Raw genomic sequence first — 112179 nt, forward strand, 5'->3', positions numbered from 1 at the left:
TTCGTCGAAATCGAACCCTATTACTTCAACCCGCATCCGGGTGCCACTTACCTGCGCGCGCCGCTGAACAACTGAGCGGCAGCCGAAGCGGATGAGGTCGAAGCGGCAGCTTTCAGAACCTGTTGACGCTCTGTTCGCGGGTCACGTTGCCCCGGCATGCGATGCGAGGCAAGGCGCAAACCGCAGTCGGGCCGGGACAACCCGAAGGGCAGGAGGTCAAAAACGCACCAGGCGTCTTGCCCACTGCATTTTTGACCTCCTGCGTGACCCGCGTTCTCAGGCACCGCTGGCCGGCGTGAACTGCAGCCAGTGCATCCACAGCGGCAGCGTCAGCATCGACAGCAGGGTTTGCAGCGTGATCAGCGCGGCCATCAGCCGTGCATCGCCGCCCATCTGGCGCGCCATGATGTAGGCGTTTGGCGCGGTCGGCAGGGCCGCATAAAAGCAGGCGGCAGTGGTCACCATCGGATGCACTCCCAGCCACAGGCACAGCAGCCAGGTCAGGGCCGGCAAGCCCATCAACTTGAGGGCGATGGTCCATGCCATGGCTTGCGGGTGCGCCCCCTCGGGCCGGAAATCGAGGCCGCCGCCCACGCAGATCAGCCCCAGACCCATGGCCACGCCGGCCAGGATCTCCAGCGCATTGGCCAGCGGCGTCGCCAGCCCCAGGCCACTGATGTTCCACAAGGCCCCGGCGACGGTGGCCACGATGATGGGGTTTTGCGCCAGCATGCGGGCAATGCGCTGAGGCGATACCTGCTGGTCGCCCCACCAGGCCAGCGCGATCACCGCGATCACATTGACGGCAGGCAGGCAGATGGCCAGTGCCAGCATGACGAGCGAGGCGATCTCCGGAGGAAAGATCAGGGCCGCCACGGCCAGTCCGTAGTAGGTGCTCGGCCGTGTGGCGCCCTGGATCACCGAAGAGCGCGCCGGGTTCGGCAGGCGCCGCGCCAGGCGCAGGCCGGCGAGCGTGACGACCAGGATCAGCGCAGTGGGCAGCAGCGTGACCAGCGCCAGCGTGCTGACCGCATTCGCGCCCAGTTGCAGCTGCGCAGTGCGCAGGAACAGCAGGGCCGGGAATGCGATGTAGAAACTGAACCATTCCAGCGCCGGGAAGAGCCCTGCCGGTGCCCTGGGATGGCGCTTGATGGCCACGCCCACGGCGATGACCAGAAAAACCGGCAGCACGTATCCGAACATATCGATGCGGTTCCCGTTGGTCGTGTTGACAGGCCTCAGACGGCGCTGCCCAGCAGCAGCACGACGGCGCGCGCTTCCATGGCCTGGCCGCTGCCGACCGGGCCGAGCTTTTCCGCCGTCTTGGCCTTGATGTTGACCTGCCCTGGCGCCAGGCCCAGGCTGGTGGCCAGGTGCTCCCGCATGGCTTCCATGTGCGGTGCCAGCTTGGGGGCCTGGGCAGTGATGGTGCTGTCGATGTTGCCGATCTGCCAGCCGCGCGCCGCCACACGCCGCCATGCCTCCTGCAGCAGCATGGTGGAGTCCGCGCCCTTGAATTGCGGATCGGTGTCGGGGAAATGGCGGCCGATGTCACCGAGGCCGGCAGCGCCCAGCAGCGCATCGGTGACGGCGTGCAGCAGCACGTCGGCATCGGAGTGGCCCAGCAGGCCCATGTGGTAGGGGATTTCGATGCCGCCGAGAATCAGCGGTCGGCCGGGAACCAGGGCGTGAACGTCCCAGCCTTCGCCGATACGGATGCGTGGTGCTGTCTGCATGGTGTTCAGTGTGCTCTCGTGTCAATCATTGATATGGCTGAAGGTCGTCAGGCGGGCGTCCTGCGATTGGCGTGCGCGCAGGACGGCCTCGGCCAGCGCGAAGTCGTCCGGATAGGTGACCTTGAAGTTCTGCGCATGCGAGGCCACCAGCAGAGGCTGGTGGCCCAGTGCCTCGATGGCGCTGGCCTCGTCGGTGATGCTGCTGAGGTCCGGCAGGTCCAGTGCCGTCTGCAGCAGGCCGAGGCGGAACATCTGTGGAGTTTGCGCCAGCCATTTGCCGGCGCGGCTGATGGTGGTGGCCACCCGTGGTGCGGCGGCATCGTTGCCGGCGGGCACCGTCTGCTGCTTGAGCGTGTCGGGCAGCGGCAAGGCCAGCAGGCCGCCGACGGTATCGCGCCGGCACTGGGCGATCAGGCGCTCGATCAATGCGCTGGTGACGAGGCAGCGCGCCGCATCATGCACCAGCACCCAGTCATGCGCCTGCGCACCCAGTTCGCGCAGTGCCAGCAGGCCGCCGCGCACCGACTCGGCCCGCGTGGCGCCACCCACCGGACGAGCCAACAGGCGCGGCATGCCGGTGCGATCGACCTGCGTGTCGAAGTCGCGGTCATCGGGGGCCAGCACGACCAGCAGGCGCTCGATTTCAGCGACGTCCGAGAGTGCGCGCAGCGTGTGCGTGATCAGGCTTTCGCCCAGCAGGGGCCAGTATTGCTTGGCCGGACGGGGCAGACCCTCGCGGCGCTGCGCCTGCGCGGGAATGGCGCGCAGCCCGAGACCCGCGGCCGGCACCACGGCCCAGATGCGGATGGTGTCGGAGGCTGGCTGAGGCGGGGCGGCATGCATGGTGCAGGATTGTAGAGTCCGCACAGAGGCCATTGCCGCGTGAATGCCGCGTGGCTGGCCGCGGCCATGAAAAAGGCCCCGCAGGGCCTTGGATGGTGAGCGGCGATGCCTGCCTGGCTGCACTCAGTCGGGTGCCGAGGTGCGGATCAGGTAGTCGAAGGCGCTCAGCGCGGACTTGGCGCCTTCGCCGGCGGCGATGACGATCTGCTTGTAAGGCACATTCGTGCAATCGCCGGCACCGAACACGCCGGGCACATTGGTCTTGCCATGCGCGTCGATGACGATCTCGCCCATCGGGGTGGTCAGGTCAACGGTGCCCTTGAGCCAGCCGGTGTTGGGCAGCAGGCCGATCTGCACGAAGATGCCTTCGAGTTCCAGATGCTTGCTCTCGCCGCTGACACGGTCCTTGTAGCTCAGGCCGTTGACCTTGCCGCCCGCGCCCGTCACCTCGGTGGTCTGCGCGTTGAGCAGCACATCGACGTTGGGCAGGCTGTGGAGCTTGCGCTGCAGCACCTCGTCGGCACGCATCTTGTCGGCGAATTCCAGCAGCGTCACATGGGACACCACGCCGGCCAGGTCGATGGCGGCTTCGACGCCGGAGTTGCCGCCGCCGATCACGGCCACGCGCTTGCCCTTGAAGAGCGGACCGTCACAGTGCGGGCAATAGGTCACGCCCTTGGTGCGATACTCCTCTTCGCCGGGCACGTTCATCGAGCGCCAGCGCGCGCCGGTGGCGAGGATCACGGTTCTGGACTTCAGGGTGGCGCCGCTTTCGGTCTGCACCTCGATCAGGCCGCCGGCCTGCGCGGCGGGCACCAGGGCCTTGACCTGCTGCAGGTTCATGATGTCCACGTCGTAGTCGCGCACATGGCGTTCGAGGTCGGCGGCAAAGCGCGGGCCGTCGGTCTTGGATACCGAGATGTAGTTCTCGATGTCCATGGTGTCGAGCACCTGGCCGCCAAAGCGCTCGGCCACCACGCCGGTGCGGATGCCCTTGCGCGCCGCATAGATGGCAGCGGCCGCGCCGGCCGGGCCACCACCGACGATCAGCACATCGAAGGGGTCCTTGGCGCTGATGGCTTGGGCGGCATCGGCGGCGGCGCTGGTATCGATGCGCGCGACGATTTCGCCGAGCTCCATGCGGCCTTGGCCGAAGTGCTCACCGTTGAGGTAGACGGTGGGCACGCCCATGATTTCCTTGGCCTCGATCTCGCCCTGATACAGCGCACCGTCGATGGCGGTGTGCGTGATGCTGGGATTGAGTACCGTCATCAGGTTGAGCGCCTGGATGACGTCGGGACAGTTGTGGCAGGTGATCGAGTAATAGGTCTCGAAGTGGAACGGGCCGGCCAGCCGCTTGATGCGGTCCTGCAGTTCCTGGGGCTCCTTCGAGGGGTGGCCGCCCACCTGCAGCAGTGCCAGCACCAGCGAGGTGAACTCGTGGCCCAGCGGTACGCCGGCGAACACCAGGCCGGAGTTGGTGCCGGGGTTGGTGATCAGGAACGAGGGACGGCGCGCATCGCTGCCGTCGGTGCGTACGCTGATCTTGTCGCTGAGCGCGTCGATGTCGCTCAGTAGCTCGAGCATGTCGCGCGATCCCTCGCTGTCATCCAGCGAAGCGACCAGTTCGACCGGCTTGGTCAGGCGCTCCAGATAGGCTTTCAATTGGGTTTTGAGGGTATCGTCCAACATGGTCGGAATGTCCTTTGCGTTTGGCGTTTTTTGGCGTTTCCAGCGCCCGTCATGTCGATACATGAGGGCATTTCGGGCCAAAAAAAGCCCGAGCACCCGCTGAGGCGCCCGGGCGTTGGAGAGGCCGATGGCCTCTTGTTTCTAGGTCTGCTGTTTCAGCACCTGTTCAGGTGTGATGGGCAATCAGATCTTGCCGACCAAGTCCAGCGAGGGAGCCAGCGTCTTCTCGCCTTCCTTCCACTTGGCGGGGCAGACTTCGCCCGGGTGCGAGGCGACGTACTGGGCGGCCTTGATCTTGCGCAGCAGGTCGTTGGCGTCACGGCCGATGCCTTCGGCGGTCACTTCGATGGCCTGGATCACGCCTTGCGGGTCGACGATGAAGGTGGCACGGTCAGCCAGACCCTGGCCTTCGCGCAGCACGCCGAAGTTGTTGGCCAGCGTGAAGGTCTGGTCGCCAACCATGAAGTACTTGATCTTGCCGATGGTCTCGGACGAATCGTGCCAGGCCTTGTGGGTGAAGTGGGTGTCGGTGGAGACGGAATAGACTTCCACGCCCAGCTTTTGCAGTTCTTCGTAGTGGTCGGCCACGTCGCCCAGTTCAGTCGGGCAAACGAAGGTGAAGTCGGCCGGATAGAAGAAGAACACGGCCCACTTGCCCTTGACGTCCTTCTCGGTGATGTCGACGAACTTGCCATCGTGGAAAGCGGTGGCCTTGAACGGCAGGATTTCGGTATTGACTTGTGCAACCATTGCGGACTCCTATGACGGTTGGTGGATTAATCAGGCGATGGGTAGAAGTTTACGGCACTCACGCGATAAATCAAATTGAATGATTCGATTGTCGTCATAGTTTTTGACGATTCTGTGACGCTGGCATGCTGGTCATGCCAGTGACGCAAGCAACGCAAATAGCGCAAGTAATGCAAATAGCGCAAGTGGTGCAGGTGATGCCTGGATCCGCTGGTTGCACGGCCGGCGCCCCGCGCCCCGACTCGGTGCCGGCCAGAGGCGCGTTCAGTGGCCCACGAAAAGATCGTAAGCAGGTTCTCAGGGCCGCCTCATCTGGCAATCGCTGGGCTGGGCCAGCTCCGCACCGGTGAAGACCGCATCGGTGCGAAAGCCGTAATCCGTGCCTTCCCAGGCCACGGTGACCTTTTGCCCGTCCACCGGGGCAATGGTGTTGACCACCTGCGGCAGCAGCAGCTGGTGATCCTGGGCGCGCATTTCCACCGGACCGATGATGGAGTCGTAACGAAGACCTTCGAGCGCGCGCGCCACGGCCACGCTGTCGGTCTGGCCGGCCTTGTCGATGGCGGCGGCCAGCAGGCGTGGCGTGAGGTCCATGCGCGGCGAGAGGAATTCCTTGCCCATGCGCTGCCGGTAGCGCTGCGCCAGCGCGTCCACCTGCGGCTGGTCGGCCTGGCCGGGATGCCATTCCGCCACCCAGGTCAGGTCGCCCTTGCGGATCTGCGACATGGTGGTGACCGTGCCGGGCATGGCGCCGGCGCTGTGGTTGAAGTAGCGCAACTGCAGGCCTGAGTCGCCCGCGGCCTTGAGCAGCAGGCTCAGGTCCGGCCCCCAGTTTCCGGTGATGACGGCATCGGCGCCGGCCTGGCGCAGGCCGGCGACATAGGGTGCAAAGTCCTTGACCTGCCCGATCGCATGGAAGATCTCGCCGGTGAACTGGATGTCGGGCCGGGCCTGGCCCACCATCTGCCGGCCATAGGCGGCCCACTGGCGCCCGTGGGCATAGTCCTGGTTGAGCAGATAGATCTTCCGGATCTCCGGCAGATCGGCAATGGTGCCTGCCAGAGCCTTCATCTTCATGGCGGTGTTGGCCTCGGTCTGGAAGTGCCAGAAGCTGCAGGTCTTGCCGGTGAGTTCCGGGTCGATGGACGAGTGGTTGAGTACCAGCACTTCCCTGCCGGGGTTGCGCTGGTTCCAGCGATTGGCCGACTGCACCAGGGCCGTGACCACCGACGAGCCCGAACCGCCGGTGACGATGGCGCGCGCGCCTTGGTCAATGGCGGCTTGCAGGGCGCTTTGGCTCTCCTGCGCCGAGAGCTTGCTGTCGAACTTCAGCAGTTCCAGCTCGGTGCCGCCCAGCACGCCGCCCTGCGCATTGATGTCTTCCACCGCGAACTGGATGTGGTTGAGCATCAGTTCGCCCACGGCGGAGAAGGGGCCCGATAGCGGGTCGATGTAGGCGATCCGGTAGGTGTCGGCGGCATGGCTGCTGCCATGCGCCAGCAAAGCGGCGAGTCCGGCGGCGGCGATGGCACCGATCGCGCGGGAAGGGGGGCTGAACATGGTTTTGTCTCCTTGGTTGTGGTGGTGAGCGAGGCGGGCCGCCTGTTCCGGCGGCTTCATCGAAATTGGCTTTGGCCTTGGGTTGGCGGCGCCATGGTTTCCTCCACATGGCGCCAGGGGCATCTATCCGCCCGGTGCGGACGGTGGCGTGGCAGGTGCGCGCGGGCGCAGTCCCAGCAGTTGCATGGCCAGCCGCGTCAGCTCGGCGGTCACGGCCTCGGGGCCCAGGCGGCCATCGGGCCGGTACCAGCTGTAGAGAAAGCCCGGCAGGCTGCAGGCTGCCAGCGCGGTCAGCCGGGTTTCACCGAAGGCCAGGTCACCATCGGCGCGGGCCTGCTCCAGCAGCGGACAGAGCCGGTCATAGAAGCGGTTGGCGAGCTGCCGCACGGCCGCCTGGTATTCGGTGCGGTAGGCCTGGGGCTCCTTGTACGGAAAGAACGCGGCCGGGTAGTGCGCAATGGTGGCGCGAATCAGCCGCGCCAGGCCCTCCTGCACCTTCTGTACTGCCGGGCGCGGGTCGCCATCGGCAAAGTCCAGCGCCGAGAAACAGGCCACCGCCGGGTGCCAGGACAGCGTCTCGAAGAGCGCCTGCTTGTCATGGAAGTAGTAGTAGACGAAGGGCTTGGTGACGCCCAGTTCGGCGGCGATCTGCGCGATGGTGGTGTTGGCGTAGCCCTGCGCCGCGAAGAGCCGGGTGGCCGCCTGCAGGATGCGTTCGCGCTGCGCATCGGTGGCGGCGCTGACGTGGCGCTGGCGGCCGGTGTCCGGCGGCACATCGGGCCGCGGCGGTGGCGTGATGGCCGCTTTCCGGCCGCTGCGCTGCCGGCGCGCGCCGGTCGGATTCGGTGGTGTCGCAGAGGTTATACCCATGGGTAGGAATACTGGTGCAAGATGCACCGCATGGCAAGCCGCCGGGCGTTCCGCGCGGCCAACGACAAACCCAAAACTGACGCCATGGAGACAAGATGACTGATATTGCCGGCCTGCCCGAGCGGCCCCAGCAGCCTTTGCACGAGTACCTGCGCGAGCATGCGCGCCACCGACCGGACCACCCGGCCTGCATCTGGTATGGCCGCGCCATCAGCTGGGCCGAACTGGATGGCGCCAGCGATGCCTTTGCCGCGCGCCTGCAGCAGCTGGGGGTGGCCAAGGGCGAGCCGGTGGTGTTGTTCCTGGGCAATTGCCCGGAATACCTGGTGGCGCATTTCGGCATCCAGAAGATCGGCGCCATCGTCTGCCCCAGCGGGCCGCTCAACAAGGAGCATGAACTGGCCTACCAGGTCGGCGACCTGCAGGCGCGCGTGATCGTTGCGGCCGCGCCCTTGCTGCCGGTGGTGCAGAAGATCCGTGCGGACAGTTCGCTCGAACACGTGTTCGCGGTCCACTATGGTGACTGGCTGCCCGAGAGGCCGACGCTGGACCTGCCCGCCGAGTTGGTGCAGGCCCGCGCGCAGCCGCGCAGCGTGCCAGCCAATTGCGAGGATTTCTTCGCGCTGCTGGCTTCTGGCGCCCGTCCACAACGAGTGGCGCTGTCGCTCGATGACGTGGCACTGATGACCTATACCTCCGGCACCACCGGCCTGCCCAAGGGCGCGATGCTCAGCTATGGCAACGCGCTCTTCAAGACGCGGGTGACGGCCGATTGCAATGGCGTGCAGCCCGCCGACGTGCTGCTGTCGGTGGCGCCGCTCTACCACATCGCCGGCATGCTGATGGGGGTGAACGTGCCGGTACTCACTGGTGCCACCAGCGTGCTGCTGCACCGGTTCGATCCGCGCGCCGTACTGCAGGCCATCGAACGCTACCGGGTGAGTTGGTGGTACAGCATTGCGCCGATGAACGTGGCCTGCATGCAGCAGCCCGACATCGGCAGCTTCAACCTCGACAGCCTCAGAATGAACCCGGTGACCAGCTTCGGCATCGCCTTCACCGAGTCGCTGGCGCGGCAATGGCAGTCGTTCGCGCCGAACTGCACCTCGCAGGAGGCCGCCTATGGCCTCTCCGAGACGCACACCTGCGACACCTACACGCCCGCCGGCGGGGCACGCTGGGGCACCCAGGGCATTGCCTCGCCGGGGGTGACGATCCGCATTCTCGATCCGGACACCGGTGCCGAGCTGCCGGCCGACGAGGTCGGCGAAATCGTGCTGCGCAGCCCCGGCGTCTTCCAGGGCTACTGGAACAAGCCCGATGCCACCGCCGCGACGCTGCGCGATGGCTGGGTGCACACCGGCGACATGGGCCGGCTCGACGCCGATGGCTACCTCACGTTCATCGGCCGCTTCAAGGAGATGATCAAGGTCTCGGGCTACAGCGTGTTCCCGGAGGAGGTCGAGACCATCCTCATCAAACATCCGGCGGTGGCGCAGGTGGCGGTGATCGCAGCGCCCGATGCCGAGAAGGGCGAGGTGGTCAAGGCCTTCGTCGTTCGCAAGCCTGGCATCGACGTCTCGCCCGACGACATCGTGGCCTGGTCGCGCCAGAACATGGCGAACTACAAGGCACCGCGCCACGTACGCTTCATCGACGCATTGCCGGCCACCGGCGCCGGCAAGGTGCTGCGGCGCCTGCTCAAGGACCTGGATTGAAAGCGGTGCAAGCATGTTCAAACGCGTACTGATTGCCAACCGGGGGGAGATCGCGCTGCGCCTGCTGCGCGCCCTGCAGGATTTGGACATTGCCACCGTGGTGGTGTATGCCGGGGACGATGCCCAGGCCCTGCATGTGCGGCTGGCCGACACCGCCGTGGCGCTCGATGCCAGCGGCCCGCAGGCCTACCTGGATGGTGCCGCGCTGCTGGCCGTCGCGCAGGCGCAGGATTGCGATGCCATCCACCCCGGCTACGGTTTTCTGAGCGAACGTGCCGATTTCGCGCAGGCCTGCGCCGATGCCGGCGTTGCCTTCATCGGGCCGACGCCGGCGCAGCTGGCGCTGTTCGGCGACAAGGCCGCAGCGCGCGCGCTGGCCGAGCGCTGCGGCGTGCCGGTGATGCCCGGCAGCTGCGGCGCCGTCACGCTGGCCGAGGCCCAGGCCTTCCTTGCCGCCCAGGCGGAAGATGGCGCCGGAGTGATGGTCAAGGCCATCGGCGGTGGGGGTGGGCGCGGCATGCGGGCCGTGCTGCGCGCCGAGGAATTGCCAGAGGCCTTCGCGCGCTGCAGCTCCGAGGCGAAGGCCGCGTTCGGTGTCGAAGGAGTCTACGTCGAACGCCTGATGACGCGGGCACGCCACATCGAGATCCAGGTGTTGGGCGATGGCCGGGCCGCCGCCAGCCTGGGCGAGCGCGAATGCACGCTGCAGCGGCGCTTCCAGAAGCTGGTCGAGATCGCGCCCAGTCCGTCACTGAGCGATGCGCTGGCGCAGACCATCACCGATGCGGCGCTGCGCATGGCACGCGAGGTTGGTTATCGCGGCCTGGGCACGTTCGAGTTCCTGGTCGATGAAAGCTCCGGCGCGCTGCCCTTCGTCTTCATCGAGGCCAATCCCCGCCTGCAGGTCGAACACACCGTCACCGAGGCCGTCACCGGCCTTGATCTGGTGCAGTTGCAGATCGCCGTGGCTGCCGGCGAGCCGCTGGCTGCGCTGGGCATCGTCGACGGTGGCCGCGCCGCCCAGCGTGGCTTTGCCATCCAGTGGCGCATCAATGCCGAAACGCTGGATGCCGAGGGTCTGGCGCGGCCGGCCAGTGGCACCCTGACGCGTTTCGAGCTGCCCGCCGGCCCCGGCGTGCGGATCGACACGCACGGCTATGCGGGTCTGGCGCCATCGCCGCACTACGACACGCTGTTGGCCAAACTGATCGTGCACAGCCCCTCGCCACAGTTCGCCGATGCACAGCGGCGCGCCCAGCGCGCGCTGGCCGAATGCCGCATTGCCGGCCTGGCCACCAACCTGGCGCTGCTGCAGGCCATCGGCGCGCGGCCCGAGTTCAGCGCCCAGGCCGTGCACACGCGGTTCGTCGAGGAGCATCTGCCGGCACTGCTGGCCGCGGCGCAGGCGCTGCAGAGCCGGCAGCCAGCGGATGATGCCGTGGCACCGGCCGGCATGGACCCGCATGCCGGTGCGTCTGCCGACCCGTTTGCCGATGCCGGGCCGGCGGTGCTGCGCGCGCCGATGGCGGCCCGGCTGGTGCAGTTCGACGTGGCTGTTGGCGACAGGGTGCCGGCCGGCGCACAACTGGGCGTGCTCGAGGCCATGAAGATGGAGCATCTGCTGCATGCCCCGCAGGCCGGCCGCGTGCTGGCGCTGCTGGCCGGGCCGGGCGACTACCTCGCCGAAGGCCAGCCGCTGCTGCGGCTCGAACCAGTGGATGCCGAGGCCGTGCCGCAGGACGAGCAGGCCGCGCTGGACCTGGATGCAATCCGCCCCGACCTGCAGCGCGTCATCGACCGGCACGCCTTTACCCTCGACCCGCAGCGGGACAAGGCGGTGGCCAAGCGCCACGCGCAGGGCGGCCGCACGGCGCGCGAGAACATTGCCGACCTGTGCGAGCTGGAGGGGGACCCGGACGGCTTCATCGAGTACGGCCAGCTGGCCATTGCCGCGCAGACGCGCCGGCGCTCTCTGGAGGATCTGATCGCCAGCACCCCGGCCGATGGCATCGTCACTGGCATCGGCAGCGTCAACAAACGCTGGTTCGGCGCCGAGGCCGCGCGCTGTGTGGTCATGGCCTACGACTACACGGTGCTGGCCGGCACCCAGGGCCTGCGCAACCACCAGAAGCAGGACCGCATGCTGGCTGTGGCGCACCAGCTGCGCATTCCGCTGGTGCTGTTCGCCGAGGGCGGCGGCGGGCGCCCGGGCGATACCGACATGCCGATCGTCGCCGGTCTCAACAACCACACCTTCAGCCAGTATGCGGCGCTGTCGGGCAAGGTGCCGGTGGTCGGCATCGTGCATGGCCGCTGTTTTGCCGGCAACGCCGCGCTGCTTGGCTGCAGCGACGTCATCATTGCCACCCGCGCCAGCAACATCGGCATGAGCGGCCCGGCCATGATCGAGGGCGGCGGCCTGGGCAGCTTCACGCCCGAGCAGATCGGCCCGAGCGAGGTGCAGTCGGCCAACGGCGTGATCGACGTGCTGGTCGAGGACGAGGCCGAAGCGGTGGCCGTGGCGCGCCAGTACCTTTCCTACTTCCAGGGCACCCTGGCGCAGTGGGATTGCGCCGACCAGCGCCGGCTGCGCCACCTCATCCCGGAAAACCGCCTGCGGGTCTATGACGTGCGCGCCGTCATGCAGCATCTGTTCGACGCCGGTTCGGTGCTGGAGCTGCGCCGGGGCTTTGGCGCCGGCATCATCACCGCACTGGCGCGCATCGAAGGACGTCCGGTGGGCATTCTGGCCAACAACCCGCAGCACCTGGGCGGCGCCATCGACGTCGAGGCGGCCGACAAGTCGGCGCGCTTCATGCAGCTGTGCAACGCGCACGGCCTGCCCATCGTCTCGCTGTGCGACACGCCCGGCTTCATGGTCGGCCCCGACATCGAGGCACGCGCGCAGGTGCGCCATGTCTGCCGCATGTTCATGGCGGCCTCGCACCTGGCGGTGCCGTACTTCACGGTGGTGCTGCGCAAAGGCTATGGCCTGGGCGCGCAGGCCATGGCCGCCGGCGGTTTCGACGCGCCGGTGTTCACCATCTCCTGGCCTACCGGCGAGTTCGGCGCCATGGGTTTGGAGGGTGCGGTGCGGCTGGGCTTTCGCAAGGAGCTGGAGGCGGCTGCGCCGGGCGCCGAGCGCGATGCGCTGTTCGCCCAACTGGTGGCGCAGCAATACGCCAATGGCGAGGCCATGAACATGGCGCAAACACTGGAAATCGACGCCGTGATCGACCCCGCCCACACGCGCAACTGGCTGCTGCGCGGGCTGGAGTCGGCCTCCCGCACGGTGGCCGTGCCGCAGGCCTACGTGGATACCTGGTGAGGCAGAAACGCGCCGGGCACCATGGCGCCTGGCGCGTCTGGAACGGACCCTGAAGGGGTTTATGGCGGTGATTTGCAGCCCCTGGCGTTTGCCGTCATCATGCGGTTTTCCCCCCGCATCCCTCTTCCGTGACCCGCAAGGAGGCCGCCGATGACCCGCCTGACCGCCAAAGACTTCCCCCAGGAACTGCTGGAGCTCTACGACTTCTATGTGCATGGGCGCATCAGCCGGCGCGAATTTCTCGACCGTGCCGGCCTGTATGCCGTGGCCGGCACCAGCGCGGCCGCGATTCTGGCCGCGCTGAGCCCCAACTACGCGCTGGCCAATCAGGTCGAATTCACCGACCCGGGCATCGTGCCCGAGTACATCCAGTATCCATCGCCCCAGGGCCATGGCCAGGTGCGCGCCTATCTGGTGCGGCCCGCCGGGGCCAGCGGACCGGTGCCGGGTGTGGTGGTGGTGCACGAGAACCGCGGCCTCAATCCCTATATCGAGGATGTCGCGCGGCGTGTGGCCAAGGCCGGTTTCGTGGCGCTGGCGCCGGACGGGCTCAGCTCGGTGGGCGGCTATCCCGGCAATGACGACAAGGGACGCGAGCTGCAGCAGACGGTGGATCCTGAGAAGCTGATGAATGATTTCTTCGCCGCCATCGAATACCTGCGGGCCAGTACGCTGACGACTGGCAAGGTCGGCATCACCGGCTTCTGCTATGGCGGCGGCGTTTGCAACGCGGCATCGGTGGCCTACCCGGAACTGGCTGCGGCCGTGCCGTTCTATGGCCGCCAGGCCAGCCCCGGGGACGTGCCCCGCATCCAGGCGCCCGTGCTGTTCCACTTCGCCGAGACCGACCCCAACGTCAACGCCAGCTGGCCGGCCTACGAGGCGGCGCTCAAGGCCGCCGGCAAGACCTACGAGGCATACATCTACCCGGGCACCAACCATGGCTTCCACAATGATTCGACGCCGCGCTACGACGAGGCCGCCGCCAAGCTGGCATGGCAGCGAACGCTGGATTGGTTTGATCGCCATCTGGCCTGATGCCAGGCTTTCGAAGCCGGTATTTACAGGCGATCAGGAAAACCATACAATGCGCGGTTTTCCGGTTTTGCCGCCTTGCTTGCAGAGTCAGCTTTGCAGATGGGGTGGCAGGGGATACCGCCAACCCTATCTGGCGAGGTGAGGCCGCTCGAGAAGGCATGCGAACAGCACCTGCCTGCGGCCGCAAATAAAGGGAAATCTCAACATGGCACGCGTATGTGATGTCACGGGCAAGCGCCCGCAAGTGGGTAACAACGTCTCCCACGCCAACAACAAGACCAAGCGCCGCTTTCTGCCGAACCTGCAGTACAAGCGCTTCTGGGTCGAGAGCGAAAACCGCTGGGTGCGCCTGCGCGTCTCCAGCGCAGCTCTGCGTTTGATCGACAAGAATGGCATCGAGGCTGTGCTCGCCGACCTGCGCGCACGTGGCCAAGCCTGATTCTGCACAGTAAGGAGTAATTACCATGGCATCCAAAGGCGGCCGCGAAAAGATCAAGCTCGAATCCACTGCTGGCACCGGGCACTTCTACACCACCAGCAAGAACAAGAAGACGACACCCGACAAGCTGTCGTTCTCGAAGTTCGACCCCAAGGCTCGCAAGCACGTCGAGTACAAGGAAGTCAAGCTCAAGTGAGTCCAGTCCCGCGCCCTGCGAGGTGCGGTGAAAACAAAAAGGCCAGCCGTTGCGCTGGCCTTTTTGCTGCCTGTTGCCGGTTTGCCGGTTCGTTGGTGCGCCAATCCTGGCTGGCGCAGGCGTTCGGCCAAGACTGCCTGGCCAGCCATGAAAAATGAAAAAGGCACCCGCGCAAACGAGTGCCTTTTCGAGGGCGAGAAAGGAAGGGGCCTAGTCCTCTGCCGCCCCGTCGTTTACTCGGCCGGCAGCGGGTTGCGCAGGCGGATGTGCAGCTCGCGCAACTGCTTTTCGTCCACCGGCGAAGGGGCTTGCGTGAGCAGGTCCTGGGCGCGCTGGGTTTTGGGGAAGGCGATCACGTCGCGGATCGAGTCGGCACCGGTCATCAGCGTGATCAGCCGGTCGAGCCCGAAGGCCAGGCCGCCATGCGGGGGGGCGCCATACTGCAGCGCGTCGAGCAGGTAGCCGAACTTGGCGCGGGCATCCTCGGGGCTGATCTTGAGCGCATCGAACACCTTGCTCTGCACGTCGGCGCGGTGGATACGCACCGAGCCGCCGCCGAGTTCCCAGCCGTTGAGCACCATGTCGTAGGCCTTGGCCAGGCAACGGCCCGGGTCGGTGACCATCAGCTCCTCGTGGCCGTCCTTGGGGGCGGTGAAGGGGTGGTGCACGGCGGCCCAGCGGTCGTTTTCGTCGTCGTACTCGAACATCGGGAAGTCCACCACCCACAGCGGCGCCCAGCGGTTTTCGAACAGGCCATGGCTCTTGCCGAATTCGCTGTGCCCGATCTTCAGGCGCAGCGCGCCGATGGCGTCGTTGACGATCTTTTCCTTGTCGGCGCCGAAGAAGAGCAGGTCGCCATCCTGCGCGCCGGTGCGCGTGAGGATCTCGGCAATGGCCGCGTCGTGCAGGTTCTTGACGATGGGTGACTGCAGGCCATCGCGGCCCTTGGCCACTTCATTGACCTTGATCCAGGCCAGGCCCTTCGCGCCGTAGATCTTGACGAATTCGGTGTAGTGGTCGATGTCGCCACGGCTGATCGCGGCGCCGCCGGGCACGCGCAACGCCACCACGCGGCCGCCCTTGGTGGTGGCTGGGGTCGAGAAGACCTTGAAGTCCACGTCCTTCATCACCTCGGTCAGCTCGGTGAACTCGAGCTTGACGCGCAGGTCGGGCTTGTCGGAACCGAAGCGGAACGCCGCTTCCTGGTAGGTCATGGTCGGGAAGGCGCCGAGCTCGACGTCGAGCTGCGTCTTGAAGACCTGCACGATCATGTCCTCGAAGATGGCGCGGATTTCCTCCTCGTTCAGGAACGAGGTTTCGCAGTCGATCTGCGTGAACTCGGGCTGGCGGTCGGCGCGCAGGTCCTCGTCGCGGAAGCACTTGGTGATCTGGTAGTAGCGGTCGTAGCCGGCCACCATCAGCATCTGCTTGTAGAGCTGGGGCGACTGCGGCAGCGCGTAGAACTGGCCGTCGTGCACGCGGCTGGGAACCAGATAGTCGCGCGCGCCTTCGGGCGTGCTCTTGCCCAGCATCGGCGTCTCGATGTCGACGAAGCCCTGCGAGTCGAGGTAGTTGCGCACCTGGATGGAGACCTTGTAGCGCAGCATCAGGTTCTTCTGCATGTAGGGACGGCGCAGGTCCAGCACGCGGTTCGTGAGGCGCACGGTCTCCGACAGGTTGTCGTCGTCGAGCTGGAACGGCGGCGTCACAGACGGGTTGAGGACGACGAGCTCATGGCACAGCACCTCGATCTTGCCGCTGGTGAGACTGTCGTTGGTGGTGCCTTCGGGGCGTGCGCGCACCAGGCCCTTGATCTGCAGGCAGAACTCGTTGCGGATGGTCTCGGCCGTGGCGAACATCTCGGGGCGGTCGGGGTCGCAGACCACCTGCACATAGCCTTCGCGGTCGCGCAGGTCGATGAAGATCACGCCGCCATGGTCGCGGCGGCGGTTGACCCAGCCGCACAGGGTGACGGTCTGGCCGGTCAGGGCTTCTGTGACCAGGCCACAGTATTCGGTGCGCATTGCCATTTGGTTGGTCCGTTTCTGGCTTTGGAGAGCCGCATTGTCTGCCGCCGGTGGCTGGCGGCGATGAAGTGAGTGGTGTGGGGCTGGGACGGTGAGTGGCTCAGGTTGCAGCCGCGCTGCCGGTCTTTTCGCCAGTTCCGGTGCTGCTGGCAGCCTCGCTGGCTGCAGGTGCCGCAGCGCCGCTCGATGCACCTTTGTCATCGCCACCGCCGCTGCTGCTGGCGACCGGCGCGCCGGGCTTGCTGCCGCTGTTCTTGAAGTCGGTGGCATACCAGCCCGTGCCCTTGAGCTGGAAGCTCGGGGCCGAGAGCTGTTTGGCAAAGGTGCTGGCAGCACAGGCGGGGCAAACCGTCAGCGGAGCGTCGGAGATTTTTTGCAGGACGTCCTTGCGGAAGCCGCAGTCGTTGCACAGATAAGCGTAGATGGGCATGACGAACCTGTCACACAGAGAAAAACGCGGGAAAACTGGCAATTATAGAGTGCCGTGGCTCTGGCACCGCTCGGACCGCCCTCTGGCCGCACCGACCAGTGACCGTGTGACGGGACAGGGGCTCACAGGCGAGCTTCTCAACCCCGCGCCTGCTCGGCGCGTCGGCGCCGCTCGCGCGCGGCCATCATATAGCTGGCCACGGTAACGAACACCGCCACCACGACGATCACCACGGTGGCCAGGGCGTTGACGGTGGGGTCCAGCCCCAGGCGGGCACGCGAGAAGATCATCAGCGGCATGGTGGTCGAGCCCGGCCCGGAGAGGAAGGCGGCGATCACCACGTCGTCCAGCGAGAGGGTGAAGGTCAGCAGCCAGGCGGCCATCAGCGCCTGGCCGATGTTGGGCAGCGTCACCAGAAAGAACACTTGCGCGGGCCGGGCGCCCAGGTCCTGCGCGGCTTCTTCCAGTTGCGGGTTGAGGTCGCGCAGGCGCGCAACGATGACCACGGTGGCATAGGCCAGGCCGATGAGCACATGGCCGATCCAGATGGTCAGCAGGCCGCGCTCGGGGTAGCCGAAGGCGCGCTGCAGCGATACCAGCAGCAGCAGCAGGGACAGGCCCACCAGCACTTCCGGCATGACCAGCGGCGCCCGCAGCAGCGCCGAATAGAACGAACGCCCGAGGTGCCGGCGCATGTGGTGCAGCGACACGGCCGCCAGCGTGCCCAGTATCGTCGCGGCAGTGGCCGAGCAGGCGGCGAGCTGCAGCGAGCGCAGCAGGCCCCGCTGCAGGTCGGTATCGGCCCAGAGCTTCTCGTACCAGCGCAGGCTGAAGCCGGCCCAGACATTGGGCACCGGCGAATCGGTGAAGCTGAACACCACCAGCGCCACGATGGGCAGATACAGGAACGCGAACACCAGCAGCAGCCACAGCCGCCCCAGCGCCTTCTCTCCGCCTCCGGCCTGCATCAGCGTCTCCCTTCCCGCAGTTCGGCCCGATCCTGGCTGTAGTTGAACAGCGCCAGCGGGATCAGGATCAGCAGCATCATGATGACGGCCACCGTGCTGGCCATGGGCCAGTCGTTGCTGGCAAAGAACTCGTCCCACAGCACGCGGCCGATCATCAGGGTGTTGGGCCCGCCCAGCAGTTCCGGAATCACGTATTCGCCCACGCATGGAATGAACACCAGCATGGCGCCGGCCATGATGCCGCTGCGCGACATCGGCACCGTCACGCGCCAGAACGATTGCCACGGCGTGGCGCCCAGATCCTGCGCGGCTTCGAGCAGGCGCCCGTCCATCTTCGAGAGGGTGGCGTAGAGCGGCAGCACCATGAATGGCAGGTAGGTGTAGACCATGCCCAGCATCAGCGAGAAGGGGCTGTAGAGCAGCTCGGTGGGCGAATTGACCAAGCCCCACTGGGCCAGCCAGCGGCTGATGCCCGACTCCACCAGGAACTGGCCGATCCAGCCGGTCCGGGCGTCCAGCAGGCCCTTCCAGGCGTAGACGCGCAGCAGGAAGCTGGTCCAGAACGGCAGCATCACCCCCATCAGCAGCAGGGGCTGCAGGCTGCTGCGCGCGCGGGCCATGAAGTACGCGAACGGATAGCCCAGCAGCAGGCACAGCAGTGTGGTCAGCAGCGCGTACCAGGCCGAGCGCAGGTAGGAGGAGATGTACAGGTCGTCCTGCAGCAGGAGCAGGTAGGTGCTCCATTGGCCGCTCCACTGCCACCGGCCATCGACCTGGGCGACGAGCGGCTCCAGCCGCACGCCGTCGAACTGCTGCAGGCTGATCTGCAGCACCAGCACGAAAGGCATGAGGAAAAACAGCAGCAGCCACAGCAGCGGCAGCCCGGTCACCAGGCTTCGCCCCCAGTGCTTCATCGCGTCACCTCCGTGGGCAAATCGGTGCGTGTCATGGGAATGGCCGTGGGGCAGGGTTGACGCTCAGCGGGTAAGCACGATCTGTGCCCCGGCCGGCCAGACGGCACGCACCTGGTCGCCGATGGCATAGTCGATGCAGCCCTGGCGCTCGTCATTTTCCACGCTCACTTTCATGGTGCTGCCGCTGGGCAGGCGCAGGTGGAACATGGTGCTGTCGCCAAAGTAGGAGTAGGCGCTCACCGTGCCCAGCGTCTGGTTGCCCTGCGCGGGGTCGAGCGGCAGGCGGTCCAGGTCGATCTTCTCCGGGCGCACCGCCACCGTTACCTGCTCGCCGGCATGGGCCTGTGGCGGTTGCGCCAGCACATGCACCATGTCGGCGCAATGCACCTCCCACTGGCCGGACGAGCCCTCTGCCAGCTTGCCGTCCATCAGGTTGACGTTGCCGACGAAATCGGCCACGAAGCGCGAGCCAGGGTTCTCGTAGACCTGCGCGGGCGGCCCCACCTGCAGCAGCGCGCCCTGGCTCATCACCGCGATGCGCGAGGCCATCATCATCGCTTCTTCCTGGTCGTGCGTGACCAGCACGCAGGTCACGCCGATCTGCCCGATGATGTTGACGAGCTCGATCTGGGTCTGCTCGCGCAGCTTCTTGTCGAGCGCGCCCAGCGGCTCGTCGAGCAGCAGCAGTTGCGGGCGCTTGGCCAGGCTGCGCGCCAGCGCCACGCGCTGCTGCTGGCCGCCCGAGAGCTGGTGCGGCTTGCGCCTGGCCAGCTCCTGCAGTTGCACCAGCCGCAGCATGGCCTCGACCCGCTCGGCCACCTGCTCGCGCGGCAGCTTCTCGCGCCGCAGGCCGAAGGCGATGTTGTCCCAGACGTTCAGGTGCGGGAACAGCGCGTAGCTCTGGAACATCATGTTGACCGGCCGCTCGTAGGGCGGCACATCGGTCAGGTCCTGGCCGTCGAGCCACACCCGGCCGGAGCTGGGGCGCTCGAAGCCGGCGAGCATGCGCAGCAAGGTGCTCTTGCCGGAGCCGGACGAGCCCAGCAGGGCGAAGATCTCGCCCTTGGCCACTTCCAGGCCCACCTGGTTGACGGCACGGAAATCACCGAATTCCTTGGTGATCGCGTCGATCTTCAAAAATGCTTGGGTGTTCATCACCGTGGCCAGCCTGCGGTCTCGGACGGTCTCTGGGACGCTCTCGGCCGCTCAGCGGTTGGCCTTGAAGTTGGTGAAAGTGCGGGTGATCAGGCGCAGCGTGGCCTGGTCGGGGGTGTCCGGCGCAATCATGCTCGCCAGTGCTTCGGCGTCGGGGAACACCGCCTTGTCGCCGGCCAGTGCCGGGTTGACGTAGGGCAGCGATTCCTTGTTCGGGTTGGCGTAGAACACCGCGTTGGTCAACTCGGCACTGACCTTGGGTTCGAGGATGTAGTTGATCCACTTGTGGGCGTTGTCGACATGCTTGGCATCCTTGGGGATGGCCATGGTGTCGAAGAACAGCAGGCCGCCCATCTTGGGCAGCAGCACTTCCAGGTTCTGCGGCGTCGGCGTCTCTGCGGACTTGTCCTTGGCGATCATGATGTCGCCCGACCAGCCGATCACGGCGCAGAGCTGGCCGCGCGCCATCTGGTCGATGTAGTCCGAGCCGGAGCCGGCAAAGCGGGTCACATGGGGACGCACGGCCTTGAGCATCTTGGCCACTTCGGCGTAGTCGGCCGCATCGGTGCTGCGTGGGTCCTTGCCAATGTACTTGAGCGCGATCGGAATGATCTCGGATGCGGTATCCAGGTAGGAGATGCCGCAGTTCTTGAGCTTGGACGCATAGTCGGGGTTGAACACCAGATCCCAGGCGTTGTCCGGCAGCGGCGTCTCGCCCAGGGCCTTTTTCACCTCATCGGTGTTGATGCCCACGGTGGTATAGCCCCACATCCAGTCCACCAGGTGTTCGTTGCCGGGATCGACCTTGGCCAGTTGCGCCTGGATGGCCGGATCGAGGTTCTTCAGGTTGGGGATCTTGGACTTGTCGAGTTTCTGCAGCAGGCCGCCCTGGATCTGCAGCTTGGCGAAGTGCGAGCCCGGCACCACGATGTCGTAGCCCGACATGCCCGCCACCAGCTTGGCGTGCAGGGCTTCGTTGCTGTCGAAATTGTCGTAGCGCACTTTGATGCCGGTTTCCTTTTCGAAATTGGCAATGGTGTCGTCGGCAATGTAGTCGCCCCAGTTGTAGATGTTGAGCACCGGCGGCTCCTGGGCGTGTGCCGCCTGCGCGCCCAGGCCGGTGGCTAGCAGCAGCACCGTGGACGCGGCATACAAACGTTGAGACAAGCGCTGAGCCAGGGGATGCGCCAAGGAATGTGCCAAACGCCATTGCATAAGCCGGACCTCCGATCAGTGGGGAAAAACGATGTGCGCCGATTATCCATAGCGCAAGGCCTCCAGAGGCCAATAGGGCATAGAAAATCAGGAGAAATCGCGGCTGCGCGACAGTGGCACGGCGCGGGAGGCGGTGCAGGCACCACAAGCGTGCATGTCATGGCCCATCGTGCAGGGCGTGCGGGCCACTCCGCGGCGAGAGTCGGGCGGCCCGACGCAGGCCGCTGTCAGCCGAAGATCCGCCAGCGCAGGTACAACTGCAGTGCGATGACGCCCAGGACAAAGCCGATGCCCACGTAGACCAGCGCGTGGAGGATGCGGTTGGTGCGCTTTTGTTCCTCGATGATGCGCTTGAGTTCGGCGCCATGGTCCTTGCCCTGCTGCGCCAGAAACCCTTGCAACAGCCGGGGCAGGGCGGGGAAGATCTGTGCATAGCGCGGCGCCTCGTTGCGCAATTCCTCGAGGAATCGCCGCGGCCCGGTCTGCTGGTTCATCCATTTCTCGAGGAAGGGCTTGGCCGTGCTCCAGAGATCGAGGTTGGGGTCGAGCTGGCGGCCCAGGCCCTCGATGTTGAGCAGGGTCTTTTGCAGCAGCACCAGCTGTGGCTGGATCTCCACCTGGAAGCGCCGCGAGGTCTGGAACAGGCGCATCAGCACCATGCCCAGCGAGATCTCCTTGAGCGGGCGGTCGAAGTACGGCTCGCAGACCGTGCGGATGGCCGCCTCCAGCTCGGCCACCCGGGTGTCGGCCGGCACCCAGCCGCTCTCGACGTGCAACTCGGCAATGCGCTTGTAGTCACGGCGGAAGAAGGCGGTGAAATTCTGCGCCAGGTATTCCTTGTCGAAATCGGTCAGGGAGCCGACGATGCCGAAATCCAGCGAGATGAAGCGCCCGAAGCTGCGTGGCTCCACGCTCACCTGTATGTTGCCCGGGTGCATGTCGCCGTGGAAGAAGCCGTCGCGGAACACCTGCGTGAAGAAGATCGTCACGCCGTCGCGGGCAAGCTGGCCCAGGTCCACGCCCTGCTCGCGCAGCCGCTCGATCTGGTTGATGGGGATGCCGTTCATGCGCTGCATCACCATCACCTCGGTGTGGCAGAAATCCCAGAACACCTCCGGGATCAGCACCAGGTCCAGGCCCTCCATGTTGCGGCGCAGCTGCGCGGCGTTGGCGGCCTCGCGCATCAGGTCCAGCTCGTCGTGCAGGTAGGTGTCGAATTCGCCGACCACCTCGCGCGGCTTGAGGCGCTTGCCCTCGGCCGAGGCGCGCTCGAGCCAGCCGGCCATCATGTGCATCAGCGCCAGGTCCTTCTCGATCACGCCGAGCATGCCTGGCCGCAGCACCTTGACGGCCACCTCGTGGTGCTGGCCGTGCTTGTCGACCAGCGCGGCGAAATGCACCTGCGCGATCGAGGCGCTGGCGACCGGCTCGCGGTCGAAGCGGGTGAAGACGGTGTCGATGGGGCGTCGGAAGGCCCGCTCGATGATGGCCACCGCCACGGCCGAGTCGAAAGGCGGCACCTGATCCTGCAGGCGCGCGAGCTCGTCGGCAATGTCCGGCGGCAGCAGGTCGCGCCGGGTCGAGAGCACCTGGCCGAACTTCACGAAGATCGGTCCGAGGCGCTCGAGTGCCTCGCGCAGCCGCACGCCGCGCGGCGCAGAGAGGTCGCGCCCGACCGAGAGCAGGCGCGCCAGCGCCGCCACGCCGCGATGGCGGAAGCTGGTCAGCACCAGTTCGTCGAGACCGTAGCGGAACACCACCCACAGAATGGCGATGCCGCGCAGAATGTTCTTCATGGCAGACGGGGCTCGGCTCGCACCTCAGGGTGCATCGTGCGGATGGTTCGGGCGCGGCGGCTCGGAGGAAGCTGCCGGCGCAGCAGCAGGGCCACCGCCCTGGGAATCGCTGCCGGGCTGGTCCGGCTTGCGGGCCAGCCCGGAGGCGGCGCTGGTTGCCGACTGCACGAAGCGGCGCAGTTCGTTGGCCACCTTGCGGGCCACCTGCGCCACCTTGTGCGCAGGCACGTCACCGATCAGGCGCGCGAGGTCTTCCTCCAGATCCCAGCGCACGTTGTCGATGACCCAGTTGAGCTCGCTGGCCAGATGCACGTCGCCTGCGATGCGGATGGGAGGTTTCTCGCCCTGCATGGCGGTCTTGGCCAGTTGCGTCACCGATTTCTCGGCGATCTCCAGCAGCAGGTCATTGGCGCCATGGTTCTCGTCCAGATCCAACAGACCAGCGGGCGTCAGGCGCACCTGCAGGTGGAACTGGCGCCAGCTCACGTAGACCGACTTGCCCTGCTGCGTGGCCAGACGGCGCATGGCCTCCGGCTCCTGCTGCAGCACGTGGTTGACCAGCAGCACCATGCGGTGCTGGACTTCATGCACCAGCCATTGAGGCGGCGACAGCGTCTTGCCCAGTTCGGCCAGGGCGTTGCGCAGAAAGGAAAAAGGGGACTGTGTTGCCATAGTCCCCATTGTCCTTGAATTTTTGGCCGGGCCTGCGATTAAGGCCTTGGTGTACTGTAGGAGGTCAGCGCATTGGCTTGCCCGACCCCGCCCCAGACCGGCGCAAGCCTCATTGCAGGGCCTGCAGACCTGCGACCAGCCAGCCGGAGCCGCCGTTCCTGGGCTTGGTCATGTTCCAGACCTCGCGGAACGGCGCCGGGCCGGCCGCGGCATTCTCCTGGATCATGCCGGAGAACTCGACGCTGGCCATGTAGACATCGTCCAGTTCCTCGATGCCCAGCAGCTGCGCATCGAGCGTGATCACTTCGGTGTGGTTGGGCTGGCCGCCATTGTGGGCATCGCGCTCGGCCAGTTGCTGGCGGATCTCGGCGAGCATTTCATCGGTCATCATGGCGCGCAGGGCCACCAGGTCGCCCTCGTCCCAGGCCTTCTGCAGGCTCACGAAGTTGCGCTTGGCCGCATCGAGGAACCCGTTGGTGTCGAAGCCCTGCGGTACGCCCCAGCTTTGCGAGCCGGCCAGCGCCGAGCCGATCATCGAGCCACCGGCGTGGCCGTGGTCGAAGGGGCGGGCCGATGCGTCATTGCCGACATTGCGCGGGTTGTAGGAGTTGGCCGAGCGCTGGAACTGGCTGCCTTGATTGCCCTGGCCGCTGTTGCCGCCGAAGGCGCCGGCGCCTTGTGGCGCCAGGCGTTGGCGCGAGCGCATGAAGTAGCCGATCACCGTCATGGCGATCAGGCCCAGCAGGATCACCATCAGCAGGGTGCCGAATTCCTCGCCAAAGCCCAGGGCGCTGGCCAGCCAGGCCAGGCCCAGGCCCGCGGCGAGACCGCCGAGCAGGCCCATCATCGGGCTGCGTGGGCGCGCCTGCGTGTTGGCGCCGGCGCGCTGCTGGCTGGCGGCCGGCGGCGTGGCCTGGCGCTGGGTCACATTGCTGGACTGGCGGCCGATCGAGCTGCCGCCACCCATGCGGCGGGCATCGGCGTCAACGTGCACGGACATCAGGAACATCAGGAACAGCGCCGAAAAAAACGTGCTCCACTTTTTCATCGTCATGGTTTTATCTCCGGGTAGTTTTGCAGGATGGGGCCATTGTGCAAAAAGCCAAAAAACCACTTGCCATTGCCGAGTTTGCAAACATGACGCGGCCAGCAAAAAGGCACCGCGGGGGTGCCTGGTGAGAGCGCGCCGGCAGGGTTCTCAGCGTTGCCGGGACGGGGCGGGAGCTGTCATCAGCACTTGATGCCGACGTGCAGCGCGGCAATGCCGGCGGTTAGGTTGTGGTAATCGACATGCCCGAAGCCGGCTTGGTGCATCAGCGCCTTGAGTTCCTGCTGGCCGGGGTGCATGCGGATCGACTCGGCCAGATAGCGGTAGCTGTCGGCGTCGCCGGCAATGGCCTGACCGAGGCGCGGCAGCACGCTGAAGGAGTACCAGTCGTAGGCCTTCTCCAGCGGCTTGGCGACCTTGGAGAACTCCAGCACCAGCAGCTTCCCGCCGGGTTTGAGGACGCGCCGCATCTCGGCGAGCGCACGTTCCTTGTGCGTCATGTTGCGCAGGCCGAAGGCCACGCTGACGACATCGAAGTAGTTGTCCGCAAAAGGCAGGGCCTCGGCGTCGCATACCGTGGTCGGGAGGATGACGCCCTTGTCGAGCAGGCGGTCACGCCCGGTGCGCAGCATGGCTTCGTTGATGTCGGTGTGCACCACCGTACCGGCGGAGCCAACTTTCTTGGCAAAGGCCAGCGCCAGGTCGCCGGTGCCGCCGGCGATGTCCAGCGCCTTCTGCCCTTCGCGCAGGTTGGCCACCAGCACGGTATAGGCCTTCCAGGCGCGGTGCAGCCCGGCCGACATCAGGTCGTTCATCAGGTCGTATTTGGGTGCGACGGAATCGAAGACCTGGCGCACGCGGCCGGCCTTTTGCTGCTCGTCAACGGTTTCGTAGCCGAAGTGTGTGGTGCTCATGGGGCCAATGGTAAGGGATTTGTCCGTGCCTTGTCCGTGTCCGGACCTGACTGGCAGGCGTGCGGCGGTGTGGTTGTGGTGTAGCGTCACTGGTTGAAGATCCAGCCGCCGTCCTCGCGCCGCGCCGCGCCGCTTCGCACGAGGTCGGCCAGCAGGTCGTCGAGCCAGCCATCGGGGTCGGTGGCGGCCCCACCGGCCGCGGCAGCAGCATTTCCGCCCATCAACAGCCGCAGTCGCCCGAAGTAGGGCAATTGCGCCACCCATTGGCCAAGCGCGTCGCGGTGGATGCGCTGCCACTCCAGCAGCTTGAACTTGAGCAGGGCCTTGGCGGCGTAGTGGGCGTGGCGGGCCGGGTTTTGCGCGAAGGCGTCCAGGCGGCGATGCGCGGTGGCGAGTGCGGCCGCGACCTCGGTGAAAGGCGCGCCATGGCCGGGGATGATGTGCAGCGGCTGCAGGCGCTCGATGGCGTCCAGCGTGGCCGCCATGACGTCGAAGGCCTGCACGCCGTCGAGCTCGGGGAAGATCACGCCAAAGCCGTGCTGCCACAGCGCATCGGCGGAGATGAGCGTGCGCGAGGCGGGCTCGAACAGCACCACCATGTCCGGGTCGTGGCCCGGTGCGGCATGCACCTGCCAGTGGGCATCGCCCAGCGGCAGTTCATCGCCGCCCTGCAGCGTGGCGGTGAAGCCAAAGCGCGGGCATTGCTGACCGGTGGCGGCAAAACTCAGCGCGGTCTCGTCCCAGTCGGCGACAGCCGCTGCGCTGGCGGCCGGAATCCGTGTGGCGCAACCCGGCCAATGCTGTTGCAGCGCCAGATTGCCGCCGCAGTGGTCGCTGTGCAGGTGGGTGTTGACGATGGCGTGCAGGGGCGCTTCCTGCAGGGCTTGCTGCACCAGCGCCAAGGTTTGCGCCGCGTGGCTGGCGTAGCCGGTATCGATCAGCGCGTTGCCGTGGCGGCCGCGCAGCAGGATGTTGTTGGACGAGAGCCAGCCGCGCTCGAAGACGATGGGCGGATGGGCTGGCATGGGGGCAGGCGCTTGGAGACGGCGGCCTTCAGGCGGGTTGCGCCACCGGGGCTTCCAGAAAGTTCTTGAGCATGGCGTGGCCATGCTCGGTGAGGATGCTCTCCGGATGGAACTGCACGCCCTCGATGGGCAGGTGCCGGTGGCGCACCCCCATGATCTCGCCATCGTCGGTCCAGGCGGTGATCTCCAGCGCTTCGGGCAGGCTGGCGCGTTCGATCGACAGCGAATGGTAGCGATTGACGGTGAACTGGCGCGGCAGATTGGCAAACACGCCCTGCTGGATGGTGGTGATGCGGCTGGTCTTGCCGTGCATCAGCTCCTGCGCACGGATGATGGTGCCGCCGAAGGCCGCACCGATGCTCTGGTGGCCCAGGCACACGCCGAGGATCGGCAGGCGGCCGGCGAAGTGGCGGATCGCCGCGATGGAGATGCCCGCCTCGGCCGGCGAGCAGGGGCCGGGCGAGATGACCAGGCGATCGGGGGCGAGCGTCTCGATCTGTTCGAGCGTGATCTCGTCGTTGCGATGGACCTCGACATCGGCACCGAGCTCGCCGAAGTACTGCACGATGTTATAGGTGAAGCTGTCGTAGTTGTCGATCATCAGGACCCGCATGGGCGCTCTCCTGGTTGGGCGATGGATGGCGATGCCGTGGCGGCGGCTTTGGGCCGGGGTCAGCGCGGCTGGCTGCTGGTGTTGGTGATCAGCGTGCGGATGTCGGTGGGCCAGGCGAAATCGGCCTGCGGCTCCTCGAACACCTGTTGCTGGCCCTGGTGCAGCAGCCAGACGCGGATGCTGTCCGATTCGGGCTCCAGGGCGATGGCCACGGCCTCCTCGCCGCCCATGTGGGCGCGGTTGCCGGTGACAAACAGTACGCCGTGCTCGGCCTGCAGCGGCGCGGCCACCTGCAGGTTCAGCAGGGCCACCGGGTAGGCGGTGCCCAGCAGTTGCTGCAGGCGTGCGCGCAGGCCTGCCTCCTGCAGGTAGGGCACGTCGTGCGGGTAGGCGCCGACATGGCTTTGCAGCGCGACCCAGTCGATGGCAGGGCTGTGCACGGCGTTTCGCGGTGCCTGCTGCGTCTGTTGCCCGGAAGCTGGACCGGCTGCCGTGGTGGCACCGGTGCCGGTATCCGGCTCGGCCGGACCCGAGCCGCTCTGGCAGCCGGCGAGCGCGGCAGTCAGGACCAACACCAGGGCCGCTGTGCGGCCCGTGGGGCGATGGGCGCGATGGAGGGGGAGGGAATACGGGTGCATGGCGTGCTCCTGGGTGGGATCGGGGAGGCTCATGTCTGGGTTGCTCCGGCGCGCAGGCGGGCGAATTCCTCATGCTCGAAGGCAATGTAGGCTTCCATCATGCTGCGGTAGATGGCCTCGATGACATCGGGGTTGCCGCCTTCGGCGGCTGCGCGTTCGCGCACGCGTGCGACGATGAATTCGATGCGTTTCTCGTCGCGCACCTGGTTCTCGCTGGCCTTGATGCGGGCGGCCTGCGTCATGTAGCCGCCGCGCTCGACCAGCAGCGGCACCAGGATGTCGTCGAGCGCGTCCACGCGCGCGCGCACCTCCTGCATGCTGCTGCAATGGGCGGTCTTCTCGATGGCCTTGGTGGTCTTGCTGCTGCTCATGATTCGAATCCTTCCTCGACGAGTTCGGCCGCGCGCAGCAGCGCGCGGGCCTTGTGCTCGGTCTCGCGCCATTCCATCTCGGGCACCGAGTCGGCCACCACGCCGGCGGCGGCCTGCACGTACAGGGTCTGGCCCTTGATGACGCCGGTGCGGATGGCGATGGCCACGTCCATGTCGCCGGCATAGCTGATGTAGCCGCAGGCGCCGCCATAGAGGCCGCGCTTGACGGGTTCGAGCTGGTCGATCAGTTCCATGGCATGCACCTTGGGGGCGCCGGTGAGCGTGCCGGCCGGGAAGGTGGCGCGCAGCACGTCCATGCTGTCCATGCCGGGCTGCAGGATGCCCTCGACATTGCTGACGATGTGCATCACGTGGCTGTAGCGCTCGACCACGAAGGCCTCGGTGACCTTGACCGAGCCGACCTCGGCGATGCGGCCGATGTCGTTGCGTGCCAGGTCGATCAGCATGACGTGCTCGGCGCGCTCCTTCGGGTCATGGATCAGCTCTTCCTCGGCGGCCTTGTCGGCCTCGGGCGTGGCGCCGCGCGGGCGCGTGCCGGCCAGTGGCCGGATGGTGACCTTCTCGCCGGCCGGGGTGTGTTCCTGCCGTACCAGGATCTCGGGGCTGGAGCCGACCACGTGGAAGTCGCTGCCGGCCTCGTCCGCACCGCTGAAGTTGTAGAAGTACATGTACGGGCTCGGGTTGAGCGTGCGCAGCGAGCGGTACAGCGACAGCGGGCTTTGCGTGAAAGGCCGCTCGATGCGCTGGCCGACCTGTACCTGCATGAAATCGCCGGCGAAGATCAGCTCCTTGGCGCGCTCGACCGACTGCAGGTAGTCGGCCTTGGCGAAGTGCCGCACCGGAGCATGGCTGGCGCTGGGATGGATGGCGGGCGCGACGACCGGCTGGCGCAGCCGCTCGCGCAGTTCGTCCAGGCGTTCGCAGGCGCGTGCATGGGCGTTCGGCGCGGCCGGGTCGGCATAGACCAGCAGGTACAGGCGACCCGAGAGGTTGTCGATCACCGCCACTTCGTCGGTGTGCAGCAGCAGGATGTCGGGCAGGTGCAGGTCGTCGGGCGGGCAGCTGTGTTCGAGCTTCTTCTCGATGTGCCGCACCGTGTCGTAGCCGAAATAGCCGGCCAGGCCGCCGGCAAAGCGCGGCATGCCTGGGCGCAGCGCGACCTTGAAACGCCGCTGGTAGGCGGCGATGACCTCCAGCGGATTGCCCGCATGGGTCTCGGCCACCTCGCCATCGGTGACGATTTCGGTGCGGGCGGCGGCGCCGAAGCCACTGGCGCGCAGCCATGTGCGCGCGGGCAGGCCGATGAAGCTGTAGCGGCCGAAGCGCTCGCCGCCCACCACCGATTCGAGCAGGAAGCTGTTCCTGCCGCCATCCTGTGCATGGGCCAGCTTGAGGTAGAGCGAGAGCGGGGTTTCGAGGTCGGCGAAGGCCTGGGCCATCACGGGGATGCGGTTGTAGCCTTCACGCGCGAGGCGTTGGAATTCGGGTTCGGTGATCACGAGGGGCTTTCCTGAGGCCCGGGGCCGGCGCCGGCCCCGCAGGTTTATCCGGGGGTGAGCCATTCGCAGCCGCGGCGGGCGGGCTCTCGAAGGGCAAGCGGGTGCGCGCATGGGTTGGGGCGCGCGGGAGGGCGGTCAGCGTGGCGGCTTGCGCCAGGGCCAAGCCTCCTGGCATGCGCTGCCTGCGTGCGGGACGCTCGATTCGCTGGGGATAAACATGCGCGCTAGTGTAGCAAATGGCTGGCCTGTCAAGGCGCTACCAGCGGCACTTCGGGCTCGCCGGGATTGAGCGCCTCGGTCAGCGGCGGGCCGGGGGGCACGGCGGCTGAGGCAGGGCTGTCGGCCAGGTAGCTCTCCAGCAGCGAGAAGAAGCGTTTGTAGAGGCTGGGTTTGGTGAGGGTGACGCTGCCGACCTTGATCAGCGAGTCATCCTCGGACTTGATGGGCACCGACAGCGAGCCGAGCACGCTCACGCCCAGCGACGCGGAGGAGTTGGTCTTGCGCAGCGCATAGAGCTGCTGCACGGCGCTGACGAACACCGAGCTGGTCTGGTCCGGGTTGGACACGCAGGTGACGTTGAATTCCACCTCGTAGTGGTGGTCGCGGGTTTGCTGGAAGTGCTTGCGTGCGGCCACCGTGGTGGGCGTGGCGGCCGTGATCAGGTAGGCCTGGCTGAGCAGGGCGCGCCGAGCCGCTTCGCAGGCCGCTTCGGGGCCGCTTTCATAACTGCGCGAGAAAGTACTCGAATCGGCGAAGGCGGTTTCGGCGACGTTGAACGAACCGGGCTCGCCCGGTTGCGTGGCGCAGCCGCCCGCCAGCAGGGCGCTGGCTGCCACCATGGGGTAAAGCGCAAGCCTCAGGGAACGCATGGTATGCACGACAAACTTCACATGGGCGGGGCCTGGCGCTTGCCGGGCCCCTTGGTTGATTCGGGTTGATGGAGGGAGGTCGTCCGGTGGTTTCTGGTTCGGATGCGGACGCCGGGGGGCGTTGCTGCTTCGGACTGCCTCTTTCGAAACCGGTTCCATCATAGAGGTTTCCCGCATGAGCGGTTGTGAGAAAAAGTCCAATGCGGTGTGCTGGCAGGGCCTCTGCGCGTGCCGTGGGCCAGACGCATTTTGATTCTTGTGTGCAGCGGGCCCGATACTCCGCTTCCTGCGTGCCAACGGTGGAAAGGCAGGTCAGGCAGGTCAGGCAGGTCGCCCGCAGGTTCTGACGACGCGCCGGTGTTCTGGAACAATACCCTGCCTCGCAGCGCGGCGCTGTGATCGCGGCATTGACCATCTGCCGTTCTCGCTGTCTTCGCCGTGCCCACCGCTCCCTGTAAACAGGTTTTGAGAGTTCTCGACGTCCATGTCCGCTTCCACACTGACCGAAAGCGCCCCATTGCGCAGTGATGCCCGGGTCATCAGCCTGGTCGGGCTGGTGCATGCCAGCAGCCATTTCAGCCAGCTGGTGCTGCCGCCGCTGCTGCCTTGGCTGCACGGGGAATTCGGCATCGGGTATGCCGCGCTGGGCTCGGTGCTGACGGTGTTCTTCGTGGTCTCCTGCGTGGTGCAGGCGCTCTCGGGCTTCGTGGTCGACCGTCATGGCGCCCGTCCGGTGCTGTATGGCGGCATGGCGCTGATGGCGCTGGGCATCGTGGGTTTTGCCCTGGCACAATCGTTCTGGATGCTGGTGGCGGCCGCCATCGTCACCGGCATGGGCAATGGCGTCTTCCACCCGGCCGATTTCACGCTGCTCAATCGCAAGGTCAGCCCGGCCCGGCTCGGCCATGCCTACAGCGTGCATGGCATCACCGGCAGCCTGGGCTGGGCGGCGGCACCGGCGCTGGTGGTGCCGCTGGCGCAACTCTGGGGCTGGCGCCTGGCCTTGCTGGCGGCCGCCGGGGTGGTGGTGGCCATCCTGCTGGTGGCGTGCAGGGGCCGTGGGGTGTTGGCTGATGAGTTGGCCGAGGCCCCGGCGCGTGCGCCGGCCGCGTCTGCTCTGGCTGCGGCCGAGGCGCCACTGGCGTTCCTGCGCCTGCCGGCGGTGTGGGTCTGCATGGGGTTCTTTTTTCTCTACGCGGTGGTGCTCAGCGTCGTGCAGACTTTTGCGGCGCCGGCGGCGGAGCGGCTGCACGCCATGCCGCAGACTTGGCTGGGCCTGTGCGTGACGCTCTACATGGTGGCGCTGGCGGTGGGGATGGTGGCGGGCGGCTTCCTGGTGCAGCGCGACTGGCCGGCCGAGCGCATCGTCGGCACGGGCTTCGGGGTGGCCGCCATGTTTGCGGTGGCCATGGCGCTGGCGCCGCTGCCGGCGGCCAGCGTGCCGTTGGTCTTCGTGCTGATGGGTCTGGTCAGCGGGCTGGCCGGGCCCTCGCGCGACATGCTGGTCAAGCAATCGACGCCGCTGCATGCCAGCGGCCGCGTCTATGGCGTGGTGTATGCGGGGCTGGACATCGGCCAGGCGCTGGCACCGCTGGTGTTCGGCTGGGTGATGGATCATGGGCACCATCAGGTCATCTGGCTGGGTCTGGCGGCCGTGCAACTGAGCCTGATCGGCAGCGCCGCGGCGGTGGCGGGCCTGCGGCGAGTGCCACAGGCCTGAATGCGGAGACGCCGCACGCCGCTGCATATGATGTTAGTCTTGCTGACGCTGACGCTGACGCTGACGCTGACGCTGCCGCTGCCGCCGGGCGCGGCCTGAACAACATCTGGAGTCGCCATGCTGGGCTACATCCTCAAACGCCTTCTGCTGATGATTCCCACGCTGCTGGGGGTGCTGCTGTTCACCTTCGTGATCGTGCAGTTCGTGCCGGGCGGGCCGGTCGAACAGTATCTGGCCGAGTCGCGCGCGGGCCCGGGCGGCGCCGAGACGGGCGGCTTCAGCTACCGCGGCGGCGAGGGAGTGGATGCGCGGCGGCTCGAGGAAATCAAGGCGCTCTATGGCTTCGACAAGCCCGCGCACGAGCGCTTCCTGCAGATGCTCGGGCAGTTCGCGCGCTTCGATCTGGGCCGCAGCTTCATGCACAACAAGGACGTCTGGCAGCTCATCAAGGAAAAGCTGCCGGTCTCCATCAGCCTGGGCCTCTGGACCTTCTTCATCAGTTACCTGATCGCGGTGCCGCTGGGGGTGGCCAAGGCGGTGCGCGCCGGCAGCCGCTTCGATTTCGTCACCACGTTGCTGGTGCTGGTCGGCTATGCAGTGCCGGGATTCGTGCTGGGGGTGATCCTGCTGGTGGTCTTCGGCGGCCAGCTCGAATGGTTCCCGCTGCGCGGCCTGACTTCGCCCGGTTGGGAAGAGATGGGCTGGGGCCAGCGTGTCGCCGACTACCTCTGGCACATTGCGCTGCCGGTGACGGCGATGGTCGCCGGCAGCTTTGCCGTGACCACACTGCTGACCAAGAACGCGGTGCTCGAGGAAATCCGCAAGCAGTACGTGCTGACTGCCTACGCCAAAGGGCTGGACCAGCGCCAGGTACTGTGGGGACATGTGTTCCGCAACGCGCTGATCCCGATTGTCACGGGCTTTCCGGCCGCCTTCATCGGCGCCTTCTTCGCCGGTTCACTGCTGATCGAGACGCTCTTCACGCTCGATGGCCTGGGCCTGCTGGGCTATGAGAGCATCATCCGCCGCGACTATCCCGTCGTACTTGGAACGCTCCACCTTTTCACGCTGATAGGCCTTCTCACCAAGCTGGTCAGCGATCTCTGCTACGTGTGGGTGGACCCGCGCGTGAAATTCGATGGATGAAACCATGATGAGTGCACTCCCCCCGCTGGACGCTTTTCCGATCACCCGCAAATGGCCGGCGCGGCATCCGGATCACATCCAGCTCTATTCGCTGGCCACGCCCAATGGCGTCAAGGTCTCGATCGCGCTGGAGGAGCTGGGCCTGCCTTATGAGGCGCACAAGGTCGATTTCGCCACCAACGACCAGCTCAGCCCCGAGTTCCTGTCGCTGAACCCGAACAACAAGATCCCGGCCATCATCGACCCCGCCGGCCCTGGTGGGCGGCCGCTGGGCCTGTTCGAGACCGGCGCCATCCTGATCTATCTGGCCGACAAGACGGGCCGACTGCTGCCGGCCGATGTGGCGCTGCGCTACCAGGGCATCCAGTGGCTCATGTGGCAGATGGGGGGTGTCGGGCCGATGTTCGGCCAGCTCGGCTTCTTCCACCGGTTCGCCGGCAAGGACTGGGAAGACAAGCGTCCGCTGAGTCGCTACGTGGCCGAGAGCCGCCGCCTGCTGGGCGTGCTCGACGGTCACCTGCAGGGGCGCGACTGGATGCTGGGCCAGGGTGAGGACGCCTACTCGATCGCCGACATCGCCATCTTCCCGTGGGTGCGCAACCTGGTGGGCTTCTATGGTGCCGGTGACCTGGTGGGTTTTGGCGATTTCGCCAACGTGCAGCACGTGCTCGATGCCTTCGTCGTCCGTCCGGCCGTGCAGCGCGGCCTCGCCGTGCCACGTTGATTGGTGCGGTGCATCATGCGGTCGCGCAGCCCATACAATGTGCCGCATACCAACTTCGGGCGGGAGCAGGCATGAGTGGCATTCATTTCATTGGCGGTGAAAAGGGCGGCGTGGGCAAGTCGGTGGTTGCGCGCATTCTGGCGCAGTACCTGATCGATCATCAGTTGCCGTTCGCCGCATTCGATTCGGACCGTTCGCACGGCGCCTTGCTGCGCTATTACGGCGACTATGCCGAATCGGTGGTCATCGACCGCTACGAAAGCCTTGATGGTGTGATCGAGGCCGCCGCGGCGGGCCCCGCGCAGCGCGTGCTGGTCGATCTGGCGGCGCAGACCTATGGGCAGTTCTGGCAATGGTTTTCCGATTCCGGGGTGGCCGAACTGACGGAGGAGCTGGGCATTGCGCTGAACTACTGGCACGTGATGGACGCCAGCAGCGATTCGCTGCGTCTGCTCGGGCAATTGCTCGACGAGCGCGACGAGCGCCTGCAACTGGTGGTGGTGCTCAACGAGATCCGTGGCGACAAGTTCGAGCTGCTGGCGCACAGCGGCCTGCGCGAGCGGGCCGAGGCCGCCGGTGCGCGCTTCATGCGCCTGCACCGCCTGCCCGATGCCACCATGCAGAAGATCGACGGTGGCGGCTACAGTTTCTGGGCCGCGGCCAATGCCAGCGGCAAGGGCTTGGGACTGCTCGAGCGCCAGCGCCTCAAGGTCTGGTTGCAGCGGGCCTATGCGGAGATCGATCAACTGGGCGTCTGAGAGTCTGTTTTCGATCGTTCCGCGCGCCACGTTGCCCCGGCAGGCGCACGCTGCGGTTTCTGCATTGCCTCGTCGGGCCCGGCGGGCCGACGGCGGTTTGCCCCTTGCATCGTATCGTCTGGCGGGGCAACGTGACCCATGAAAAGATCATGAACAGGTTCTGATACGGCTCCCGCGCCGCTTTGCTACGGGTTCAGCGGGTTCGCTTGCAGCAGCGGCAGCGGATCGTAGGCACCGCCGCTGCCATAGATGCCGTAATGCAGGTGGGGTGGCGTGCCGCGGGCATTGCCGCTGTCGCCCACCGTGCCCAGCGGTTGGCCGGTGTGGACCACCGTGCCGGCCGTGATGCCTTCGGCCCAGTCCTGTAGGTGGGCGTAGTAGTGCCGTTGCCGGGCCGGGCCCAGCACCCAGACCTGGCGCCCGCCCAGGCCGCTCTCCCGCACCGAAACCACGATGCCCGGCGTGGCGCTGACGACCGGCGTCCCGCGCGGTGCGAAGATGTCCACGCCCTCATGTTTTCGGCCGCCACTGCGCGGTGCGCCATAGGTGTCCGCGATGCGGCCTGCGGCGACGCCTTGTACCGGCACAGGCAGGTGACTCGGTGGCGGCAGCCGGCCAAGCGTCCAGAACATGCGGGGCGCAGCCATGAACGGTTGCTGCCAGGCCCAGGCGGCCAGCAGTGCGATGCCGAGCAAGGCAGCCAGCCAGCCGGCGAGGCGCCGAAGCAGGGCTGGCAGTGATACGGTGGGGAGGGTCATCATCTCCTGTGCGAGTCGCCGGCCCCGTGCAGGTTCCTGCCGCCGGCCGGATCAGGCCTGGGCGGCTTCGGTCTCCGGCTCGTCCCAGCCCAGCAGCATGTCCTCGCGACCAGCCTCGCGGATGTGGGTGGGCAGGCCCATGCGGTTCATCAGGTTGATGAAGGGCTGGCAGGGCAGTTCCTCGACATTGACCATCCTGCGCACATCCCAGGTGCCCTGGGCGATCAGCAGCGCCGCGGCGGCGGCCGGCACGCCGGCGGTGTAGGAGATGCCCTGGCTGCCCACTTCGGCAAAGGCCTCGACGTGATCGGCGACGTTGTAGATGAAGATCTCGCGCGGCTGGCCGTTTTGGCTGCCCTTGACGAGGTTGCCGATGCAGGTCTTGCCCACGTAGCCCGGCGCCAGCGAGGCGGGGTCGGGCAGCACTGCCTTGACGAGCTGCAGCGGCACGACTTCCTGGCCGTTGTCCAGGCGCACCGGTTTCTCCGAGAGCAGGCCGATGTTGCGCAGCACGTTGAAGACGTTGATGTAGTGCTCGCCAAAGCCCATCCAGAAGCGGATGTTGGGCACGTCGAGGTGCTGCGAGAGCGAGTGCAGCTCGTCGTGGCCGGTCAGGTAGGCGGTCTGCGTGCCGACCACCGGCAGCTCGTCGGTGCGCTGGACCTCGAACATCCTGTTGGATTTCCACTGGCCATCCTGCCAGGACCAGACCTGGCCGGTGAACTCGCGGAAGTTGATCTCCGGGTTGAAATTGGTGGCGAAGTAGCGCCCGTGGCTGCCGGCGTTGATGTCGATGATGTCGATGGAGTCGACCTTGTCGAAGTACTCCTGCACGGCCAGCGCGGCATAAGCGTTGACGACGCCGGGGTCGAAGCCGCAGCCGAGGATGGCGGTCACGCCCTGTTCGGCGCAGCGGCCCTTGCGCTTCCACTCGTGGTTGGCGTACCAGGGGGGCGCCTCGCAGATCTTGTCCGCATCTTCGTGGATGGCGGTGTCGATGTAGGCGGCGCCGGTGGCGATGCAGGCTTCCAGCACCGACATGTTGACGAAGGCGTGGCCGAGGTTGATGACGATCTGGCTGCCGGTCTGCTCGATCAGCCGCTGCGCCGCGGCCGTGTCCATGGCGTCGAGCTGGTGGGCCTTGAGCACACCCCTGGGGTTCTGCAGCGAGCCCTTTTCATGGATGCTGTCGATGATGGCCAGGCACTTCTTGATGTTGCGCGAGGCGATGTGGATGTCGCCCAGCAGGGCGTTGTGCTGCGCGCACTTATGTGCCGCTACCTGCCCAACCCCACCAGCCCCGATGATCAATACGTTTTTCTTCATTTCGCACAAAACCTCCATTGACAAGATGCCGTCCGTGGACGGCGGACAATCCTGCTGCCGGGTGTGGCATCAGGACAGACTGCCGACGTAGTCGTCGTAACCGAAGGCGCGCACCACTTCCTCGCGGCCATCGAGGCGCCGGACCACGATGGCGGGCATGTCGACGCCGTTGAACCAGTTCTTCTTGACCATGGTGTAGCCGGCCGCATCCTCGATGGAGAGGCGGTCGCCCACCTGCAGCGGTCGCGTGAAGCGGAAGGTGCCGAACAGGTCTCCGGCCAGACAGGTCTTGCCGCCGACGATGGTCTCGTGCTCGCCCGTGTTGGGTTCGATGCGGGCGCTGTAGTCGTAGATCAGCAGATCCAGCATGTGCGCCTCGATGGAGCTGTCGACCACCGCCAGCGGCTTGCCGTTGAAGCCCACGTCCAGCACCGTCACTTCCAGCGTTGCCGCGCCGGCCACCGAGGCTTCGCCGGGTTCGAGGTACACCTGCACGCCGTGCCGCCCGGCAAACCTCCGCAGGCGCTCTGCCAGTTGCTCCAGCGGGTAGCCGGGTTCGCTGAAATGGATGCCGCCACCCAGGCTGATCCATTGCACCTGGGCGAGCAGATGGCCAAAGCGTTGTTCGATGTGGCCGAGCATCTCGTCGAAATGCTCGAAGCGCCTGTTCTCGCAGTTGTTGTGGAACATCAGGCCCGAGAGCTGGCCGATGACGGCGGCGATCTTGTCCGGATCGCTCTCGCCCAGGCGGCTGTTGGGGCGGGCCGGGTCGGCCAGCAGGTAGGGCGAATTGCTCACGCCCGGGTTGACGCGCAAGCCCACTGGTTTGCCGGCGGCGCGGGCCTTGTCGCCAAAGCGCTGCAGCTGCGCCAGCGAATTGAAGATGATCTTGTCACCGTGCGTCAGCACCGCGTCGATCTCATGGTCGGCCCAGGCCACGCTGTAGGCGTGGGTCTCGCCGCCGAACTTCTCCCGGCCCAGCCGCACCTCGTTCAGCGATGACGAGGTGCTGCCGTCCAGGTATTGCCGCATCAGCGGGAATACCGACCAGGTTGCAAAGCACTTGAGCGCCAGCAGTGCCTTCGCGCCCGAGAGCGTGCGCAGCCGCGCAATGCGCTGCATGTTGACCAGCAGCTTTTGCTCGTCGATCAGGTAATACGGTGTTTGCAGGGGGACGGCGGGAGAACGGTTCAATGCAGTGGCTCCGTGGCGATGCGGGGAGAGTGACGGTCGGGGTTGAACAAAGAACCCATGCTTCCCGGCAGTGGCTGGCTGGGCTTGCGCCGGGTGCTTGGTGGGAGAAAACCTGCGCTGCCCAGCGGGTCAGCGCATCGGAGAGGCGGGGGCGTTGGGGCCGGTCGGCTGGATCGGTGCGGCCGATGGCCGCAAATGACCGCGACGGGCCGCGCGTGCGTCGGCCGTTCGCCGGCAGACGGCGATTACCAGATGATCTGGGCCCTGCTGAAGGCCCGGCAGCCGCGAATGACGTGGTGCGCCAGCGTGTCCTGGCGCTCCCAGCGGTAGGAGGAGTTCAAGGCAAAAATCATGGCGATTCACCGACCTCGTGAAGAGAAACAGGGGAGTGACCAACCAGATGCTGCACGGGCGCTATCGCTGGCAGCTTATTTTGGATTGAGGGAGCGATTGTAGCAGCCCTGATTCCCGGCGCCTCTATCGCCCGCGATCGCTCGCCTTCACCCGCGCGGCGTATGCGGTGGCGCAACTGGTGGGAGGGGATGTCAGCGCCACAGGCTGGCCGCCAGCAGTGCCGCCACGACCCACATCATCAGGGCGACCAGGCCATCGAGCCACAGCCAGGCCCGGCTGCCTTGCAGGCGGCGGCCCAGCCACCAGCCGGCCAGGCCCAGCAGGCTGAACCAGACCGCCGAGCCGGCAATCGCCCCCCAGCCGAACACGCCGGCCATTTGCCCGTAGGCGAGCGAGGCCGTGCCGATCAGCGCGGCGGTGTCCAGCCAGGCGTGGGGGTTGAGCCAGGAAAACGCCAGCGCATGGCCGACGGCTTGCCTCCGCGTGTAATGTGCCGGCTGCGCAGGTGCTCCTGCTCCTCCTGCCGCGGCGACTGGCGACGTAAGGCCCGCGCGCCAATGCGATGCAAAGCGCTTGGCGGCTCGCCAGCCATAGGCCAGCAGGAACAGCGTGCCCGCGCCGATCAGCGCGCCGTGCAGCCTCTCCGGCAGTGGCCCGAGGTGGCCCAGGCCGTGCACGCCGATCAGGATCATGGCCATGTCGCCCAGCGCGCAGATCAGCACCGTCAGCAGCAGGTGCTGGCGGCCAAGGCCCATGCGCAGCACATGGGCATTCTGCGGGCCGATGGCCATGATCAGCGACAGGCTCAGCAGCATGCCGGAGAGGAAGACGGGGAGCATGTTCATGGCACACACGGAGGCTGAAGGAGGCGAAAGCCGAAGCGGCAGGGCGGAACGCTGCGGATTGTCGTGACTCCCGGCGTTTGTTGAAGATAATTCAATAAAAATCAATTGACTTGAGAAAAACCAAATACCGACATGTTCGACGCCCGCCAGACCGATGCCTTTCTTGCCGTGGCCCAGTGCGGCAGCTTCGCGCGCGCGGCCCAGGCGCTGGCGATTTCACTGCCCGCGGTGTCGCTGCGCATCCGCGGGCTGGAGACGGCGCTGGGCCGACGCCTGCTGGTGCGTGGCAAGCAGGTGGTGCCGACCCCTGCCGGGCAGGTGCTGCTGGCGCATCTCCGGCAGGTGCAGTCGATGGAGGCCGACCTGCAGCGGCATCTGCAAGGCGGGGCCGACGGCACCGGCAGCTGGCACAGCATGGCCATCGCGGTCAATGGCGATTCACTGGCGAGCTGGTTCCTGCCGGGGGTGGAGGCGGCGCTGCAACGGCATCGCATCGTGCTGGACATCACGCTGGACGATCAGGATTTCACCCATGCGGCGCTCAAATCGGGCGAGGTGACGGGCTGCATCAGCACGCTGGCACAGCCGCTGCGGGGCTGCTGCGCCGTGCCGCTGGGCGCGATGCGCTACCACTGCGTGGCGAGCCGGACGCTGCTGGAGCGCCTGCGCGATCCGGGCACGGGGCGGGTTTCGCTGGGGCGGCTGCTGGCGGTGCCCGCCATCATCTTCAATCGCAAGGATGGCCTGCAGGATGCTTTTCTGCAGCAGCAGTTCGGGGTGGTGCAGCCGCAGTATCCGCGCCACTTCGTGCCCTCCACCGAGGCCTATGAAAGCGCCATCGCGCTGGGGCTGGGCTGGGGCATGGTGAGTCGGCAGCAGTTGCAGCGTCGCGCCGGGCACCAGCCTGCGCTGGAAGAGGTGATCGCAGAGGCCGGACTGGACGTGCTGCTCTACTGGCACCATTGGGAGCGCGAATCACTCACCGCGCAGCGGCTGACCCTCGCCATCGTGGCGGCGGCCCGCCAGCACCTGCGGCCGTTGCCATGGGAGCGCGCATCAGGGCTTTAACACACCCAGGCCCAGCAACACGAACACCAGTACGCCCAGGGCGAGGCGATACAGCACGAAGGGCAGGTAGCTGTGGTGCGAGATCCAGCGCAGGAACACCACGATCACGCCATAGCCGCTGCCAAAGGCCACCAGCGTGGCCAGCAGCGTCGGGAAGGCGCTCACATCCGGCTGGCCCCAGCTCCTGACGAGCTGGTAGAAGCCAGAGGCCAGCACCGCCGGGATGGCCAGCAGAAAGGAGTAGCGCGCCGCCGCCTCGCGCGTGTAGCCCAGCAGCAGCCCCCCGGTGATGGTGCCGCCCGAGCGCGAGACGCCGGGAATCAGCGCCATGGCCTGCGCCAGGCCGAACAGCAGCGCATGGCGGCCATTGAGCTGCTGCAGCGGCCGCGTCCTGGCGCCGATGCGGTCGGCGAGCGCCAGCGCCAGCGCGAAGACCACCAGCATGGTCGCCGTCAGATACAGGTTGCGCAGCGAGCCCTCGATGGCCTGTTTGAAGAGCAGGCCCAGCACCACGATGGGGACGGTGCCGAGGATGATGTACCAGCCCATGCGCGCATCCGTCCCGGGCGCCTCGTGCCGTCGCCCCAGCGAGCCGCACCATGCCTGCGCGATGCGCCACAGATCCTTGCGGAAGTAGATCAGCACCGCCGCCTCGGTGCCCAACTGGGTGATGGCCGTGAAGGCCGCGCCCGGGTCGCCCCCGGAGGGCAGCAGCGGGCCGATGATGCGCAGGTGCGCGCTCGAGGAAATGGGCAGGAACTCGGTCAGGCCTTGCACCAGCCCGAGGATGATGGCTTCGATCCAGCTCATGGTGGCGGAGTATGGTGGTAGGGGGCGGAGAGACGGATGGGAGGCAGCACCGGATCGGGCGCCCTGGCGGGGCTTGCTGGCGAAGCCAGCTCTGGCGTTGTGCGCGTTCCGGCAGGACTTTAGCGCAGAAATGCCGCCGAACCGGACACCGTTCTCCCCGATGTGGCCCGCCGCCCCGATGATCGGGCAGCATGTTTTATGATGTCAAACCCATTCGGGCGTGATGGCACTGCACCGGTGGTGCTGGCGCGACCTTTGTCCGCCTGTGGTGATCCCGGCATTCAGAACCTGTTCGCAGCCCCTCCATGGTCAACGAAAACCGCCGCATCCAGTCCGTCGAGCGGGCCCTGTCATTGCTGGAGGCGCTCGCGCAAGCCGGCGGCGCGGCGCGGCTGGCCGATCTGGCCGTGCGCCTGGAGCTCGACAAGGGCACCACGCATGGCCTGCTCAACACCATGGCGGCGATGGGCTATGTGGCGCGTCACGGCACCTTGTATGCGCTGGGGTTGCGGCTGCGCGACGTGGCGCAGCCGCTCGCCGATGCCGACGCGCGCCTGCGGGCCGCATTCGGACCGGCGCTCCGGGCCCTGGCCGAGCGCAGCGGCGAGACCTGCTATCTGGCCGTGCCCTGCGGTACGCGCGACTACCTCTACATCGATGCGCTCGAAGGCTCCGGCAGCCTGCGCGTGGCCAGCCCGCGCGGACGCCGCGAAGGCCTGACCACTTCGGCCATCGGCCGGGTCTTTCTTGCGCACGAGCCGGCACTGGTGCGCAGCCTGCGGCGCGCCGGCCTGCTGCCCGGCGGGCTGGAGACGGCGCTGGTTCAGATTGCCGGGCAGGGCTACGCGCTGGACCTGCAGGAGGCCGAGCCCGGCCTGCATTGCCTGGCGATGCCGTTGCGCCAGCAGGGGCGTGTCGTGGCGGCGCTGGGCCTGGCGGGGCCCGCGCAGCGCCTGCGCGAAGCGGCGCTGCACCGGCTGGCACGCAACGCCATGCGTGATTTTTTTGACATTGTCAAAATTTAGCAGGCAATCGGCCGCTGCCCCTTCCCGTCGGCGGGCGTGGCGGGAATCATCCGGGATTCTTTCCACACCATCAGGAGTCCCCGCATGTCCCGTATCTCTCCACTTTCCGATGCCGCTGTCTGGCAGATCATCGAACGCGCCCGCGCGCAGGCGCAGCAACAGGGTTTCGCCGTATGCATCGGCGTGGTCGATGATGCCGGCCTGCTGCGCGGCTTTCTGCGCATGGATGACGCGGTGCCGGGGGCTATCGACGTGTCCATCAAGAAGGCGCGCATGGCCGCGCTGTTTCGCACCGACAGCGCCGAGATCGGTGCCGCAGCGCAGCCGGGCGGCGCCATCTACACCCTCGAGGCCACCAATGGCGGCCTGATCAGCTTTGGCGGCGGCATCGTGCTGCGCGGCGGCGATGAGCGGCCGCTTGGCGCCGTCGGCGTGGCCGGTGCCACGCTCGCGGCCGACCAGTCGCTGGCCCTGCACGCGGCGGGCCGCGCATGAGTGGCCCGCCGCCCACCCATCCCGGCGTCTGGGCGCTGGCGGTCACGGCCTTTGCCATCGGCGTGGCCGAGTTCATCGTGGTCGGCGTGCTGCCGGCCATCGCCGGGGATCTGGACGTGCCGCTGGCGCATGCCGGCTCGCTGGTGGGCCTGTATGCGCTGGCGCTGGCCCTGGGCACGCCGGTGGTCGTGCTGGCGCTGGCGCGCTGGCCTCGCAAGCCGCTGCTGCTGGGATTGGTGGCGGTCTTTCTGGCAGGCAACCTGCTCTCGGCGGTGGCCGGCAGCCATGCGATGTTGCTGGCCGGGCGCATCGTCACGGCGGTCGCGCATGGCAGTTTCTTCGCCATTGGCGCGACAGTGGCTGCCCGGCTCGCGTCCAAGGGGCAGGCCAGCGCGGCCATTGCCCTGATGTTCGCAGGCCTGACGCTGGCAATGGTGATCGGCGTGCCGCTGGGCAGCCTGATCGGCAACGCCCTGGGCTGGCGGCTGCCGTTCCATGCGGTGGCGGTGCTGGCGGCGCTGGCGCTGCTCGCCATCTGGCGGTGGGTGCCGCAACTGCCCGCGCCGGCGGCGGTGCCGGCCGGAGCGCAACTGGCGGCACTGGCCAGTGCTCCGATCCTGGCCATGATGGCCACCACCGTGCTGGGTTTTGGCGCCAGCTTTGCGGCCTTCACGTTCATCACGCCGATCTTGACGGAGGTCACCGGTTTCAGCCCGCATGCGGCCAGTTTGCTGCTGGTGGTGTTCGGCGCAGCGACGCTGGTTGGCAACCTGGCCGGTGGCCGGCTGGCGACGGGCCTGGGCTGGGCGGCGGCGCTGCGGCACATGCTGGCGGCGTTGCTGCTGTGCCTGGTGGCGCTGGCAGTACTGATGCCCTACCGCTTGCCGATGCTGGTGCTGCTGTTCGTCTGGGGAATACTGGCCTTCGGCATGTCGCCGGGCTTTCAGGCCGGCATGCTGGAGACGGCCGGCCGCTGGACGCCGGGGGCCGTGGACTTTGCCTCGGCGCTGAACATTTCGGCCTTCAACCTGGGCATCACCCTGGGCGAGACGATGGGCAGCGCCTGGGTGGCGCGCGGCCATCTGGCGCAGACGCCGTGGGCCGGGGTGCTGCTGGTGCTGCTGGCGCAATGGCCGCTGGCCTGGCTGGCGCGCGCCAACGCCCGCGCTGCAGGGCCGCTGCGCTAGGCGAGCGCCGCGGTGTGACAAATCCTGGCCGTGCCAGCGGTCCGATGGCGGTTTGCACCTTGCATCGCATCGCCTGCCGGGACAACCGAGATCCACGGAAGGATCGTGAACGGGTTCTCAGGTCTGTCTTGTATGCACCTGGGCTTGTGTGCCGGTGCCCAGATGCGCGTGGATGCGGTCGATTTGCTGGGCCAGTGCGATGTCGCGCTGGCTCAGGCCGCCGGCGTCGTGCGTGGTCAGCGTGATGTCCACGCGGTTGTAGACGTTGCGCCACTCCGGGTGGTGGTCGCTCTTCTCGGCATGCAGGGCGATCTGCGTCATGAAGGCAAAGGCCTCGGTGAAGTCACGCAGCACGAAGCGGCGGTGGATCAGCCCTCCGCGCTCGGCGGCGTACTGCCACTCGGGGATGGCCGATAGCGCGGCCTCGCGTTCCAGGTCGGTCAGGCGTTTCATGGCGGGTCCTCAGTAGGCGGGGTTGCCGTGGCCGCGTCATTCGGCCTCCAGTATGCCCGGGTTGATCGGGTGTCTTTCGAGCGACTCGAGCAAGGCCTTGAAGTTTCCTTTGCCAAAGTCCTTGCCGCCCTGGCGCTGGATGAATGCGAAGAATACCGGTCCGAGCCGTTGTTCCGAGAAAATCTGCAGCAGCAGGCGTGATGGACGCCTTGCCCAAGCCCAAGCCATGAGCGGGCAGGACTGCAGGACCTGCTTCGTGCTCGATCGCGACAAGCACACCGCGGCCGCTTTGAACGTGGCATGCTCAGGGTCCTTCTTGTTCCTGTGCTCCGTCAGCGCTACGAAGGCGCCTCGGTGCGCGCGAAGACCAAGCCATCGACCCGGCTGGCGCCGGCGGCCTGCAGGCGCATCGCCAGTGCCTGCAGGGTGGCGCCGGTGGTCATCACGTCGTCGACCAGGAGAATCCCCTGGCCGTGCAGTGGCGGCGTATCCTCGGCAAGGACAAACGCCTGTCGCAGGTTGCGCAGGCGGGCCGCCCGGCCCTGGCCAACCTGGGGCGCGGCGCCCGGCTGCCGCAGAACCAGTCGGACATCGAGCTTGTGGCGCTGGCCGCTGCGCCGCGCCAGCGCTTTGGCCAGCTCCCAGGCCTGGTTGTAGCCACGCTCCTGCAGGCGGGCGCGGGCCAGCGGCACCGGCACGATGCGATCGGCCGCGCGCACCAGGGCGCGCGCATCCGCCTGCTGCAGGCAGATGTCGGCCATGGTGCGGGCCCAAGCCGGCTGGTGCTGGAACTTGAACTGGCCGATGGCCGCCTGCCACGGATAGGCATAGTCCACCGCGGCAAAGCAATGCGCCAGAGCCGGTGGGTGGCGCAGGCAGGCGCCGCAGTGTTGTCCCGGCACCGGTGTGGGCAGTGCGCAGCGCGGGCAGCGTGGGCGGGCGCCGCCAAAGCTGTGCAGGCAATCGGCACACACGCCGCAAACGCCGGCAGGCCGGCTCCAGCTCGGCCAAGTGCGGCAGAAGGCGCACTGGAAAGGCAGCAGGCGGGTCAACGCGGACAGCATGGCGGCATGATAAGGGCGGTAGGGCTGCGCCGATTTTCCTGCCGTGTCCTGCCAGCAGGGCTTTGCCAATGTTCTTATACTGCGATGCCTGCGGGCGTCGAGACACGCGGGCTGCCGTCCCGGTCGCCGCCCTGCGCGCCCTGCCCAGGGCCTCAATGGGCGCCTGCCTGTTGCGTCCCAGGCGTTGCCTCTCATTTTGGTTCGCTTCCCCAGCGCCTGCGCTGCCCATTTGCCCGTCGCCATGCCTGCCTCTGCCTCCCACACCGACGTTCCGCCCAGCCTCGATCCGGTGGCACTGGCGCGCTGGCAGGCCCGGCCGCTGGCGGCCAGTCCCTGGCTGCACGAGGAAGTGGGGCGGCGCATGCAGGAGCGGCTGGCGTGGATAGTCAAGCAGCCCGCAAGCTGGTGCGACTGGGAGCCCGTGCGCGGCGGCGTGCAGGCGCATGCGCTGGTGGCGGCGCACTATCCCAAGGCGCGCCAGTTCATCGTGCACGGGCAGCCCGCCAACCAGCGCCTGGCCCAGTCGCTCTGGCAGCCCTCGGTTGTCTCGCGCTGGCTGCGCAGCGTGCCGGCCGTGTCGTTCGCGACGCCCGCGCAACAATCGGTGCAGATGCTCTGGGCCAACATGCACCTGCACCAGGCTATCAGCCCGCCGCAGACCATCCAGGCCTGGGCTGGCTTGCTGGAGCCGCAGGGCTTTCTGATGTTCTCCTGCCTGGGGCCGGATACCGCCATAGAGTTGCGCCAGATCTACGCCCGGCGCGGCTGGCCGCCGCCAGCGCAGGAGTACACCGACATGCACGACCTGGGCGACATGCTGGTGCAACAGGGCTTTGCCGAGCCGGTCATGGACATGGAGCACATCCGCCTGCAATTCCCGGATGCCGTGCGCCTGCTGGCCGAACTGCGCGAACTGGGCCGCAACTTCCACCCCGGCCGCTTTGGCGGGTTGCGTGGGCGGCAGTGGCAGCGCACGCTGATGGAAGACATCGCCGGCCTGGCCGATGCGAGCGGCGCGATCACGCTGACCTTCGAGGTGATCTACGGCCATGCCATCAAGGCGCCGCCGCGCATGGCCATGGCCGAGCAGACCCGCATCAGCCTCGACGATATGCGCGCGACCTTGCAAAAGCGGCCTTGAATGGCAACCGCTGAATGGCGGCGCATCGAGCGGCCTCCAGACGGGCTGGCGGACCTGCCGGGAAACTGTATTCCTCCCGGGGGAATGCCGAATCCGGCAAAATGACGGGTTGACTGCGGCTTGACAAGGGTGGCGATGGGCTTGGTCCACGCCTATCGAGCCTGGCCCGACGGCTTCGCCGCCAGCCAGGAACCAGGATCCGTCCAGACCCGCCCACCGATTTCCAGACCCTCCGACCGTTCTTCAGGCCTTGCGTTTCTTGCGGCATTTTCCCGATGCGTGATCCATCCTCCAAGGGCGAACCCCAGCACCCGCATGGTCAGGTGCTGGGCATGGCTGTGCATGCATTGCCGGCGGCTACGCCGCAGGCGCTGGATGCGCTGGCGCGCGAGCGGCAGGACCGCCATGCGCGCTGGAAGATGCTGGGCATTCTGCTGGTGTGCGCCGCGCCGGTGCTGGCCTCGTACATCACCTACTTCGTGATTCGGCCGCTCGAGCGCGGCATCCATGGCCGGCTGATCGAGCCGCCGCGCGCCATGCCCGATGTGCTGCGGCCGCTGGCCGGCCAGTGGCTGCTGGTGAGTGTCTCGGGCGGTGCCTGCCGGGCACAGTGCCAGAACAACCTGTATTTCCAGCGCCAGTTGCATGACGCGCTGGGTGCGGAAGGCTTGCGGCTGGACTGGGCCTGGCTGATCACCGACGAGCAGCCCATCGAGGCGCGCTGGCAGGCGGCGCTGCAGGAACCAGGTGCGCAGGCGCTGCATGTGCCGGGGCAGGTGCTGACGCCATGGCTGGAGCCGGCCCCCCATCACCGCCTGCCAGACCACCTGTACCTGCTCGATCCGGATGGCAACTGGGTGATGCGCCTGCCGCCGGGCATCGACCTGGAGAATGCCGCTGACATCCGCCAGGATCTGGCGCGTCTCATCCAGGCCGAGCCGTTGGCTCGCCGCCCTGGCGCTGCCACGGACATTGCGGAGTGATGCACGCATGAATGCCGAGGTCGCCCTCTACGACTGGTCGCCACTGCTCAACATGTTGCTGGTGGGCGGACTGATCGCGCTTGTGCCGCTGGCCTGGGTGTGGCGGCGCAATCGCCAGCGCGGCACGCGCGGCTTGCTGCAGGCCCTGACGGTGCTGACCCTGTTCCTGACTTTCGACCTGGTGCTGTTCGGCGCCTTCACGCGCCTGACCGACTCGGGCCTGGGCTGTCCGGATTGGCCGGGCTGCTACGGCAGCGCCAGTCCGATTGGCGCGCGTGCGCACATCAGCGCGGCGCAGGAGGCCGTGCCGATGGGGCCGGTGACGCACAGCAAGGCCTGGATCGAGATGATCCACCGTTACCTGGCCACCACGGTGGGCGCGCTGATCGTGGTGCTGACGGTGGCTGCCTGGTGGTACTGGCGCCGCCGGCGCCGCATTGCGGAGGCCTATGCCTGGCAGGTCGCACCGCCGAACGCAGGCAAGCTGATGCCCGGCGGCTGGCCGGCCACGCCCAGTCCGCTGTGGCCCACGCTGACGCTCTTTTGGGTGTGCCTGCAGGGCGCCTTCGGCGCCTGGACGGTGACGATGAAGCTGTTTCCGGCCATCGTCACGCTGCATCTGTTCGGCGGCATCGTGCTGCTGATGCTGCTGTGCCTGCAGGCGGTGCAGTGGCGCCATTGCAATGAGCGGTTGACGCCGCTGGGCGTGCCCGCCGGCCTCAAGCGCCTGATGGCAGTGGCGTGCGTGGCGCTGCTGGCGCAGATCGCGCTGGGCGGCTGGGTCAGCACCAACTACGCGGTGCTCGCCTGCAGCACCTTTCCGGACTGCAACGGCGCCTGGTGGCCCGAGATGCATTTCGCGCAGGGTTTCGAGATCTGGCGCGCGCTGGGCTACCAGGGCAATGGCCGCCCGCTCGATTTTCCGGCTCTGGTGGCCATCCACTACACGCACCGCCTGTTCGCAGTGCTGGTGACACTGCTGCTGGGCCTGCTGATCGCGCAATTGTTCCAGCGCGGCCAGGAACTGCGCCGCGCCGCGCGCTGGCTGCTGGCGCTGCTGGCGCTGCAACTGCTGACGGGCCTCTCGAATGTGGTGCTGGGCTGGCCATTGCTGGCCGCCGTGCTGCACACCGGTGGCGCGGCCGCACTGGCGCTGGTGATGACCTGGCTGCTGGCGCGCACGCGCGGCAATACCCGGCACGCCGTCTCCACCCCCTTGTTCACCGCATCCAACTGGGCTCACCAGGTGGATACGACTGCTGTAAGAGAACGTTCCTATGACTGACGCCACCTTGCCGGCGGCCCGGCGCTCGCGCTGGTCCCAATTCTGGGTGCTGACCAAACCCCGGGTTGTGCAACTGATCGTCTTCTGTGCCTTCATCGGCATGGTGCTGGCCATTCCCGGCCTGCCCGATGCGGCCGCCAGCGTGCGCATCCTGGTGGCCTGCTTCGGCATCTGGCTGGTGGCCTCGGCGGCGGCGGCCTTCAACTGCCTGGTCGAGAAGAACATCGATGTGCGCATGAAGCGCACGGCCTGGCGCCCCACCGCGCGCGGCGAGCTGCCCGACTGGCAGGCACTGCTGTTCTCGGGCCTGCTGTGCGGCGCCGGCTGCCTGCTGCTGTGGCTCTACGTCAATCCGCTGACGATGTGGCTGACGCTGGCCACCTTCGTCGGCTATGCGGTGATCTACACCGTGGTGCTCAAGCCGTTGACGCCGCAGAACATCGTCATCGGCGGAGCCTCTGGCGCGATGCCGCCGGTACTGGGCTGGGCGGCCATGCGCGGTGACCTGGCGCCCGAGGCCTGGCTGCTGTTCCTGATTATCTTCGTCTGGACGCCGCCGCACTTCTGGGCGCTGGCACTCTACCGCATCGACGACTACCGGCGCTCGGGCCTGCCGATGCTGCCGGTCACGCACGGCCGCGAGTTCGCCAGCCTGCACGTGTTCCTCTACACGCTGATCCTGCTGGCAGCTTGCCTGCTGCCGGTGGTCTATGGCATGAGTTCGTGGCTGTATTTCTTTGTCGCGCTGTTTCTCAGTGGCGGCTTCTGCTGGTATGGTTTCCGGCTCTGGCGCAATTATTCGGACGCGCTGGCGCGCCGTACCTTCCGTTGGTCGCTGTGGCATCTGAGCGGCATTTTTGCCGCGCTGCTGGTGGACCACTACCTGTTCTGAGGAGGCATTCGCAATGGTGAAGATGGTGCAGATGGGGCGCCGGCAGCTGCTGGCGCTGACCCTCGCGGGTGCTGCCGCGCTCGGGCTGGCTGCGTGCAGGCAGGAGCCGGCCAAGCCAAGCTTCCATTCCGTCGACATCAGCGGTGCCAGCTATGCCAAGGACTGGCACATGCCCGATGCCAACGGGCAGCCGCGCAGCCTGGCCGATTTCGCCGGCAAGGCCGTCTATGTGTTCTTCGGCTTCGCCCAGTGCCCGGACGTGTGCCCGACCACCATGCTGGAGATGGCCGAAGTCAAGCAGGCCTTGGGTGCGGATGGCGACAGGCTGCAGATCGTCTTCGTGACCGTGGACCCCGAGCGCGACACGCCGGAGATCATGCGCGCCTACATTGGCAGCTTCGACCCCGATGCCGTGGCGCTGGTCGGCAGCCCCGAGCAGGTGGCGGCCATGGCCAAGGACTTCAAGGTGTTTTACCAGAAGGTGCCCGGCCCTTCCGAGAGCACCTACACCATCGACCATTCGGCCGGCGGCTACCTGTACGATCCGCAAGGCCAGCTGCGCCTCTATGTCAAGTACGGCACGCCGATGGACCAGCTGACCGCCGACATCCGCACGTTGCTGCAGGGCCATTGAACGCATTGAGCACGGCTCCGCGCGCCCGGGGGCATCAGCGGGGCTCAGAACTTGTTCACGACCGCGGGCCGATGCTCACGAGTCGATGCGGATGTGCTGCTCGCGGATGATGGTGCCCAGCGCCTCGGTGTCGGCGGCGATACGGTCGCGCAGCGCTTTGGCGCTGGTGTCGCCTACCACCCAGCCCTGTTCCAGCAGCTTTTGCCGCGCCTCGGGGATGGCCAATGCTTCTGTCACGGCCTCGCGCAGGCGCGCCTGGATCTCCGGCGGCAGCGTGGCGGGGGCCGCCACCGCATTCCAGACCTCCAGGTCCAGTCCCTTCGCGCCGAGCTCCTGCAGGCTGGGCAAATTGCCGGTGAGCGCGCTGCGCGTCGCCGAGGTGATGCCGATCAGCGCCACGCGGCCGGCCTTCTGCTGGGCCAGCGCCATGGCCGGCGGCAGCAGCGACATCTGGATCTCGCCGCTGATGACCGCTTGCAGCGCCTGTGGATTGCCCTGGTAGGGTACATGCAGCGGCGCGATGCCGGTGCGGCTTTTGAGCAGTTCCATGCCCAGGTGGGCTACCGTGCCCAGCCCCGGCGAACCATAGTTCCAGCGGTCGCCCGCCTGCCGGGCCTTGTCAAGAAACTGGGCGGGCTCCAGGCCTTGCGCCAGCTGTGCGTTGGCGGTCAGCACATAGGGGGCCGAGCCGATCAGCGCGATCGGGGCCAGGTCCGTCAGCGGATCGAAACCCAGCTTTGGGTTGAGCAGCCGGGCAATCGTCATGTTGCCGTTGATCATCACGCTGATCGTGTGCTGGTCGCTGGCTCGCGCCAATGCCGCCGCGGCGATGTTGCCGCCGGCACCGCTGCGGTTCTCCACGATGACCGGTTGCGCGCTAAGGACCGGGGCCAGGTATTCGACCAGCAGGCGTGCCGTCAGGTCCGGCGAGGAGCCGCCGGGAAAGCCCACCAGCACCTTGACGGGCTGGCTGGGCCAGGCCGCAGCGGCACCGGCAGCCTGGCCCAGCCGGGCCAGGGGCAGTGTCGCCAGGCCAGCGAGGGCCTGGCGCAGGAGCTGGCGTCGATCGGTGCGGAAGGGCGTGAAACGGGTCATGGTGAGTGTGGTGGTGTCAAGCCGGCGCCAGTGTGCCAGCGCCGGCGGCAAAAAGAAAGGCTGCTTGCGCAGCCTGGTCGGGATATCCGGCGCCGGAGTGGCGGATACCGGGGGCATCATGCCGCAGCCGGCTCGGCGGTCATGGCCTTTCTCATTTTCTTCATGGCGGCCGCCTCGATCTGGCGGATGCGCTCGGCGCTGACGCCGTATTCGCTCGCCAGCTCGTGCAGCGTCATGCCGCCACTGCCGTCGTCATTGACGTTGAGCCAGCGTTCCTGGACGATGCGGCGGCTGCGGTCGTCGAGCGTGTCCAGCGCTTTCTCGATGCCGGTGCTGGCCAGTGCGTCGCGCTCGCGGCTCTCCAGCACGGCCGTGGGCTCCTGCGAGTGGTCGCTGAGGTAGGCAATCGGCGCCAGATAGGCGCTGTCGTCATCGCTGGGCGTCGGGTCCAGCAGCACGTCGCCGCCGGCCAGGCGCGTTTCCATCTCGATGACTTCCTCGCGCTTGACCTTGAGCTGGTCGGCCATCTGGTCGATCTCGGCGTCGGTCAGGGCGCTGCGGTAGCTCTCGCCGTCGGTCATGGCGTGTTCGGCCTTGAGCTCGTTCTTGAGCGAGCGCAGGTTGAAGAACAGCTTGCGCTGCGCCTTGGTGGTTGCCACCTTGACCATGCGCCAGTTCTTCAGGATGTACTCGTGGATTTCCGCCTTGATCCAGTGCAGCGCATAGCTGACCAGGCGCACACCCTGGTCCGGATCGAAGCGGCGCACGGCCTTCATCAGGCCGATGTTGCCTTCCTGGATCAGGTCGCCCTGCGGCAGGCCGTAGCCAAGGTATTGCCTTGAAACGGCGACGACCACCCGCAGATGGGACATCACCAGCCGGCCGGCGGCTTCCACGTCATTGTGGTCGCGCAGGCGCCGGGCGTAGGCCTGCTCTTCCTCGGGGGTGAGCATGGGCATGCGGTTGACAGCGGAGATGTACGCATCCAGGTTGCCGAGAGCGGGCAGGGCGGGCCATTGGCTGGCCGTGGCTGCGGCCAGCGCCGTGGTTTGCGTTGTCGATGTCATGTATGGGGTTCCTTTCCATGCCGTCGGCTTTGGCGCCAGCATGCATGTGTGATATTAGCACTCCTGTTGGAGGGCATGCCAAGGCAAAGGTTCCCGGGTGCCGTCGCGCCCCGGCCGGTTGGCCGGGCAGCGCTGCACTGACGGCGGCAGCGCCCGCCTGGCAACGGTTCAGTGCGAGCGGATCATCGTGCCGTAGGGCGTGTCGGTGAGGATTTCCAGCAGCATCGCGTGCGGCACGCGTCCGTCGATGATGTGCACCGAGTTGACGCCGCTCTTGGCGGCGTCCAGGGCGCCGGAGATCTTGGGCAGCATGCCGCCGGAGATGGTCCCGTCGGCAAACAGCGCGTCGATCTCGCGCGCCGAGAGATTGGTCAGCAGCTTGCCGTCCTGATCGAGCACGCCGGGTGTGTTGGTCAGCAGCATCAGCTTCTCGGCCTTGAGCACCGAGGCGAGCTTGCTGGCCACCACGTCCGCGTTGATGTTGTAGCTCTCGTTCTGCTCACCATAGCCAAGCGGGCTGATGACGGGGATGAAGGCGTCGTCCTGCAGTGCCTTGACGACGCTCGGGTCGATGCTGAGGATGTCGCCGACCTGGCCGATGTCGTGCAGGACGCTCGGGTCCTTGTGGTCGGCCATCTTGAGCTTCTGGGCGCGGATGAAGGCGCCGTCGCGGCCCGTCAGGCCCACTGCCTTGCCACCGGCCTGGTTGATCAGGCCGACGATGTCCTGCTGCACTTCGCCGGCCAGCACCCATTCGACCACCTCCATGGTCTCGGCGTCGGTCACGCGCATGCCCTGGATGAACTGGCCGGTCTTGCCCAGGCGCTTGAGAGCCGACTCGATCTGCGGGCCGCCGCCGTGCACCACCACCGGATTGATCCCCACCAGCTTGAGCAGCACCACATCTTCGGCAAAGGCCGCCTGCAGGTCCGGCTGCGTCATGGCATTGCCGCCGTACTTGATGACCATGGTCTTGCCGTGGAACTTGCGGATGTAGGGCAGGGCCTGCGAGAGGATGTCGGCCTTGTCGCGTGGCGTGATCTTGGGCGTGTCGGTCATGGCTGTGCGAGAGTTTGCAAGGGTTGTCGAAGGCGGAGAAAGTGCTGACTGGCGCGATTGTGCACGAAGATCGGCAGCCGCCGCATCAGCGCGGCTGCGCGGCGCGGGCCTCGATCAGCTGCGCGGCCAGCTCGGCGAAGCCCTGGCCGCGCGGCTGCGTGCTCACGTAGCGGGGCAGGTGCTGCATGCGTGGCGCAAAGCGCGCGATGTTGGCCACGCCGACGCTGTGGATGAAGTGCTCGAACATGCGCTCGTCATTGGTCGAATCGCCGATGTAGACCCATTGTGCGAGCTGCTCGTCCAGTTCCTGGCCACGCAGCGTCCGCAGGATCCAGTGCGCGCCCTGCCATTTGTCGTGCTCGCCATACCAGCCATTGATGTGGATCGAACTGACGGTCGCGTGCATTCCGGCCGCACGCATGATGGCCACGACTTGCTCGATGGCTGCGGTCGGCAGGGTGTGGAATTCGCTGTGGTCGATGGCGATGTCGCACTCGCGCCCGGCCGAATCGGCTGCCAGCCGTGCCTCGGGCACGTGTTGCAGGATCTGCGCCGCCACGGCCTGCATGCGGATATGGTTGCGGGCGCGGGTGTCGGCATCCTGCTGGTAGATCTTCTCGGGGTGGCTTGCCCCCGGCGTACGGACGAAGGCCACTGCACCATTTTCGGCCACCAGTGCGTCAAGCGGCCATGCGGCGGCGAACGGGGCGCTCCAGCCGGCCGGCCGGCCGGTGATGGCGATCAGCGCAAAGCCTTGCGCCCTGAGGGCGCCCAGCGCCTCCAGCGCGGCTGGCTCGATGCGGCCGTCGGCCGTGAGCGTGTCGTCGATGTCGGTCATCACGCCGCGCACCATGGCGCGCTGGGTCATTGGCCAGCCCGAGAGGGGCTGCAGGAACAAGGCCGGGGGCAGGGTGCTGCTTGCCATGGGATGCAGAATGGATTGTGTAAGAATGCACCAAACTGGCGCAACAAGCGACGAAACGCCCCTAAAAAGGGCGATGGTGCATGTAGAGCCGGGTGGCATGCACCTTGCTTGTGTTTATTGGTGAAAAAAACCGGTTTTCACATATAGTAAGGGACATCGCGTTTGTCATGTAGCAACAAAAATTGCGATCCGGTACAAATGTGATCCCGGCCGTTCGGCCGGGTCAATACGTCCTTGTTTGCCTATCTGGTAAGGAGCTGAAATGAAGAAACATCTGTTTGCGCTGACGCTGATGGCAGCGGCCACCGCGGTCTGTGCGCAATCGAACACGCTGGACAAGATCAAGAACACCGGTGAAATCACACTTGGTGTGCGCGAGTCCTCTGGGCTGGGCTACACCCTGGGCAATGGCAAGTATGTCGGTTTCCATACCGAAATGGCCGAGAACATCGTCAAGGACCTGGAAAAGGACGTTGGCAAGGCGATCAAGATCAACTACCAGCCGGTGACCTCGCAGAACCGCATCCCCCTGGTGACCAATGGCACCGTGGATCTGGAGTGCGGCTCCACCACCAACAACACCGCCCGCCAGAAGGACGTGGACTTCGCCTACACGACCTATGTGGAGGAAGTGCGCATCGCCACCAAGGCCAATTCCGGCATCAACTCGGTGGCCGATCTCAATGGCAAGACCCTGGCCGTGACGACCGGCACCACTTCGGTGCAGACGCTGCGCAAGCACCGCCGTGCCGAGGGTGTGAACTTCCGTGAAGTGATGGGCAAGGACCACGCCGACAGCTTCCTGCTGCTGGAGACCGGCCGTGCCGATGCTTTCATCATGGACGGCTCCATCCTGGCTGCCAACATCTCCAAGGCCCGCAACCCGGCCGACTACAAGATCGTCGGCGAAGTGCTGTCGGTCGAGCCGATCGCCTGCATGCTGCGCAAGAACGACGAGGCCTTCAAGGACGCCGTCAACAAGAGCATCGTGCGCCAGATCGGTGATGGCACACTGGAAAACCTGTGGGACAAGTGGTTCCTGAAGCCGACGCCGCCGGCCAACACGGTGGTGGGTCTGCCTTTGTCCGATAGTACCCGTGCTGCCTGGGCCAACCCCAACAGCAAGCCGATGGAAGACTACACCATCGAGTAAGACCGGGCTTGCCCCCTTGACCTGGGGGCGCCCTTCGCTGACGCTCCGCTGGAACCGGATGGTTCATCCGTACCACGGGGCGTTTTTTGATACTTCCACATGACACTGGGACCGTTGCAGTGAGGAGAAAAGAATGAATTGGGATTGGCAAGTTTTCTGCCAGGACAACATCACCCAGGAAGTTGTGGCCGGCTGCTTTGGCAAGGGAGGCGATGTCACCTACCTTGACTGGATGCTTTCTGCCTGGGGTTGGACGGTCTCGGTTTCCGTGCTGGCACTGGCGTTGGCGCTGGTGGCAGGCTCCATCATCGGCGTGATCCGCACTCTGCCGGACAGTCCGTGGCTGGTGCGTTTTGGCAATGCGTGGGTGGAGCTGTTTCGCAACATCCCGCTGCTGGTACAGATTTTCCTGTGGTACCACGTGGTGCCCAGCGTGATTCCCGCGTTCCGCGGGGTTTCGGGTTTTATCCTGGTGGTGTTCGCCCTGGGCTTCTTCACTTCGGCGCGGATCGCCGAGCAGGTGCGCGCGGGCATCCAGGCGCTGCCGCGCGGCCAGCGCTACGCCGGCATGGCGCTGGGCTTCACGACCTGGCAGTACTACCGCTATGTGCTGCTGCCGATGGCCTATCGCATCATCATTCCGCCGCTGACGAGCGAGTCGATGAACATCTTCAAGAACTCGTCGGTGGCCTTTGCCGTCTCGATCGCCGAGCTGACCATGTTCGCCATGCAGGCGCAGGAGGAAACCTCGCGCGGCATCGAGATCTACCTGGCAGTCACCGGCCTCTACGTCTTCTCGGCCTTCATGATCAACCGCATCATGGCGTTCATCGAAAAGAAAACGCGCATCCCTGGCTTCATTGTCAGTGGCGCGGCGGGAGGGCATTGACATGCAGTTCGACTGGTCTTTCTTCACCTGGGACATCTTCAGCAACTATGTCCTCAAGGGTCTGTATTTCAGTGTCTACCTCACGGTGATCGCCACGCTCGGCGGCATCCTGTTCGGCACGCTGCTGGCGATGATGCGGCTGTCGGGCAGCAAGTGGCTGGAGATCCCTGCCACCATCTACGTCAACGGCATGCGCAGCATCCCGCTGGTGATGGTGATCCTCTGGTTCTTCCTGCTGGTGCCGCTGATCATCGGCCGCTCGGTGGGTACCGAGGTCTCGGCCATCATCACCTTCGTGGCCTTCGAGGCGGCCTATTTCAGCGAGATCATGCGCGCGGGCATCCAGTCCATCTCGCGCGGCCAGGTCTACGCCGGGCGGGCGCTGGGCATGACATATGGGCAGAACATGCGGCTTGTGATCCTGCCGCAGGCCTTCCGCAACATGCTGCCGGTGCTGCTGACGCAGACCATCATCCTGTTCCAGGACACCTCGCTGGTCTACGCCATCGGAGCCTACGACATGCTCAAGGGCTTCGAGACCGCCGGCAAGAACTTCGGCCGCCCGATCGAGGCCTACGTGGGCGCGGCCGTGGTCTATTTCATCATCTGTTATTCGCTGTCGTGGGTGGTCAAGCGCCTCCACCAGAAGATTGCCATCATTCGCTAAGGGAGTTGCACCATCATGATTGAACTGAAGAATGTCTCCAAGTGGTACGGTGACGTGCAGGTCCTCAACGAGTGCTCGACCCGCATCGAAAAGGGCGAGGTGGTGGTGGTGGCCGGGCCTTCGGGTTCGGGCAAGTCCACGCTGATCAAGACCATCAATGCGCTCGAGCCTTTCCAGAAGGGCGAGATCTGGGTCGATGGCGTGCCGGTGCACGACCCCAAGACCAACCTGCCCAAGCTGCGCAGCCGCGTCGGCATGGTGTTCCAGCACTTCGAGCTGTTTCCGCACCTGACGGTGACGGAGAACTTGACCATCGCGCAGATCAAGGTGCTCGGCCGCCGTGCCGACGAGGCCAAGACCCGCGGCCTGAAAATGCTCGACCGCGTGGGCCTGATGGCGCACAAGGACAAGTTTCCGGGCCAGCTCTCGGGCGGCCAGCAGCAGCGCGTGGCGATTGCCCGGGCGCTGTCGATGGACCCGATCGTCATGCTGTTCGACGAGCCGACTTCGGCGCTGGACCCGGAAATGGTCGGCGAGGTGCTGGACGTGATGGTGGGTCTGGCCAACGAAGGCATGACCATGATGTGCGTGACCCATGAAATGGGCTTTGCGCGCAAGGTCGGCAGCCGCGTGATCTTCATGGACGTGGGTGGCAAGATCCTCGAGGATTGCACCACCGAGGAATTCTTCGGCAACCCGGATGCGCGCCAGCCGCGCACCAAGGATTTCCTGCACAAGATCCTGTCGCACTGATCGGGTGCACGGATGGTGGCGTGCGCCACGCCACAGAAAAAGCGCCCGGGGCTCAAGGCACCGGGCGCTTTTTCATGCCGGACGCTGCGTCCTCAGAACAGATTCTCAGCGCTGCCGCAGCAGGCGCGCCGCATCCAGCGCGAAGTAGGTCAGGATGCCGTCGGTGCCAGCGCGTTTGAAGGCCAGCAGGCTCTCCATCATGACCGCATCGTGGTCCAGCCAGCCGTTTTGCACGGCGGCCTTGATCATCGCGTATTCGCCGCTGACCTGGTAGGCGAAGGTGGGCACGCCGAAGGCGTCCTTGACGCGGCGCACCACATCCAGATACGGCAGGCCGGGCTTGACCATCACCATGTCGGCACCTTCGGCCAGGTCGAGGGCGACTTCGCGCAGCGCCTCGTCGCTGTTGGCCGGGTCCATCTGGTAGGTCTTCTTGTCGCTCTTGCCGAGGTTGCCGGAGCTGCCCACGGCGTTGCGGAACGGGCCGTAGAAGGCGCTGGCGTACTTGGCCGCATAGGACATGATGCGCGTGTGGATGTGGCCATGCGCTTCCAGCGCGCGGCGAATGGCGCCGATGCGTCCGTCCATCATGTCGCTGGGCGAGAGGATGTCCACCCCCGCCTCGGCGTGCGAGAGCGACTGGCGGATCAGTGCCTCGATGGTTTCGTCGTTGAGGATGTAGCCGCTCTCGTCGATCAGGCCATCCTGGCCATGCGTGGTGTAGGGGTCGAGGGCCTGGTCGGTCATCACGCCCAACTCTGGCAGGCGCGATTTGAGGGCCCGCACGGCGCGCTGGATGATGCCGTCCTCGGCCCAGGCGGCGGCGCCATCGGCGGTCTTGGCTGCGGGATCGGGCACACCGAAGAGATCGATCACCGGCACGCCGAGTTCCAGTGCTTCCTCGCCGACCTTGAGCAGCTCGTCGATCGAGAGGCGTTCGACGCCCGGCATCGAGGGCACGGGCAGGCGGCCCTGTTCCTCGTGCACGAATACCGGCAGGATCAGGTCACCAGCCGTGAGCACGTTTTCGCGCATCAGGCGGCGGGAGAAATCGTCACGGCGCATGCGGCGCGGACGGGCGAGGGGATAGGGGGAATCAATGATTTGCATACGGGGAAGGCAGGAATGGCGGGGCAGACGCTGGCGGGGCCGCGCGCCGATAGGGTGAACTGTACTCTATGCCCCATGCCCCGGTGCCACGCCGCTTCGGCACACGGGCGGTGGGGCTGATGTCGGTCAAGCAATGGTGCTTGGAGCAGCTGTATCAGCGAATGGGCGGAGGGCCCTGGCCGTCCGCTTCGGCGGCGATCCAGGCGGCAGCCTTCTCTGCCATCATCAGCACGGCCGCAGCGGTGCCGCCACCAGTGAGCACCGGCATGGCCGAGGCATCGACCACGCGCAGGCCCTGGGTGCCGCGCACGCGCAGGCGCAGATCGAGGGCGGCATCGACATCGCTGGCGGCGCCCATGCGCGCGGAGCCGACCAGGTGGCCAGCGCCGCGCGCCGTGGCGGCCAGGGTATCGGGCAGTATTCCCGCATGGGTGGCGGCATCGACGTCGGTGTTTCGGGCATCTGCGGACGACTGCCAGCACGGGCGCCAGGCCTGCAGCGCCGGCTGGCGGGCCATGCGTTGCACCAGTTGAATGGCCGCTGCCGTCAGGCGCCGGTCCTCGGGGCTGGCCGGGCCATCGAGCGAGATCCGCGGCGCCGCGTCGTGCGCCCGGCCGGTGATGGCCACAGAGCCCCGGCTGGTGGGGTGCAGTGCATGGGCATGGAAGGTGAGGGAGGGGCGGGCTCCGTCCGGGCCGCCGGGATCGACGCTCGGTGGCGGCAGCGGACTGACCAGAAAGCCGATGTCGGCAGGCCCGGCCGATGCCGCACTGCATGCAAAGCCGCCCAGCGGCGTGGGTGCGCAGCTCCATGGACCCTGGCGCTGCAGGGCGAAGCGGGTGGCATCCTGCCAGCGCAGCCGCGCGGGCCGGTGGGTGTGGGCATCGTTGGCATGGCGTCGCGGTGCCGCTGCACCATCCGCCCCGGCGCCGCCATGGAGCTGGTAGTGCAGCGGCACCAGCCAGTGGTCCTGCAGATGGGCGCCGACGGCGGGCAGGTCCACACGCGGCGCGATCTGGTGCTGCGCCAGCAGCCGGGCCGGGCCGATGCCTGAGCGCTGCAGCAGCAGCGGGGTCTGGAGGGCGCCGGCGCAGAGGATGACTTCGCGGCTGGCGCGCACCTGCAGCATTTCCTGGCCGGTCCATACCGCGACTCCGGTGCAGCGCAAGGGCTGCATGGCATCGTCGAAGCACAGCTCGGCGGCATGGGCGCCGTTCCAGATTTCCACGTTCGGGCGGCCGTAGCAGGCCGGGCGCAGAAAGGCCCTGGCGCTGTTCCAGCGCAGGCCCCGGTGCTGGTTGAGGGCAAACAGTCCCACGCCGTGGAGGCGGCCGCGGTTGAAATCCCCGATCCTGGGCAGGCCGGCCTGCTCGGCGGCGCCGAGGACGGCCCGCAGTTGCGGCATGGCCGGAAGGGTCGCGCCAGCAGGGTCATGGGCGGCCTGCACCTTCCACTCTCCTCCGGCATGCCGATGGGCGAGGGCGGCAGCGTAGTCCAGTGCCTGCGGCTGGGGCGCTGCCCTGGTCTTGTGGCGCAGGCGCTGTGCTTCGGTCTGCCGCGCATGCCAGGCATTGGCCGGTCCGTCATGGTCCTCGTGCTGCATGAAGAAGGGCAGCACATGTTCCCAGCGCCAGCCGTCGTCGCCGGTCAGCGCGGCCCAGCGCGCATAGTCGCTGGCGTCACCGCGCAGGTACAGCATGCGGCCGATGCTGCTGCTGCCGCCCAGGCCCTTGCCGGCATGGATGGCACCCGATGAGCCGCTGGCGTAGCGCCAGTCGGTGCGCGGGTTGCCCAGGCAGTGCGGCTGGCCGCCGGGCAGATGGATCCACAGGTAGTCGTCACGCCGGCCGGCCTCGACCAGCAGTACGCGCCGGTGCGCGTTGGCGCTCAGGCGGTTGGCCAGCAGGGCGCCGGCGGTGCCGGCGCCGACGATGACATAGTCGAATTGGGGTCCAGCGGATGTGTCGCTCATTCAAGCAGCCTGTCAAAAAGCCCGGTTGGCACGAGCCGACATGGTGCATAGGCTGGCGGCGCGGCACCAGCGGATTAACCAGTGGATGCCGGTGCCTGCGAACCCTGCCGCATGGATCGGTGGCAGCGTATCGGGGATTGCGCGGATTCTTCCCGCACACATCCCTGGCTACACTGGTCCATCGGAGACAGCACATGAAGATTCTGCTTGCGGAAGACGACACGGAGCTCGGCGATGGCGTGGCGGCCAGTCTGCGCCGCGAGCTCTATGCCGTCGACTGGGTCACCGACGGACAGGCCGCCAGCGCCGCCCTGAAGACCGCGCAGTACGACCTGGTGATTCTCGACATCGGTTTGCCCAGGCTCAGCGGCTTGCAGGTGCTGCGCGAGATGCGCAGCAGGCCGCCTTCGCACGCGCAGGCCGAGCATCTCAAGACCGTGCCGGTGATGATTGCCACCGCAATGGATGCGGTCAACGACCGTGTCGACGGGCTCGATGCCGGCGCGGACGACTACCTGGTCAAGCCATTCGCGCTGGGCGAGTTGCACGCGCGCGTACGTGCGCTGATCCGCCGCCGCCATGCGGCCAGCAGCAACCAGCTCGTGCACGGGCCGCTGTGCTTCGACCTGGCCTCGCGCCAGGCCAGTGCCCATGGCGTGCCGCTGGAGCTGTCGGTGCGCGAGGCCTGCATCCTCGAATTGCTGCTGCTGCGCACCGGCCGCGCCGTCACCAAGGAGCAGCTGCTCGAGGCCTTGTGTGCCTGGGATGGCGACATCTCTCTCAATGCGATCGAGGTCTATGTGCACAGGCTGCGCAAGAAGCTCGAGCCTGCCGGCATCCAGGTGCGCACCTTCCGTGGGCTGGGCTACTGCATCCACAAGCTGCCCGCATCGGCCGGCCAGTTCGATGCGGCGGCATGAACTTCTCGGCGCGATTGCTCGAATGGCTGTTCGCGCCATTCATCTTCCTGTGGGTGGCCGGGGTGGCGGTGGCGTTCTGGAATGCGCGGGCCACCGTCGATACCGCGCTCGATGACCGGCTCGAGGTGGCCACGCTGATCCTCGCCGAGGAATGGCAAAGGCAGGGCGCGCTGGCGGGCGACATCGGCGAACATTTTCCATCACCGACGGCGCGCCACTGGCTGGCCGTGCACAGCCGCCATCCGATCCAGTATGCGATCTACGCCGACGGGGGCGATCCGCAGCATGCGGCCGGCACGCCGCTGACGGGCAGCCCGGCGCTGCAGGCACTGCGCGGCAGACTTCACGAGACGCCTGTGGCCCTGGACGAACTCAGGCCCGGCCTGCAAGGTGCTGCCACCCTGAAGGGTCACAATGCGGAGCTCGATGATGGCCAGATGCGGGTGATGCAGCTGCGCATTCCGGTGGCGTCCCACGCCGAACCTGGCCGGTTCGCGCAGCACCTGCTGGTGGTGGCACAGTCGCGCGAGCGCCATGCGGGCCTGCTGCGCACCATCATGCTGCATGAGGCGCTGGCGCAGACGGCCATCCTGATCGTGGCGATCTGCCTGATGTGGTTCAGCTTCAACCATGTCGTGCGGCCCGTCGCCAGGCTCCAGGCCCATCTGGATGCGCGGCGCGCGGACGACCTCAGCCCCTTGCCGCGCGAGCACGCGCCCGAGGAAATCGCGCCGCTGGTGACGGCCGTCAATGACCTGATGCAGCGCCTGCAGGCCTCGCTGCTGGCGCAGAAGCGTTTCATCGCCAATGCCGCCCACCAGCTGCGCACGCCGATTGCCGCCTTGCGCATGCATGGCGAGCTGCTCCAGCAACTGCCCGACGGCCCAGAGCGCACGCAGGCGCTGGGCCGCCTGGTGGCGACGGGCGAGCGTGCCAGCCGCCTGGCCATCCAGCTGCTGACGCTGGCGCGTGCCGAGAGCGCGGCCACCACGGGAGAGGCGCGCCCGGTGGACCTGAACCGCCTGTGCGAGGAGATCGCCCACGACGTGGTGGAGACCGCGCTGGCACGGGAGATCGACTTCGGCCTCGTGCTCGCACCGCAGCCGGTGTGCGTCACCGGCGACGCCACGCTGTTGGGCGAGCTGGTGCGCAATCTGGTGGACAACGCCTTCAAGTACGCGCCGGCCGGAGGCACGGTGCAGCTGACCGTGCTCGCCGGGCCGCCGCAGGTGGTCGTCGAGGATTCCGGCCCCGGCGTGCCCGAGGCCGAACGCGAGCGCGTGTTCGCGCCCTTCACCCGCGTGGCGCATGCCGATGGCGCCACCGGCCAGGGTGTTGGCGGCACCGGGCTGGGCCTGGCCATCGTGCGCGAGGTGGCCGGCGCACATGGGGCTGCGGTGCGCATCGGCACCAGCGAGTGGGGGGGCGCGAGCTTCACCGTCAGTTTCGCGCAAGCTTCAGTCAGAGCAGCGTAAGCCGGTCTCTCTATAAAAGATGTTGCGGGCCACGCCCTGGCTCCGGCAGACGACCACATCAACAAGGAGACATCACCATGGCAAACGCAATTGCGGGGGACGCCAAGCGTCCGATGACCCGCGAGGAGAAAAAGGTCATCTTCGCCTCGTCACTGGGGACGGTGTTCGAGTGGTACGACTTCTACCTGTACGGCTCGCTGGCGGTCATCATTGCCAAGCAGTTCTTCAGCGGCCTGGACCCGACGGCCGCCTACATTTTTGCGTTGCTGGCCTTTGCCGCCGGCTTTCTGGTTCGGCCCTTCGGCGCGCTGGTGTTCGGCCGCCTGGGCGACATGATCGGCCGCAAGTACACCTTTCTGATCACCATCCTGATCATGGGCGGTGCGACCTTCATCGTCGGCCTGCTGCCCAGCTATGCATCGATCGGCATCATCGCGCCGATCCTGCTGATCATCCTGCGCATGCTGCAGGGCCTGGCGCTCGGTGGTGAATATGGCGGCGCTGCCACTTACGTGGCCGAGCATTCGCCCCATGGCCGGCGCGGCTTCTACACGAGCTGGATCCAGACCACTGCGACGCTCGGGCTGTTCCTCTCGCTGATCGTGATCCTGCTGTGCCGCGAGTTCACCGGCGAGCAGTTCGAGGTCTGGGGCTGGCGCATTCCGTTCCTGTTGTCGATTCTGCTGCTGGCCATCTCGGTGTGGATCCGCCTGTCGATGAACGAATCGCCCGCGTTCCAGAGGATGAAGGCCGAGGGCAAGGTATCCAAGGCGCCGCTGACCGAGGCCTTCGGCCAGTGGAGCAACCTGAAGATCGTGATCCTGGCACTGCTGGGGCTGACGGCCGGGCAGGCGGTGGTCTGGTACACGGGGCAGTTCTATGCGCTGTTCTTCCTCACCAGCATCGCCAAGGTCGACGCCAAGACCGCCAACATCATGATCGCGCTGGCGCTGCTCATCGGCACGCCCTTCTTCATCTTCTTCGGCTGGCTCTCCGACAAGATCGGCCGCAAGATCATCATCATGGGCGGCTGCCTGATTGCCGCGCTGACCTACTTCACCATCTTCCCGGCGCTGATGCACTATGCCAACCCGGCACTGGAGGCGGCGCAGCAGCGCGCGCACGTGGCCGTGAGCGCCGCGCCGGGCGACTGCTCCTTCCAGGGCAGCCCGATCGCACGCGAGATCGATTTCACGACTTCCTGCGACATTGCCAAGCGCACGCTGGCGCAGGCCTTCATCCCGTATGAGAACAGGCAGCTGGCCGCAGGCGCGGCCGCGACGGTGACGATTGGCGACAAGGTCATCACCGCCCCGGTGGGGACGCTCAATGCGCGCCGCGACGGCTTCGACGAAGCCAGCCGCGCCGCCATCGCCAGCTTCAAGGCGGAAGTTTCGGCCACCGCCAGGGAGGCGGGCCTGACCACCGGCGCCGACCTGAACCAGATGAACAAGCCGATGGTGGTGCTGCTGCTCTTCATCCTGGTGCTGTTCGTGACCATGGTGTACGGCCCGATCGCGGCCATGCTGGTGGAGCTGTTCCCGACCCGCATCCGCTACACCTCGATGAGCCTGCCTTACCACATCGGCAACGGCTGGTTCGGCGGCCTGTTGCCCACCACCGCATTCGCCATGATCGCGGCCAGCGGCGACATCTACTACGGCCTGTGGTATCCGGTCGTCATCGCGCTGGGCACCTTCGTGATCGGCGTGCTGCTCGTGCGCGAGACCAAGGACGTGGACATTTACGCAAGGGACTGACGCATGTGGAAATACATCCTGGGATTCATCATCTTCGCCGTCATCGTCATGTACGTGCTGCTGACCCTCGATAGCGGCAGCGTCACGCCTACCGGCGGACATTGAGCGTGCAGGAGCAGGTGGGCGCCGGCGGGCCCACCTGCTCCGAGCGCCCAAAAGACAAGGGCATTGCGCTGGCAATGCCCTTGTCTTGTCCGTCCGGTCGAACCGCGCCGGTCGCGCTCAGGCCTTCCAGCCGTCCTTGAGTCCGCAGGCGCGGTTGAACACCAGCTGGCCCGTGGCCAGCGGCGTGCTGCGGTCGCGCACGAAGTAGCCCAGGCGCTCGAACTGCCAGGGCGCGGGCGCCTCGTCCTCGGCCTGCAGCGCGGCCAGCAGACCGGCCTCGACATAGCCTCGCGCAGTGCGCAGGCTGTCCGGGTTGAGTTCCTCGGCCAGTTCGGCCTCGCCCGGATGCTCGACCTTGAAGAGGCGTTCGTAGAGACGGAACTCGGCCGGCGCCGCATCGTGCGCGCCCACCCAGCCGATCACTCCCTTGACCTTGACGCTGTCGGCGCCGGGCGTGCCGCTCTTGGTGTCCGCGATGACCTCGGCAAGCACTTTGGCGATGCTGCCGTCGGCATTCTTTTCGACACCAGTGCACTGGATCACGTAGCCGTATTTCAGCCGCACCTTGTTGCCTTCCTTGGGGTTGCCGTCCCCGCCGGTGTGCGGCGGGTAGAGGCGACGGTAGCCCTTGCTGGGCACTTCCATGAAGTCTTCGCGCTCGATCCAGATTTCGCGCCCAAGGGTGAAGTGGCGCTGGCCGGCGGCCTCGTCGTGCGGGTTCAGCGGTGCGCTGCAGGCCTCCAGGTGGCCGGTGCCGAAGAGTGCGTCCCAGTTGGTGAGTTCGAGCTTCAGGGGCTCGAGCACCGCCAGCGCCCGCTGCGCGACGGGGTCGAGCACGTCGCGCAGCGCGCCTTCCAGCGCCGCATAGTCGATCCAGCCGCCGGACTTGGAAACCCCCGAGCGCTCGCAGAAGAGCCTCAGCGCGGCTGGCGTATAGCCGCGCCGGCGCAACCCGGCGATGGTCGGCATGCGCGGGTCGTCCCAGCCGTCCACATGGCTTTCCTCGACGAGCTGGCGCAGCCGCCGCTTGCTGGTGATGATGTGCGTGACATTGAGGCGCGCAAATTCGTACTGGTGCGGCGACGGGGTCTGCAGCAGGCCGCCTTCGCAGAGCCGGGCGAGCAGCCAGTCGTAGAACGGACGCTGGTCCTCGAATTCGAGCGTGCAGAAGCTGTGGGTGATGTTCTCCAGCGCATCCTCGATCGGATGGGCAAAGGTGTACATCGGGTAGATGCACCACTTGTCGCCGGTGTTGTGGTGGGTGGCGCGGCGGATGCGGTAGATGGCCGGGTCGCGCAGGTTGATGTTGGGGCTGGCCATGTCGATCCTGGCGCGCACCACGGCTGCGCCGTCGGCGAGCTGGCCATCGCGCATCGCGCGCAGGCGCGCGAGGTTCTCGGCGGGCGAGCGGTCCCGGAACGGGCTGTTCTTGCCGGGTGTGGCGAAGTCGCCGCGGTTGGCGCGCATCTCCTCGGGCGTTTGCTCATCGACGTAGGCGTGGCCGGATTCGATCAGGTACTCGGCGGCGCGGTACATGAAGTCGAAGTAGTCGCTGGCGTAGTAGATGTGCGGCTGCTCCCGGTCCGGCTGGCCGGGCACGTCGGCGTAGCGGGTTTCGTAGCCCAGCCAGTGCACCACGTCGCGGATCGAATCGACGTACTCCTGCTCTTCCTTCTCCGGGTTGGTGTCGTCGAAGCGCAGGTGGCACACGCCGCCGTAGTCGCGCGCCATCTGGAAGTTGATCCAGATGCTCTTGGCGTGGCCCAGGTGCAGGTAGCCGTTGGGCTCGGGCGGAAAGCGCGTGCGGATCTTGGCGGGATCGGGCATGCCGGCCGCGTGGTGGGCGCCATCGCCCGGGCTGCCGCCCCAGCGACGCCGGGCATAGGTGCCTTGTTGCAGGTCTTCCTCGATCACGCTGCGCAGGAAGTTGCTCGATTTCGCGCCGTTTTCGGCGTCTTCGGCCACTGCCGTCGCAGTGGGGGAGAAGGTGGATGTGCTCATGGCCGGATTGTAGGTCCTGACCGGGACCGGCCATGCAATGGCATGGCGGGGCTGCAGGAGTGCCATGGCTGGTACCCATCCGTCGAGAACCGGTTGAAAACCGGTCGAAAAACGGGTAGCAATACCCAGATTCAGGGATGGTCAGTGCCGCGCCGAAGCGGTAACCTTCGGAAATTTTTCCGATACTTTCTCCGGCGCGCGGGTGGCGCTGCCTGTTTCGGTATCCGCACGTTCTTGAGGCGCGGCCCGATGATTCCTGACCGACATGCATGCGATGAACGACCCCGCAACCTCTCTTCTGCCCGCTCCCATCCTCATCGTGGAGGACGAACCACTGATCCAGCAGCGCATGCGGGCGGTTCTGGTGCAGCTGGGCTATGGCGACGACCAAATGGTGTTTGCCGGTTCGCTGGCGCAGGCGCAGGCCCTTACGGCCGATCAACCCTATGCGCTGGTCCTGGTGGACATCGGCCTTCCCGATGGCAGCGGGGTGGCGCTGATCCGGGCGCTGCGGGCGGAGGATCCGGGCCTCGACATCCTGGTGATCTCCGCCTGGAGCACGGAGGATGTGATCCTGGAGGCCTTGCGCGCGGGTGCGACCGGATATGTGCTCAAGGAGCGCGACGACATCGAGCTGTCGTTGTCGATCCGCAGCGTGCTGCGCGGCGGCGCGCCCATCGATCCGTTCATTGCGCGGCGCATTCTCGGCCTGATGGACATGCCCGCCCCGTCGCCTGCCGCAAGCGAGGCGCCGGCCAATCCGCTGAGCCGGCGTGAATATGAGATCCTCAGGCTGGTGGCCGACGGGCTGACCAACCAGGAAATCTCCGACAAGACCCACATCTCCCGCCATACCGTCGAATGCCACATCAAGCACATTTATCGGAAGCTCGCCGTGTCTTCCCGCACACGGGCGCTTTCCGAGGCACGCTCGCGTGGCTTGCTGTCCTGATCCTGCAGGCTGCCTGGATGCCTGCGGCCCGGGCTCAGCCCTGCGCGCCGCACATCGACGCGGTACTCCTGGCACCCGGTCACCTTGCCCGATCGCTGGCGCTCGCACTGGAGCGACTACCAGGGCCAGGCCTGGTACCGCATCGACTGGCACATGCAGTGCGAGGCGGGCCCGGCTGTCTCGGCACAGCCACTGGCGGTGGCCATCGACCACATCAACATGGCCGGTGCCGTCTTCATCAACGGGCATTTGCTCTGGCGGGACGCCAGCCTGGTCGAGCCGCTCTCGCGCAGCTGGAACATGCCGCGTCTGCTGACCTTGCCGCAGGTGGCGCTGCAGCCTGGCGGCAACACGCTGTGGATCCAGGTCGCTGGCAGCACCCGCGACGACTCGGGCCTGGGCGAGGTGCTGATTGCCACGCAGGATGCGGCACGCCAGCACCATGAGCGGACGTTGTTGCTGCGCCGCACTTTGCCCTTCGTCAATCTGGTCGGCTCGGCCATTCTGGGCTGCTTTTTCCTTGCCTGCTGGCTGCTGCGGCGCAGCCGCAGCAGCTATGGCTGGTACGCCCTGGCCTCGTTTGCCTGGGTGCTGCTGGCCAGCAATATTGTCATCACGACGCTGCCGCCGGGTTTCAGCACGGCGGGCTGGCTTCGGTTCAACCTGTTGGCCCTCATCCTCTTCGTCAGCGCATTCTGCATGTTTCTCTGGCGCTTCGGCGGCCAGCGCCTTCCCCGCCTCGAACGGTGCCTGCTGGGGCTGGGCCTGGCATGTTCCGCGGCGCTGCTGGTGACGCCCGCGTATGTGGCGGACGGGTTGCACTTGGCCATCTTCTGGGTCTACGCGTTGATCTTCTCGGCGGAGTGCATCCAGTTTCCGTTCCGCGCCTGGCGCACCGGAAAACTTGAGCACTGGCTGCTGGCCGTGTGCACGCTGGGTTTTCTGGTGGCGGCCGTGCACGACGCGCTGCTGGTGCAGCAGCTGGTCGACAGCAAGATCGGCTACAGCATCGTCTCTTCCCTGCTGGGGATGGTCGGCATGGCCCTGGTGCTGGCGCTGGACTACACCCGTACCCTGCGACAGGTCGAGAACTTCAACATCGAGCTGGGCGCCAAGGTGCAGGCGGCGACCGAAGAACTGGCCGCTGCGCTCGAACGCGAACATGCCCAGGCCATCCACGGCGCACGCCTGGGCGAGCGGCTGCGCATTGCCCACGACCTGCACGATGGCCTGGGCAGCACGCTGGTGCGCGAGATCGCCCGGCTGGAGCAGATGCGCTCGGGCATGACGGCAGAGCAGTGCGTGTCGATGCTCAAGCTGCTGCGCGATGACCTGCGCCAGGTCGTCGACAGCGGCTCCGGCAGTGCCTTGCCGCAAGAGGTAGCCCGCACCCCGCTGCAATGGCTGGCACCGGTACGGCACCGGTTCGGCCAGTTGTTCGAGGCCCGCGGGATGCGCTGCGAGTGGGAGGTCGGCGATGCCTGGCCGGTGGTCTTGACGTCGGCGCAGCTGCTGGGCCTGTGCCGTGTGCTGGAAGAGGCCCTGACCAACGTGCTCAAGCACAGCCAGGCCAGCTGCCTGCATGTTTGCGTGGCGCCCCGCGCCGGCGGCGGGCTGGAACTGATGGTGGATGACAACGGCATCGGCTTCGATACGGCGCTGGTCGACCAGTCGCTGCTGGGTATCGGGCTGCGCAGCATGTCCGCACGCATGGCGCGCATGGGCGGCCACTTTCACATCACCTCGCAGCCCGGCCATACCCGCGTGCAGGCCTGGCTTTAGGTGTGTGGACGTGTAGGCGCGGCCTCCTCTCGATGGCCTCGCTCCCGGCCATGGAGGCGGCTACCGATTGACTTGGACAGCCCCTGTGTCTACGCTGCGCGGACCATGAACAAGCCGCTCAAGCCCCGCCGCAGGCCCTCCCAGTCGCGCGCCTGGATGACCTCCGTGGCCATCCAGGATGCCTTCGTCATCAGCCTGATCGAGAACGGCTACGAAAGCGTCTCGATGCGCGACATCGCCAATCTGGCCGGAGTGGGGCTGGGTACGCTCTATCTGTACTTCCCGAACAAGGAGTCGATCGCGGCGGTGACGATCCGGCGCTGGCTGCGCCAGTTGGCGCGGGAGATCGACCGCGTCGCCGGCAGCGAGCGCCTGCCGACCCTGCGCGAGCGCGCCCATGCCCTGGTGGCGGCCGATCTCGCGGTGATCTATGCCAGGCTGCCGGCCTGGCGCGCGCTGATGGAGTTGGAGCGGCGCATCACCGAGCCCGAGCTGTATCGCCAGATGTACCGCCATTTCGTGCAGGTGGTGGCCGATTGCTTTGCCGGCGCCATCGACTGGCCTGCCGGGCGCGATGCGCAGCCGGTGGCCTTTCTGGCCTTCTCGCTGCTGTGCTCGGCCACCCGCGATGCCCTGCTGGTGCTCGACGAGATGCCCGCGCAGGCGCAGTGGGAGCCGGCGCTGCAGGCATCCATCTGGGCCGGCATCACGCAGGCGCTGGGCAATCCAGCCCTGCCAGCGTGATGCCCGCCATCCGCTGTCCGGTATCTACCACGTCCTCATGATGTTGGCCGCTGCATTGCGCAGGAGGTCGGCGGGGCCACGTCGTCCCTGGCGATGACGGCGACGGTGCGCCAGCCAAAGCCCGAGCCGTCCTGGTCGAGCCGCACCGCAGTGCCATCGACCTGGCTCCAGGCATCGATGTAGATGGGCATCAGCAATTGGTGGTCTTCGGTGCGCATCACGGCGCGGCCGCCCGGGGTGTCGATGTCCATGCCCTCCATCGCGCCGGCGACGGCTCCCGGAGCGGTGGAGCCGGCAGCCTTGATGCCCTCGGCCAGCAGCCGCATGGCGCTGGCGGCCGCACCGAAGAAGAAGTCCTCGCCCATGCGGGCCTTGTACTCGCTGGCCAGCACGGTGGCGCCATGCTGGTCGTCGTTGACGTTGGTGACGCCCGAGAGCATCACCTTGCCCACCGCCTGCTCGCCGAACGAGTCCGCCATGCCCGGGCTGTTGCCAGAGAGCGTGAGGATGGCCGTGCGGTTCATGCCCAGGTCGTTGGCGGCCTTGACCATCAGCGCCAGGTCGTTGCCGAAGGAGACGGTGACCAGCGCATCGGCGCGGCTTTGCATGATCTTGGTGATGTAGGGTGCGAAATCCTTGACCTGGCCGGTTGGGTGGTAATCGTCGCCGACGATCTCGATGTCCGGCCGCAGTTCGGCGAGAAACTGGCGTGCGGCGCGGGCCGACTCCTGGCCATAGGCGTAGTTGGGGTTGAACAGGTAGACGCGCTGGATGGCCGGGTCGGCGGCGAGGTGGCGCATCATGGCCTTGATTTTCATGTCCACGTGCGCGTCGGTGCGAAAGTGCCAATAGCTGCACTTCTCGCCGGTCATGGCCGGCGCCGCCGAGGCGTAATTCAGGTAGACGAACTCGCGGCCCGGGTTGCGCGTGTTGTGCTTCTGAATGGCTTCCTGCAACGCCAGGCCGACCGAGCTGGAACTGGCTCCCTGGGCAATGAAGCGGATGTTCTGCGCATCCACCTGCCGCAGGAGCGAGAGGGCTTCCTGCGGCGACATCTTGGTGTCGAAGGGCACGATCTCGAAGCGCACGTCACCGGCCCATTGTTCGCGGCTGGCCTTGTCGGCGAGGAACTGCCAGTGCTTGAGTGCGCTTTGCCCAAAGCCGGCGAGGCCTCCGGACGTCATGTCCATGGTGGCGATGCGCACGGTTTCGGTGGCCTGCGCGGCGGGCAGCAGCGCGCAGCACAGCATGGCGGCTGCCAGGGCCGCAGAGTGGATTCGCATGTTTGTCTCCTGGGTATTGTGTTGTGGTGCATCAGGCCGGCCCGCCGGGCCGACCTGGAGACAGTGTAGGCAGGCCCGCTGGCGGGCATGTTCGGCTTCTGCGGCGGCGCATGCAGGGGAGCTGCCGTCGGTGTTCCAGCCCATGCCGGCAGGGGGTGTTCAGGTTTGGCATGCCTGGGTGAGGGTAGTGAACAGCTTCCAAGCACGGCAAACCTGAACACGGCGCGCCGCGCCGCCGGGCGGGGCGCTGTCATTGGCCTGCCGCTGCAGGCAGCGCGCACCGCCTTTACCCGGGTGGTGCGGGCCGTCACGGGGTACCGGCTGCCGGCCCGCGCAAACCCGAACACCCTGGCGCCCGGGTGTGTCTAGACTCGGTGGACGTGATGCGTTCCATCCCTTCCTCCAGCCGTTCGCCCTCGCCACCCGCCAGGGTTGCCGGCGCACCGACGCAGTCGATTGCCACCATGACATCCTCGCCCTCCCTTGATGCCGCGCGGCAAGTGCTGCAGGCCCAGACTTTCAGCCAGCTCGTTGGCGCCGAGCTGACGCGGTTCGACGCGCAGGACGGCGTCGAGCTGCAACTGCCGCTGACGCCCCGGCTGCGCCAGCAGCACGGCTTTGCGCATGGCGGCGTGCTCTCCTATGCGGCCGACAACGCGCTGACCTTCGCCGGCGGCCTGGTGCTGGGGGCGGCGGTGGTCACGGCCGAGTTCAAGATCAATTACCTGCGTCCGGCGCTGGGCACACGGCTGATTGCGCGGGCCCAGGCCGTGCATGCCGGCCGCAGCCAGGCCGTGTGCCGCTGCGATGTGCTGGTGCGCACGGACGATGGCACCGAACTGCTGTGCGCCGTGGCGCAGGGCAGCATCGCGCGCATCGGCACGCCGCCGGGCAGTGCGGCGGCGCCATGACGGACGGTTCATTCACCACCTCGCCTGCAGCGACGGATGCAACTGATGCAACGGATGTGGCGAATGTGGCGAATGTGGCGGCAGGCAGAAGACGGTTTCAACATCCAATCCCATACAGCGAGGCAAACAGCATGAGCACCGGCATCCATCCTGACAACCAGGTTCCCGAACTGGCCGATTACAACGTCTACACCAGCGACCCCGTGCTGCGCCGCGCCGTGCAGCGTGCCGGTGCTGGTTGGCGCGATGCCGAGCTGGTGCGCCAGGGCGCGGAGTATGGCTCGGCCGCTGCGCTGCGCATGGCCGAGGATGCCGAGCACAGCCCGCCCGAACTGCAGACCCATTCGCCCAATGGCGAGCGCATTGATTTCGTCAAGTTCCACCCGGCCTGGCACGAGGCCATGGCGATGGCGCGCCGCAACGGCATCACCCATCTGCCTTATGTGGACGATCAGCCGGGCAACTGGGCTGCCTATGGCGCTTCGCTCTACATGCACAGCCAGATCGAATCCGGCTCGACCTGCCCGAGCACCATGACCAAGGCCAGCATCCCGGTGCTGCAGCGCAACCAGGCGCTGTTCGATGCACTCTGGCCCAAGCTGGCCGACGCCACGCACGATGCGCGCGACATCCCGCTCGAAGGCAAGCGCTCGATGACGCTGGGCATGGGCATGACCGAGAAGCAGGGCGGCAGCGATGTGCGCACCAACCTCACGCGCGCCGAGCCGCTGGGCCAGGGCGCGTGGGGGGAGGAATACGCCATCACCGGCCACAAGTGGTTCTTCTCCGCGCCGATGTGCGACGCGCACCTGGTGCTGGCCAAGACGACCGAGCGCGGCGCCTCGTGCTTTTATGTGCCGCGCTGGCGGCCCGATGGCAGCAAGAACCCGATCCATATCCAGCGCCTCAAGGACAAGGTCGGCAACCGCTCCAACTCCAGCAGCGAGGTGGAGTTCCACGGCGCCTGGGGCGTGCTGCTGGGCGAGGAGGGGCGCGGCATCCCCACCATCATCGAGATGGCCACCTACACGCGGCTGGACAACGTACTCTCCAGCGCCGGCTTCCTGCGCCGCGCCTATGCGTTGGCGCTGCACCATGCCCGCCACCGCTGGGCCTTCGGCAAGGCGCTGGTGGAGCAGCCGGCCATGGCCGAGCTGCTGGGCGACATCGCGCTCGAATCCCAGGCGGCCACGCTGCTGGCGATGGACCTGGCCGCACGCTTTGGCTCGCAACAGCCGCTCGACCTGGCCTGGCGGCGCCTCGTGACGCCCGCGGCCAAGTTCTGGAACTGCAAGCGCGCCGTGCACGTTGCCGCCGAGGCCATGGAGGTGCATGGCGGCAATGGCTATGTGGAGACCGGTGCGATCGGGCGGCTGTTCCGCGAGGCGCCGGTCAACTCGATCTGGGAGGGCTCGGGCAACGTCATGTGCCTGGACGTGCTGCGGGCGGTCTCGCGCAATCCGGATGATGCCCACCAGGTGCTCGATCACCTGGAGACCATCGTGGCCGATGAGGCGCCGGTGCGTGCCGCCGTGCAGCAGCTGCGCCAGTCCCTGCAGCGCCCGCCCGCCGAGCTTGAGCGCGAGGCGCGCCGCATCACCCAGCGCCTGGCGCTGTGCGTGCAGGCCGCGCTGATGCTGCAGCACGCCAGCGCCGCGGCAGCGGGCGCCTTCATCGCCAGCCGCTTCGATGCCGACTGGGGGCCGGTGGTCGGTGTCAGCGCCGGCACCGCGGATGTGGCGGCGCTGCTCGATGAAAACTGGCTGTAAGAACCTGCTCACGATCTTTTCGCGGGCCACGTTGCCCCGGCAGGCGATGCGATGCAAGGCGCAAACTACAGTCGGACCGGTGGCCCGGGCGAGGATTTGTCACACTCCGCACCGGAACGGCCGACAAGCATGGCCGACAAGAATGACCGACAAAGACGAATGACAAGAACGACCAGGAGACAGACATGACCGATTTCGTATCCATCCTCGACCAGCACGCCCGTTGCCAGCCGCAGCAACTGGCGTTGCGCGCCGCCGGGCGCGACTGGAGCTATGCCGCACTGGCCGAGGCCAGCCGCCGCGCCGCCACTGTGCTGAGTCAGCAGGGCGTGGGCGCGGGCGACCGCGTGGCGCTGCTGTGCTACAACACGCCCGGCTTTCTGCTGGCCCTGTTCGGCGCCTGGCGCCTGGGCGCGGCGGTGGTGCCCATCAACCACAAGCTGCAGGCCCCGGAGATCGACTACATCCTCGGCCATGCCGGCACCACGCTTGGCGTGTTCGATGGCGCGCTGGCTGGCATCGTCGCCCGGGTCGCCACGCCGCAGAAGTGGCTCAGCACCGATACGCAGGCACCCGGCACGCCGTTCTTCGACGAACTGCTGGCCGCTGCCGTGCCGGCAACGACCACAACAGCCACAACGGTCAGCCCGGCCAGCGATGCGCTGGCCGAAATCCTCTACACCTCGGGAACGACCGGCAAGCCCAAGGGCTGCCTGCACAGCCACCAGAACGTCTTCATGACGGCGCTGGCGGCCGCGGCTGGCACCGGCCTCTCGCGCACCGAGCGCACGCTGATCGCCATGCCGGTGTGGCATTCTTCGCCGCTCAACAACTGGCTGCTCGGCACGCTGCTGATGGGCGGGTCCGTGGTGCTGCTGCGCGAATATGCGCCGGCCGCCTTCCTGCAGACGCTGGCTGACGAGCGCATCAGCTTCACCTTCGGCGCGCCGATCGCCTTTCTGGCACCGCTCTCAGTGGTATCCGATGTGCAGTCCTTCGACTTGAGCGCCATGCGCCTGTGGGCCTATGGCGGCGGCCCTCTGGGCGCGGACATGGCGCGCAAGCTCGCCGCCAGCTATGGCAGCGACCGCTTCATGCAGGTCTATGGCATGACCGAATCGGGCCCGCTGGGCAGCGTGCTGTATCCCGAGGAAGCCATTGCCAAGGCCGGCTCCATCGGCCGCAGCGGCGTGCCCGGTGTCGCCATCGAAGTGCGCGGCAGCAACGGGCAGCCGTGCCGGCCTGGCGAGGTGGGCGAAATCTTCATGCGCACACCCGGCATGATGCAGGGCTACCTCCACGACGCCGAGGCCACCGCCCGCGCCTTCGATGCCCAGGGTTGGTACGCTACCGGCGACCTCGCGCGCATCGACGAGGACGGCTACCTCTTCATCGTCGACCGCCTCAAGGACATGATCGTCACCGGCGGCGAGAACGTTTATTCGAAGGAAGTCGAGGACGCCATCTCGTCCCACCCGCAGGTGCAGGATGCGGCCGTGGTCGGCCGCCCGCACCCCGAATGGGGCGAGACCGTCACCGCCATCCTGGTGGCCAAGCCGGGCCAGGCGCTTGAGATCGACGAACTCAAGGCCTTTCTGGAGCCCCGCCTGGCGCGCTACAAGATCCCGCGCATCTTCGAAGTCCGCGAGGCCCTGCCGCGCACTGCCACCGGCAAGCTGCTCAAGCACACGCTGCGCGCCGAGGTGGTGGCTTGAACGCAAGTACTGATCGTCACGCACCCATAGCGTCGCGCGTGAGGTAATCGAGCACCTGTGCCATCAGCGTGTTGATGGCCGCGTAGCGCTCAGGCGGTGCGGCGCGCAACTGCGCTTCGTCCTGCACGAACGGGCCCGGCACCAGTTCATTGCGGCAGTGGCTGATGATGGCGTCGGCGCTGTCCGGCGTGGTCTCGAGATGGAACTGCAGGCCAAGGGCGCGCGGGCCGATCTGGAAAGCCTGGTGCCGGCAGGCCGCGCTCGTCGCCAGCAGCCCGGCGCCATCAGGCAGATCGAAGGTTTCGCCATGCCAGTGGAACACCTCCAACTGCTCCGGGAAGCGGAATGTGCCCGGGCCGCCGTCGCAGGCCTGTATGGGAAACCAGCCGATCTCCCGGTGTGCGCCGGCCCGCACGCGCGCACCCAGCGCGGCCGCCATCAGCTGCGCGCCCAGGCAAATCCCGAGCACCGGCTTGCGCATCTCGATGCAGGTCCTGATCAGCTGCTGCTCGGCCAGCAGCCAGGGCAGCGAGTCCTGGTCATTGACGCTCATCGGCCCGCCCAGGGCAATCAGCGCATCGAAGCTTGCGGGCTCCGGCAGCGGTGCGGCGGCCTCGAAGAACGGCGTGGTGGTCACACTGGCCTGGTGCGCTTTCGCCCAGGCGGCAATGCTGCCAAGCCCTTCGAAGGGCACGTGCTGCAGGACATGGATGTGCATGGGATGCTCCTTGTATCGGATGGTGTGGAATGGTGTCGCGGTTGGCGGGTGCTGCAGGTACTTGGCGCCCCGGCATGGCATGCCATGGGCGGTGCGGGCGGGGCACGCCTGCGGAGGTGTCGAACAACTTTCGGCCGTTGCGGTGCGTGGAAGCGGGCGGCATCAGGCCCAGCGCGGCAGCCACTCGATGGTCTTGATGCCCAGCCACACCGCAGCCACGCCCAGCAGCACGCTGAGGCCGACATAGGCGGTGGCCACCAGCGGCTCGCCGCGCCGCAACAGCAACACGGTTTCGAGCCCGAAGGCCGAGAACGTCGTGAAGCCGCCGAGCAAGCCGGTGAAGAGGAACAGCTTGGCCTCCGGCGTGAACGCCGCATGGCGTTCGGCCAGCCCGGCGAGTACGCCGATCACCAGACAGCCCGTCACATTGATGACGAATGTGCCGAGCGGGAACCGGGCGTCGGCGGACAACAGCAGCCAGCTCCCCAGCTTGTAGCGGGCCACCGAGCCCAGGAAGCCACCAATTCCGACCAGAAGAATGTTTGTCATGGGCTGCCACACGAGTGAAGGCGGCGCTGAATCAGACCGATATCGGTATCAAGGGCATCAGAATGCGTGTTTACATGGCGGCGGTTGGCGTTTGCCACGGTCTGCGGAGCCCTGACAACTGCCCACGTGGCCAACGCGGCCCGCGCAGCAGCGGGCGGCCTGTTCAGCGTTTTGCAAAGCCCATATTCTGAGCCAAAGTGCGCGCCGTGAGCGCATGTGCAACGCCGCCATGCGCTCCAGACCGCGATGGCCGCACCCGGGATACGTGTTCAGCCTTGTCTTGCGCGCTGGCTGGCGGCTACCTGCCCCTTGATCGCATTGGCGCGTGCGCTGCAGGTGATGCGGCCGGTGCTGTCTGCCGACAGGCCGGCCTGCATCTGCGCCTTGAGGCGATCGATCTCGCCGGGGGACATGACGGCGAGCTTCGCACCCACGCTGGGCGCGCCCAGAACCGTGGCCCAATAGTCGTCAAAGTCGACAAAGGTGCGTCGCACGGTGATGCTGCGCTCCTCGACGGCTGCCAGGCCGGCTTGCGCCCAGAGCGAGCGCATCACATCCATGTTGGATGCCTCCGTGCTGGTGGGCACCGGCACATCAACGCCGAGCGCGCGCATCTGCGTGTGCAGCGCGTGGTACGGGAAGCCGCCGCCTGCCATGTCCCAGGCATACGCGGCCACCGTGCCGCCCGGGCTCACCACCCGGGCCATTTCGGCAACGCCCTGGGCCGGGTTGGGCACGAAGAAGATCACCAGCGGCATGACCGCCACATCGAAACCGTCGGCGGGAAAGGGGAGCGCCATCGCATCGGCGCGGCTCAGCCCGGCGGTTTGCAATGCTTCGCGTGCACGCGCATAGGCCAGCTGCCCTTCGGATGGGTCGATGCCGTGCACCAGCGCGGGCCTGCAGCGCTCGATCAGCATCTCGGTGAAGGCGCCGTTGCCGCAGCCGACATCCAGCCAGCGTTTTTGCGGCCCGATGGCAAGCCAGTCCAGAAACGCCTCACCGACGAGTCGGCTCCATTGGCCCATGTAGCGTTCGTAGGTGGCTCCGTCGTTGAAGCGGAATGGGTTGCCTTGCGTGCTGGATGGCATTGCTGTTGACCTGTGCCGCGATGCGGTGTGGGTTGAATGAAGGCTCAGGCGTGGCTTTTGTGGAGCCCGGCTTGGCATGTCCGTGGTGCATGCGCTGGCTGCTTGCGCGGCCAAGTGTGCCAGCACACAAGCTGCGTCAGGCAGCATGTGCATGCTTTTTATGCGTGAATAGCGCCACAGCGAAGGCCATGGAGCAGCCCGTAACGATTACCCAGAACAAGGGGGCATCGGTGATCGTGATCGGACTCATTGCCAGGGCTGCAGCACACCATGAGCCTGTGATGACGGCTGGAACAACTTGCCCCTTCCAGGCGGACAGCGCCGCACAGATCAACAGCACCGGCGCAAGAAAGATCGCCGGAGTGAATGGCGCTGCGGACAGCAGCGCGACCAAACCGGCAATGATGCTTGATATCCAGGCAAAGGCTCGCATGACAGGGAGGCCTCATGTGGCCTCATGTGGCCTTATGTGGCCTCATATCGGTGGTGAGGGGCACCGCGTGGCGTCGGTTGGAATGAATGGCCACGCGCTCAATGGGCGCTACGCCTAAAAGGCGATCTGCACGGAGGCCGCGCTGCGGACCGCCTCACCGTGATACACCGCCTCGATATTGTTGCCGTCGGGATCCAGCACGAATGCCGCATAGTAGCCGGGATGGTAGGCGCGTTCCCCGGGAGCGCCGTTGTCCTTGCCACCATGCGCGAGTGCGGCTTTGTAAAAGGCGTCGACCATCGTCCGGTCCTGCGCCTGGAACGCCAGGTGATGGCGGCCGGTCAGGGCCCCCAGCGCCGCCGGGCTATCAAGGGCGGTCACGAACAATTCGTCGGCCCAGAAGAACCCGTCGCCAGTGCCGCCCATCGGGACGTCGAGAGACGCGAGGACGGCTGCGTAAAAGGCATGGCTTGCCGCCAGGTCTTGCACGACCAGCTGAATGTGATCGATCAGACGACCGCGATGCAGTTCTTGTGCTTCCATAAAGCTCCTCTGGTGGTGATTGTGGTCGGTGCAGCGAGAGACCAAGGCGAGCGGACGCCGCAGGCGGTCCACTCGACTGACGAGTTAAACGCCACGACTCTTGATCTTCCCAAGCAGCTTTTTGAGGTCCCGAGCGAAGATATCCTTCATTGTGGACGAGTCGAATTTTTTCTCTTCGGCTGTAACCGAAAATGTCACATACCCGTCGCTCAAACCCATCACTCCGTGCGTGCTTCGGATTCGATCGGAGCCGGCCTGTCTTGATTCGGAGTAGTCAAGAAATGCGACTCCACCGTTGCCAGGAACCTCAAAGAGTTCTTTGCCCCTTTCTGCGGCAGTATCGCGAACGAAGTCTTTCCCAATCGTCGGTCGCTGGCTGACATACTCCTTCATCGAATTGAATGTGAGGCGAATCTCTATGTGATGGGGTGCTTCCGGCGATAGAGACAGCGTGCGCCGCCCGTCTTCGAATCCATACCGATAGCCCTTCGGTACTTCAAGCTGCGCTACCTGCCGGTCGAAGTGCACGACTTGTGAGCATGCGAGCGAAGAGCCGAACAGGCACAGGGCAAGCAAGAGAGATCGCATTGGAATTTTCTCGTTTAACGCTGAAATTCAGCGGGCCACGAAGCCGTCCGCTGCAATGACCAGTTAAAGCGCAGATTAGTCGAGCAGATCATACGGGGCAAGCTTCCAAAGACGCTCCGGAGTTTCGGCGAAGGGCGGATGAATGATCGCCCCCGTCGGACCAACAAGCTCGCCCGCCTTCGGCCATTCATGAATGTAGAAAACGACGCGGAAGCTCGCGACGTCCGGAGGATCGCCATTGCTTTCAGCGATCGAATGAGTTCCATCCAAGGACAGGTACGCCGGCTCCCACGCGACTGAGCTTGTATGCTTTTCAAAAATGGCAAATGGATCGAAGTCGCCAACGTGATCTTCGACCAATACCTCAAACAGAGCTGCAGCGCTCAACGCCTCTTCGAGCTCCTCGGGTAATTCAGCAGCTCGTGATTCAATTTCCTCTTCCGACCAAGACTGCGCCAGCCCCTGCAACTTCATCTCCCGAATGCCTGTTGCAAAAGCGTGCACGTCTTCCTCGATCCAGAGGGCAAGTCTTTTAGGGGTGAGGCGCGGAAGATACGCGCCGATGACGGTGAGCTTCATGAATGTGCTTTAACGCCTGAGTTAAGCCGCGCCGCGAAGCGGCGTCGGCTTGAATGAATTATTAGGCATCAGGCCAATGGGCGCAATGCCTGCGGTTCCGGCCACGTTACTGGCTCCGAGCCATCGATGCTATAGCACTCCAACTCAGTGATGCCGCTGTCATTTCCCCACACCAAAACGCCCATTAGCCCACCAGCAGAGTTCTTTCCTGCGTAATCCGCGAGAACGTAGTGATCTTTAGTAACAGGGGTGGCCTCAAATGATTCACCAAAGAGGACTGTAGGACAGCCACCACAGCCACACTTGCCAATGACTTTGAGTGACTCAGTTTGAGGCAAGCGCTCCGGAGCCGCTTTCTTAAGCAAGCAGAGCAGTATGGCCCTCTCATCCGGAGAGAGGTCTCGTTGGTAAGGTATGAAGTAAGGAGAACGTTCCACTGATGCCTAGCGCCTGAGTTAAGCTGCGCCGCGAAGCGGCGTCGGCTTGAATGAATTGTTAGCCAGCCAGTTGTGGATCCATGCTGGCCGGATCAAATGAGTCTTGCTGAATATGCAAGACAAGGGCGTACTCCGCAGAAGGTACGTATTGATCGCGGATGATATAGGTGTGTCCGGTAGTTGCAACATCTAGGATCTCTCGGAGCAAGCTGGCTAATCGCTCAAAGTCTCGGGGCTGCCCCCATATGCCGCGACCATCTAGGCGAGACTCTGGCCAAGTGGTCAGTGTGAAATACCAATGTGGCCCTAGGTGTTCGTGCTCGGATGGAACTGCATTGCTTGAGTTGCCAGCATAGCTATCGAGTGCCTCAGCGAGCCCGAGAAGTCCGGATTTGCTCCCATGCAAATGCCACTCTAAGGCCTCGGCATCAGAGATATAGTAGAAACCGAAATCGCGCCACTCTTGGCGTGTTCTTTCGGCTAGCGGTTCCGATAATTTTTCCATGGACGCCTAACGTTTGAGGTAAGCGGCTGGCTGAAAGCCAGTCCGCTTGAGCGCAGGGTTAGACCCAGCGCTTATTTCTTACCACCACCGCCAGCAGGTGCATTGCTGCGTCCGCCACCTGAAGGGTTGCCGGTGCCACTGGGCCAGCCGCCACCGCTACCCTGGCCGCGACCGCCGCCGCCAGAACTACCACCTTTAGAGCCGCCGCCTTGAGAACCGCCACTACGCCCGCCGCTACTATTTCCACTTTTACTCATTTGATTACTCCTTCTACGGTTGAAAAAGTCAAATTGTCTATATGGCTAACAGTTGAGTTGAGCCGCGCCGCGAAGCGGCGTCGGCTTGAATGAATTGTTAGGCCAAATACGCGAGCAACTTGGCCACTTAGTGCTTTGCAAGCTCACCTATCTTTTTGTCGCTGTATGTGACTTTGTTGTCTGAGACTTTTACTGCGCCGTTTGACAGGAGTAAATTATAAACTTTGTCAGATTCCGCAGGGTTGTGCTTAAACTTGTTCTTGATGCTGTTGCGAAGGGTGTCCGCCTTGGCGGGTCTATTTTTACTGTAGGTAATGAGGTGCGCGCAGTAGATTGCTAAGGGGGTTGAAGAATCACTTAGTGCTGGCTTAACTGTGATTGTCTCTGTTGTGACGTTTCCGATGCGCTCGGATGAACGGCCATGACTCTTTAATAGGTGTACCGCATGATCCAAATCTGAGTCATTTGAAACGATTGCAAAATGGGTCTCTTGGGGAAGCTCATGCATGAGCGCCCCGCACAGAAACAAGATTCCGAAGTCGGCCGAGTTCTTACCACCGCGCTCCATTTTTTGGATTTTTAGTTTATTTGCAGCTATTGCCGTTGATAGAGGAATTAGCCAATTGAGTGGAACTTTTGATATGCTTTGAGCGTAACAAATCACCACCCGCGAATAGTTTGCAAGGTCGCTGGGCAACTGGTGTAGCTGATTTGGGCAGTTTTCCAAATCAATAATTAGAACTTTCAGACTGCCAGTGTTCTGGCTTTCTTTCTCAACGGTCTCCATCATCTCTCCCATTTGGCCTAACGCCTGAGTTAAGCCGCGCCGCGAAGCGGCGTCGGATTGAATAAATTGTTAGGCCTCACTGGATGCAGACTCATAAACACTCCTTGCTAGGGCTGAGATCGCTTGTGTGATCTTGGTTCTGGGCGTGTATCTCTGATGCTTGCTTTTTAGGAATACATGCAGAACTTGATCCGACCATGTTGCCAAGTCAGTTTCGAGCTTTGGGAACGGTTCATGGGCAAGCCTGTTGCGCAGCCTATTCAACTGCTCCAAGAACTCAAGTGCTTCTGTTAGACCTTTGTCCGTTTCAGTCGCGGTTGCAAGTGCCTTGAGCTTCTCACGGAATGACAGCTTTCTGATCTGCTGATCAGTGAGTGAAAGACGTGTGCTTAGGCCCTCTGACAGCATGAACTCCAGCAGCAGGTGACCTTTCAGCAAGATCAACTCAGTGTCTCGATAGCGGTCAAGATTTGACCAGACTGCCCAGTCGATGAGTGGTGGTGGAATCACAGGAAGGTTCCGCTTGTGAGGCCTAACGCCTGAGTTAAGCCGCGCCACGAAGTGGCGTCGGCTTGAGTGAGTTGTTAGAGGGCCGACAATTGACGGATGCGTTGTCCAAGTTCTGCCATTTAATCAGCAGTGTACCCAATCAATGTGGGCATCTCCCAATCGTAAAATCTCTTATCTGATACCGCTTGTGAGATGAGGCCGCTAAGTGCGAGTAGCTCTTCCGGGGAAAAAATTTCGCCTGTAAAAACAGCTCTAATCTTCTCCGATATCAGACTGGCGGTTTGCTGAGGGGCCGTAGTGCAAATGACGATATCACCTGCGGCTTCTGCTTCGCAAAGAGCAGAAACTATGTTGTTGTTTAGTTCAATCTGGATATCTCTCATAGGCCCTCTAATGCTGGAGTTCAGCGGGCGGCAAAAAGCGCAGCTTTTTGACGGTCCGCTGGAACGACTTGTTATGTTCGTTGTTCATTGAATCTTCGCGCTCTTGCTTAGATTGTGGCGAGCACAGAGTAACTGGACATTCTTGGCTTTCAGTGATGTGCCGCCCTTTGAAAAGGGAAGAATATGATCGAAGTGCAGTTCGTCGGTTGCGCCACATGACACGCACTTGCCGCCATCGCGTGCCCACACCTCAAGTTTTACGCTAGTTGGAATAATACGACTACGTTCAACAAGACGACTGGCGTTTTCTTCCGCGGCAAATTCGTCAGACACGCTTTCCACGGCCACGAGCTTAAATTTGAATACGTTTCTCGCACCGTCGTTCTCAATCCAAGAATCTACAAGATGAAAGAATCCATTGTCAATCCAAATGCCGGCCTTGATCTTTTCGTAGACCTGAACAATGTCAGGCCCCTTTTTACCAGCCTTGAACTGTTGTGCAGCCTGATGGAATTTGCCGTTCTCGGTCAGAGTGCCCCCAGGTTGCCGTTCTGGTTGGTCAAGAGATTTCGGGTCAGTAATGCCCTTGCGTTTTGGCTCATCATGCCCTTCGTAAATGAGCACGGCCCCGTCGTCCTGCACCTCATCACGATAAGGAGAATTGGGACGAACTGACATGAGGATGACCGAGTGATGTCCCTTTAAACGGAAATTCATGCCCCTTTGTAGGCTCGTGCCTTCTTTCTGGCACATCTCGATGTAGGAGATGACATTACCTCTCACGCTTCAACTCCGGATAGAACATAACGCCTGAATTAAGCCGCGCCGCGAAGCGGCGTCGGCTTGAATGAATTGTTAGGCCCCAGGCGCATTTGACTGTACCTGAGGCTTTGGTTTAACAATGGCGCGCAGCTCAGCAAAATCTCCGTTTGAACGCGCCGCTATCTCAGACCATGCACGTTCAAAGGCGGGACGCCTGATATTGGAAGTAATGCCATCTTGCCAGAATTTCCAGGTTTCTTTGGAGATACGGCCCGTGTGTGACAGAAAGGCTTGCTGGTTGCATAGATCAAAGTAGTGATACATCTCGTCAAAGCTATCTGTGTGCTCTTTGTCTGTAAGTTGTTCCCCGAGAAGTGCTTTGGTAGGCAGGCGTGCAGCTAGCTCTCGATACTCTTTTGTCAGTGAGTCCTCGAACGTTGTAGTGGCTTGCTTTTTAGATAGCCATATTTGCCAAGCGGCAAAAATCACCGCTATCGCTGTTGCAACATTAGCGATGTCTGAGAGGTTGAATGTCACGGGTAATTGTTCCTGGGGCCTAACTATATTTAGGCCGCCCAGCTCAAGCACAGTCAGGCGGCCTATCCAATCCGATCCGACCTATCTTCCCTTTGCCAATGCTTGCCTTTGATGATTTAGGCCGCCTAAAATTCTGCGGATGGATAGGTCACAAAATGTTTCGTTGGCGCCATTGTCGCAAGCGGGGACAAGGCCCGTCAAGCTGCTTGATCAGGTGCGGGCGGCTATCCGGGTGCGTCACTACTCCATTCGCACTGAAGATGCCTATGTGGACTGGGTTCGGCGTTTCATCCTGTTCCATGGCAAGCGACACCCTGTGGAGATGGGCGCGGATGAGGTCGCGGCGTTTTAAGAACCTGTTCACAATCTTTTCGTGGGTCACGCGGGAGGTCAAAAATGCAGTGGGCAAGACGCCCGTCGCAGCCCAGACCGGCCGTCTGGGCAAGGCGGGCAACGCCGCCCGGTGCGTTTTTGACCTCCTGCCCTTCGGGTTGTCCCGGCAGGCGCGCGCTGCGGTGTTACAAATCCTCGTCGGGCCACCGGCCCGACTGCGGTTTGCGCCTTGCATCGCATCGCCTGCCGGGGCAACGTGGCCCACGAAAAGATTGTGAACAGGTTCTAACCCATCTGTCGGTTCAGCGGAAAGTTTCTGCGTCCACGCAAAATCAGGCCAAGTCTGCGTTGTTGTTCTTGTACAAGCAGGTTTTGCACAAGGACTTGCCTTGGTTGACGGAGGTGGTGGCGGCCAAGGCGTCGCGGCGTTTGCCGGTGGTTCTGACACAGCGCGAGGTGCGCGATCTGCTGCTGCAGATGGATGGCACGATGTGGTTGGCTGCTTCGTTGCTTTATGGCACGGGGATGCGTTTGCTGGAGTGTCTGCGGTTGCGTGTCAAGGATGTGGAGTTCTCGCGCCGGGAAATCATTGTCCGGCAAGGCAAGGGCAACAAGGACCGTGTGACGGTGTTGCCGGAAAACCTGTTGGCACCATTGCATGCGCAGTTGGAGAAGGCGCGGGTGCTGCATGACAGGGATCTTGGGGCAGGTTTGGGTGAGGTGTATTTGCCGGATGCGTTGGCGGTGAAGTATCCGACGGCACCGCGCGCATGGGGTTGGCAGTATGTGTTTCCCAGCCCCGTGCTGTCGGATGATCCGCGCACAGGCAAGCGGCGCAGACACCATGTTTACGAGCAGTCGGTGCAGAAAGCGGTGGCTTTGGCAGCCAAACGGGCGGGTATCGACAAGCCTTGCACGCGGCATGTGCTGCGGCATTCGTTTGCGACGCATTTGCTGCAATCGGGCTACGACATTCGCACGGTGCAGGAATTGCTGGGCCATGCGGATGTGAAAACCACCATGATCTACACGCATGTGCTCAACAGGGGTGGGCGCGGCATTCTCAGTCCATTGGATGCCTTGTAGATCTTGCCCTCGTTTGTTCGTTTGTTCGTTTGTTCGTTTGCAGGGGAGCGCTTCGCGCCTACCGGGGCGATGCCGGCCGCGTGCGGTAGAACCGCATTGGCACGCCCTCGGCGAGCGAGGCCTCGACGGCGCGGCGCTGCTGGGCCAGCACGCCGGGCTTGATCTTGCCGACCACGTGCATTTCGCAGGGCTTGCAGTCAAAGCGCAGCGTGAGTTTTTCCTTGCCGTTGATGAGGTGCAGCGGCTCGGCCTTGATGGTGCCCTTGACGCCGATCACGCCCTTGGCCTGCTTGGGGCACAGGCTCATCGAGAAGCGCACGCAGTGTTTGGTGATCATCAGGCTGACTTCGCCCAGTTCCTCGTCGGCCTCGTAGGCGGCGTCGATCACCTTGACGCCGTGCTTGACGTAGAAGTCGTGTGCCTGGTGGTTGAGCACGTTGGCCAGGTAGCTGAGCGTGTCTTCGGGGAAGGGGGCGGGCGGCTCCACCGGCCGGGCGCGTGGCGGGCGCTGGCAGGCGGCGGCGCGGGCGGCTTCGAGGCTGTCCAGCGCTTCGCGGCGCAGCGCATTGAGCTGGGCAGCGGGCACGAACCAGGGGTGCCGGATGCGCACCTGCACCGCATGGGCATGGAAGATGCTGCCGCCAAAGCGATCCAATTGCCGGGCCAGTGCGGCCTCGGCCTGCGCGGGTTCCTTGGCAAGCTGCTGGGTGTGCGTCGTGGTGGCGCTGCCGCTGTGGCCGTCCTCGTCGGTCAGTTGCAGCAGCAGTTCGCCGGGGCGCGGCTCGCTCAGTTCGGCCCAGAGGCCGATGCGGCGCTCACTGGATGGGCGCTCCATGGTGCGCTGCCAGTCCATGTCGCGGTTGCGGTTGATCTCGGTGTTCCTGCGCAGGTCCTTGAGGCCGGCGATGGCGTCCTTGGGCCAGATGCGCCACAGCCCCGGCTGGCCGCCGGGGGCGGGCTCGGCGCGGTTGATGGCCAGGCCCACCAGTTCCTTCTGCAGGTCGTAATAGCACAGGCCGTCGCCGTTGTGCAGCTGCATGCCGGGGTCGCTCAGTTGCAGCTCCAGCCAGTTGTCGGCGGCCTGGGGGCGGGCGCCGGGCCTGGCCTGCAGCGCGGCCTTGGGCACCTGGGTGACCCAGCCGATGGCCTGGCCGGGGTTCTTGGGTGTGTCGAAGGCGCCGATGTCCTGCTGGCGGCCGTTGACGAAGTAATCGGTGAACTCGCGGTTGAAGTTCTGGTTCGGGTCCGGCGTGAAGAAGTGGCGCGTGCTGCCGCTGGAGGCGCGGGCCAGCGGGCTGTCGCTGGACTCGCGTTCCTCGATGACCCGGTCGAGCAGTTGCCGGTAGTGGGCGGTGATGTTCTTCACATAGCCCATGTCCTTGTAGCGCCCTTCGATCTTGAAGCTGCGCACGCCGGCGTCGACCAGCGCGCCCAGGTTGGCGGACTGGTTGTTGTCCTTCATCGAGAGCACGTGCTTGTCGTAGGCGATGAAGCGGCCCTGGTCGTCCTGCACCTGGTAGGGCAGGCGGCAGGCCTGCGAGCAGTCGCCGCGGTTGGCGCTGCGGCCGGTGTGGGCGTGGCTGATGAAGCACTGGCCGCTGTAGGCCACGCACAGGGCACCGTGCACGAAGAATTCAATGGTGGTGCGCTGCGGGTCGATGGCGGCGCGGATGGCGGTGATCTGCGCCAGCGTCAGCTCGCGCGCCGGCACGATCTGCGAGAAGCCTGCGTCCTGCAGAAAGCGCGCCTTCTCGGGCGTGCGGATGTCGGTCTGCGTGCTGGCATGCAGCTGGATGGGCGGCAGGTCGAGCTGCAGCAGGCCCATGTCCTGCACGATCAGCGCATCGGCACCGGCCTCGTAGACCTGCCAGGCCATGCGGCGCGCGCCTTCCAGTTCATCGTCGCGCAGGATGGTGTTGAGCGTGATGAAGATGCGGGCGTGGTAGCGGTGCGCGTGTTTGACGAGCCGCTCGATGTCCGCGATGGCATTGCCGGCGGTGGCGCGCGCGCCAAAGGCCGGGCCGCCGATGTAGACGGCGTCGGCGCCGTGGTTGATGGCTTCGATGCCGATGTCGGCCGTGCGCGCGGGCGCCAGCAGCTCCAGGTGGTGGGCGTGCAGGGTCATGTGGGGATGGATGTGGGGCGGAGCCGGTGGGAGTCGGCCGCCATTATCCGGCAAGCCTGCCTGCGGGCGCGGCGATGCCGATGGGTGGCGCCACGGCAACAGGCGCGCGCTGCGTGGGCGGGAACTGCATGCGCGGGCCCCGCATCATGGTTTCCCCTGATGCGCGGGAGTACACTTGCGTCCGGGTTTCTTGATCCATGTCAAGGACAAGGCGTATCCGATGCAAACCCCCGCCGCGCGCATGCCATGCCGGGCGGGGAAAGCCAGGGTCGGTGCAGTGCTCGCTCTGCCCGGCCTGGACGCATGCCGTGGGGGACGGCGCGTCCGGTTGCCGCGCGACAGAGTCGCATGCGGTGCCAGCCAGATTTCGGACGCCATTCCCTACCTTCCACCAAAAACTGGATTTCACACATGAGTACAACTGAAGACAAGGCCGTGCGGGCCCGCTGGCCGGTCACGCTGTTTGGCATTGCGCTGGCCGTGATCGGCCTGGTATTGACGGGTGGCGGCGCCTGGCTGCTGGTGCTGGGCGGTTCCTGGTATTACCTGCTGGCGGGCCTGGCGCTGCTGGTGGCCGGCGTGCTGTACCTGCAGCGCCGTCCCGCCGCGGTGTGGGTGTTTGCGCTGACGGCTTTGGGCACGCTGGCCTGGGCCTACTGGGAAGTGGGCGCCAGCTTCTGGCCGCTGGTGCCGCGCCTGGCGCCGTTCCTGGCGCTGGGCTTTGTTGCCGCGCTGGTGCAGCCGCGCCTGAGCCAGAGCCGCTCGGTCGCCGGTGCCTACGGGCTGGCCGCCGTGCTGGCCGTGGGCATCGCCGCCGGCTTTGGCGGCATGCTCTCCGAGCATGGCGTCATCGAGGCCAAGGCGGCACCGCAGAAGGTGCAGGACGCCGCGGCACGCCCGCTGGCGGACTGGACGCACTATGGCTACAACGCCGCCGGCACGCGCTTCGTGCCAACCGAGCAGATCAACAAGGAAAACGTTGACGCGCTACAGGTGGCCTGGACTTACCGCACCGGCGAGATTGCCGAGGGTGCTTCGGAGTTCCAGAACACGCCCAGCCAGATTGGCGATACCGTTTATGTCTGCACACCGCTGAACAAGCTGGTGGCGCTGGATGCCGATAGCGGTGCCGAGCGCTGGAAGTTCGACCCGCAAGTGACCGATCGCAAGACCTGGAACCGCTGCCGCGGTGTGGGCTACTACGAGCCAGCGGCGGTGAGCCAGCCCTTTGCATTTGCCGAGGACGCCGCGCGCCAAGCGGTTGCCGCGACCGACGAGGCGGATGCCACGGTGGCGCCGGCCGAAGCCGCCGGCAGCCCCGCCGCGCAGGCTTGCGCGCGCCGCATCGTCATGACCACCATCGATGCGCGCCTGCTGCAGATCGATGCCGACACCGGCAAGCTGTGCGAGGCCTTCGGCAAGGGCGGTGCGGTGGACCTGACCACGGGCTTGGGCAAGGTCGATTACGACGGCGTGCTCTGGTACTACCTGACTTCGGCGCCGACCGTGGTGCGCAACATGATCATCCTGGGCGGCTGGACCTTCGACGGCCGCTCGGTGGACGAGCCTTCGGGCGTGATCCGCGCCTACAGCGCCGACACCGGCGAGCTGATCTGGGCCTGGGACATGGGCCAGCCCGAGATCACCAAGCTGCCGCCCGAAGGCGGCCAGTATTCGCGCGCCACGCCAAACGTGTGGTCGACGCCGGCCTTCGATGAGGAGCTCGGCCTGATCTACCTGCCCACCGGCAACCAGCAGCCCGACTTCTGGGGCGGCAACCGTCCCGAAACCACCGAGAAGCATTCGTCGGCGGTGGTGGCGCTGGACATCGCCACCGGGCGCGAGCGCTGGACTTTCCAGACCGTGCACCACGACATCTGGGACTATGACGTGGCGTCGCAGCCGGCGCTCTACGACATCCCCGATGGCAAGGGCGGCACGCTGCCGGCCCTGGTGCAACTGACCAAGCGGGGCCAGATCTTCCTGCTCGACCGCCGCGACGGCAAGCCGCTGGCCGAGGTCGTCGAGAAGCCGGTGCCGCAGGACGTCGCAGAGGGCGACTGGGTCGCCAAGACGCAGCCCTACTCGACCGGCATGCCGGCGCTGGGCACCGAACCGCTGACCGAGCGCGACATGTGGGGCGCGACCTTCTTCGACCAGCTGGCCTGCCGCATCGCATTCCGCAAGCTCAACTACCAGGGCGAGTTCACCGCGCCCTCGCTGAAGCCGACGCTGATCTATCCGGGCTACTACGGTGGTTTCAACTGGGGCAGCGCCGCCGTCGACGAGGACCGCGGCTACCTGTTCCTCAACGACATCCGCATCCCGCAGGTGGTCACGCTGATCCCGCATTCGGAAATCGACGAGAGCAAGCTGGTGGCTGGCCATGGCGTCGGCAGCACCTACCCGATGCATGGCACGCCCTTCGTGATCGACCATGCCGCCTTCAACTCGCCGCTGGGCATTCCCTGCAACGCACCTCCATGGGGCGTGTTCGCCGCGGTCGATCTGCAGTCGCGCCAGCTGGTCTGGCAGCGCCCGGCCGGTACGCTCGAGGACGTGCGCCTGCACGGCCTGAACTTCCACCTGCCCCTGCCGGTCGGCATGCCGACGCTCGGCGGCGGCGTCGCCACCGCCAGCGGCCTGGTGTTCTATGCCGGCACGCAGGACTATTACCTGCGCGCGCTCGACATCGAGAGCGGCAAGGAACTGTGGAAGGGCCGCCTGCCGGTGGGAGGCCAGGCCTCGCCGATGACGTATGTCTCGCCCAAGAGCGGCAAGCAGTACGTGGTGATCGCCGCTGGCGGTGCGCGCCAATCGCCTGACCGGGGCGATTACGTGGTGGCCTACACGCTGCCGGGCACTGCACAGTAACCGGACGGGACCAACCCCGCCCGACAGCTGCCTGCCGCGTCGGCAGGGAGCAAAGGCCTGGTTCTCACGGACCAGGCCTTTTGCATTGGGCCCGGCGCGGGGCCGGGGGCCGGTTCAAGCGCACGCGGCGTCCGGGACCATCCTCGACGCGTTCCTGGAACGTGCTTGCGATCTCTCGAGTAGCAGAGCCAGAAACGCCAAATGGACGAATGGCAAGCTGCTATCGAGCAGCCTCTCGCAGTTCTTCCACGGCCTGCGGATCTTCTCCAGCCAGGCAAAGCTGCGTTCGACCATCCAACACCTGGGTTTCCTCATCCGGTTCACTCCATATCTGGAAGTACGCATGCGCCGTGCGCCACTTGGGGAGCGAGGACGGCAGCATGCGCCATCGGCAAGCGTTGCTGAGCAGGTGCAACACCGAAAAGGTTCCTAGGCCGGCCGGGCCAGCCCCAGATGCTCGCGCAGCGTGCGCCCGGTGTATTCGGTGCGGAACAGCCCGCGCCGCTGCAGCACCGGCACCACCTGCTCGACGAAATCCTCGATGCTGCCCGGCAGCGCCGGCGGCATCAGGTTGAAGCCATCGGCACCGCCCTCGCGCCACCAGCGCTCCATTTCGTCGGCAATCTGCTCGGGCGTACCGACCATGGTGCAATGGCCGCCGCCAGCGGCCAGGCGGCCGAGCAGTTGCCGCACGGTGGGTTGCTCCACCTCGATGATGCGCAGGATCGTCGCGTAGCGTCCCTGCGGACCGTGGTATTGCCCGATGGGCGGCAGCGCCGGCACCGGCGCGTCCAGCGCCCAGCCGCTGCAGTCCTGGCCGGTGAACATGCCGAGCTGCTGCAGCGAGGTTTCGGTGGGCAGAAGTTCATCGAGCGAGCGCTGTTTGGCGCGCGCCTCGGCATCGGTGGAGGCCACGTAGGTCACCAGCCCGGGCATGATGGGCACCGCCGCCTGGCGGCCGGCGGCCCGCACGCGCGCCCTGACGTCGCGGCAATACGCCTGCGCGGCCGGCAGGTCGTAGGCCACGGCGTAGATCGCCTCGGCATGGCGCGCGGCCAGCGCGCGGCCCTGCTCGGAGGCGCCGGCCTGGAACATCACCGGGTGGCGCTGCGGCAGCGGCAGGCTGTTGAGCGGGCCGTCTACCAGGAAGTGCTCGCCCTGGTGCCGCAGAGGCCGCACTCTGGCGGCATCGGCGAAGTCGCCGGCGCGGTCGATGCGCAGCGCGTCGGCATCCCAGCTGTTCCACAGGCCCAGCACGGCCTGCGCGAACTCATCGGCGCGGCGGTAGCGCCAGTCGTGGTCGGGCATGGAGGCGTAGCCGTGGTTGCGCGCCTCGGCGTCGTACATCGAGGTGACCACGTTCCAGCCGGCGCGGCCGCCCGAGATGTGGTCCAGCGAGGCCAGCAGCCGGGCCGCATGGAACGGCGTGTAGAAAGTGCTGGAGATCGTGCTGACCAAGCCGATGCGCTCGGTGGCGCGCGCCATGGCGGCGAGCGCCGTCAGCGGCTCGAGCACCCAGAACGGGCAGTCGCTCACGTCGTAGGCGCTGTGGCCGTCGGCGAAGAACACGGCGTCGAACTTGCCGCGCTCGGCGATGCGGGCCAGCTCCTCGTAGTAGGCGATGTCGGCCAGGCGCTCGGCCGGCGAGGCCGGGTGGCGCCAGGCGGCGCGGTGGTGGCCGCAGCCAAGGATGAAGAGGTTCAGGTGCAGCATGGCGGTCCGGTTCTCTCTGCTCCCTGCCCGCCTCAGTTCTTCACCAGGCCGCCATCGACTACCAGATTCTGGCCGGTGATGGCGCGGGCCCAGGGCGACGCGAAGAACAGCACCGCGTCGGCGAACTCATCCGGCGTGGTGACGTGGCGCAGCGGTGTGTTGGCGGCGATGAAGTCGAACACCGCCTCGGGCGTGGCCGCCGAGGCATCGGTGGTGCGCAGCAGGCCGCCTGAGAGCATGTTGACGGTGATGCCGTCGGGCCCCAGGTCCTGCGAGAGCGTGCGCGTCAGGGCCAGCAGCGCGGCCTTGGCGGCGGTGTAGTCGTGGTAGGGCACGACCGGGTTCTGCACGAGGTTGGTGCCGATGTGGACGATGCGCCCGAAGCCGAGCTGGCGCATGCCCGGCAGCGCCGCCTGCAGGGTGTTGAGGGCGGCGCGCACGCTGCCTTCGAATTGCTGGCTCATGCTCTGCCAGCGCAGCGCATCGGCATGCGGGCGGGCGTCGCCGTTGAAACTGAAGTTGGGCAGCGCGTTGTTGATTACCGTGGTGACGGGGCCGCCGAAGTGGCGTTCGGCCTCGCGCAGCAGATCCTGCACGGCCTGCGCGTCGCGCACATCGGCCTGCAGGGCCAGCGCGCGCCCGGGATGCTCGGCGGCGAGCGCGGCGGCAGCCTCGCTGCTTTCCAGGTAGTTGATGACGACCTTGGCGCCCTCGCGCAGGAAGGCGCGCGAGATGTGCGCGCCAAGGCCGCGCGCGCCGCCGGTGACGAGCACGGTCTGCTCGGCCAGTGGCAAGGCCCGCGCTGCAGGTCGGGAAGGGGTGGCAGTGGTGTGGCTCATGGTCTTTCTCCTTGGCGCTTGGGTGACGAGGCAAGGCGAAAAGACCCGCGCAGGTTGATGGGGGAGCGGCCGCCCGGGCGGCGGGGCTGCTTCAACGTGCGCTCGACAATCCCTTCGCCAGTCTGAGCTGGATCAGGTTCAACGGGTGTGATCTCAGCCCCGCCGCCTGCCCGTCCGATGGGCGGGCCTTGCGCGGGACACCCCGTGTCTGCTGTGTGTTCCGCCGGCATTGTAGGCCAGCGGCGGCCTTCGGTGAACGGTGCGGCGGCCGGCTCCGCTCAGGCGATCTTCTCGAGACCGCCCAGGTAGGGGCGCAGCGCGGCGGGAATCGTCACGCTGCCGTCGGCATTCTGGTGGTTCTCCAGGATCGCCACCAGCGTGCGGCCCACGGCCAGGCCAGAGCCGTTGAGCGTGTGCACGAACTCGTTCTTGCCGGCGGCGTTCTTGAAGCGCGCCTGCATGCGGCGGGCCTGGAAGGCCTCGCAATTGCTCACCGAGCTGATTTCGCGGAAGGTGTCCTGCGCGGGCAGCCACACTTCCAGGTCATAGGTCTTGGTGGCGCCAAAGCCCATGTCGCCGGTGCACAGCGACACCACGCGGTAGGGCAGCTCGAGCTTTTGCAGGATGGCCTCGGCATGACCGACCATCTGTTCGAGTACCTCGTAGCTTTTGTCGGGGTGGGCGATCTGCACCATCTCGACCTTGTCGAACTGGTGCTGGCGGATCAGCCCGCGCGTGTCGCGGCCATAGCTGCCGGCCTCGGAGCGGAAGCACGGCGTGTGCGCGGTCAGCGCGATGGGCAGATCGGACTCGGCGACGACGCTCTCGCGCACGAAGTTGGTCAGCGGCACCTCGGCGGTGGGAATCAGGTAGAGCGCGGTTTCGTCCGGCTCGGGCTCGGCGTCCTGGCCGCCCTTTTGAGCGGCGAAGAGGTCGGCCTCGAACTTGGGCAACTGGCCGGTGCCGCGCAGCGAATCGGCGTTGACGATGTAGGGCACATAGGCTTCCTGGTAGCCATGCTCCTGCGTTTGCACGTCCAGCATGAACTGCGCGAGCGCGCGGTGCAGGCGTGCCACCTGGCCCTTCATCACCGTGAAGCGCGCGCCCGTCAGCTTGGCGCCGAGCGCGAAGTCCAGCCCCAGCGGCTCGCCGACGTCGACGTGGTCCCTGATCGGGAAGTCGAAGGTGCGCGGTCCATGGCCCTCGGGGCTCCAGCGGCGCACCTCGACGTTGTCCTGCTCATCCTTGCCAACCGGCACCGAGGCGTGCGGCAGGTTGGGCACGGCCAGCAGCAGGGTCTGCAGTTCGGCCTGGATCTGCTCGAGCCGCGCGGCAGAGCTCTCCAGCGCGCCCTTGATGCCGGCCACCTCGGCCATGGCGGCATCGGCGGCCGCGGCTTCGCCCTTTGCCTTGAGCTGGCCGATCTGCTTGGAGAGGACATTGCGCCGCGCCTGCAGTTCCTCGGTGCGCGACTGCAGGGTCTTGCGCTCGGCCTCCAGCGCGGTGAAGGCCTCCATGTTCAGAAAGGGTTGCGGGTTCTTGCGGGTTTGCAGGCGGGCGATGACGCCGTCCAGTTCTTTGCGGAGCAGCAGGATGTCGAGCATGGCGGTGGATGGGGAAGGTGCCGGTAGCGGGGGCCGGACGGGGCAAAAGGCCTATTGTCGCCGATGGCGCGGCGCTCAGGCCGAGGCGGGCGTGGTGGAGGCAGGTGTGGAGACGGCCGCCGCGTCGCCGAGCTTGAGGCCCTTGGGCAGCGGGAACTTGATGGTCTCCTCGATGCCGTCCATCTTGCGCACCGCGACGGCGCCGAGCAGGCGCAGCCGCTCGATGACCTGCTGCACCAGCACCTCGGGGGCCGAGGCGCCGGCCGTCAGGCCCACGCTCTGGCGGCCTTCGAACCAGGCCGGCTGCAGCTCGCTGGCATCATCGACCATATAGGCGGGCGTGCCGAGCTTGACGGCCAGGTCGCGCAGGCGGTTGCTGTTGGAGCTGGTCGGGCTGCCGACGACGATCACCACATCCACCTGCCCACTGAGCTGCTTGACGGCGTCTTGCCGGTTCTGCGTGGCGTAGCAGATGTCCTGCTGCTTGGGCTGGCGGATGCCCGGGAAGCGCTCACGCACCGCGGCGGTGATGGCGGCGGCATCGTCGACCGACAGCGTGGTCTGCGTGACCACCGCCAGCCGCTCGGTCTGCGCCGGTTGCACGCGCGCGACGTCGGCGACGTCCTCGACGAGGTGGATGCCTTCGCTGAGCTGGCCCATCGTGCCCTCGACCTCGGGGTGGCCCTTGTGGCCGATCATGATGAATTCATAGCCTTCGCGGGCGAGCTTGGCCACTTCCACGTGCACCTTGGTCACCAGCGGGCAGGTGGCGTCGAAAATCCGGAAGCCGCGCGCCTTCGCCTCGTTCTGCACGGCCTTGCTGACGCCATGCGCGCTGAAGACCAGCGTGGCGCCGGGCGGCACGTCGGCGAGCTCCTCGATGAAAATGGCGCCCTTGGCCTTGAGCTCGCCGACGACGTGGGTGTTGTGCACGATTTCGTGGCGCACGTAGATCGGCGCGCCGAATTTCTCCAGCGCGCGTTCGACGATCTCGATGGCGCGGTCCACGCCGGCGCAGAAGCCGCGCGGCTCGGCCAGCACGATGTCGCGGGCGGTCATCTCACAGCACCCCGATCAGCTGCACCTCGAAGGTCACCGGGTGCCCCGCCAGAGGGTGGTTGAAGTCGAACAGCACCGCGCCGTCCTCGCGCACCTGCAGCACCGTGCCGGCGTAACTGCTGGCGCCATCGGGCGTCGGGAACTGCACCACGTCGCCCAGTGTGTAAGCCTCCTGCGGATCGCCCAGCTCGTCGAGCAGGCGGCGCGCCACCCACTGGCGCATCTCGGGGTTCTTGTCGCCAAAGGCTTCGCCCGAGGGAATCTCCCAGGTGGCGCGCTCGCCTTCGCGCATGCCCACCAGGCGGCGCTCCATGGCCGGCGAGAGTTCGCCCGCGCCCAGCGTCAGCGTCGAAGGCAGGCCGTCGAAGGTGTTGATGATGTCGCCCTCGGGGCCGGCCAGGCGGTAATGCAGCGTCAGGAAGGCGCCGTCCTCGACAGTGCGTGCGGGTGGGGTGGTTTGTGCCGACATGGTGTGGTCTTGCCGTCTTGAATACACTTGGGCCTGCATTGTACGTTTGACCCTGCCGCCAGCCCTGCTGCCTGTCTCTAGCCCCCAGCAATGCCATGTCTTTCAAGGACCTGCCCGCCGATGCCCGCCCGCGCGAGAAACTGCTCGCGCGTGGTGCCGCCGCGCTCTCGGACACCGAGCTGCTGGCCATCCTGCTGCGCACCGGCATTGCCGGCCGCGGCGTGCTGGCGCTGGCCGATGACCTTTTGCAAATGCCCGGCACCACCAAGGCGGGCGATGATGGCGATGCCGCAGGCACTGCCGCTGGTGGCTTCGGGGGGCTGGCCGGCCTGTTGCAGGCGAGCGCCGGGATCTGGCGCGCATCAAGGGCCTGGGGCCGGCCAAGCGCGCCGAACTGCTGGCGGTGATGGAACTGGCCCGGCGCGCGCTGGCGCAGCAGCTGCGGCAGCAGGACGCGCTGCAGTCGCCAAAGGCCGTGCGCGACTATGTGCAGGCGCACCTGGGCCACAAGCGCCACGAGGTGTTTGCCGTGCTGTTCCTCGACAGCCAGTTGCGCCTGATCGTGCTCGAGGAGCTGTTTCGCGGCACGCTCACGCAGACCAGCGTCTACCCGCGCGAGATCGCGCTGCGGGCCCTGCAACTGCATGCGCACGCGCTGATCCTGGCGCACAACCACCCTAGCGGCGAACTGGCACCTTCCGCCGCGGATCTCGACATCACGCGGCGCATCCGCGACGCCATGGCCCTGCTGGACGTGCGCGTGCTCGACCACATCATCGTCACACAGGGCGGCAGCCTGTCGCTGGCCGAGCGGGGGCTGCTGTGAGCGAGCATGGACGTGGACGCCAGCCTTCGCGGGGCGCCGCCGTGCGCGTGCACGCACTCTCGGACCTCAAGCAGGTCTCGGCGGTATTGCGCCTGCAGCGCGAGGCCGAGGCGCAGCGCCGCGAGGCCGAACGGCAGCGCCAGCAGGCCATCGAGGCCGAGCGCAACCTGTTTCGCAGCCACATTCGCGCCAGCATGGGCCCTGTCACACCGCTGCGCGCGCCCGAGCGGGTGCCACTGGCGCCGGAGCCTGTGCCGCCTCTGCCGCTGCAACTGCAGCTCGACGAGCAGCGCGCGCTGCTCGAATCGATCAGCGACGACTTCGACGTCAGTTCGCTGCTCGACACCGACGAGGCATTGAGTTACCGCCAGCCGGGCGTTCCTCCGGACGTGGCGCGCCGGCTGCGCATGGGGCACTGGAGCATCCAGGCCTCGCTCGACCTGCATGGCCTGCGCCTCGACGAGGCGCGCGAGGCGCTGGGTGCCTTCATCCGCCACCAGTACAAGCGCGGCGTGCGCTGTGTGCGCGTCATCCACGGCAAGGGGCTGGGCTCGCCCGGCCGCGTGCCGGTGCTCAAGACCAGGGTGCAGCGCTGGCTGGTGCAGAAGAGCGAAGTGCTGGCCTTCGTGCAGGCGCGTGCCAGCGAGGGCGGTGCCGGCGCGGTGGTGGTGTTGCTCGACCGCAGCCGCTGACTTCGAGGTTGATGCGGCCGGTGCGGCCGGTTCATTGCCGCATACCGCAGCGCAGCCACCGGGATTTCGACACGGGCATCGGCGGCGCGCACCGATATCATGGGGAGAAGGTGCCGCTGCGGCACGCGTACCGACGACCGACCCAGCAAACCGGAGGCCGTATGACCCAGGAGGAGACCCAGGTAGCGCTCAGTGCCATTCCCGAGACCATGTTGTGGACCCTGCACAACCGCGCCTGCGAGTCGATGCGCGCCGATGCCATGTTCCACGACCCGCACGCCGAGCGCATCTACCGCAGCATCCGTTATGACTACCGGCGCCATTTCGGCGAACCCGACTCCTCGCACGCCGTGCGGGCGTTGATGTTCGACGAGGTGATGGGCCACTGGCTGGCACGTCATCCCGGCAGCACCGTGGTCGAGCTCGGCTGTGGACTGGAAACCCAGTGCCTGCGGCTGGACGACGGCCGGGTCCAATGGCTGAGCGTCGATGTGCCCGAGGCCATGGCGGTGCGCGAGCGTTTCATCCGGCCGCAGGGCCGGCTGCGCCACTGGCACGGCTGTGCGCTCGAAGGTGGCTGGATGGCGCTGGTCGATGCGGACAAACCTGTGTTCGTCAGCGCGCAGGGGCTTTTGATGTACTTCACCGAGGAGCAGGTACGCGGCCTGCTCGGCGCCATCATGGCGCGCTTTCCCGGCGTGGAGATGATGTTCGACATCGTGCCGCTCTGGGCGGTGCGCCTGACCAACAGCCCCGGCGGACTCTGGAAGACCAGCCATTACCGCGTGCCACCCATGCACTGGGGTATTGGCGGCCATGCGGTGGGGCCTTTGCTCAAGCGCTGGTTTCCGCAGATCGCCGAGGTGCGCTGGCTGCCTTATCGGCATTACCGGCCCATGCCCGACTGGTACCTGCAGTGGCTGCAGGCCATGCCGTGGACGCACGAGCAATTGCCCGGCATGGTGCATGTGCGCACCTGAGAACCTGTCGACGATCTTTCCATCGGTCACGCGGGAGGTCGAAAATGCCGTGGGCAAGGAGGGCAACGCGGTCCATGGAACGATCGGAAACAGGTTCTCAGCTGTGCACCGGGCCCCATTGCCCCCGCATCGGCAGGCGTGCGCCGGGCGGCGGATAATGGGCGCCATGGCAAACAAGCATCGCATCGTGGTGGGATTGAGCGGCGGCGTCGATTCCGCCGTCAGCGCCTGGCTGCTCAAGCAGGCCGGGCACGAGGTCGTGGGCATCTTCATGAAGAACTGGGAGGATGACGACGACAACGAGTACTGCTCCAGCCGCCAGGATTTTCTGGATGCCGCTGCCGTGGCCGACGTCATCGGCATCGAGATCGAGCACGTCAATTTCGCCGCCGAGTACAAGGACCGCGTGTTCGCCGAGTTCCTGCGCGAATACCAGGCCGGCCGCACGCCCAACCCCGACGTGCTGTGCAACGCCGAGATCAAGTTCAAGGCTTTTCTCGACCATGCCATGCGGCTGGGCGCCGAGCGCATCGCCACCGGTCACTACGCGCGGGCGCGTTTCGACGCCGCAAGTGGCTTGCACCAGTTGCTCAAAGGCGTCGATCCGGGCAAGGACCAAAGCTATTTCCTGCACCGGTTGTCGCAGGCGCAATTGAGCAAAACACTGTTTCCGGTCGGCGAAATCCACAAGCGCGAGGTACGCCGCATCGCCGAAGAAATTGGCCTGCCCAACGCCAGGAAGAAGGATTCGACCGGCATCTGCTTCATTGGCGAGCGGCCGTTCCGCGAGTTTCTGAGCCGCTACATCGCGCACCAACCCGGCGCCATCCTGGACGAGAAGGGGCGCCAGATCGGCAGGCACGTCGGGCTGTCGTTCTACACGCTGGGCCAGCGCCAGGGACTGGGCATCGGCGGCATCAAGGACAAGGGCGCACCGCGCGGTGGTGGCGAGCACCAGCCCTGGTTCGTCGCTGCCAAGGATATCCAGCGCAACACGCTGCATGTGGTGCAGGGCCATGACCACCCGGATCTGCTCTCGCACCGGCTCCGGGCCGGCCAACCCAGCTGGATCGCCGGCGCCGCCCCGCTGCCGGGTACCTACGCCGCCAAGACCCGTTATCGCCAGGCCGATGCCGCCTGCGCCTTGGCCTTCGATGGCGAGGCTGGCGACTTCACGCTCGATTTCGACCAGGCGCAATGGGCGGTGACGCCCGGCCAGTCGGCGGTGCTGTACGACGGCGAGGTGTGCCTGGGCGGCGGCATCATCGAAGCGGTGCCGGTGCCGGTGCCGGTGCCGGTGCGGCAGCAAGAGGCCCTGGCAGTCCCTGCCGGCGGCTGACGGGGACCGGTTTCGTCAAGGGCCGGCTTGCCGAGGGCTGCGGCACACCGGCATGCCGGTACGGCCTTGTTCATTCGGCACGGATATGGCCGCGCGTGATGATGCCTTCGTAGGTCTTCGCTTGCTCTGCCAGATAGGCCGAGAAGGCGGCGGGGCCGAGTCCCTCGGGATCGACACCGGTGGCCGCGAAGTTCTGGCGGACGTCTTCCAGGGTGAGGATGTCCTGCAAGGCGGCATCGAGCCTTTCGATGCGCTCCGCAGGGGTTCCGCGTGGGGCAAACACGCCTGTCCAGACGCGGGCGTTGGCGCCTTGCCAGGCGGGGACGGTCGCGCCGAGCGGGGCGACTTCGGGCATGGCGGGCGAGGGCTTGTCGTCGAGCACGCCGAAGACCTGCAGCTTGCCGGCCCTGGCCTGCTCGATCAGCATGGACAGGGGCAGCACCGCCAGCTCGATCTGGTTGCCGGCCAGATCGGTGAGCACCTGCGTGCCCATGCGGTAGGGGGCGTGCACCATGTCGATCTGGCCGCTTTGTTTGAGCAGTTCGCCAGCCAGGTGCAGGGAGGTGCCGACGCCGGTGGTTGCGTAGCTGTATTGCCCTGGGTGAGCCTGCAGATCGGCATGGAGTTCGCCGGCCGTGAGGTGTGAGAGCGCGGGTTTGCCAGCCAGCGCCAGGGGTTGTGATCCCAGCAGCGTGACCGGCGCGAGATCCTGCTGTCCATCGTATGGAACCGTGGCGGGCGTGACCATCTTCGCGATCAGTATGGCGCTTTCGACCGACAGCAGCAGCGTGTGGCCGTCCGCAGTGGCGCGAACGGCTTTTTGCGTGCCGATGACGCCGCCGGCACCCGAGATGTTCTCGATCACCACGGGCTGACCGAGCCGCCTGGCCAGTTCCGGGGCTATCCAGCGTGCCATCACGTCGACGTTGCCGCCTGCGGCATAGGGCACGATCAGGGTGACGGGCCGCGTCGGCCATGGCGCGGCGGCAGGGCGCTCCTGCGCGCCGGTTGGCGTGGAGAGGATCGCCAGGCCGGCGATGGTGGCCATGAGTGCAAGACCGCGGCGCAGTGCGCGGGGAATGATGGTGGCTGGGGGCATGGAGGCTACTCCTGGTGGGTTCTGTTCGGGTTTCATGGCCGCGCGGCCATGGCGGGCGCGGCATCCAGTACCGCAATCTCGCGCTCGAAGCGCTGGCGCAGCGCGTGTTTGGCATCGTCGTCAAGCCAGCAGGCATCGACGCCGGCGAGGCTGAACCGGCAGGCCTCGCTCCAGCCCCAGCCGCAGGCCTGCAGCACGGTGGCGTAGTTGTGGTTGAGGTTCGTATGGAACATCGCCGGATCGTCGGTGTTGAGGGTGAGCGGAAGGCCGGCGTCCGCCATCGCGCGGATGTTTTGCAGGCGGTGGTGCTGGCGCTGCTTCACGCTGGTCACGCCGCAGACGCAGAAATACACGCCGCGCTCGCGTGCGCGCTGCAGGCCCTCCTGGCTGGCCAGCAGGTTGTAGCCATGGTCGAGCCGGTCGCAGCCCATCAGCTCGATGCAGTCATCGACGTTCGAAGGCGGCGCTTCCGCCAGCGTCTGGTTGTCCTCGCAGACGTGGGCCGTCCGCCGCAGGCCTGCGCGGCCGGCGCGCTGGAACAGCGCTGCCATGGCCGCCGGGCTGGCAGCGCGCTCGGGGCCGTCCAGGCCGATGCCCACCACCAGTTCGTGGCGCAGCGACAGCACGTCGTCGATGGCTTGCTCGGCGCTGTCCATGGGCAGGCCGCGGTCCAGCGCGGCGATCAGGAGTGCCGAGCAATCGAAGTCGCGGCGCGCCGCCTGGACGCCGGCGGCCAGCCCTTCCAGCTGCACCCGGTAGGGCACGCCGGTGGGCATGAAGTACTGCGGGTTGAAAGACATCTCGACATGGCGCGCACCGCTGCAGGCCGCATCCTCGATCGCTTCATAGGCGATGCGTTCGAAGTCGGCCGCCTGGCGCACCGCCTGCGCGCCCAGGCGCAGCACATCGATGAAGTCGTAGAAATCGCGGTATTGGTAGAGTGTCTCCACCGGGCGTGGCAAGGCCAGGCCATGGCGTGTCGCCAATTCGGCCAGGGTGGCGGGACGCAGTGCGCCGGCCAGGTGGAGGTGCAGATCGACCTTGGGCAGGCGAGGCAGGCGCCGCGCGAGTTCAGGGGCGCTGGGCGGGGGGCTGCTGTGGGTTGGGGTCATGGCGCCGACTGTATCGGCGCGGCATGCTGCGTCCCAGAGCCATGCTGTGCTCCAGGCTATGACACGCCTGTTATGGCTTTCGGGCGCTGGGCCAGCTCCCGCGCCACTTCGGTGATTTCATTGCGCAGCCAGCGCAGTGCCCGGTTCTTGTGGGTGCGCTCGTGCCACACCAGCCGGAACCGGTGCGGCTTGATTTCGGCGGGAAATGGCACGATGGCCAGGGGTTGGCCGATGGTGAAGTCCTCCGCGAGCAGCCGTCCGGTCGAGAAGATCAGGTCCGTGCGCGCGAGGATGCTGGGTGCGAGGCTCAGGAACTGCGTGTGCATGGCCGGCTGGATGCGGATGCCGAGTTCGGCCAGTTGCGCCTCGATGACCGTGCCCTGTCCGGGCACGTGCTCGAGCGAGACCAGATGGCGCGCGCGCTGGAAATCGTCCAGTGTCATGTGGCCCGAGGCCAGCGGATGGTCCTGGCGCATCACGCAGACCATCGGTTCGGTGAGCAGGGAAGCCGCCCGCAAGTGGGCGGGCAGCTCGGGCCAGATGGTGATGACCACGTCAACCTCGCGGTCGGCGAGTTGCCGGTAATGGGCGAAGTGCGAGCCCAATCCGCAGATCACGAGGTCACAGTTCGGCGCCTTGCGGTTGATGCGTTCGACCAGTTCGGCGAAGAAGCGCTTGGGCAGGAAGTCGTAGGTGGCGATGCGAAAGCTCAGGCGCAACTCATGCGGCAGTAGCGCAAGCGCCTCGGAAGTGATGAGCGACATGTCAGCCAGGATCCGCTTGACCGGCGCGGCCAGCGATTGCGCGCGCTCGGTCAGCACCATGCGGTTGCCGACCCGCACCAGCAACTCGTCTCCGGTCAGCTGACGCAGCGTTTTGAGGTGGCGGCTGAGCGCCGATTGCGCGATGCCGAGTTTCGCCGCCGCCCGGGAAACACTGGTTTCGGTCAGCAGCATGTCCAGCGAGCGCAGCAAGGGCTCGTCAAGCCGCCGCGCGGCGTCCTCGTCGGAATGGGGTGGGCTGGTCGTTGGCATGGAGGGAGTTGACCTTTCTCGCCGCCCCGCACTGGGCAACTGGGTGGCGCATTCGGGCACTGCCGGACATTTCGTGTGCGGTAGGGCCATTGTTCACCGAGTGGCGCCGGGTATTCGCAGGGCCGGGCCGTCGATTCATGCCGGCGCAGCGCCCATCGGCGGACGCCGCCCCGGGCCTCAGCCCTGCACATTCACCAGCGGCAGCTTGCTGCCGGAGATGGCGCGCTCGTGCATCACACCGCTGCGGAAGCGGTACAGCTTGGCGGGGCGGCCGGCCTGCCCGAGGGTGGTCTCGCCGGTCTCCTCCACCAGCGCCTGCTGCTCGATCAGGCGGCGGAAATTCTGCTTGTGCAGCCAGCAGCCGGTGATGGCTTCGGCGGTCTGCTGCAGCTGCAGCAGCGTGAAGGTTTCGGGCATCAGCTCGAACATCACGGGTCGGTACTTGAGCTTGGCGCGCAGCCGCGCCATGCCGGTGGCGAGGATGCGGCGGTGGTCGTACAGCATGGCCAGGCCCGGCAGCGCCCTGACGTCTTCGGATGCTGTGTCGGGCCTGCCTGTGCCATCGGGGGCACAGGCGGCCGGCTGCGGTTCGCTGTCCGCCTGGCGCAGGGCCTCGCTGACCAGCCGGGCCTCGTACAGCAGTTCGTAGCGCTGCAGAACGAAGTCCTCGTTCCACGGGGTGTCTTCATCCAGGCCGAACTGGTAGTGCACCCGCTGCAGGCGATGCGCGCGGCCGGCAGGGTCTGCCGCCGCCTGGGCCCAGTCGCGCAAGGCCGGCACGATGCGGGTCTCCAGCAGTGCCTGTGCGTAGTCGCTGCGGCGGTCTTCCCAGGGGAAGAAGTCGTACCAGTTGCGCCAGGTGGCCTGGTCGGCTGCGGCGTTGAGCGAGCCATTGCTGCCCCTTTGCTCGCGGGTCAGGCCCAGGTAGCTGATGGCGATGTTGCGCGCGCCATGCTGCTGCAGGCGCTCGGGGTCGGCAAAGGTGTAGAGCTGCTCGACGTAGCCGATGGGGTGGTGGGTTTCCGATTCCACCCAGGCGCGCATGCCCTGCTGCAGCGTGCGGTGCGTCATCGTGAAGGGCCCGCAGGGCAGCGTCTGCCCGTGGCGCGTGGTCATGATGCGCGGCTGCCCGGCCGAGACGGCCACGAGCACGGCCACCAGCTCCGCCTGGATGGCGTGCGAGCTGGCGGGAGCCGGGCTGGGGGTGGGCGTGTCGTCGGTCGTCATGGGCGCAGATGCGGATTGTAGGAGCATCCGCTGGCCGACCTGCGCAGCCCTTGCGCAGTCTCGTTCAGCCCGAAGACAGCTTCATCAGCACGATGCCGCTGACGATCAGCAGGGCTGCCAGAAGCCGCATGGGCGTGATGGCTTCACCCAGAAAGCCGATGCCGATCATGAATGCGCCAATGGCACCGATGCCGGTCCAGATGGTGTAGGCGGTGCCCAGCGGCAGGCTGCGCATGGCCACGGCCAGCAACGTGAAGCTGGCGATCATGGCCGTGATGGTGAGCGTGGTAGCCAGCGGGCGCGTGAAGCCATGTGAGAACTTCATGGCGGTGGCCCAGACGATTTCGAGCAGGCCGGCGAACAAAAGAGCAGTCCATGCCATGGGCGGTTTTCCTTTGAGTCGTTGTCAAACGGGCCGTCCCGGGTGTTCGCCTCTCCGGTGCACCCCACACCATGCATGGCGTGGGGTGCACCGGAGAGGGGAGGTCGTCCTCCATGCGGGGAATTGTAGGTGGCAGCGGTTTGCCCGGCCGGACCCTGCGCAATGGCCGGGCCGAATCTGGGTGGTTGCGATGCAACAGTACCGGTCTGGCGGTCGCCTGCATGCGATGATGGCCCATGGATGCACGGACAGCGTCTGGTCGCGCCATCTGCGGATGCCTCCGCCGTGATACCGGGTCTGAACCAGCGAAAAAGCCCCTTGCGGCCGAGACCGCAGGGGCTTCGATGAGCGGAACAGCGCTTTACGCTTTACGGCGAACCGGTTGATGTACTGGGCACGATCACCGTGAAGCTGGTGCTGGCACCCAGGGACAGCGTGCCGCTGCGGTAGGTCGAGCCATTGGCGAACGTCAAGCCGTCCGAGAGGGTGATCTCGTAGGTGCCGGGCGGAGCGTCATCTTCAATCGTCGTCAACGTCAGGGTGCGCTCGCCCGGGCGCAGATCCTTGAGGCGGAACTGTCCTGACCCGCCCTTGTTGGTGCGACCGACCACGGTGCCGTCCAGCGCCACTTCGAAAATGTCATCGGCCACATTGCCGTTGTCATTGACGACGATCGATGCCCTGCCGGTATAGGGGAAGAACCATGTCTTCTGGAACAGCTCGTATGAATACACCTTGATGCTGATGGGGCTGTACTCGAAGGACACATTGCCCAGCAGTTTCGCGACCCCGTCGATGTCGCCGAGGTCCAGACCGGCCTTCAGGCCGGCATTGGCGACGATGGCCGCGCTACCCTCGACTTCCACGCCTTCCACGGGAGGTTCGCCCTGCACGCCACCCTTGCCGATCAGCGAGGATTCCAGGCCGACGTCGAAGAATGGCCCTGCCACGCTGTAGATCTTGAAGTACAGCTCCAGCTTGGGGGCGGTCAGGGTCACACCGAACTCGGACTCGACATCGGACACGTCCATGGATGAGCGCGGGCTGACGTTGGCCACGGCATCGAATCCGCTGCCGCGCACACGTGAAAATCCGAATTCCCCGCCGACGCCATAGTTCTGTGTGGTCGAGAAGCTGCTGCCGGCCGTGCCGCTGACGCCACCGGAGACGTTGACGACGGGCTGAACCCAGAAAGGCACGGGAACCGGCACGCCACCCACCGGCACGATGATGATTCGTCGAATGGGCTTGAGCGGGAAATCCTTGTCGAGCGTATAGGAAACCTGCCCGCCATATTGGGAGCCAATGGTCACCGACGTGTCCAGATCCGGCGAAACCTTGGCGGTGAACTCCAGTTCCGGTATGGCCTGATCGCTCGTCCTGGACAGCTGGATGGAAAAATCCGGATTCAGCTGGAAGCTTGACTGTCCGTTGATGGTGATGCCGCTGCCGGTCTGGAACCCCAGATTCTTGTAGCTGATCTGCAGCTGGTGCGTGGATGCCTCGATTTTTTCCTGTGCGATGTCTGCGGCCGCGGACTTGGCATCCGCCGCGGTGACCCATTCCAGCGCGATCTCGGGATCTCCCTGCTGGTCACTGAGGTCACCCAGGTCCTCGGCGGTCAAGGCGCCCTGCATGTGAATGTCGAGGTGCTTGAACGCCTGCGCCAGGCTGGCCTGTTCATACTGGTAGTGGATTTCCGCGTCGGTCTGGCGCACGCCGACGATGCGCACCAAACGTCCCCCGTGCGCATCGATGACCAGTACATCACCGACCTTGTGGACCGCAGCTTGAGGTTTGATGAGAGTGAACGTGTCAGCCGTCAGCGAGGACCCTGCTGAATCCGCTGCAGTCACCAGGTAGGTGTTGGCGTTGAACTCGCCCGTGCCGATCTGGCCCGGCGCCGGTGTCGTGTCGATGGGTTCGGTGCCGTCCCCATCGTCTCCGCCGCCGCAGGCTGCGATCATTGATGCCGCACAGATGGCCGCAAGCCATTTTTGTATTCGCATAGTCATCTCCTCATGCCATGAAAGAAACCGATCTGAAGGCGCGGCCTGGCGTGCGTCGCGATGTCTGCGGAGCGGCATCTGCGCCCATTCCGCCGTCATGCCTCAGGTGGGGCTGTTTAGTTTGTAAACACCCTCTCAATGGACATCCACTATCTGGTAGTAGCCATCCGCCATTCCGAAAATCGAGTGGTAGCTGCGCCAGCGGGCCTTGGCTGTTTCACCCAAGGGAACCGGACGCCGTATCTGTTCAACAGGGATGCGGACGTCGCTGCCGACCAGGCCGCCGGCATCGAAGCACCATTTGCCGTTCTTTTCCGCGACGTCGGCCGTGCTGCGGATGGGGCGATTGCTGACACTGACGCAATGGACCCGGCGCAGGACGACGTCCCGTTCGCCGGATGGTCCTCGCAGCCCATTGACGAGCCGGTCGGCCGCCAGCGCCAGCAGCAGCGTCGCCAGCAGGGCGCAAAGGGGTTGCAGCCAGCGCAAAGCGCGGTTCAGCCAGGCCACATCGCTGGCTTTTTGCAGCAAAGAGGTGCGGGAGCCGATGATGGCGAGCAGGGTCAGCCCGCCAAGTCCGAGCGCCAATACCCACGGGACTGCCAGCCACAGCCGGACCGCCTGGAGGGGCACCAGCGCGTGGACGCCCCATGCCGCCAGCATGGCAGGAAGCCAGAACACATGAAGGCGGAGCATTGATTGTGAAGGAATGCGAATAAGCCGCCATTATTCATAAAGACCCCGAAAAAACAGGGGTCCGCATGTATCAGATGTGAGTATTGGTGTCTTCCTGCTGATTTCTGCTTTGCCGTGGTCGCAGGCGCTGTCGCCGCTGGTGCCGGACATGCCGCGCGGGGCGGCGGCTGTTCCGGCGGCCGTAGAAGCTCCTGTGCTGGCGTGGTCTGCCCGGGACCGCGGCCCCGGGCGTTTGGTGTGCGGCCGCCGCGCTGGCCGAGCCGCAGGCGTGCGGCCCGGGCTATTGGCGCAGCCAGCCCAGCCCCGCGCGGGTGCCCTGGCGCGGCCGGTACTCCAGCCCGAGCCAGCCCTGGTAGCCGGCCGCGTCGAGAAAGGCCAGCAGCTCGCGCCACTGCAGGCTGCCATGGTCCGGCTCGTGGCGGCCCGGTGCACCGGCGATCTGGGTGTGGCGCACCAGACCGCCGGGCCAGTAGTGCCGCAATTGCGCGAGCGCGTCGCCCTCGGTCATCTGGCAATGGTAGAAGTCCAGTTGCATGCCCAGCCCGGGGTGGCCGATCTCGATGAGTGCCGCATGGGCCTGCTGCTGTGTGTGGAGCCAGTAGCCGGGCATGTCGGTGTGGTTGATGGCCTCGATCAGCAGCGAGACATGCTGCTGGGCGGCGCGTTCGGCGGCCCAGGCGAGGTTGTGGAGCCAGAGCAGGCGGTCGCGGTCCGAGCCGCCCGGGTTGATTCCGGACATGACGTGGATCTGCGGGCAGTCCAGCGCCTGGGCATATTCCAGCGCGAGGTCGATGCCATAGCGGAAAGCCGCCTGCTCGCCCGGCAGGCTGGCGGTGCCGCGCCAGCCGCCTTCCCAGGCGCGGCGCACGGCGTCGCGGCTGGCACCGCCCGCCGGCGCGTTGAAGAGCACCTGCTGCAGCCCGTGGGCGCGCAATTGCCCGGCCAGCCAGGCCGGCTCGTGAGCGTAGGGGACGGGGTATTCCACGCCCTTGAAGCCATCGGCGGCCGCGGCGGCGAAACGCTCCTCGAAAGGCCATTCCTGGTACAGAAAGCCCAGATTCGCGGCAAGGCGGGGCATGGCGCTCATCCTCTCTCCAGGTGGAACACCGCGGTGGTGGCACGCAGGTTGGGCAGCACGCGCACCGGCTTGTCGCCCCGCAGCCCGAAGGCATCGAGGATGCGCAACCGGTTTTTGTGCGCGAGGATCTCGAAGTCCTTGAAGGTGCCCACGCGGATGTTGGGCGTGTCATACCACTGGTAGGGCATGCGGCGTGTGACCGGCATGCGTCCGCGCAGCACCGAGACGCGGTTGGCCCAGTGGGCGAAGTTCGGAAAGGCAATGATGCCGGTGCGGCCCACTCGCGCGGTTTCCTGCAGCATGGTCTCGGCATTGCGCAGGTGCTGGAAGGTGTCGATCTGCAGTACCACGTCGAAGCTGTCGTCGGCGAAGATCGACAGGCCCCGGTCCAGGTTCATCTGCAGCGCGTTGACGCCGCGCTTGACGCAGGCGAGCAGCTTGGCGTCGTCGAGCTCCACGCCATAGCCGCTGCAGCCGCGCTCCTTCTGCAGGTACTCGAGCAGCGCACCATCGCCGCAGCCGAGGTCGAGCACGCGCGAGCCAGGGGGCACCAGCTCGGCAATGGCGCGCATGGTGTGGTTGTCGCTCATGCCTGCACCTCCTGGGCAATGCGGTTGAAGTAAGCCGCCACCAGGTGGTGGTAGCGCGGGTCGTCGAGCAGGAAGGCATCGTGCCCGTGCGGCGCGTTGATCTTGGCGTAGCTCACGTCGCGCCGGTTGTCCAGCAGCGCCTGCACGATCTCGCGGCTGCGCGCCGGCGAGAAGCGCCAGTCGGTGGTGAAGCTGATGATCAGGAACTTGGCCAGCACGCCAGCGAGCGCCTGGCTGAGGCTGCCGCCATGCTCGCGAGCCGGATCGAAGTAGTCGAGCGCGCGGGTGATCAGCAGGTAGGTGTTGGCGTCGAAGTACTCGCTGAACTTGTCGGCCTGGTGGCGCAGATAGCTCTCGATCTGGAACTCGATGTCCTGCGTGCTGTAACGCAGGTCCAGGCCTTCGCGCAGCTGGCGGCCGAATTTCTGGTTCATCACGTCGTCCGACAGATAGGTGATGTGGCCGATCATGCGGGCAATGCGCAGGCCCCGCCTGGGGATCACGCCATGGTCGTAGAAGTGGCCGCCATGGAAATCCGGGTCGGTCACGATGGCGCGCCGCGCCACCTCGTTGAAGGCGATGTTCTCGGCCGTGAGGTTGGGAGCGCTGGCGATCACCACCGCGTGGCGCATGCGCTCGGGATATTGCAGCGTCCACGACAGCGCCTGCATGCCGCCGAGGCTGCCACCCATCACCGCGGCCAGTTGCTCGATGCCCAGTGCATCGAGCAGACGCGCCTGCGCGGCCACCCAGTCCTCGACGGTGACGACCGGGAAGTCCGCGCCCCATGCGCGCCCGGTGGCGGGGTTCTCGTGCATCGGCCCGGTCGAGCCGAAACAGGAGCCGAGGTTGTTGATGCCGATGACGAAGAAGCGGTTGGTGTCCAGCGGCTTGCCTGGGCCGATCATGTTGTCCCACCAGCCGGTGCTCTTGGGCTGGCCTTCGTACATGCCGGCCACGTGGTGCGAAGCGTTGAGCGCGTGGCAGACCAGCACGGCGTTGCTGCGCCGGGCATTGAGCTGGCCGTAGGTTTCGTAGGCCAGCGCGTAGCTGTCCAGGCGGCAGCCGCTCTTGAGCGGCAACGGCTGGTCAAACTGCATGAACTGCGGGTGGGCGATGAATGACATGGTTGCAAAAACAGAAAAACCGGCTTGCTAAAAACATGCCGGTCGGTCTTGCAAGAGTCACGTTCGGACAAGTCTTTAGCGGAATTTATAGCGCGCCCGCAAGCGTTGGCAAATCGGCGCGATGGGGGACGACTATAGCACTTTTGGCTGCTGCGGGCGGGCCCTCGTACCAGAGGCCCGGAGGCGGCAGGGCCGGTCGTGGAAATTTTTTGCGGTATGGAATCGAGCTTCAGCTTGTGAATTTCGGCGCGTCCGGAAACAATTGGTTGCCAATAAATGATGAAAAACTGCTGGCAGCCGCGACTTTGCCACGACATGGACGCCAAAAGTTGCAGACCTGTCATTTTTGTCAGTGATAATGGCAGCGGGTGCGCGAGTGGCCTTCACCGCTGGCGTTTATCCCGATCAAGTTGCGGTGTTAGATGGTTTCGCGCGCAGATTTCAAGCGATATTTGCTCATTCGGCTCCGGGGCCCCATCGCGTGGGTAAATGTGTTTTGAGGAGTCCCGAAAATGGGCAATAAGTTGTATGTCGGCAATCTGCCGTACTCGGTCCGTGACAACGACCTGGAGCAATCCTTCAGCCAATACGGCGCTGTGCTCAGCGCCAAGGTGATGATGGAACGCGACACTGGTCGTTCCAAGGGCTTTGGTTTTGTCGAGATGGGCACGGATGCCGAGGCCCAGGCCGCCATCAACGGCCTGAACGGCCAGCCGCTGGGTGGCCGCAACGTGGTGGTCAACGAGGCGCGCCCGCTTGAGCCGCGTCCGCCGCGCAGCGGTGGTTTCGGCGGCGGCCGTCGTGAAGGTGGCGCCGGCGGTTTCCGCAGCCCCTACGGCAATGGTCCGCGCGGCGGCCAGGGCCACGACGGCTATTGATGTCGGTTGACTGCG

106 protein-coding genes, 4 pseudogenes and 1 riboswitch (1 of these 111 cut by a window edge) are annotated in these 112179 nt (G+C 66.1%); of the genes and pseudogenes, 40 read left to right on the top strand and 70 right to left on the bottom strand.

From position 1 onward, the window contains the following. Window positions 1-75 carry the end of a GNAT family N-acetyltransferase gene (locus tag EV687_RS15235; protein ID WP_122229447.1) on the top strand. 423 nt of this gene lie to the left of the window's left edge, so 75 of the gene's 498 nt are visible here — the last part of the coding sequence; its start codon lies beyond the left edge, outside the window; its stop codon occupies window positions 73-75. Window positions 76-276: 201 nt separating this feature from the next. Here EV687_RS15235 and EV687_RS15240 read toward each other — a convergent pair whose 3' ends face one another. The 7 genes from EV687_RS15240 to EV687_RS15270 all read right to left on the bottom strand — a co-directional run bounded on the left by EV687_RS15240 (window position 277) and on the right by EV687_RS15270 (window position 7451). Further along, window positions 277-1203, bottom strand: coding sequence for an AEC family transporter (locus EV687_RS15240; RefSeq protein ID WP_122229445.1), 927 nt, complete (start codon window positions 1201-1203; stop codon window positions 277-279). Window positions 1204-1238: 35 nt separating this feature from the next. Then, complete coding sequence (gene ispF / locus EV687_RS15245; RefSeq protein WP_122229443.1) at window positions 1239-1736, bottom strand: 2-C-methyl-D-erythritol 2,4-cyclodiphosphate synthase; 498 nt, start codon at window positions 1734-1736, stop codon at window positions 1239-1241. Window positions 1737-1757: 21 nt separating this feature from the next. After that, window positions 1758-2579, bottom strand: coding sequence for an IspD/TarI family cytidylyltransferase (locus tag EV687_RS15250; protein ID WP_122229441.1), 822 nt, complete (start codon window positions 2577-2579; stop codon window positions 1758-1760). A gap of 123 nt (window positions 2580-2702) precedes the next feature. Further along, entirely contained in the window at window positions 2703-4271 is a 1569-nt protein-coding gene (ahpF, locus tag EV687_RS15255; protein WP_122229439.1) for an alkyl hydroperoxide reductase subunit F, read from the bottom strand. A gap of 183 nt (window positions 4272-4454) precedes the next feature. Beyond that, the gene (gene ahpC / locus EV687_RS15260; RefSeq protein WP_122229437.1) at window positions 4455-5021 is read right to left on the bottom strand and encodes an alkyl hydroperoxide reductase subunit C; all 567 of its coding nucleotides are present in this window, start codon (window positions 5019-5021) and stop codon (window positions 4455-4457) included. A 297-nt stretch (window positions 5022-5318) separates the two neighbouring features. Next, a complete protein-coding gene (locus tag EV687_RS15265) occupies window positions 5319-6581 on the bottom strand; it encodes a branched-chain amino acid ABC transporter substrate-binding protein (protein WP_122229909.1) in 1263 nt (420 codons plus the stop codon). 123 nt (window positions 6582-6704) lie between these two features. Continuing rightward, a complete protein-coding gene (locus tag EV687_RS15270; RefSeq protein ID WP_122229435.1) occupies window positions 6705-7451 on the bottom strand; it encodes a TetR/AcrR family transcriptional regulator in 747 nt (248 codons plus the stop codon). Window positions 7452-7546: 95 nt separating this feature from the next. Between EV687_RS15270 and EV687_RS15275 the strand changes: the two genes are divergently transcribed. From EV687_RS15275 to rpmG, 5 genes are all read left to right on the top strand, one after another. After that, entirely contained in the window at window positions 7547-9169 is a 1623-nt protein-coding gene (locus tag EV687_RS15275; RefSeq protein ID WP_242612673.1) for an AMP-binding protein, read from the top strand. A gap of 13 nt (window positions 9170-9182) precedes the next feature. Beyond that, the gene (locus EV687_RS15280) at window positions 9183-12497 is read left to right on the top strand and encodes a carboxyl transferase domain-containing protein (RefSeq protein WP_122229433.1); all 3315 of its coding nucleotides are present in this window, start codon (window positions 9183-9185) and stop codon (window positions 12495-12497) included. Window positions 12498-12647: 150 nt separating this feature from the next. Further along, complete coding sequence (yghX, locus tag EV687_RS15285) at window positions 12648-13535, top strand: YghX family hydrolase (RefSeq protein ID WP_122229431.1); 888 nt, start codon at window positions 12648-12650, stop codon at window positions 13533-13535. 205 nt (window positions 13536-13740) lie between these two features. Beyond that, on the top strand, window positions 13741-13974 hold the full coding sequence (gene rpmB / locus EV687_RS15290; RefSeq protein ID WP_073354555.1) for a 50S ribosomal protein L28: 234 nt from the start codon (window positions 13741-13743) through the stop codon (window positions 13972-13974). A gap of 25 nt (window positions 13975-13999) precedes the next feature. Beyond that, complete coding sequence (rpmG, locus tag EV687_RS15295) at window positions 14000-14170, top strand: 50S ribosomal protein L33 (RefSeq protein ID WP_122229429.1); 171 nt, start codon at window positions 14000-14002, stop codon at window positions 14168-14170. Between the two features lie 233 nt (window positions 14171-14403). Here rpmG and aspS read toward each other — a convergent pair whose 3' ends face one another. From aspS to EV687_RS15375, 16 genes are all read right to left on the bottom strand, one after another. Beyond that, window positions 14404-16200 carry an aspartate--tRNA ligase gene (gene aspS, locus EV687_RS15300; protein ID WP_122229427.1) on the bottom strand — a complete coding sequence of 599 codons (1797 nt, stop codon included), beginning with the start codon at window positions 16198-16200 and terminating at the stop codon, window positions 14404-14406. A 97-nt stretch (window positions 16201-16297) separates the two neighbouring features. After that, a complete protein-coding gene (locus EV687_RS15305; RefSeq protein WP_122229425.1) occupies window positions 16298-16627 on the bottom strand; it encodes an FmdB family zinc ribbon protein in 330 nt (109 codons plus the stop codon). A 137-nt stretch (window positions 16628-16764) separates the two neighbouring features. Beyond that, window positions 16765-17595 (bottom strand): ABC transporter permease, encoded by an 831-nt coding sequence (locus tag EV687_RS15310; RefSeq protein WP_122229423.1) that lies wholly within the window; start codon window positions 17593-17595, stop codon window positions 16765-16767. Further along, entirely contained in the window at window positions 17595-18509 is a 915-nt protein-coding gene (locus EV687_RS15315; RefSeq protein WP_122229421.1) for an ABC transporter permease, read from the bottom strand. The genes EV687_RS15310 and EV687_RS15315 overlap by 1 nt, the downstream gene beginning before the upstream one ends. A gap of 63 nt (window positions 18510-18572) precedes the next feature. Beyond that, window positions 18573-19664, bottom strand: a complete 1092-nt coding sequence (locus EV687_RS15320; protein ID WP_122229419.1) for an ABC transporter ATP-binding protein — start codon at window positions 19662-19664, stop codon at window positions 18573-18575. 51 nt (window positions 19665-19715) lie between these two features. Further along, window positions 19716-20831, bottom strand: a complete 1116-nt coding sequence (locus tag EV687_RS15325; protein ID WP_423201098.1) for a polyamine ABC transporter substrate-binding protein — start codon at window positions 20829-20831, stop codon at window positions 19716-19718. A 275-nt stretch (window positions 20832-21106) separates the two neighbouring features. After that, window positions 21107-22675 carry a ubiquinone biosynthesis regulatory protein kinase UbiB gene (gene ubiB, locus EV687_RS15330; RefSeq protein WP_122229415.1) on the bottom strand — a complete coding sequence of 523 codons (1569 nt, stop codon included), beginning with the start codon at window positions 22673-22675 and terminating at the stop codon, window positions 21107-21109. A 24-nt stretch (window positions 22676-22699) separates the two neighbouring features. Next, window positions 22700-23347, bottom strand: coding sequence for a hypothetical protein (locus tag EV687_RS15335; RefSeq protein ID WP_122229413.1), 648 nt, complete (start codon window positions 23345-23347; stop codon window positions 22700-22702). Between the two features lie 109 nt (window positions 23348-23456). Further along, a complete protein-coding gene (locus tag EV687_RS15340; RefSeq protein WP_122229411.1) occupies window positions 23457-24395 on the bottom strand; it encodes a Tim44 domain-containing protein in 939 nt (312 codons plus the stop codon). Between the two features lie 182 nt (window positions 24396-24577). Next, window positions 24578-25309, bottom strand: a complete 732-nt coding sequence (ubiE, locus tag EV687_RS15345) for a bifunctional demethylmenaquinone methyltransferase/2-methoxy-6-polyprenyl-1,4-benzoquinol methylase UbiE (RefSeq protein WP_122229409.1) — start codon at window positions 25307-25309, stop codon at window positions 24578-24580. 86 nt (window positions 25310-25395) lie between these two features. Beyond that, window positions 25396-26334 carry an MBL fold metallo-hydrolase gene (locus EV687_RS15350; protein WP_122229407.1) on the bottom strand — a complete coding sequence of 313 codons (939 nt, stop codon included), beginning with the start codon at window positions 26332-26334 and terminating at the stop codon, window positions 25396-25398. Window positions 26335-26362: 28 nt separating this feature from the next. Next, complete coding sequence (locus EV687_RS15355) at window positions 26363-26947, bottom strand: anthranilate synthase component II (RefSeq protein WP_122229405.1); 585 nt, start codon at window positions 26945-26947, stop codon at window positions 26363-26365. Window positions 26948-27006: 59 nt separating this feature from the next. Continuing rightward, the gene (locus EV687_RS15360) at window positions 27007-27618 is read right to left on the bottom strand and encodes a hypothetical protein (RefSeq protein WP_122229403.1); all 612 of its coding nucleotides are present in this window, start codon (window positions 27616-27618) and stop codon (window positions 27007-27009) included. Continuing rightward, on the bottom strand, window positions 27615-27956 hold the full coding sequence (locus EV687_RS15365; protein ID WP_122229401.1) for a chorismate mutase: 342 nt from the start codon (window positions 27954-27956) through the stop codon (window positions 27615-27617). Before EV687_RS15365 ends, EV687_RS15360 begins: the two co-directional genes overlap by 4 nt. Then, entirely contained in the window at window positions 27953-29476 is a 1524-nt protein-coding gene (gene trpE, locus EV687_RS15370; protein ID WP_122229399.1) for an anthranilate synthase component I, read from the bottom strand. The genes EV687_RS15365 and trpE overlap by 4 nt, the downstream gene beginning before the upstream one ends. A 248-nt stretch (window positions 29477-29724) precedes the next feature. Further along, window positions 29725-30345: a DUF2242 domain-containing protein gene (locus EV687_RS15375; protein ID WP_165392835.1), complete on the bottom strand. Its 621-nt coding sequence runs from the start codon at window positions 30343-30345 to the stop codon at window positions 29725-29727. 484 nt (window positions 30346-30829) lie between these two features. On the opposite strand from EV687_RS15375, the gene EV687_RS15380 reads away from it, so the two are divergent. The 4 genes from EV687_RS15380 to EV687_RS15395 all read left to right on the top strand — a co-directional run bounded on the left by EV687_RS15380 (window position 30830) and on the right by EV687_RS15395 (window position 34693). Further along, window positions 30830-32065: an MFS transporter gene (locus EV687_RS15380; protein WP_122229395.1), complete on the top strand. Its 1236-nt coding sequence runs from the start codon at window positions 30830-30832 to the stop codon at window positions 32063-32065. Between the two features lie 117 nt (window positions 32066-32182). Further along, a complete protein-coding gene (locus tag EV687_RS15385; protein WP_122229393.1) occupies window positions 32183-33211 on the top strand; it encodes a microcin C ABC transporter permease YejB in 1029 nt (342 codons plus the stop codon). A 7-nt stretch (window positions 33212-33218) separates the two neighbouring features. Then, entirely contained in the window at window positions 33219-33935 is a 717-nt protein-coding gene (locus EV687_RS15390; RefSeq protein ID WP_122229904.1) for a glutathione S-transferase N-terminal domain-containing protein, read from the top strand. A 71-nt stretch (window positions 33936-34006) separates the two neighbouring features. Next, complete coding sequence (locus EV687_RS15395; protein ID WP_122229391.1) at window positions 34007-34693, top strand: nucleotide-binding protein; 687 nt, start codon at window positions 34007-34009, stop codon at window positions 34691-34693. 185 nt (window positions 34694-34878) lie between these two features. On the opposite strand, the gene EV687_RS15400 is transcribed toward EV687_RS15395, so the two are convergent. The 4 genes from EV687_RS15400 to EV687_RS15415 form a co-directional block, all read right to left on the bottom strand. Then, window positions 34879-35451 carry a M23 family metallopeptidase gene (locus EV687_RS15400; protein WP_122229902.1) on the bottom strand — a complete coding sequence of 191 codons (573 nt, stop codon included), beginning with the start codon at window positions 35449-35451 and terminating at the stop codon, window positions 34879-34881. Window positions 35452-35502: 51 nt separating this feature from the next. Next, entirely contained in the window at window positions 35503-36777 is a 1275-nt protein-coding gene (locus EV687_RS15405) for a saccharopine dehydrogenase family protein (RefSeq protein WP_122229389.1), read from the bottom strand. A gap of 69 nt (window positions 36778-36846) precedes the next feature. Next, window positions 36847-37899 (bottom strand): carboxynorspermidine decarboxylase, encoded by a 1053-nt coding sequence (locus tag EV687_RS15410; RefSeq protein WP_122229900.1) that lies wholly within the window; start codon window positions 37897-37899, stop codon window positions 36847-36849. A gap of 617 nt (window positions 37900-38516) precedes the next feature. Beyond that, a complete protein-coding gene (locus tag EV687_RS15415; protein ID WP_122229387.1) occupies window positions 38517-39170 on the bottom strand; it encodes a LysE/ArgO family amino acid transporter in 654 nt (217 codons plus the stop codon). Between the two features lie 132 nt (window positions 39171-39302). On the opposite strand from EV687_RS15415, the gene argP reads away from it, so the two are divergent. After that, window positions 39303-40238 carry an HTH-type transcriptional regulator ArgP gene (argP, locus tag EV687_RS15420; RefSeq protein ID WP_122229385.1) on the top strand — a complete coding sequence of 312 codons (936 nt, stop codon included), beginning with the start codon at window positions 39303-39305 and terminating at the stop codon, window positions 40236-40238. On the opposite strand, the gene EV687_RS15425 is transcribed toward argP, so the two are convergent. Continuing rightward, complete coding sequence (locus EV687_RS15425; RefSeq protein ID WP_122229383.1) at window positions 40227-41048, bottom strand: undecaprenyl-diphosphate phosphatase; 822 nt, start codon at window positions 41046-41048, stop codon at window positions 40227-40229. The genes argP and EV687_RS15425 overlap by 12 nt on opposite strands. 305 nt (window positions 41049-41353) lie before the next feature. Between EV687_RS15425 and EV687_RS15430 the strand changes: the two genes are divergently transcribed. The 3 genes from EV687_RS15430 (at window position 41354) to EV687_RS15440 (ending at window position 43755) form a co-directional block, all read left to right on the top strand. Next, window positions 41354-42073 (top strand): IclR family transcriptional regulator, encoded by a 720-nt coding sequence (locus EV687_RS15430; RefSeq protein WP_122229378.1) that lies wholly within the window; start codon window positions 41354-41356, stop codon window positions 42071-42073. Window positions 42074-42157: 84 nt separating this feature from the next. After that, on the top strand, window positions 42158-42568 hold the full coding sequence (locus EV687_RS15435; RefSeq protein WP_122229376.1) for a GlcG/HbpS family heme-binding protein: 411 nt from the start codon (window positions 42158-42160) through the stop codon (window positions 42566-42568). Continuing rightward, window positions 42565-43755 (top strand): MFS transporter, encoded by a 1191-nt coding sequence (locus tag EV687_RS15440; RefSeq protein WP_122229374.1) that lies wholly within the window; start codon window positions 42565-42567, stop codon window positions 43753-43755. Before EV687_RS15435 ends, EV687_RS15440 begins: the two co-directional genes overlap by 4 nt. Window positions 43756-43872: 117 nt before the next feature. Here the strand turns inward: EV687_RS15440 and EV687_RS15445 are convergent, their stop codons facing one another. From EV687_RS15445 to EV687_RS15455, 3 genes and pseudogenes are all read right to left on the bottom strand, one after another. Beyond that, window positions 43873-44208: a 4a-hydroxytetrahydrobiopterin dehydratase gene (locus EV687_RS15445; RefSeq protein ID WP_122229372.1), complete on the bottom strand. Its 336-nt coding sequence runs from the start codon at window positions 44206-44208 to the stop codon at window positions 43873-43875. 36 nt (window positions 44209-44244) lie between these two features. Beyond that, window positions 44245-44412: pseudogene (locus tag EV687_RS15450) on the bottom strand (4-hydroxyphenylpyruvate dioxygenase); the annotation flags it as partial. 134 nt (window positions 44413-44546) lie between these two features. Continuing rightward, window positions 44547-45110: a ComF family protein gene (locus tag EV687_RS15455; RefSeq protein WP_242612674.1), complete on the bottom strand. Its 564-nt coding sequence runs from the start codon at window positions 45108-45110 to the stop codon at window positions 44547-44549. 403 nt (window positions 45111-45513) lie between these two features. On the opposite strand from EV687_RS15455, the gene EV687_RS15460 reads away from it, so the two are divergent. The 5 genes from EV687_RS15460 (at window position 45514) to EV687_RS15480 (ending at window position 50207) form a co-directional block, all read left to right on the top strand. Continuing rightward, window positions 45514-46413: a biotin synthase gene (locus tag EV687_RS15460; RefSeq protein ID WP_122229369.1), complete on the top strand. Its 900-nt coding sequence runs from the start codon at window positions 45514-45516 to the stop codon at window positions 46411-46413. Between the two features lie 275 nt (window positions 46414-46688). Then, the gene (locus EV687_RS18990; RefSeq protein WP_162846608.1) at window positions 46689-47396 is read left to right on the top strand and encodes a hypothetical protein; all 708 of its coding nucleotides are present in this window, start codon (window positions 46689-46691) and stop codon (window positions 47394-47396) included. 7 nt (window positions 47397-47403) lie between these two features. Then, a complete protein-coding gene (locus EV687_RS15470) occupies window positions 47404-48681 on the top strand; it encodes a COX15/CtaA family protein (RefSeq protein WP_122229363.1) in 1278 nt (425 codons plus the stop codon). Continuing rightward, window positions 48674-49573 (top strand): heme o synthase, encoded by a 900-nt coding sequence (gene cyoE, locus EV687_RS15475; RefSeq protein ID WP_122229361.1) that lies wholly within the window; start codon window positions 48674-48676, stop codon window positions 49571-49573. The genes EV687_RS15470 and cyoE overlap by 8 nt, the downstream gene beginning before the upstream one ends. A 13-nt stretch (window positions 49574-49586) precedes the next feature. Next, entirely contained in the window at window positions 49587-50207 is a 621-nt protein-coding gene (locus EV687_RS15480) for an SCO family protein (protein WP_423201099.1), read from the top strand. A 75-nt stretch (window positions 50208-50282) separates the two neighbouring features. Here EV687_RS15480 and EV687_RS15485 read toward each other — a convergent pair whose 3' ends face one another. From EV687_RS15485 to EV687_RS15500, 4 genes are all read right to left on the bottom strand, one after another. Next, window positions 50283-51302, bottom strand: a complete 1020-nt coding sequence (locus EV687_RS15485; RefSeq protein WP_122229881.1) for a Bug family tripartite tricarboxylate transporter substrate binding protein — start codon at window positions 51300-51302, stop codon at window positions 50283-50285. Between the two features lie 116 nt (window positions 51303-51418). Then, window positions 51419-52369 (bottom strand): RNA polymerase sigma factor RpoH, encoded by a 951-nt coding sequence (rpoH, locus tag EV687_RS15490; RefSeq protein ID WP_122229359.1) that lies wholly within the window; start codon window positions 52367-52369, stop codon window positions 51419-51421. Window positions 52370-52537: 168 nt separating this feature from the next. Next, entirely contained in the window at window positions 52538-53428 is an 891-nt protein-coding gene (gene argB, locus EV687_RS15495; protein ID WP_122229356.1) for an acetylglutamate kinase, read from the bottom strand. Window positions 53429-53513: 85 nt separating this feature from the next. Continuing rightward, window positions 53514-54320 carry an HAD family hydrolase gene (locus EV687_RS15500; RefSeq protein WP_122229879.1) on the bottom strand — a complete coding sequence of 269 codons (807 nt, stop codon included), beginning with the start codon at window positions 54318-54320 and terminating at the stop codon, window positions 53514-53516. A gap of 295 nt (window positions 54321-54615) precedes the next feature. Between EV687_RS15500 and EV687_RS15505 the strand changes: the two genes are divergently transcribed. From EV687_RS15505 to EV687_RS15520, 4 genes are all read left to right on the top strand, one after another. Further along, entirely contained in the window at window positions 54616-55506 is an 891-nt protein-coding gene (locus tag EV687_RS15505) for an amino acid ABC transporter substrate-binding protein (protein ID WP_122229354.1), read from the top strand. A 133-nt stretch (window positions 55507-55639) separates the two neighbouring features. After that, window positions 55640-56395 carry an amino acid ABC transporter permease gene (locus tag EV687_RS15510; RefSeq protein ID WP_122229352.1) on the top strand — a complete coding sequence of 252 codons (756 nt, stop codon included), beginning with the start codon at window positions 55640-55642 and terminating at the stop codon, window positions 56393-56395. Between the two features lies 1 nt (window position 56396). Next, window positions 56397-57062, top strand: a complete 666-nt coding sequence (locus EV687_RS15515) for an amino acid ABC transporter permease (protein ID WP_122229350.1) — start codon at window positions 56397-56399, stop codon at window positions 57060-57062. 15 nt (window positions 57063-57077) lie between these two features. Further along, window positions 57078-57815 (top strand): amino acid ABC transporter ATP-binding protein, encoded by a 738-nt coding sequence (locus EV687_RS15520; RefSeq protein WP_122229348.1) that lies wholly within the window; start codon window positions 57078-57080, stop codon window positions 57813-57815. Between the two features lie 105 nt (window positions 57816-57920). Here EV687_RS15520 and hemB read toward each other — a convergent pair whose 3' ends face one another. Beyond that, entirely contained in the window at window positions 57921-58925 is a 1005-nt protein-coding gene (gene hemB / locus EV687_RS15525) for a porphobilinogen synthase (RefSeq protein ID WP_122229346.1), read from the bottom strand. Window positions 58926-59079: 154 nt separating this feature from the next. After that, window positions 59080-60897, bottom strand: a complete 1818-nt coding sequence (locus EV687_RS15530) for a GMC family oxidoreductase (RefSeq protein ID WP_122229344.1) — start codon at window positions 60895-60897, stop codon at window positions 59080-59082. A 194-nt stretch (window positions 60898-61091) separates the two neighbouring features. On the opposite strand from EV687_RS15530, the gene EV687_RS15535 reads away from it, so the two are divergent. From EV687_RS15535 to EV687_RS15545, 3 genes are all read left to right on the top strand, one after another. Next, on the top strand, window positions 61092-61817 hold the full coding sequence (locus tag EV687_RS15535) for a response regulator (protein ID WP_122229342.1): 726 nt from the start codon (window positions 61092-61094) through the stop codon (window positions 61815-61817). Continuing rightward, on the top strand, window positions 61814-63292 hold the full coding sequence (locus EV687_RS15540) for a sensor histidine kinase (RefSeq protein ID WP_122229340.1): 1479 nt from the start codon (window positions 61814-61816) through the stop codon (window positions 63290-63292). Before EV687_RS15535 ends, EV687_RS15540 begins: the two co-directional genes overlap by 4 nt. Window positions 63293-63369: 77 nt before the next feature. Then, window positions 63370-65052 carry an MFS transporter gene (locus EV687_RS15545; protein ID WP_242612675.1) on the top strand — a complete coding sequence of 561 codons (1683 nt, stop codon included), beginning with the start codon at window positions 63370-63372 and terminating at the stop codon, window positions 65050-65052. A 222-nt stretch (window positions 65053-65274) separates the two neighbouring features. Here the strand turns inward: EV687_RS15545 and EV687_RS15550 are convergent, their stop codons facing one another. Continuing rightward, window positions 65275-67158: a glutamine--tRNA ligase/YqeY domain fusion protein gene (locus tag EV687_RS15550; protein WP_122229877.1), complete on the bottom strand. Its 1884-nt coding sequence runs from the start codon at window positions 67156-67158 to the stop codon at window positions 65275-65277. Window positions 67159-67432: 274 nt separating this feature from the next. Between EV687_RS15550 and EV687_RS15555 the strand changes: the two genes are divergently transcribed. The 3 genes from EV687_RS15555 (at window position 67433) to EV687_RS15565 (ending at window position 70636) form a co-directional block, all read left to right on the top strand. After that, window positions 67433-68110 (top strand): response regulator transcription factor, encoded by a 678-nt coding sequence (locus EV687_RS15555; protein ID WP_122229875.1) that lies wholly within the window; start codon window positions 67433-67435, stop codon window positions 68108-68110. An 84-nt stretch (window positions 68111-68194) separates the two neighbouring features. Further along, window positions 68195-69892, top strand: coding sequence for a sensor histidine kinase (locus EV687_RS15560; protein WP_122229336.1), 1698 nt, complete (start codon window positions 68195-68197; stop codon window positions 69890-69892). Window positions 69893-69997: 105 nt separating this feature from the next. After that, window positions 69998-70636, top strand: a complete 639-nt coding sequence (locus EV687_RS15565) for a TetR/AcrR family transcriptional regulator (RefSeq protein WP_122229334.1) — start codon at window positions 69998-70000, stop codon at window positions 70634-70636. Between the two features lie 35 nt (window positions 70637-70671). Here EV687_RS15565 and EV687_RS15570 read toward each other — a convergent pair whose 3' ends face one another. Next, complete coding sequence (locus tag EV687_RS15570) at window positions 70672-71919, bottom strand: ABC transporter substrate-binding protein (protein ID WP_122229332.1); 1248 nt, start codon at window positions 71917-71919, stop codon at window positions 70672-70674. 464 nt (window positions 71920-72383) lie between these two features. Here EV687_RS15570 and EV687_RS15575 point away from each other — a divergent pair, with 464 nt between their 5' ends. From EV687_RS15575 to EV687_RS15585, 3 genes are all read left to right on the top strand, one after another. Continuing rightward, entirely contained in the window at window positions 72384-72830 is a 447-nt protein-coding gene (locus EV687_RS15575; RefSeq protein WP_122229330.1) for a PaaI family thioesterase, read from the top strand. Window positions 72831-72961: 131 nt separating this feature from the next. After that, a complete protein-coding gene (locus EV687_RS15580; RefSeq protein ID WP_122229328.1) occupies window positions 72962-74599 on the top strand; it encodes an acyl-CoA dehydrogenase family protein in 1638 nt (545 codons plus the stop codon). A 185-nt stretch (window positions 74600-74784) separates the two neighbouring features. Beyond that, window positions 74785-76314, top strand: coding sequence for a class I adenylate-forming enzyme family protein (locus EV687_RS15585; RefSeq protein ID WP_122229327.1), 1530 nt, complete (start codon window positions 74785-74787; stop codon window positions 76312-76314). Window positions 76315-76330: 16 nt separating this feature from the next. On the opposite strand, the gene EV687_RS15590 is transcribed toward EV687_RS15585, so the two are convergent. The 13 genes from EV687_RS15590 to EV687_RS15645 form a co-directional block, all read right to left on the bottom strand. Then, entirely contained in the window at window positions 76331-77032 is a 702-nt protein-coding gene (locus EV687_RS15590; RefSeq protein ID WP_122229325.1) for a type 1 glutamine amidotransferase, read from the bottom strand. A gap of 162 nt (window positions 77033-77194) precedes the next feature. After that, window positions 77195-77581 (bottom strand): fluoride efflux transporter CrcB, encoded by a 387-nt coding sequence (crcB, locus tag EV687_RS15595; protein WP_122229323.1) that lies wholly within the window; start codon window positions 77579-77581, stop codon window positions 77195-77197. A 269-nt stretch (window positions 77582-77850) separates the two neighbouring features. Then, window positions 77851-78672, bottom strand: coding sequence for a class I SAM-dependent methyltransferase (locus EV687_RS15600; protein ID WP_122229321.1), 822 nt, complete (start codon window positions 78670-78672; stop codon window positions 77851-77853). Between the two features lie 136 nt (window positions 78673-78808). Then, on the bottom strand, window positions 78809-79105 hold the full coding sequence (locus EV687_RS15605; RefSeq protein WP_130466534.1) for a hypothetical protein: 297 nt from the start codon (window positions 79103-79105) through the stop codon (window positions 78809-78811). A 114-nt stretch (window positions 79106-79219) separates the two neighbouring features. Further along, a complete protein-coding gene (locus tag EV687_RS15610) occupies window positions 79220-79648 on the bottom strand; it encodes a VOC family protein (protein WP_122229317.1) in 429 nt (142 codons plus the stop codon). 84 nt (window positions 79649-79732) lie between these two features. Beyond that, the gene (locus EV687_RS15615) at window positions 79733-80236 is read right to left on the bottom strand and encodes a hypothetical protein (protein WP_122229315.1); all 504 of its coding nucleotides are present in this window, start codon (window positions 80234-80236) and stop codon (window positions 79733-79735) included. Window positions 80237-80311: 75 nt separating this feature from the next. Then, window positions 80312-80815, bottom strand: a complete 504-nt coding sequence (locus EV687_RS15620) for a hypothetical protein (protein ID WP_122229313.1) — start codon at window positions 80813-80815, stop codon at window positions 80312-80314. 495 nt (window positions 80816-81310) lie between these two features. Beyond that, entirely contained in the window at window positions 81311-81757 is a 447-nt protein-coding gene (locus EV687_RS19440) for an Imm32 family immunity protein (RefSeq protein ID WP_423201100.1), read from the bottom strand. A gap of 384 nt (window positions 81758-82141) precedes the next feature. Continuing rightward, complete coding sequence (locus EV687_RS15625; RefSeq protein WP_207226478.1) at window positions 82142-82813, bottom strand: PIN domain-containing protein; 672 nt, start codon at window positions 82811-82813, stop codon at window positions 82142-82144. A 57-nt stretch (window positions 82814-82870) separates the two neighbouring features. After that, entirely contained in the window at window positions 82871-83311 is a 441-nt protein-coding gene (locus EV687_RS15630; RefSeq protein ID WP_130466535.1) for a hypothetical protein, read from the bottom strand. Between the two features lie 119 nt (window positions 83312-83430). Next, window positions 83431-83694, bottom strand: coding sequence for a hypothetical protein (locus EV687_RS15635; protein ID WP_130466536.1), 264 nt, complete (start codon window positions 83692-83694; stop codon window positions 83431-83433). An 84-nt stretch (window positions 83695-83778) separates the two neighbouring features. Next, complete coding sequence (locus EV687_RS15640; RefSeq protein ID WP_122229307.1) at window positions 83779-84477, bottom strand: HNH endonuclease; 699 nt, start codon at window positions 84475-84477, stop codon at window positions 83779-83781. A gap of 72 nt (window positions 84478-84549) precedes the next feature. Beyond that, entirely contained in the window at window positions 84550-84993 is a 444-nt protein-coding gene (locus tag EV687_RS15645; RefSeq protein ID WP_130466537.1) for a hypothetical protein, read from the bottom strand. Window positions 84994-85132: 139 nt separating this feature from the next. Here EV687_RS15645 and EV687_RS15650 point away from each other — a divergent pair, with 139 nt between their 5' ends. Together EV687_RS15650 and EV687_RS15655 are read left to right on the top strand one after the other, a co-directional pair. Next, complete coding sequence (locus EV687_RS15650) at window positions 85133-85345, top strand: phage integrase N-terminal SAM-like domain-containing protein (protein ID WP_207226479.1); 213 nt, start codon at window positions 85133-85135, stop codon at window positions 85343-85345. Window positions 85346-85389: 44 nt separating this feature from the next. Then, complete coding sequence (locus EV687_RS15655; RefSeq protein ID WP_122229305.1) at window positions 85390-86412, top strand: integron integrase; 1023 nt, start codon at window positions 85390-85392, stop codon at window positions 86410-86412. A gap of 58 nt (window positions 86413-86470) precedes the next feature. On the opposite strand, the gene EV687_RS15660 is transcribed toward EV687_RS15655, so the two are convergent. Then, window positions 86471-88537 carry a peptidase U32 family protein gene (locus EV687_RS15660; RefSeq protein ID WP_122229303.1) on the bottom strand — a complete coding sequence of 689 codons (2067 nt, stop codon included), beginning with the start codon at window positions 88535-88537 and terminating at the stop codon, window positions 86471-86473. A 411-nt stretch (window positions 88538-88948) separates the two neighbouring features. On the opposite strand from EV687_RS15660, the gene EV687_RS15665 reads away from it, so the two are divergent. Next, window positions 88949-91411, top strand: a complete 2463-nt coding sequence (locus EV687_RS15665; RefSeq protein WP_122229301.1) for a membrane-bound PQQ-dependent dehydrogenase, glucose/quinate/shikimate family — start codon at window positions 88949-88951, stop codon at window positions 91409-91411. Between the two features lie 114 nt (window positions 91412-91525). Here the strand turns inward: EV687_RS15665 and EV687_RS15670 are convergent. The 7 genes and pseudogenes from EV687_RS15670 to EV687_RS15700 form a co-directional block, all read right to left on the bottom strand. Next, window positions 91526-91717 (bottom strand): annotated as a pseudogene (locus EV687_RS15670) (hypothetical protein); the annotation flags it as partial. A 4-nt stretch (window positions 91718-91721) separates the two neighbouring features. Beyond that, window positions 91722-91829: pseudogene (locus EV687_RS19445) on the bottom strand (transposase); the annotation flags it as partial. 11 nt (window positions 91830-91840) lie between these two features. Further along, on the bottom strand, window positions 91841-93124 hold the full coding sequence (locus tag EV687_RS15680; RefSeq protein WP_122229298.1) for an LLM class flavin-dependent oxidoreductase: 1284 nt from the start codon (window positions 93122-93124) through the stop codon (window positions 91841-91843). 32 nt (window positions 93125-93156) lie between these two features. Beyond that, window positions 93157-93963 (bottom strand): 3-oxoacyl-ACP reductase, encoded by an 807-nt coding sequence (locus tag EV687_RS15685; protein WP_122229296.1) that lies wholly within the window; start codon window positions 93961-93963, stop codon window positions 93157-93159. A 91-nt stretch (window positions 93964-94054) separates the two neighbouring features. Beyond that, window positions 94055-94178, bottom strand: a riboswitch (TPP riboswitch). Window positions 94179-94241: 63 nt separating this feature from the next. Next, a complete protein-coding gene (gene serS, locus EV687_RS15690; RefSeq protein ID WP_122229294.1) occupies window positions 94242-95567 on the bottom strand; it encodes a serine--tRNA ligase in 1326 nt (441 codons plus the stop codon). Window positions 95568-95642: 75 nt separating this feature from the next. Next, on the bottom strand, window positions 95643-96626 hold the full coding sequence (gene ispH / locus EV687_RS15695; protein WP_122229292.1) for a 4-hydroxy-3-methylbut-2-enyl diphosphate reductase: 984 nt from the start codon (window positions 96624-96626) through the stop codon (window positions 95643-95645). 1 nt (window position 96627) lies between these two features. Further along, a complete protein-coding gene (locus tag EV687_RS15700) occupies window positions 96628-97095 on the bottom strand; it encodes an FKBP-type peptidyl-prolyl cis-trans isomerase (protein WP_122229290.1) in 468 nt (155 codons plus the stop codon). A 95-nt stretch (window positions 97096-97190) separates the two neighbouring features. Here EV687_RS15700 and radC point away from each other — a divergent pair. From radC to mnmA, 4 genes and pseudogenes are all read left to right on the top strand, one after another. Further along, window positions 97191-97921 (top strand): annotated as a pseudogene (gene radC / locus EV687_RS15705) (RadC family protein). 41 nt (window positions 97922-97962) lie between these two features. Then, window positions 97963-98613, top strand: coding sequence for a Smr/MutS family protein (locus tag EV687_RS15710; protein ID WP_423201101.1), 651 nt, complete (start codon window positions 97963-97965; stop codon window positions 98611-98613). Window positions 98614-98774: 161 nt separating this feature from the next. After that, window positions 98775-99593 (top strand): class I SAM-dependent methyltransferase, encoded by an 819-nt coding sequence (locus tag EV687_RS15715; protein WP_122229288.1) that lies wholly within the window; start codon window positions 98775-98777, stop codon window positions 99591-99593. Window positions 99594-99759: 166 nt separating this feature from the next. Continuing rightward, complete coding sequence (gene mnmA / locus EV687_RS15720) at window positions 99760-100932, top strand: tRNA 2-thiouridine(34) synthase MnmA (protein WP_122229866.1); 1173 nt, start codon at window positions 99760-99762, stop codon at window positions 100930-100932. Between the two features lie 70 nt (window positions 100933-101002). Here the strand turns inward: mnmA and EV687_RS15725 are convergent, their stop codons facing one another. The 10 genes from EV687_RS15725 to metX form a co-directional block, all read right to left on the bottom strand. Further along, window positions 101003-102031, bottom strand: a complete 1029-nt coding sequence (locus tag EV687_RS15725; protein WP_162846606.1) for a Bug family tripartite tricarboxylate transporter substrate binding protein — start codon at window positions 102029-102031, stop codon at window positions 101003-101005. A 32-nt stretch (window positions 102032-102063) separates the two neighbouring features. Then, window positions 102064-103143 carry an adenosine deaminase gene (gene add, locus EV687_RS15730; protein WP_122229284.1) on the bottom strand — a complete coding sequence of 360 codons (1080 nt, stop codon included), beginning with the start codon at window positions 103141-103143 and terminating at the stop codon, window positions 102064-102066. Between the two features lie 56 nt (window positions 103144-103199). Next, window positions 103200-104177 carry a LysR family transcriptional regulator gene (locus EV687_RS15735; RefSeq protein WP_162846605.1) on the bottom strand — a complete coding sequence of 326 codons (978 nt, stop codon included), beginning with the start codon at window positions 104175-104177 and terminating at the stop codon, window positions 103200-103202. A gap of 177 nt (window positions 104178-104354) precedes the next feature. After that, complete coding sequence (locus EV687_RS15740) at window positions 104355-105404, bottom strand: NUDIX hydrolase (protein ID WP_122229280.1); 1050 nt, start codon at window positions 105402-105404, stop codon at window positions 104355-104357. A gap of 64 nt (window positions 105405-105468) precedes the next feature. Then, complete coding sequence (locus EV687_RS15745; RefSeq protein ID WP_122229278.1) at window positions 105469-105786, bottom strand: DMT family transporter; 318 nt, start codon at window positions 105784-105786, stop codon at window positions 105469-105471. Between the two features lie 368 nt (window positions 105787-106154). Further along, on the bottom strand, window positions 106155-107795 hold the full coding sequence (locus tag EV687_RS15750; protein ID WP_130466539.1) for a COG1361 family protein: 1641 nt from the start codon (window positions 107793-107795) through the stop codon (window positions 106155-106157). Between the two features lie 135 nt (window positions 107796-107930). Continuing rightward, on the bottom strand, window positions 107931-108458 hold the full coding sequence (locus EV687_RS15755; protein WP_130466540.1) for a hypothetical protein: 528 nt from the start codon (window positions 108456-108458) through the stop codon (window positions 107931-107933). Window positions 108459-108771: 313 nt separating this feature from the next. Then, window positions 108772-109569 (bottom strand): hydroxypyruvate isomerase family protein, encoded by a 798-nt coding sequence (locus tag EV687_RS15760; RefSeq protein ID WP_122229864.1) that lies wholly within the window; start codon window positions 109567-109569, stop codon window positions 108772-108774. Window positions 109570-109574: 5 nt separating this feature from the next. After that, window positions 109575-110159: a methionine biosynthesis protein MetW gene (metW, locus tag EV687_RS15765; protein WP_122229271.1), complete on the bottom strand. Its 585-nt coding sequence runs from the start codon at window positions 110157-110159 to the stop codon at window positions 109575-109577. Then, a complete protein-coding gene (gene metX, locus EV687_RS15770; protein ID WP_122229269.1) occupies window positions 110156-111286 on the bottom strand; it encodes a homoserine O-succinyltransferase MetX in 1131 nt (376 codons plus the stop codon). Before metX ends, metW begins: the two co-directional genes overlap by 4 nt. Before the next feature lie 512 nt (window positions 111287-111798). Between metX and EV687_RS15775 the strand changes: the two genes are divergently transcribed. Continuing rightward, on the top strand, window positions 111799-112164 hold the full coding sequence (locus tag EV687_RS15775) for an RNA recognition motif domain-containing protein (protein WP_122229267.1): 366 nt from the start codon (window positions 111799-111801) through the stop codon (window positions 112162-112164). The last annotated feature ends 15 nt before the right edge of the window (window positions 112165-112179 follow it).

Source organism: Corticibacter populi (assembly GCF_004217315.1).
In the GTDB taxonomy this organism is placed as follows: Bacteria; Pseudomonadota; Gammaproteobacteria; order Burkholderiales; family Burkholderiaceae_C; genus Lampropedia; species Lampropedia populi.

Coding starts and splice junctions, on each gene's coding strand:
- EV687_RS15240 (WP_122229445.1), bottom strand. CDS start 1,203: ATGTTCGGATACGTGCTGCCGGTTTTTCTGGTCATCGCCGTGGGCGTG.
- ispF (WP_122229443.1), bottom strand. CDS start 1,736: ATGCAGACAGCACCACGCATCCGTATCGGCGAAGGCTGGGACGTTCAC.
- EV687_RS15250 (WP_122229441.1), bottom strand. CDS start 2,579: ATGCATGCCGCCCCGCCTCAGCCAGCCTCCGACACCATCCGCATCTGG.
- ahpF (WP_122229439.1), bottom strand. CDS start 4,271: ATGTTGGACGATACCCTCAAAACCCAATTGAAAGCCTATCTGGAGCGC.
- ahpC (WP_122229437.1), bottom strand. CDS start 5,021: ATGGTTGCACAAGTCAATACCGAAATCCTGCCGTTCAAGGCCACCGCT.
- EV687_RS15265 (WP_122229909.1), bottom strand. CDS start 6,581: ATGTTCAGCCCCCCTTCCCGCGCGATCGGTGCCATCGCCGCCGCCGGA.
- EV687_RS15270 (WP_122229435.1), bottom strand. CDS start 7,451: ATGGGTATAACCTCTGCGACACCACCGAATCCGACCGGCGCGCGCCGG.
- EV687_RS15275 (WP_242612673.1), top strand. CDS start 7,547: ATGACTGATATTGCCGGCCTGCCCGAGCGGCCCCAGCAGCCTTTGCAC.
- EV687_RS15280 (WP_122229433.1), top strand. CDS start 9,183: ATGTTCAAACGCGTACTGATTGCCAACCGGGGGGAGATCGCGCTGCGC.
- yghX (WP_122229431.1), top strand. CDS start 12,648: ATGACCCGCCTGACCGCCAAAGACTTCCCCCAGGAACTGCTGGAGCTC.
- rpmB (WP_073354555.1), top strand. CDS start 13,741: ATGGCACGCGTATGTGATGTCACGGGCAAGCGCCCGCAAGTGGGTAAC.
- rpmG (WP_122229429.1), top strand. CDS start 14,000: ATGGCATCCAAAGGCGGCCGCGAAAAGATCAAGCTCGAATCCACTGCT.
- aspS (WP_122229427.1), bottom strand. CDS start 16,200: ATGGCAATGCGCACCGAATACTGTGGCCTGGTCACAGAAGCCCTGACC.
- EV687_RS15305 (WP_122229425.1), bottom strand. CDS start 16,627: ATGCCCATCTACGCTTATCTGTGCAACGACTGCGGCTTCCGCAAGGAC.
- EV687_RS15310 (WP_122229423.1), bottom strand. CDS start 17,595: ATGCAGGCCGGAGGCGGAGAGAAGGCGCTGGGGCGGCTGTGGCTGCTG.
- EV687_RS15315 (WP_122229421.1), bottom strand. CDS start 18,509: ATGAAGCACTGGGGGCGAAGCCTGGTGACCGGGCTGCCGCTGCTGTGG.
- EV687_RS15320 (WP_122229419.1), bottom strand. CDS start 19,664: ATGAACACCCAAGCATTTTTGAAGATCGACGCGATCACCAAGGAATTC.
- ubiB (WP_122229415.1), bottom strand. CDS start 22,675: ATGAAGAACATTCTGCGCGGCATCGCCATTCTGTGGGTGGTGTTCCGC.
- EV687_RS15335 (WP_122229413.1), bottom strand. CDS start 23,347: ATGGCAACACAGTCCCCTTTTTCCTTTCTGCGCAACGCCCTGGCCGAA.
- EV687_RS15340 (WP_122229411.1), bottom strand. CDS start 24,395: ATGAAAAAGTGGAGCACGTTTTTTTCGGCGCTGTTCCTGATGTTCCTG.
- ubiE (WP_122229409.1), bottom strand. CDS start 25,309: ATGAGCACCACACACTTCGGCTACGAAACCGTTGACGAGCAGCAAAAG.
- EV687_RS15350 (WP_122229407.1), bottom strand. CDS start 26,334: ATGCCAGCCCATCCGCCCATCGTCTTCGAGCGCGGCTGGCTCTCGTCC.
- EV687_RS15355 (WP_122229405.1), bottom strand. CDS start 26,947: ATGCGGGTCCTGATGATCGACAACTACGACAGCTTCACCTATAACATC.
- EV687_RS15360 (WP_122229403.1), bottom strand. CDS start 27,618: ATGAGCCTCCCCGATCCCACCCAGGAGCACGCCATGCACCCGTATTCC.
- EV687_RS15365 (WP_122229401.1), bottom strand. CDS start 27,956: ATGAGCAGCAGCAAGACCACCAAGGCCATCGAGAAGACCGCCCATTGC.
- EV687_RS15375 (WP_165392835.1), bottom strand. CDS start 30,345: ATGCGTTCCCTGAGGCTTGCGCTTTACCCCATGGTGGCAGCCAGCGCC.
- EV687_RS15380 (WP_122229395.1), top strand. CDS start 30,830: ATGTCCGCTTCCACACTGACCGAAAGCGCCCCATTGCGCAGTGATGCC.
- EV687_RS15385 (WP_122229393.1), top strand. CDS start 32,183: ATGCTGGGCTACATCCTCAAACGCCTTCTGCTGATGATTCCCACGCTG.
- EV687_RS15390 (WP_122229904.1), top strand. CDS start 33,219: ATGAGTGCACTCCCCCCGCTGGACGCTTTTCCGATCACCCGCAAATGG.
- EV687_RS15395 (WP_122229391.1), top strand. CDS start 34,007: ATGAGTGGCATTCATTTCATTGGCGGTGAAAAGGGCGGCGTGGGCAAG.
- EV687_RS15400 (WP_122229902.1), bottom strand. CDS start 35,451: ATGACCCTCCCCACCGTATCACTGCCAGCCCTGCTTCGGCGCCTCGCC.
- EV687_RS15405 (WP_122229389.1), bottom strand. CDS start 36,777: ATGAAGAAAAACGTATTGATCATCGGGGCTGGTGGGGTTGGGCAGGTA.
- EV687_RS15410 (WP_122229900.1), bottom strand. CDS start 37,899: ATGCAGCGCATTGCGCGGCTGCGCACGCTCTCGGGCGCGAAGGCACTG.
- EV687_RS15415 (WP_122229387.1), bottom strand. CDS start 39,170: ATGAACATGCTCCCCGTCTTCCTCTCCGGCATGCTGCTGAGCCTGTCG.
- argP (WP_122229385.1), top strand. CDS start 39,303: ATGTTCGACGCCCGCCAGACCGATGCCTTTCTTGCCGTGGCCCAGTGC.
- EV687_RS15425 (WP_122229383.1), bottom strand. CDS start 41,048: ATGAGCTGGATCGAAGCCATCATCCTCGGGCTGGTGCAAGGCCTGACC.
- EV687_RS15430 (WP_122229378.1), top strand. CDS start 41,354: ATGGTCAACGAAAACCGCCGCATCCAGTCCGTCGAGCGGGCCCTGTCA.
- EV687_RS15435 (WP_122229376.1), top strand. CDS start 42,158: ATGTCCCGTATCTCTCCACTTTCCGATGCCGCTGTCTGGCAGATCATC.
- EV687_RS15440 (WP_122229374.1), top strand. CDS start 42,565: ATGAGTGGCCCGCCGCCCACCCATCCCGGCGTCTGGGCGCTGGCGGTC.
- EV687_RS15445 (WP_122229372.1), bottom strand. CDS start 44,208: ATGAAACGCCTGACCGACCTGGAACGCGAGGCCGCGCTATCGGCCATC.
- EV687_RS15460 (WP_122229369.1), top strand. CDS start 45,514: ATGCCTGCCTCTGCCTCCCACACCGACGTTCCGCCCAGCCTCGATCCG.
- EV687_RS18990 (WP_162846608.1), top strand. CDS start 46,689: ATGCGTGATCCATCCTCCAAGGGCGAACCCCAGCACCCGCATGGTCAG.
- EV687_RS15470 (WP_122229363.1), top strand. CDS start 47,404: ATGAATGCCGAGGTCGCCCTCTACGACTGGTCGCCACTGCTCAACATG.
- cyoE (WP_122229361.1), top strand. CDS start 48,674: ATGACTGACGCCACCTTGCCGGCGGCCCGGCGCTCGCGCTGGTCCCAA.
- EV687_RS15480 (WP_423201099.1), top strand. CDS start 49,587: ATGGTGAAGATGGTGCAGATGGGGCGCCGGCAGCTGCTGGCGCTGACC.
- EV687_RS15485 (WP_122229881.1), bottom strand. CDS start 51,302: ATGACCCGTTTCACGCCCTTCCGCACCGATCGACGCCAGCTCCTGCGC.
- rpoH (WP_122229359.1), bottom strand. CDS start 52,369: ATGACATCGACAACGCAAACCACGGCGCTGGCCGCAGCCACGGCCAGC.
- argB (WP_122229356.1), bottom strand. CDS start 53,428: ATGACCGACACGCCCAAGATCACGCCACGCGACAAGGCCGACATCCTC.
- EV687_RS15505 (WP_122229354.1), top strand. CDS start 54,616: ATGAAGAAACATCTGTTTGCGCTGACGCTGATGGCAGCGGCCACCGCG.
- EV687_RS15510 (WP_122229352.1), top strand. CDS start 55,640: ATGAATTGGGATTGGCAAGTTTTCTGCCAGGACAACATCACCCAGGAA.
- EV687_RS15515 (WP_122229350.1), top strand. CDS start 56,397: ATGCAGTTCGACTGGTCTTTCTTCACCTGGGACATCTTCAGCAACTAT.
- EV687_RS15520 (WP_122229348.1), top strand. CDS start 57,078: ATGATTGAACTGAAGAATGTCTCCAAGTGGTACGGTGACGTGCAGGTC.
- hemB (WP_122229346.1), bottom strand. CDS start 58,925: ATGCAAATCATTGATTCCCCCTATCCCCTCGCCCGTCCGCGCCGCATG.
- EV687_RS15530 (WP_122229344.1), bottom strand. CDS start 60,897: ATGAGCGACACATCCGCTGGACCCCAATTCGACTATGTCATCGTCGGC.
- EV687_RS15535 (WP_122229342.1), top strand. CDS start 61,092: ATGAAGATTCTGCTTGCGGAAGACGACACGGAGCTCGGCGATGGCGTG.
- EV687_RS15540 (WP_122229340.1), top strand. CDS start 61,814: ATGAACTTCTCGGCGCGATTGCTCGAATGGCTGTTCGCGCCATTCATC.
- EV687_RS15545 (WP_242612675.1), top strand. CDS start 63,370: ATGGCAAACGCAATTGCGGGGGACGCCAAGCGTCCGATGACCCGCGAG.
- EV687_RS15550 (WP_122229877.1), bottom strand. CDS start 67,158: ATGAGCACATCCACCTTCTCCCCCACTGCGACGGCAGTGGCCGAAGAC.
- EV687_RS15555 (WP_122229875.1), top strand. CDS start 67,433: ATGAACGACCCCGCAACCTCTCTTCTGCCCGCTCCCATCCTCATCGTG.
- EV687_RS15565 (WP_122229334.1), top strand. CDS start 69,998: ATGAACAAGCCGCTCAAGCCCCGCCGCAGGCCCTCCCAGTCGCGCGCC.
- EV687_RS15570 (WP_122229332.1), bottom strand. CDS start 71,919: ATGCGAATCCACTCTGCGGCCCTGGCAGCCGCCATGCTGTGCTGCGCG.
- EV687_RS15575 (WP_122229330.1), top strand. CDS start 72,384: ATGACATCCTCGCCCTCCCTTGATGCCGCGCGGCAAGTGCTGCAGGCC.
- EV687_RS15580 (WP_122229328.1), top strand. CDS start 72,962: ATGAGCACCGGCATCCATCCTGACAACCAGGTTCCCGAACTGGCCGAT.
- EV687_RS15585 (WP_122229327.1), top strand. CDS start 74,785: ATGACCGATTTCGTATCCATCCTCGACCAGCACGCCCGTTGCCAGCCG.
- EV687_RS15590 (WP_122229325.1), bottom strand. CDS start 77,032: ATGCACATCCATGTCCTGCAGCACGTGCCCTTCGAAGGGCTTGGCAGC.
- crcB (WP_122229323.1), bottom strand. CDS start 77,581: ATGACAAACATTCTTCTGGTCGGAATTGGTGGCTTCCTGGGCTCGGTG.
- EV687_RS15600 (WP_122229321.1), bottom strand. CDS start 78,672: ATGCCATCCAGCACGCAAGGCAACCCATTCCGCTTCAACGACGGAGCC.
- EV687_RS15605 (WP_130466534.1), bottom strand. CDS start 79,105: ATGCGAGCCTTTGCCTGGATATCAAGCATCATTGCCGGTTTGGTCGCG.
- EV687_RS15610 (WP_122229317.1), bottom strand. CDS start 79,648: ATGGAAGCACAAGAACTGCATCGCGGTCGTCTGATCGATCACATTCAG.
- EV687_RS15615 (WP_122229315.1), bottom strand. CDS start 80,236: ATGCGATCTCTCTTGCTTGCCCTGTGCCTGTTCGGCTCTTCGCTCGCA.
- EV687_RS15620 (WP_122229313.1), bottom strand. CDS start 80,815: ATGAAGCTCACCGTCATCGGCGCGTATCTTCCGCGCCTCACCCCTAAA.
- EV687_RS19440 (WP_423201100.1), bottom strand. CDS start 81,757: ATGGAAAAATTATCGGAACCGCTAGCCGAAAGAACACGCCAAGAGTGG.
- EV687_RS15625 (WP_207226478.1), bottom strand. CDS start 82,813: ATGGGAGAGATGATGGAGACCGTTGAGAAAGAAAGCCAGAACACTGGC.
- EV687_RS15635 (WP_130466536.1), bottom strand. CDS start 83,694: ATGAGAGATATCCAGATTGAACTAAACAACAACATAGTTTCTGCTCTT.
- EV687_RS15650 (WP_207226479.1), top strand. CDS start 85,133: ATGGATAGGTCACAAAATGTTTCGTTGGCGCCATTGTCGCAAGCGGGG.
- EV687_RS15655 (WP_122229305.1), top strand. CDS start 85,390: ATGCAGTGGGCAAGACGCCCGTCGCAGCCCAGACCGGCCGTCTGGGCA.
- EV687_RS15660 (WP_122229303.1), bottom strand. CDS start 88,537: ATGACCCTGCACGCCCACCACCTGGAGCTGCTGGCGCCCGCGCGCACG.
- EV687_RS15665 (WP_122229301.1), top strand. CDS start 88,949: ATGAGTACAACTGAAGACAAGGCCGTGCGGGCCCGCTGGCCGGTCACG.
- EV687_RS15680 (WP_122229298.1), bottom strand. CDS start 93,124: ATGCTGCACCTGAACCTCTTCATCCTTGGCTGCGGCCACCACCGCGCC.
- EV687_RS15685 (WP_122229296.1), bottom strand. CDS start 93,963: ATGAGCCACACCACTGCCACCCCTTCCCGACCTGCAGCGCGGGCCTTG.
- serS (WP_122229294.1), bottom strand. CDS start 95,567: ATGCTCGACATCCTGCTGCTCCGCAAAGAACTGGACGGCGTCATCGCC.
- ispH (WP_122229292.1), bottom strand. CDS start 96,626: ATGACCGCCCGCGACATCGTGCTGGCCGAGCCGCGCGGCTTCTGCGCC.
- EV687_RS15700 (WP_122229290.1), bottom strand. CDS start 97,095: ATGTCGGCACAAACCACCCCACCCGCACGCACTGTCGAGGACGGCGCC.
- EV687_RS15715 (WP_122229288.1), top strand. CDS start 98,775: ATGACCCAGGAGGAGACCCAGGTAGCGCTCAGTGCCATTCCCGAGACC.
- mnmA (WP_122229866.1), top strand. CDS start 99,760: ATGGCAAACAAGCATCGCATCGTGGTGGGATTGAGCGGCGGCGTCGAT.
- EV687_RS15725 (WP_162846606.1), bottom strand. CDS start 102,031: ATGCCCCCAGCCACCATCATTCCCCGCGCACTGCGCCGCGGTCTTGCA.
- add (WP_122229284.1), bottom strand. CDS start 103,143: ATGACCCCAACCCACAGCAGCCCCCCGCCCAGCGCCCCTGAACTCGCG.
- EV687_RS15735 (WP_162846605.1), bottom strand. CDS start 104,177: ATGCCAACGACCAGCCCACCCCATTCCGACGAGGACGCCGCGCGGCGG.
- EV687_RS15740 (WP_122229280.1), bottom strand. CDS start 105,404: ATGACGACCGACGACACGCCCACCCCCAGCCCGGCTCCCGCCAGCTCG.
- EV687_RS15745 (WP_122229278.1), bottom strand. CDS start 105,786: ATGGCATGGACTGCTCTTTTGTTCGCCGGCCTGCTCGAAATCGTCTGG.
- EV687_RS15750 (WP_130466539.1), bottom strand. CDS start 107,795: ATGCGAATACAAAAATGGCTTGCGGCCATCTGTGCGGCATCAATGATC.
- EV687_RS15755 (WP_130466540.1), bottom strand. CDS start 108,458: ATGCTGGCGGCATGGGGCGTCCACGCGCTGGTGCCCCTCCAGGCGGTC.
- EV687_RS15760 (WP_122229864.1), bottom strand. CDS start 109,569: ATGCCCCGCCTTGCCGCGAATCTGGGCTTTCTGTACCAGGAATGGCCT.
- metW (WP_122229271.1), bottom strand. CDS start 110,159: ATGAGCGACAACCACACCATGCGCGCCATTGCCGAGCTGGTGCCCCCT.
- metX (WP_122229269.1), bottom strand. CDS start 111,286: ATGTCATTCATCGCCCACCCGCAGTTCATGCAGTTTGACCAGCCGTTG.
- EV687_RS15775 (WP_122229267.1), top strand. CDS start 111,799: ATGGGCAATAAGTTGTATGTCGGCAATCTGCCGTACTCGGTCCGTGAC.